This window comes from Serratia sp. CY27727 (assembly GCF_052169275.1).
Lineage (GTDB): Bacteria > Pseudomonadota > Gammaproteobacteria > Enterobacterales > Enterobacteriaceae > Serratia > Serratia sarumanii.
Map to the genome: position 1 here is coordinate 1 of NZ_JBJNLB010000002.1, position 111,037 is coordinate 111,037.

The window sequence follows — 111,037 nt, forward strand, 5'->3', positions numbered from 1 at the left end:
TGGGTCGGGCCGTCTTCGCCCAGACCGATGGAGTCGTGGGTGTAGACGAACACGTTGCGCAGCTTCATCAGCGCCGCCATGCGCACCGCGTTGCGGGCGTATTCCACGAACATCAGGAAGGTCGCCGAGTACGGCAGGAAGCCGCCGTGCAGCGCGATGCCGTTGGTGATGGCGGTCATGCCGAACTCGCGCACGCCGTAATGAATGTAGTTGCCCGCAGGGTCAACGTTCAGCGCTTTCGAGCCGGACCACATGGTCAGGTTGCTCGGCGCCAGGTCGGCGGAGCCGCCCAGGAACTCCGGCAGCACCTTGCCGAACGCTTCCAGCGCGTTCTGCGACGCCTTGCGGCTGGCGATGTTGGCCGGGTTGGCCTGCAGTTTTTCAACGAACGCCTTGGCGTCGGCTTTCCAGTCGGCCGGCAGCTCGCCGTTCATGCGGCGCTTGAACTCGGCAGCCAGCTCCGGGAAGGCCCTGGCGTAGGCGGCGAATTTGTCGTTCCAGGCCGCTTCTTTGGCCTGACCGGCTTCTTTGGCGTCCCACTGGGCGTAGATGTCCTGCGGGATTTCAAAGGCGGCGTATTTCCAGCCCAGCGCTTCGCGGGTGGCGGCCACTTCGGCGGCGCCCAGCGCGGCGCCGTGCACGTCATGGGTGCCGGCCTTGTTCGGCGAACCGAAGCCGATAACGGTCTTGCACATCAGCAGCGACGGCTTGTCGGTCACCTTGCGGGCTTCTTCAATCGCGGCCTTGATGGCGTCCGGGTTGTGGCCGTCGACGTTGCGCACCACGTGCCAGCCGTAGGCTTCAAAGCGCAGGGCGGTGTCGTCGGTGAACCAGCCGTCGACGTGGCCGTCGATGGAGATGCCGTTGTCATCGTAGAAAGCGGTCAGCTTGCCGAGCTTGAGGGTACCGGCCAGAGAGCAGACTTCGTGCGAGATGCCTTCCATCATGCAGCCGTCGCCCATGAAGGCGTAGGTGTGGTGGTCAACGATGTCGTGGCCCGGGCGGTTGAACTGCGCCGCCAGGGTGCGTTCGGCGATGGCGAAGCCGACGGCGTTGGCGATGCCCTGGCCCAGCGGGCCGGTGGTGGTCTCAACGCCCGGGGTGTAGCCGTACTCCGGGTGCCCTGGGGTTTTGGAATGCAGCTGACGGAAGTTTTCCAGCTCGCGCATCGGCAGGTCGTAGCCGGTGAGGTGCAGGAGGCTGTAAATCAACATGGAGCCGTGGCCGTTGGAGAGCACGAAACGGTCGCGGTCAGCCCAGTGCGGGTTAGTCGGGTTGTGGTTGAGGTAGTCACGCCACAGGATTTCGGCGATGTCCGCCATGCCCATAGGGGCACCGGGGTGGCCGGAATTGGCTTTTTGTACGGCGTCCATGCTGAGTGCGCGGATGGCGTTGGCAAGCTCTTTACGAGAAGACATAACGAAACTCCAGTGCGGTTACAGTTGAGCGGCCAACATGTCTTCCAGCTTCTGCTGGTCGACGGCGAACAGGCGAATGCCTTCGGCGAGTTTTTCCACCGCCATGGCGTCCTGGTTGTGCAGCCAGCGGAACTCTGCTTCGGCCAGCGGGGCCGGTTGGTGGAAGCCCTCGGTAGACGGGGTCAGCTTGCGCTCGACCGGCCGGTCGCTGTTTTTCAGCTGTTCCAAAAGGTTCGGCGCGATGGTCAGGCGATCGCAGCCGGCCAGCGCCAGGATCTGCTCAACCTTGCGGAAGCTGGCGCCCATGATCACCGTCTGGTAACGATGACGCTTGTAGTATTCATAGATGGTGCGCACCGATTTCACGCCCGGATCCTGCTCGGCATCGTAGTCGGCGGCAGGCTGTTTGGCCTGATACCAGTCATAGATGCGGCCGACGAACGGCGAGATCAGATACACGCCGGCTTCGGCGCAGGCGCGGGCCTGGGCGAAGGAGAACAGCAGCGTCAGGTTGGTGTTGATGCCTTCTTTTTCCAGCTCCTCGGCGGCTTTGATGCCTTCCCAGGTGGAAGCCAGTTTGATCAGGATGCGCGATTTGTCGATGCCCTGTTCTTGATACATGGCGATCAGCTTGCGCGCTTTGGCGACGCACATGCCGCGATCGAACGACAGGCGGGCGTCCACTTCGGTGGAGATGCGGCCCGGCACGCTTTTGAGGATCTCGACGCCGATATTGACCGCCAGCTTATCGCTGGCGTTGATCAGCTGGGTTTCCTTGCTGCCGCCCTGGCGGCGGGCATAGTCCAGCGCTTCGACGATCAGCGCCTTGTACTGCGGCAGCGCGGCGGCTTTCAGGATCAGCGAAGGGTTGGTAGTGGCGTCCTGGGGTTCGAACTGGCGGATGGATTCGATATCGCCGCTGTCGGCGACCACCGTGGTCAGCTGCTTGAGTGCGTCTAATTGATTCATTGATAAGCTCCTTGACCAAGCTCAACGTAGGGAAATGAGAACCTTTTTCATCATAGGGGGAACACACTGCATCATCGGGTCGGGAATGAAAATGCGCTTTTTCTGATTGTTGCGATGGATAATAACAATGAATGCCGAGTAAACCCAGGCGGGGCGCGGTTTACGGCGGGGGAGGCGAGGGGGGCGGTGGCGCGAGAGCCAAAAAAAGAAGGGTTCAGCGCCAGGCTGAACCCTCAAAGATGGCCTCATTTGGCCGATTATTTGCTCAGGTTGACGTCGATCGCCTGATAGAAGGCGTTGGCGGTGTCGGCTACATCCCACACGGCAAGGATCACGTGCGAACCGCTGCGATCTGCCGGTATATTGCACTGGTGGGTAACCTGTGCGGCAGGGATGGCGCCGCCGTCGTTGAACTGGCAGAACGGCGTCAGATCAAAGGAGGCGCGGGTCAGCGGCTGCGAAGCGTCCCAGTTCGGCTTGGTGATGAAATAGCGCCAGCTGGTGGTGCTGTGACGCGCGGTCAGCTTCCAGGTAAAGGAGTTCGGGCCGGTTTTCAGGTTGAGCTTGTTCCAGCGCGTCGGCGTTTGCTGATCCAGTTCGAAGAAGGTGGACTTGTCGGCGCTGGCGATGTGGCCGTCAGCCGGGCCGGCCTGCGGGAAACCTTTCAGGCCTTCGACGCTCTGCGGTTCATACTGCACGCTGCCGCACTGGGTGTTGAGCTGCAGTTTGCACTGATAGGCGCGGCTGGCCGGCGATTCGACATAACCGTGAGCATTCGCCTGTTGCGAAACGCCGAACATGGCTGCGCTCAGCAGGCCCAGAGAGAATAGGGTACGGGAAGTTTTGTTCATAAGTCACTCCTGACTGAAATTATGTTGTAAGTTGAGCGTATTTCACCGACAAAATGAGAGGCTAATAACGTAATTTGAAATAACCCTTCTTGTCGGCTTGTTTTATTTTTATCATTCTGGTCGTGCGGCAGAGCGGAATGTTTTAACGGCTATTAACGAAAATTATTATGATGACGATCTTTGATCGTTAGGCTGAATTTATTTAACTGTCACAATGCAAAAATAGAGCGCTATGATGAATTTTATATCAGGTCGTGATGAATAGTATTTAAGATAGCGCTCTCATTTATGAAGTATATTGCTTGTTGCCTTGAGTATTCTTGTTCGATTTGATCGATTTTTGTGCGCCACCACCTTGGGAATTTAGTGTCATTTTTCTTGTTTTATTTTAAAGAGGAATTTGTATGACTAGATTATCCCTGGATGCGATTAAAATAATCAGCACCATTAAGAGCACCGGCTCTTTCTCTATGGCGGCGGAGGCGCTGCATAAAACGCCTTCGGCAATCTCTTATCGGGTTTCCAATATTGAAAGCAAACTCTGCGTGAAACTTTTTCATCGCAATGGCCCCATGATTACCCTGACGGATGAAGGGGAATTTCTCCTGCAGGAGGGCAGCTGGATATTAAATGCGGTGCAGGATCTGGAAAGCCGGGTAAGAAACATCCCCAAGCTGGACAATAATATCCGCCTGGCGGTGGACACCTTCTTCCCGTTGGAGACCCTGACGCAGGATATCCGCGACTATATTCAGCATTGCCCGAACGCCAATATCTCGGTGCAGCGGGAAGCGCTGAACGGCACCTGGGATGCGCTGAAGAACAACCGGGCGGATCTGATCATCGCCATCGGCCAAATCCCCGACAGCGTACAGGCCAAAACCCTGATGCTTGGCAAGCTCAACTTTGTGCTGTGCGTGTCGCCCTCGCATCCGTTCGCGGCGCAGAAAAAGCCGGTGTGCAAGAAGCAGCGCTTGAACGACATCGTGGTTGCGATCGCCGACAGCAGCCATGAACTGCCCAAACGCAATCACGGCACGTTGCCATTGCAGCGCCAACTGGTGGTGTGCGACGTGGAAAGCAACCTGGCGTTGCTCAAACGCGGCATTGGCCACGCTTTTCTGCCGCCGTCGCTGATCGAAAAGGAACTGGCCAGCGGCGAACTGGTGACGGTGCCGGTGGAGATGCAAAAGGGCGACGAAATGATTTGGCTGGCGTGGCATCCGGCCAGCAAGGGCGCCGGGTTTAACTGGTGGCATGAGCGGCTGACGCGCAAAAGCGATGTTTACAGCCTGATGGGCCGCGAAGTGGTGCGGGATGGCGGCTATCCTTGGTGCCACAACTGAAGGAATAGAGACGAAGGGACGCGAAAATCAAACGGTTAACTCAATGAAAACCCCGCAGCGCTCGGCTACGGGGTTTTTTTTATGGCTTACGCCACGCGGCCCACCTTCAGCCAGGCGCTGTCGGAACCGGGCGCCGAGGTGATGTAACCCCATTTGGTCTGCCAGACGTAACCCTGATAGGACACCAGCGCGCCCTGCGCGTAAGTGGTGCCCGGCACGTAGGCCGGCGCGGTCATGATCGGCAGGTTGCCGGGGCCGACGCCGGTGTAACGCAGGCCGGTGCCCATATCCAGCTGGCTGTCGTCGTAGTCCGCGGCGTTGAAATAGCGATCCAGCGCGGCCAGCAGATCGCCGTTGCGGTTGTCTTGCCCCAGATGCCAGAACATCACGCCGCCCAGCTGCTGCTGCTTGATGTACTTCGCTTTGTATTTGAAGCTTTCGGCATCGTCATAGGTGACGAACAGCCCGTTCTGCGCATGATACAGGTAAGGGGTTTTGGTCTTGTCGTTCCACAACCGCTGATAGCCGTAGTTGCCCTGCAGCATCTGCTCCAGCTGGCGATAGGAGGCGATGCGCGGATCCTTGTCGCGCACGCACTCTTCGCAGCCCACCAGCCAGTAATCGGTGCCCGGATACGGATCTTCGCCCGGCGTGCTGTGGCTGCTGTACTGGCCGCCGTTGCTGCCGCTGACGCCCTTGAAGGCGCGGCCGTAGAAGGGGACGCCCATCACGATCTTGGCGCTCGGCACGCCTTCCATCATCAGGTGTTGCTGCACCGCGGCGTCGACCGTCAGGCTGAACGGGCTGGGGAAGGCGCGGGTCAGCTCTTCCCAGCTCCAGCCCAGATTGGCTTCGCGCAGCGCGTTGTAGAAGGTCGGCCCGGCCGCGTCGCCGAACAGCGCCGCCTGGTGGTTGGTGATCTTCTCCCAGGGGCCGGCCAGATCGTAGGTCATCAGGTTGATGTAATCGAGCGGCGCGACGATCTGCGCCAGCTTGCTGTAATAGCGCGACAGGAAGAAGGCGCCGCCGGCGCCGGCGATAGTCAACTGATACGGCAGCGCCTGGCGGCCGTCGGCGACGGTTTGCTGATTCAGCAGGGTGCGGATCTCTTGCAGTGCGGCGATGAAACCGTCCACTTCTGATGCTTGCGGGTACTCCCAGTCGATGTCCACGCCGTCGAAGCCGTAATCCTTCATGATGCGCACGCAGGATTGGGCAAACTTGGTGCGCGAGGCCGGGGTTTTCACCGCGTTGACGTAGTTGGCGTGCGACACGCCCAGATCGTTGGAGTAGTACCAACCGCCGATGGAGAACATGATGCGCAGGCTGGGATTGTGCGCCTTGAGCGCGGTCAGGCGGTTGACCACATCGCGCGCCTTGGCATCGTTGGTGGCCGGATCCCAGGCGCATTCCAGGTTGCTGTTGATATCCAGGAACGAGAAGTTGATGTGCGTCAGCTGTTTGGCTTTGGCCGGCGTGATGTTGGAAACCGGGAACGGCACGACGGACGTATCGGACTCGGTGTAATTATTGATTTGGTTGGTCGGAATAAAATAATACCCAATAACGGCTTTGCGTGTGGACATGGTATTTCTCCAGAGTGGATGTTTTTAAGATGGGACATATTTCCCGCAGCCATTAATGTTTATTTTTCGTGAAAACGAAAGTCGAAATAAATCACGATAACAATGAAATTTTATTCATTGCCGTCAACATTGGCGCTTATGCGTTGTGCCAGCGCTCAGCATGAATGAATTCGACCATAGGGCCTGTATTTATTCATTTGCTTTGTAATAGCATCCTTAACTAGATTCTGATTATCCGATGTCCCACCGGCCGTGATTGGCATTTAATTAAAAATAAAAAAGGAGATGAGCTATGTCCAGCATAGAGCCTGACGCTGTTGGCTTAATAGTCCAGCGAGTATGTGAATATCTTCAGCCGGTATTAAACGCCATTTTGGCCGGCGTCATGGCGCTATTGCACGGCGCTTACCGCAACGTGGGCATTCGGCGCCGTTTATTGAATGCGGCGATGTGCGCGTTATTGGCCTGGACGGTGCGCGATGCGCTGGCGCTGATGGGCCTGGAATTAAAGTGGGCGAATTTGGCCAGCGTACTGATTGGCTTTATGGGGGCAGATTACATCAACGCCTTAATTAAAAAATTCATCGGCAAAAAGACGGGGTTTAAAAATGTTAAATGACATCGAAGAGATTCGTTTTACCGCCCGCAGCGAAGAGAACCTGCGCGGCGTGCACCCGGATCTGGTGCGCGTTATTCGTCTGGCGCTGCGTTATTCGCTGGTGCCGTTTTCCGTCAGCGAGGGGCTGCGCAGCATGGCGCGCCAGCGGGAAATGGTGCGCGCCGGCAGCAGTCAAACGCTGCGCAGCCGCCATCTGACCGGCCACGCGGTGGACGTGGTGGCGATGCCGGCGGGGGTGGTCTCCTGGGAGTGGGATTACTACGCGCAGATTGCGGTGGCGGTGCGGCGCGCGGCGCGTGAATGCGGGGTCAACGTCGAATGGGGCGGCGAGTGGAAAACCCTCAAGGATGGCCCGCACTTCCAGCTGGCGTTCCGGGACTATCCGGCATGAGCGGCTGGCTGCAAAAACTGATGCAGGGCGGGTTGCTGCTGCTGTTGCTGGCGGCCATCTGCCTCGGCGGCTACAGCTCGCTGCTGTCGCACCAGTTGGCGTCCGCGCGCCAACAGGCGGCGGAGCTACAGAAAAGCCTGGCGCAGCAGGCCGGGCTGATCGCCACCCTGCAGACCCAGGATGCGCAAAACCGTGCGCTGATGGCGGCGCAGCAGCGGCAGGAACGGCAGCTGCGCCAACAACACGAGGCCTATCAGAGGAAATACCGTGAAGCGATTAAAAACGATCCCTGCGCCGCTCAGCCTCTGCCTGGCGCTGTGCTTGAGCTCCTGCGCCCGGCCGCCGGCGCCGCAGGCCGTGCCGCTGTTGCCCCCTGAATCGGTGTTCGCGCCCTGTGAGCAACCGCGGCTGCAAGGGGAGACCTGGGGCGATGCGGTAAGCTATACCCTGGCGTTACAAACCTCGTTACACATTTGCGCCGGCCAGGTGGAGACGCTCAACGCCTGGCGCGCCACGCTGCCGCCACGCTGACGGCGGCGCTTCTTCGACTCGTCTCGCGATCCTTTTTTTACTTTTAAAACGGTCTTTCGGCCAAGGTTATGGCACGCTTCAAAGTTTGTGATGTTTCTCTCACTATACTTCAAGGCTGCGCCCTGTCATTGTACTTGGGCGCCACGGCCCACGGCAGGGCGCAGCCTCAAAGCCTTACCTCAACATAAAAGCAAAAAACAAAGGAATCCATAATGGACGAACAGCTCAAACAGAGTGCCCTTGATTTCCATCAGTTTCCTGTCCCAGGGAAGATCCAGGTTTCCCCCACCAAACCGTTGGCGACCCAGCGCGATCTGGCGTTGGCCTATTCGCCGGGCGTCGCCGCGCCTTGCCTCGAGATCGCCGAAGATCCGCTGGCGGCCTACAAATACACCGCGCGCGGCAACCTGGTGGCGGTGATTTCCAACGGCACGGCGGTACTGGGGTTGGGCAATATCGGCGCGTTGGCCGGTAAGCCGGTGATGGAAGGCAAGGGCGTTTTGTTCAAGAAGTTTTCCGGTATCGATGTGTTTGATATCGAAGTGGATGAGCATAACCCTGACAAATTAATCGACATTATCGCCGCGCTGGAACCGACCTTCGGCGGCATAAACCTGGAAGACATCAAGGCGCCGGAGTGTTTCTACATCGAACAGAAACTGCGCGAGCGCATGAAGATCCCGGTGTTCCACGACGACCAGCACGGCACGGCGATCATTACCACTGCGGCGGTGCTCAACGGCCTGCGCGTGGTGAAGAAGAATATCTCCGACGTACGCCTGGTGGTGTCCGGCGCCGGCGCGGCCTCCATCGCCTGCCTGAACCTGCTGGTGGCGCTGGGGCTGCGGCAACAGAACATCACCGTTTGCGACTCCAAGGGCGTCATCTATAAAGGCCGCGACGCCAATATGGAGCAGACCAAAGCTGCCTACGCCATCGAGGATAACGGCCAGCGCACGCTGGGCGACGCCATCCCGAACGCCGACATCTTCCTCGGCTGCTCCGGCCCGGGCGTCCTGACGCAGGATATGGTGAAAACCATGGCGCGCGATCCGCTGATCATGGCGCTGGCTAACCCGGAACCGGAAATTCTGCCGCCGCTGGCCAAAGCGGTGCGCCCGGACGCCATCATCTGTACCGGCCGTTCCGATTACCCGAACCAGGTGAACAACGTCCTGTGCTTCCCGTTCATCTTCCGCGGCGCGCTGGACGTGGGCGCGACCACCATCAACGAAGAGATGAAGCTGGCCTGCGTGCACGCCATCGCCGATCTGGCGCTGGCGGAGCAGAGCGACGTGGTGGCTTCCGCCTATGACGATCAGGATCTCTCCTTCGGGCCGGAATACATCATCCCGAAACCGTTCGATCCGCGCCTGATCGTCAAGATCGCGCCGGCGGTAGCCAAGGCGGCGATGGACTCCGGCGTGGCGACGCGCCCGATCGAAGACTTCGACGCTTACGTTGAGAAGCTGGCGGAGTTCGTCTACAAAACCAACCTGTTCATGAAGCCGATCTTCTCGCAGGCGCGCAAAGAGGTGAAGCGGGTGGTGCTGGCGGAAGGCGAGGAAGAGCGCGTGCTGCACGCCACGCAGGAACTGGTGTCACAGGGGCTGGCCTTCCCGATCCTGGTCGGCCGCCCGAGCGTGATCGAGATGCGCCTGAAAAAGCTGGGTCTGCAGCTGACGCCGGGCAAGGATTTCGAAGTGGTAAACAACGAGTCGGATCCGCGCTTTAACGAATACTGGGGCGAGTACTACCAGATCATGAAACGCCGCGGCGTCTCGCAAGAGCAGGCGCGCCGCGCGGTGATCGGCAACCCGACGCTGATCGCCGCCATCATGCTGCACCGCGGCGAAGCGGACGCGATGATCTGCGGCACCATCGGCAGCTACCACGAGCATTACGACGTGGTGAAGAACGTGTTCGGCTTCCGTGAAGGCGCGCACGTCGCCGGCGCGATGAACGCGCTGCTGCTGCCGAGCGGCAACACCTTTATCGCCGACACCTACGTCAACGACGATCCGACCCCGGAACAGCTGGCGGAGATCACTCTGATGGCGGCGGAAACCGTGCGCCGCTTCGGCATCGAGCCGAAGGTGGCGCTGCTGTCTCACTCCAGCTTCGGCTCTTCCGACTGCCCGGCGGCGCGCAAGATGCGTAAAACGCTGGAGTTGGTGAACGAGCTGGCGCCCGAGCTGGAGATCGACGGCGAAATGCACGGCGACGCCGCATTGGTGGAAAGCATCCGTCACGATCTGATGCCGGACAGCCCGCTGAAAGGCTCGGCCAACCTGCTGATCATGCCGAACATGGAAGCGGCGCGCATCAGCTACAACCTGCTGCGCGTCTCCTGCTCGGAAGGGGTGACCGTCGGGCCGGTGCTGATGGGGGTCGCCAAGCCGGTGCACATCCTGACGCCGATCGCCTCGGTGCGCCGCATCGTCAACATGGTGGCGCTGGCGGTGGTGGAAGCGCAGACCGAACCGCTGTAAGCCCGGGTTGAGTGACTGGCCCCCTGCGCCGCTGGCGCCGGGGGCTTTTTTATTTTCAGCGAACGTGGTACAAATAATCGTCAAACATGTACATGTACATGTACAGGTAAAGAAAATGACTACGATTAGCTACACGGCGGCGAGAAACAATTTGGCCGAGGTGCTTTTGGAAGCGCAAAAACAGCCGGTGGAAGTGACGCGCCGCGGACACGATGAGGTTTACATCATCAGTAAGGCCGACTATGAGGTTTTGGTCAAAGCCAAGGTGAAAGCGCGTATTCAGGCTAAACACGCGGATACGATTAAGGCGCTGGCGAATAGATGATCTTTTTGACCGCAGAGGATATTGCGGAATTCAATGCTGAAATTGTGCCTCACGGCCGCCAGGATGGCAGCAAAGTTGAGGCTGTAGCCAACCGTGTGCTTAGGGGAGAGTGTCAATATTGATAGTTATTGTACGTTAAACTCATATTTTGCCTGTTAAACTTCAGCTCATTGACTTCGCTTAATTCCTTCGCGTAATGCCTAGCCGCCCCATCTTATCTGCATTGTTCGTCCTTATGACGACAACTTATTTAGTTTTAAAAATGCTTGATGTTCATATCATAAAAATAAATATCATACTTATAGTATCCGTTTTCATGACGAAGAACTTACTCACGCAAATCCCCTCTCTGTTTTGTCTGATATACAGCACAACAGCTTGCTGGGTTAATGAATTGCACCTCCTCTTAAATCCTTCTAAATTACTGTGCATACATACAGTGTTTGTGTGCAATTTCAACAGGAGATGAGTTATGAGTGGTGGTGATGGTAAAAACAGCCGCGGTCCTAGCGGTGGTGTAAATGGTGGGCCAACCGGCATCGGTGGCAATGGCAGCAAAGGGGGCGGGGTTGATGCTTCCGATCACTCCGGCTGGAGTTCGGAGAATAATCCATGGGGAGGCAAGGATAAGGACACTGGCGGGCATACTGGCGGTGGCAACAATGGAGGGGACAGGGATCCCGCCAACAGTGGCGGCAATGTTAACCTGAGTCTGTTTCCGGAAGCACAAGCGTCCGTCGCGGTGGGGGCACAATTTAATCTTTCGCTGTTCGATGGCGCATGGGGATTCAGCCTACTGAAATCCAAAACGGTGCAATCGTTTATTACGAAATCGATAGCCAAAGTGAAAACGCTCGATATTCCCACGGTAGGCACATTGTGGCGAACTAGTCTGTGGGGATTGGTCGTGGAAGCCATTACGCCAACCAAGATTGCTCCTGATGATATGTCTATGGTGCGACATATTGTGACGACACTCCCTGCGGATTTGGTCACTCAGACGCCGCCGGGCCAACTTCCCACTCAACCGGCAACCCTGGTCAGCGCTCGTATTGCTGACCTCGTTGATGAGGGGCAGCAAAAAGTAGCCGTTGTTCGTTCACCGTCGTTACCGATGAGCGTTCCGGTTGTGGAGGCCAAGCCCACCAAGCGACCGGACGTCTATACGGTAGGAATTGTACCGGGCATGCCTGGTATTCATATTCGCGTCAATGCGCCGGCGCCGCCAACCACGGCGAAACCTGTGGACGGTGTTACCGAGATAAATAATGCTGAAGCCAAACCGTTGCCTGCGACGCAACCGGGTGGCAACACGCACGATGGTATCGTGGTGTTCCCTCCAGGCAGTAATCTGCCGCCGGCTTATGTTGCCGTGGTGGAGATCATTCCGCAAAATGAAGTCAATGCCCGCGAGACCGAACGCAAAGCGCTTCTGAGTTATCAGGAAATCCGCCAGGAGCGTGAAGCAATGCAAAAGGCGCGCGAGGAAAAATCCAAGAAATTTGGTTGGCTGTTGCCAGAAGATCTGGCAATCATACAGCAGCAAATTGCGGAAACGCAGGCGCAAATTGTTCTCGGGCAAGCTACCGCGCAACGCCAGTCGGTTCAGGAATCGAATGCCAGAGCCCGTAACCAACCGGCTCAGGCTGACCAGTATCGCCGCGAGCTGACCCGGACCAATGCGTCTACGGAAGCACTGAATAATCAGCTGGCCTCGCAACGACAGGCGGAAACCGACAAACGTGCAGAAATTGCCGAATTCGAGCGCAGAGCACGAGAAAATATGAGCAAAATTCGTGCTCGGCAGCCGACTGATCCGGATATTGCTTCGTTGTCACCGCAAGCGCAAGCGGCGTTCTGGCGCAACCAGGCAAAGAAAGAGTTTGTTCTTACGGTTGGCGATAGCGATTTGCCCAAATATCCTCCGGTTATGGGCAGCAAACCCAGTCCGCTGTTTCTGGATCAACCGGCCTACTTCTGGCGAGAAAGCGGATTTGCTATCAGCAACTATAATTCGGTGGCGGCGACGGAGACACTGGAAGCCGGTATCCGTGGCGCGTTTGCCCGGGCCTCGGCGACGTTGACGAAGATACCTGCGGAAAAACTGTATGCCAACGGGCAAGTCACCACGGCCGAGTTTGCTCAGCTCTCTTTTGTCTTTTCCGAGAGTCTGGATGTGCCTGCATTGAGCGTCATGTCATCCCTGGGTGTCGGTCGGTTCGGATTGACGCGAGACGATGTGAGGAATGCACTCGGCAACTATAATTCGGTGCGGTTACCCTATCGGCTGGTTTCTCGTGAGACGGGGGATGTCGGGGAAGAGAAAATCCACATCAACATCGTTTGCCCTGATGAGCGGAACGTAAAAGGTGCGGTGCCACTAAGGCCACTATCATGGGATGCGGTGAAAAGGGAGTTACGCTTTACCACTGATGACGGTGCTATCTCTCTGACCTGGACACCGGCGAATGACAAGGGCGTATCCGGTTATATTATTACCGTCACGCCGGTTGGTGCGCCTGCAGGCAAGCTTTCGACGGGAGGCAGTGTCGATGTGTCAGGGAAAGGAACGCTGACTGCATTGCCCAATGGTGATGTTCAGCAGATCCATGACTATATTTTGGTTCCACCGGTTGAAAGTGGTCTTGATCCGATTTATGTCATGTTCAACAAACCACGGAAAAAACCAGCTCGAGAAGACAAGCCAGAGCTTATTAAACCTCGAGAAGGAACTCCGGAGCGCGGGCACAAATATCATCCTGCCCCAAAAACTGATGAAATTAAGGGGTTGGGAGAGCTTAAAGCAGGTAGACCAAAAACTCCCAAGCAGTCAGGAGGGGGCCGCCGGGCTCGGTGGTATGGCGACAAGGGGCGTAAAATTTATGAGTGGGACTCACAGCATGGTGAGTTGGAAGGATATCGTGCCAGCGACGGTGAACATCTGGGGGCTTTTGATCCCAAAACGGGTAAGCAGTTGAAAAGTCCAGATCCAAAACGAAATATCAAAAAGTATTTATAGGGGAGATAGTGTCATGGGATTAAAATTACGTCTTACATGGTTTGACAAAAATAATGATGATTTTAAGGGCGAAGAGTATTCAAAAGATTTTGGGGACGATGACTCTCTCATCGATGCTTTAGGCCTCCCCTTGGACGATACAATGAATAATGGTGAGTTTGATGTAAAGGAGAGCTGGGTAGCTTTGATTCAACCCTATTTCACAAGTAAGATATCGACCGAGAAATTTGACTACTTCCTTTCATTCAATTATAGAGATAAATGGTAATAGAAAAATATCATTAGCATCTACTCCGCTCGACAATTTAAGTATTGTCGAGCGTTTTGTTATGCGGTTTAGACATCCAAACTGATTCGATGTTTAATTTATTGCCTGTACTTTACGACGGTCGAGGCCACCCAAGGCCGCCTCAACGTTGAACAGGTTGTGGAGCAACTGCGCCTGCTAACCGAATAACCCCGCCTTTCTCATTTCTTGCAGCGCGCAGCGATGGCGCGGACATCCTGCGGGGTGGTGCGGCAACAGCCGCCGATCAATTGTGCGCCGAGCGTGCGCCACTCCGTCGCCTGATCGGCCAGGCTGCCGTGCTCGCCGCCGCAGGCGTGCCAGGTTTTGCTTACCGCATCGTAGTGCTCGCCGGAGTTCGGGTAAACCAGCAGCGGCTTGTCGGCCAGCGCGTTCAGCTGACGCAGCGCCGGGGCGACCTTGTCCAGCGCGATGCAGTTGATGCCGATGGCCAACACCTGCGGGTTGCCGCGCAGCGCGGACAGGACCTCCGTCAGCGGCGTACCGTCGCTGAGGTGTTGGCTGTCGCGCAGGGTGAAGGCGAACCAGGCGCCGAGCATCGGGAATTCCTGCAGCAGCGTCAGCAGCGCCTGCAGTTCGGCGAACGACGGCAGCGTTTCGCAGGCCAGCAGATCGACGCCGGCGGCCGCCAGGGCGGCGATGCGCGGGCGGTGGAAGGCCATCATGTCATCCTGCGCCAGCCGGTAATCGCCGCGGTATTCCGAGCCGTCGGCCAGATAGGCGCCGTACGGGCCCACCGAACCGGCGATCAGCAGCGGTGCCGCCTGCGGGTGTTCGGCCAGATAATCGCGGCGCGCCCGCTGCGCCAGCTGCACGCTTTTGGCGATCAGCGCCAGCGATTGATCCTGATCCAGGCCGCGGCGCAAGAAGCCCTGCGGCGTGGCCTGATAGCTGGCGGTGATGGCGCATTGGGCGCCGGCGTTGAAATAATCGAGATGCACCTGATAGATAAGCTCGGGATTTTCAATCAGCACCTTGGCCGACCACAGCGGATCGGTCAGATCGCAGCCGCGCGCTTCCAGCTCGGTGGCCAGCGCGCCGTCCAGGATCAGCGTGTGATGTTCGGCCAGCAGGCGGGCGACGGGGTTGTTAACCGACATGTTGTTCTCCCAAAGCGGTTTTTTGCCCGGCGCGCCGGGTCAGGAAATAGGTGAGGTAGCACAGGGCGACGAACGGCAGCCCACAGTAGAGCGCAATGCGCTGCTCCGGATCGAACGCTAGCCCGATACAAGCCAGCAGGCACAGCGCAAAGCCGAGGATCGGCGTCAATGGGTAGCCGGGCGCGCGGTATTTCAGGCCGCTTATCGGCTGGCCGCTGCGCAGGTAGGCGCGGCGGAAAGCATAGTGGGCCGCGCAGATGCTCAGCCACACCGCCACCACCGCAAAACCGGAGATCGCCGACAGGGCGACAAACACCGTGTCCGGCGCGATCACGCTGGTCAGCAGCGCCAGCACGCCGCCGAGCATGCTGAAGGTCAGGGCGTTGATCGGAATGCCGCGCGCATTGACGCGCGCAAAGTAGGCCGGCAGGGTGCGCTGGTGGGCCAGCGACCACAGCATGCGCCCCGAGGCGTACAGGCCGGAGTTGGCCGCCGACAGGATGGCGGTCAGGATCACGAAGTTGAAGATATCGGCGGCGTAAGGCACGCCGATGCGTTCAAACACCAGCACGAACGGGCTTTTGACGATCCCCGCCTGATCCATCGGGATCAGCGCCGCCAGCACGAAGACCGTGCCGATAAAGAACAGCATCAGGCGGATCACCGTAGTGCGGATCGCCAGCGGCACGACTTTTTCCGGGTTCTCGGTTTCGCCGGCGGCGATGCCGATCAGTTCCGTGCCGGAGAAGGCGAAGTTCACCGCCACCATGGTCATCAGGATCGGCAGCGTGCCGTGCGGCAGCCAGCCGGAAGCGGTCAGGTTATGCAGGAACGGCGCCGGGGTACCGTCTTTCATCGGCAGCAGGCCGAACATGGCGGCGCCGCCCAGAATGATAAACGCCAGAATGGTCACCACTTTGATCAGCGAAAACCAGAATTCGCTTTCGGCGAAAAAGCGGGTGGTCACCACGTTAAGCAGGAAAATGGCCACGCAGAAGATCAAACACCACAGCCACACCGGCGACTGCGGGAACCAGTACTGCATGCAGAATCCGGCGGCGGTCAGGCTGGAGCCGAGCGCCACCGTCCAGGTGAGCCAATACAGCCAGGCGACGGTATAGCCGGTGGCCGGCCCCAGATAGCGCGAAGCATAGACGTGAAAGGCGCCGGTTTCCGGCATCGCCACCGACAGCTCGCCCAGGCACAGCATCACCAGATACACCACCAGCGCGCCGATCAGGTAGGCCAGCAGCGTGCCGAGCGCCCCGGTGGTGGAGATGATGTAGCCGGTGTTGAAAAACAGCCCGGTGCCGATCACGCCGCCCAGCGACAGCATCACCAGGTGCCGGGCCTTCATGCTGCGTTTGAACTGTCCTGCGGCGGGTGCCGATGGTTGCATAATAATCTATCCGTATAGACGTCTAAATATCTGAATGGCTATTGGTTATACCCGCAATGCTTTTTCAACGCAATGCGCAGCCGGCGATCGGCGCGTAAAAAAATCGTTAAGCCGGATCTATATGCAAATGATAATTATTATCTATAATGTCGCCATTTTCGATAATGGGGCAACATGATGAGATACCTGATTTTATTGGCGGCGTTGGCGCTCGGCGCCTGCAGCCAGGCGCCGGTGAAGGCGCCGGCCAACGACGTCGCGAGTTTGGGGAGCATCACCGATCTGCACAGCGGCGCGACCCTGACGCCGGAGCAGCTGTTGACGCGATTGGCGCAGCAGCCGCGGGTGATCCTGGGTGAGAAACATGACAATCCTTACCACCATCAGATTGAGCAATGGCTGGTGCAGCAGCTGCCGCAGCGGCGGCCGCAGGGCAGCGTGCTGATGGAGATGATCAACCCGAACCAACAGGCGCAGGTCGACAAGGTCAAGCAGTGGTTGCAGAGCGATCCGACGGTGCGCGACGGCCGCGTAGCGGAGCTGATCGCCTGGCAGCCGGGCTGGAAGTGGGAGCTGTATGGCGGGGTGACGATGGCGGCGATGCGCGCGCCTTACCCGCTGTGGTCGGCCAACCTGGATCGCAGCGAGATTACGGCGTTCTATCAGCAGCCGCAATTCCCGGCGGGGCAGCTATCGGCGCAGCCGGCGGTGCGCAAGGCGCTGGAAGAGACCATTCGCACTTCGCACGGCGGCAAGATTGAGGCCGACCAGTTGCGTGCGATGCTGGCGATCCAGCAGCAGCGCGACCGGCGCATGGCTGAGCGCCTGCTGGCGGCGCCCACGCCCGCGCTGTTGATCGCCGGTGGCTATCACGCCGCCAAATCGGTGGGGGTGCCGCTGCACGTGCGGGATCTGCAACCGGCGGCGGCGCTGACGGTGCTGATGCTGGCGGAGCCGGGCGTACAGGTCGATGCGAACACCGCAGACTACCTGTGGATCACACCATCAGTGAAATGAATACGTTAAGAGAGTGAAAAGGGGTATTAATTATAGTTGCAAATGATTATCATTAGTAAATGTGATCTGCAATCATTCGCAATTAAGCAAGCTAATGCCCCTATGTTAAGTCAGTCTTACTCCCTCCCGGCCTTTGAACTGCCGCAGCCGCGCTGGGCGCGCGGCCTGCTGCTCGCTCTGGCGGCGCACGCGGCGTTGGTGCTGCTGTTTTACTGGCCGCAGACGGCGCTGGAGCCGGTGGTGTTGCCACCGCCGGCGGTGATGATGAGCTGGGCGGCGCAGATTGAAGCGCCGGAAAGCAAGCCGCTGCCGCTGGGCGTGCAGCAGGCGGAATCCGCTGCGGCGCAGCCGGCGGAGCAGCAGCAACAGCCGGATCTGCCCAAGCTGGCGCGCGCCGAGAAAGCGAAAATCGTGACGGCGCAGAAGAAGCGCGCCGAACGCCGCCCCCCGCAAAAAACGCAGCCGCAGCCTAAGCCGCAGGAACAGGCCAAAGAGACGCGCAACGCCGCCGCGTCCAGCGCCGCCGCGCCGCAGGCGCAGACGCTCTCTCACCAGACCGCCGCACCGATCAACAGCGACGCCAACAGCAACGCGCAGGCCAAACTGTCGTGGGAGAGCCTGGTGAAAGGCAAACTGAACCGCATCAAGGATTACCCTTTGGATGCCCGCAGCCGCCGGCGCAGCGGCATGCCGCAGGTCAGTTTCAGCGTCGACGCGCAGGGGCGGGTCTCGAACGTTACGCTGCTGGTGCGCTCCGGCACTGCGTCGCTGGATCGGGAAGCGGTAGCGGTGGTGTCGCGCGCTCAGCCGTTGCCGCCGCCGCCGCCGGAGATGCTGCAGCAGGGGGCCGTCAGGGTGACGATGCCGATCGATTTCAATCTGGCGGAGCTGAATGCCCGCCGTTAATGCCCGCAGGCGCCGTATCGCCGTCGTGCGCCTTTTCAAACTTCGTGAGGGATTATGAATCCGCTGTTATCCACCCCGCGCCGTCGCATCGCGGCCGCGCTCTGGCTTTCTTTAGGCGTCGCCGGCGCCGCGCTGGCGCAACCGCAGCCGCCGTTGGCGGAACGCGCGCCGAAAGCGCTGACCGCCCACGGCGAGACGCGCACCGACGATTACTACTGGCTGCGCGACGACAGCCGAAAAGAGCAGAAGGTGCTGGACTATCTGAAGGCGGAGAACCGCTACACCGAGCAGATGATGGCGCCGTACCAGAAGCTGCGCGCCACGCTGTATCAGGAGATGCTGGGCCGCATGAACCCTGACGATCGTTCGGTGCCGTATCAGCTCAACGGCTATCGCTATCAGGAAAGCTACGCCGCCGGTAAAGATTTCGCGCGGTATCAGCGCCAGGCGCTGACCGCCGACGCGCCGTGGCAAACCTTGCTGGACGCCAATCAGCGCGCGGCCGGCCACGCCTACTATCGCCTGGGGGCGATGGACGTCAGCCAGGACAACCGCCGGCTGGCGGTGGCCGAAGATCTGCAGGGCCGCCGCCAATACCGCATCTCCCTGCGCGAGATAGGCAGCGAACGCTGGTCGCCGGAAACGCTGGAAAACACCTCCGGCAACATGGTGTGGGCCAACGACAACCAAACCCTGTTCTACGTGCGCAACCACCCGCAAACGCTGTTGCCATACCAGGTTTATCGCCATCAGTACGGTACGCCGACGGCGGAAGATAAGCTGGTGTACCAGGAAAACGATCCGGCGTTCTACCTCAGCCTCGGCCGCTCGTCCTCGCGTGATTACCTGATTCTGACCATCAGCGGCAACACCACCTCCGAAGTGCGCCTGATCGACGCCAACCAGCCGCAGCGCGAGCCGCAGCTGTTCGCCGCCCGGCAGAACGGCCGCGAGTACTATCTCGATCACTACCGCGGCGAGTTCTATCTGCGTTCCAACCATCAGGATCCGAACTTCGGGCTGTACCGCACGGCGGCGGCGGGCAAACCCTGGCAGACGCTGATCGCACCGCAGGCGCAGCACGAGGTGGAGAACTTCAGCCTGTTCCGCGACTGGCTGGTGGTGCAGGAGCGCGCCAACGGGCTGGTGCAGCTGCGGCAAATCAGCTGGGACGGCAAAACCGAGCGCGCCATCCCGTTCGACGACGCCAGCTACATGGCCTGGCTGGGCTATAACCCCGAGCCGGACAGCGATCGGTTGCGCTACGGCTATTCGGCGATGACCACGCCGACCCGCACCTATGAGTGGGATCTGAACAAGGGCGAGCGCACCCTGCTGAAGCAGCAGGAGGTGAAAGGCGTCGATCCCAGCCTGTATCACAGCGAGCGCATCTGGGTAACGGCGCGTGACGGCGTGAAGGTGCCGGTCTCGCTGGTGTACCGCACATCGCTGTTCAAAAACGGGCATAACCCGCTGCTGGTGTACGGCTACGGTGCTTACGGCATGAGCATGGATCCGGCGTTCAGCGCCAACCGCATCAGCCTGCTGGATCGCGGCTTCGTCTATGCGCTGATCCACGTGCGCGGCGGCGGGGAGCTGGGGCAGAGCTGGTACAAGCAGGGCAAGCTGACGCACAAACCGAACAGCTTCAACGACTTCATCGACGCCACCCAGGCGCTGATCAAAGACGGCTACGGCCAGCCGGGGCGCATCTACGCCATGGGCGGCAGCGCCGGCGGCTTGCTGATGGGTGCGGTGATCAATCAGGCGCCGCAGCTGTACAACGCGGTGGTGGCGCAGGTGCCGTTCGTCGACGTGGTGACCACCATGCTGGACGACAGCATTCCGCTCACCACCGGGGAGTACGAGGAGTGGGGCAACCCGCACCAGCCGGCCGCCTATGCGCTGATGAAGTCCTACAGCCCGTACGACAACGTGCGCAAGCAGCGTTACCCGAACCTGCTGGTTACCAGCGGCTTGTACGACTCGCAGGTGCAGTATTGGGAGCCGGCCAAATGGGTGGCGAAGCTGCGGCGCTTCAAGCAGGGCGATTCGCTGCTGCTGCTCTCCACCGACATGACCGCCGGCCACGGCGGCAAATCGGGCCGCCTGGCGCGGCTGGAAAACGGCGCGCTGGAGTACGCCTTTATTTTGGCGGCGGATCGGCAGGCGCAGAAATAACCTTCAGCGCCGCGGCACGCTGCGGCGCAATAAAACAATAACAATCTTTTACCGCGCTTTCGGCGGGCTTTTTGCTGGGCATTGTCGGCCATCAAACCTTATTGGCTATTTCTGGGGATATATGAAAATCAAAATGATAGCGAGCCTGATCGGCGCGGGACTGGCGCTGTACGGGCCGGCTGCGGCCGCGCAGGAACAGGCGGAAAATAATAAAGGCAGCGTGGCGTTCAGCCCGCTCAACGTCTCGGCCGCCGACAGCGGCAACAGCAGCGAAAAAGACGCGTTGGCGAGGCCAGGTGCGTTCAGCTCGCGCGACGAAAACAAGAATCTGGAGTCGGTGGACAGCATTCTGCGCAGCATGCCGGGCACCTATACCCAGATCGATCCCGGCCAGGGATCGGTCAGCGTCAATATCCGCGGCCTGAGCGGCTTTGGCCGGGTCAACACCATGGTCGACGGCATCACCCAAAACTACTACGGCAACTCGCCGAGCGACGCAGCGCACGGGGGATTGCCCACCAGCCAGTTCGGGGCGCTGATCGATCCTAACTTTATCGTCGGCGTCGACGTGGCGCGCGGCAATGCCACCGGCTCCGCTGGGGTGAACGCCCTGGCGGGCAGCGCCAACTTCCGCACTATCGGCGTGGACGACGTAGTATTTTCCGATAACCCGTTCGGCGTGCGCACCAAATTCTCGGTGGGCAATAACGGCATCGGCCGCAGCGGCATGATCGCCGTGGGTGCCAAAACCGCCGCCTTTGCCGATGGCGGCAGCCTGGGGGCGATGGCGGCCATCAGCGGCAGCTCCATCACCTCCAACTACAAAAACGGCGCCGGTTTCGACAGCGAGGTGTTCAACGTCGATAAAACCTACCGCCAGAACCCGAAATCCCAGCTGTTCAAGGTGGACATCAAGCCGGATGCCTTTAACAGCATCGAACTGTCGGCGCGCAGCTACCAGAATAAAATCACCCGCCGCCACATCGACAGCGACGATTTTTACCTTAAATATCACTACGCGCCGTTCTCGGAACTGATCGATTTCAACCTGACCGCCAGTACCAGCCGCGGCAAGCAGCAATTTATGTCCGACAACATGGCGGGATTCAGCGACAGCACGGCGAAAAACATCTCCGATGCGCTGGATATCAACAACACCAGCCGTTTCAGCCTGCAGGATGTCGATTTCGCCTTCAGCTACGGCGGCAAGCTGGTGCGCAACGAGTATAAGAAAAAGGCCTCCGGTTTGGTGACGGATGACAATCAGGCGGAAAGCATGCCGGTGGGCATTGCCGGCAAACAAGATATCTCCAGCCTGTACAGTGGGTTGCAGGCCAATTACGGCATCTGGCAGGGGAATTTCGATCTGAACTACACCGCCTATCGCCTCTCCGGCTATAAGCCGGCCTGTGACGAACGCGTAGAGTGCTTCCCGCAGGGCGCCAGCAATATCACTCGCAATGAACAGGGTTTCAATCCGTCGGTCATGCTGTCGGCGCAGGTGACGCCGTGGCTGCAGCCGTTCGTCAGCTACAGCAAGTCGATGCGCGGGCCGAATATCCAGGAGGTGTTCTTCGCCAACAGCGGCGGCCAGTCGATGAACCCGTTCCTGAAAGGCGAAAAAGCGGAGACCTGGCAGGGCGGTTTCAACGCCAATGCCCACGATCTGTTGTTCAAGCAGGACAGCTTCCAACTGAAAGCGGTCTATTTCGAAACCAGGATCAAAAACTACATATCCAGCCAAACCTACCTGGTGTGTAAAAACCGCCAGAAGTGTAACCGTTCGCAGGCGACGCAGGAGGAGTGGGATAACGCGGATGTCAACGTCAGCATGACCATGTACAGCAACGCCCCAGAACCGGTCAAAATGCGCGGGGTGGAGCTCGAAGCGCTGTACGACGCCGGTTTCGCCTTTACCAAGCTGTCGTTAAGCAAGGAGCATACCTCCCAGCCGACCAACCAGGCCAGCAACGTGTTCGGCGCGGGTGATGTCAGTGAACTGCCGGAATTCTACTTCACGCTGGACAGCGGGGTGCGCCTGCTGGACGAGACATTGACGCTGGGCGGGGTGGTGAAATACACCGGCAAATCGGTGCGCCTGTCGCCTGATTCCACTCTCGATGAAAACGAACAGTTGATGAAGGAGCCGGCGCCGCATATTCCGACCATTATCGATCTGTACGGCACCTATCAGGTGAATCGCAATCTGCTGCTGAAGCTCAGCGTGCAAAACCTGATGGACAAGGACTACTCGGACGCGCTGAACAAGATGAATTCGCTGCCTTCGCAGTCACAAGATTTCACGCCGACCAACACCGCCCGTGGGCGGACTTATATCTTCGGGGGGGAGTTGCGCTTCTAAACCGCAGCAGAGCAGGGCGCAGTTCATTCATCACTGCGCCCGCTTTGCCTGCAGCAGCCATTTGTCCAGCTCGTTGGCGAACTGCTGGCGGTCGCGCTGGTTCAGGGCGTTCGGGCCGCCGGTCTGGATGCCGCTGGCGCGCAGGGTATCCATAAAATCGCGCATGTTGAGGCGCTCGCGGATGGTGTCCGGCGTATAGCGTTCGCCGCGCGGGTTCAGCGCTACCGCGCCTTTCTCTATCACCTCCGCCGCCAGCGGAATGTCGGCGGTGATCACCAGATCGCCCGCTTCGCAGCGGCGCACGATCTCGTTGTCGGCCACGTCGAAGCCGGCCGCCACCTGCAGCGAACGGATGTACTTCGACGGCGGCGTGCGCAATGGTTGGTTCGCCACCAGCGTCACGGTGATGGCGGTACGATCGGCGGCGCGGAACAGCACCTCTTTGATCACGTTCGGACAGGCGTCTGCATCGACCCAAATCTGCATCATTTCGGCTCCTGCAGCCAGTCGCGCACCGGCAGGAAATCGCGCGCCAGCGCCGCTTCCGGGCTGTTGTCTTCCGGCTGGTAGTTATATTCCCAACGCACCAGCGGCGGCATCGACATCAGAATGGACTCGGTGCGCCCGCCGGTTTGCAGCCCGAACAGCGTGCCGCGATCCCACACCAGGTTGAACTCCACGTAGCGGCCGCGGCGATACAGCTGGAACTGGCGCTCGCGCTCGCCCCAGGTCAAGGCCTTACGTTTTTCCACGATCGGCAGATAGGCGTCGAGGAAGCCCTGGCCCACCGCGCGGGTGAAGGCGAAGCAGTGGTCGAAGTCCGGGGTGTTCAGATCGTCATAGAACAGGCCGCCGATGCCGCGCGCTTCGTTGCGGTGCTTGATGAAGAAGTAATCGTCGCACCACTGTTTGTATTTGGGGTAGACCTCGTCGCCGAACGGCGCGCACAGCTCGGCCGCGGTGCGGTGCCAATGCACGGCATCCTCTGCGAAACCGTAGAACGGCGTCAGATCAAAGCCGCCGCCGAACCACCACACCGGCACCTCGCCCGGCTTTTCGGCGATGAAGAAGCGCACGTTGGCGTGGCTGGTGGGCACGTAGGGGCTGAGCGGGTGGATAACCAATGAGACGCCCATCGCCTGGAAGCTGCGCCCGGCCAGCTCCGGACGGTGCGCGGTCGCCGAGGCCGGCAGGGTGGCGCCGGAGACGTGCGAGAAGTTGACCCCCGCCTGTTCGAACACCGCGCCGTTGGTCAGCACGCGGCTGCGGCCACCGCCGCCTTCTTCACGCGTCCATTGGTCTTCGGTGAACACGGCGCCGCCGTCGGCCTGGGCGAGCTGCGCGCAGATGTGATCCTGCAGCGCCAGCAGGAAGGATTTTACTTCAGCGATGTTAGGTAAACTCATGCGGGGTCTTTATAGCGTCTGGCTGAACAAGGCGCTGAGTATACTCTTATTCGCCGCCCGCGGCATCAGCGGGGTTTGCGCTGGTGGGCGTCGAAGTAGTCGAAGAAGTTGACGATGCCGTCCGCGATGGCGCGGGCTATTTTCTCGCGAAACGCGGTGGTGCCCAGCAGCCGCTCTTCGTTCGGGTTGGTGATGAACGAGGTTTCCACCAGCACCGAGGGAATGGACGGCGATTTCAACACCGCAAACGCCGCCTGTTCGGTGCTGTCGCTGTGCAGATGGTGTACTGGGCGAATTTGGCCGAGCACGTGGCGGCCGAGCGTCAGGCTGTTGTTGATGGTGTCGGTTTGCACCAGATCGAACAGCACCTGCTGCAGGTAGTTGTCCTGATCCTTGTATTTACCGCCCGCCACGTCGTCGGCGGCGTTTTCACGGTTGGACAGGTAGCGCGCCATGGCGCTGCTGGCGCCGCGGTTGGACAGGGCGAACACCGAAGCGCCGGAGGCCGACGGGCTGGTGAAGCCGTCGGCGTGAATCGAAATGAACAGGTCGGCCTGGTGCTGGTGGGCGATCTCCACCCGCTGGAACAGCGGAATGAACTCGTCTTCTTCACGCGTCAGGCGCGCCTCGACGTGATCGCGCTCATGCAGGAAACGGCGCACGTGGTTGGCAATTTCCAGCACGATGTGTTTTTCCTGCGAGCCTTCGTGGCCGACCGCGCCGGAGTCGATGCCGCCGTGGCCGGGATCGATCATCACCAGCTTCTTGGCACCGGCCGGTTTCGCCGCCGGCTTGCTGTGCTGATTGCGCAGCAGGCCTTCCGCCCTGGCGCGTTGGCTTTTCACGCCGAGCAGCGCCACTGCCAGGCCGGAAAGCAAAAGTTGGCGTCGCGTCGGGGAAACGGCAAGCGGTTTAAAATTGAGGAAGGGTTTACCCTGCTTTTTCATTACGCAACGCTCCGTCGACGTTTCTATTTTGCGACGTTATATCGTATTGATAATCATTAATCGACCCGATAACTATTTCCATTTATTACGCCTGTTACCGGCGATTTCTGGGCAAATAGCGCGGTAAATCGCAGTTTGATATTGCGTAAGTGAATAATCACGCGATAATCAGATAAACACCTTAATTAACAGCGGCCAACATCGATGGAAATTCGCGTATTTCGACAAGACGACTTTGAAGAAGTCATTACCCTGTGGGAGCGCTGCGATCTGCTGCGGCCCTGGAACGATCCGGAAATGGACATCGAGCGCAAGCTGAACCACGATCCGGAGCTGTTCCTGGTGGCGGAAGTCGGCGGCGAAGTGGTCGGTTCGGTGATGGGCGGCTATGACGGCCACCGCGGCTCGGCGTATTACCTCGGGGTGCATCCCGACTATCGCGGGCGCGGCATCGCCAATGCGTTGATCAACCGTCTGGAGAAGAAATTGATCGCCCGTGGCTGCCCGAAAATCCAGATTATGGTGCGCGAAGACAACGACACGGTGGTCGAGATGTACGAGAAACTCGGCTACGAGATCCAGGGCATCACCAGCCTGGGTAAGCGGCTGATCGAAGATCAGGAATATTGAGCGGGCGGCGGGCGGCGGCGTTGCACCGCCCGCCGCAGTGCATTACGGCAGTTTTTTGACGGTTTTCACGTCCACTTCGACGCTGCTCCAGTCTTTATCCACTTTGCCTTCCAACTGCACCTTGTCTTTCGGCGTAACGGTTTGGCCGTTCCAGCGCTTGCGATCGATTTCGACCGTCAGCGTGCCGGTGGCATCGCGGAAGGTATAGGTGTCGTCGCCGATGCGCTGCTCGATATTGCCCTGCAGCATCACCCAGGTGTCGTCGCTCAGCGATTTCACCTTGTCCACGGTGGTCAGCGCCGCGCTGGGGCCGGAGAAACCGCCCTGAGGCGCGGGTTGCGTTTGGGCCTGCGGCGCGGCCGGATCGAGGAACCCGCCTTGCTGCGCCAGTACCGGTGCGCTGCACAGCGCGATCAGAGCGGCCAGAGTCAGTTTTTTCATGTTGCGCTTCCTTATCATCGTTATCGAAAATCACATCCCGCTGATATCGGGCTGCTTGTTAAGTGCTAACGATTAAAACACACCGATCTTAAGAGCTTCTTAAGCCGACGCATTGAAATTCTCGCCGCCGGCGCCCATCTGTAGCCATAGTCTTTATTCTGTTGGCAAGGAACGATCGTTGAAGCCATTCTCACCCCGGTTTTCCCCGGACGATTACGACCAGCACGGCGCTCTGCGGCTGCCGCTGGGATTTTGGGCCGTGTTGATTTTGCAGGCGCGCACCTGGCTGCTGTTCGTGATGGCCGGCGCTTCGCGCGAGCAGGGCGAAAGCTTGCTGGCGCTATTTTATCCGGATACCCAACGTTTTTGGTACGGCATGCTGCTCGGCCTGCCGGCGGCGCTGGCGTTTTTGCTGAGCGGCCGCCGCCACCAATGGCCGCGGCTGTGGCGCGGCTGGCGCTGGGGGCTGGCTGTCTCCCTGCTGGCGTCGCTCGGCGGCTCGCTGTTCAGCCTGTGGCACCAGGACGGCGATGCGCCGGGGCTGGAGCTGGCGTTGGCGCTGCTCGATGCGCTGGCGCTAAGCTATCTGTTGCTGAATGCGCGCCTGAAAGCCTGCTTTGCGCCGGCGGAGCACGCCGACTAATTGCCGAGAAGTGCGGCACTTTTCGCATTTTCCGCACTCCAAGCTGGCAACCGTTGGCGTAGTGCGAGCCGTTGTGAGAGGCTGGCACGCAGCAAAATGCCGAGTGCGGCGGGGGCGGGTTACCGCCCCGTGCCATTGATGTTTAAGGAGCTAGAGATGAATATTCGCCCCCTGCTGTTAGGGCTTCCGCTGTTACTGACCGGCTGTTCGAGCATGTCCAATTTCTCCTGGTCCAGCCTGTCGCCGTTCAACTGGTTCGGCAGCAGCCTGGAGGTCGGCGCCAAGGGCGTCGGCAAGCTCAACGCCGGCACGCCGATGTCGGAAAGCGCCATCAACGACGGGCTGGACGGCAACTACCGCCTGCGCGGCGGCATGGCGACCAGCAACGGCCAGATCGTCTCTTATTACCAGGCGCTGTCCGGCGACGAGGTGAAGCTGGTGATCACCGGCGAACCGAAAGGGCGCCTGCAGCGGGTAGACGTGCTGGATCCGCAAGTGGCGACGGAGTGGGGCAACAAGCTCGGCACGCCGTTCGGCGACATGTACAGCAAGGCGTTCGGTTCCTGTAAACCGGGCAGCGGCGAAGACGCCGGTAAAGTGGAGTGCGTGGCGGAGCAGAGCAAGTACGTCACCTACATCTTCAGCGGCAAGTGGGCCGGGGCGCAGGATATCATCCCGCCGGACGACACCCTGAAAAGCTGGACGGTCAGCAAAATCATCTGGCACGCCAAGCCGCAGCAGTAACGCGTTCAACGGGCGTCGGTTCGCGGCGCCTGTCTTTTCAAGCCATTACCCCTATTTTCTTTGCGCTGCTGCAAGGCAATCGCCCGTGCTTGCGGTATGATAGCGCGCGTTTGTAACAGGGAACCCGCGCGTCAACCGCCATACCTTACCTGTTGCCGGATTCTGGTATTGAGGATAACAACATGACACAGGTTCAGAGCGGCATTCTGCTGGAGCACTGCCGTTTCGCCATTTTTATGGAAGCCAGCGTACAGGGCGAATTCGCCGACTTGCGCCAGGGCTGCAAGCAGTTTTGTCAGACGCTGAGCGAGCTGCAGCAGCAGTTCCCCGATGCACGCCTCGGCGCGGTGATCGCTTTCGGCTACGACGTTTGGCACGATCTCTCCAGCGGCCAGGGCGCGCAAGAGCTGAAGCCGTTCACGCCGCTCGGCAAAGGGCTGGCGCCGGCCACCCAGCGCGATATGCTGATCCACATCCAGTCGCTGCGCCATGACGTCAACTTCACGCTGGCGCAGGCCGCGTTGGCGGCGTTTGGCAACGCCATCAAGATTGAAGAAGAAACCCACGGTTTCCGCTGGGTGGAAGAGCGCGATTTGAGCGGCTTCATCGACGGCACCGAAAATCCGCAGGGCGAGCAGCGCCCGGCAGTGGCGACGATCGCCGAAGGCGAAGAGGACGCAGGCGGCAGCTACGTGCTGGTGCAGCGCTACGAGCACAACCTGCGCCAGTGGCAGCGCTTTACCACCGAACAGCAGGAGCAGATTATCGGCCGCACCAAGCACGACAGCGAAGAGCTGCCGGCCGACCAGCGCCCAGATACCTCGCACGTCAGCCGCGTCGATCTGAAAGAGAACGGCAAAGGCCTGAAAATTCTGCGCCAGAGCCTGCCTTACGGCACCGCCAGCGGCAAGCACGGCCTGTTCTTCATCGCGTATTGCGCGCGCCTGCACAATATCGAGCAGCAGCTGCTGAGCATGTTCGGCGATCTGGACGGCAAACGCGACGCCATGCTGCGTTTCAGCCGCGCGGTCACCGGCAGCTACTACTTCGCGCCATCGCTGACGCGCCTGTTGTCACTTTGACGCCGTTGCCGAAGCCGGCACGCCCGGCTTCGGTCCGTTTTCCCGCCCCAAAACGCCTCGCATTCCCTGCCTTATAGCGTTTGATGCTTGTAAATCACTAAACGGTATATAAAAGCGTTACAGCTCCGCACCGAGTTATAAATACACTGGTCGTCAATAAGGCGAAAGCCTGAAGGAATGACTCAGTGATAAGGTGCAGAATGAAACAAAACCGGGTTAAAAATCTCGTGCTGAAAGGTTGGCTGGCGGCTGCGCTGTTGGCGAGCGGCGCCGCGTCGGCGGCGGAATTGCTGAACAGCTCTTATGACGTTTCCCGTGAATTGTTCGTCGCGCTGAATCCCGGCTTTGAACAGCAGTGGAATCAACAGCATCCGAACGACAAGCTGACCATCAAACAATCGCATGCCGGCTCGTCGAAGCAGGCGCTGGCGATCCTGCAGGGTTTGCGCGCCGACGTGGTGACGTATAACCAGGTCACCGACGTGCAAATCCTGCACGATCGCGGGCAGCTGATCCCGGCGGACTGGCAGGCGCGCCTGCCGAACAACAGTTCGCCGTTCTATTCCACCATGGCGTTTCTGGTGCGCAAGGACAACCCGAAGGGCATCCACACCTGGAACGATCTGGTGCGCGACGACGTGAAGCTGGTGTTCCCGAACCCGAAAACCTCCGGCAACGGCCGTTACACCTATCTGGCCGCCTGGGGCGCCGCCAGCCAGGCCGACGGCAACGACGCGGCCAAGACCCGCGCCTTCATGACCCGCTTCCTGAAAAACGTGCTGGTGTTCGATACCGGCGGCCGCGGCGCGACCACCACCTTCGTCGAGCGCGGCTTGGGCGACGTGCTGATCAGCTTCGAGTCCGAAGTGAACAACATCCGCAAGCAGTACGGTGAAGACAAGTACGAAGTGATTGTGCCGCCGGTCGATATTCTGGCGGAGTTCCCGGTGGCCTGGATCGACAAAAACGTCGAGCGCAACGGCACCGAACAGGCGGCCAAAGCCTATCTGAACTATCTCTACAGCCCGGCGGCGCAGCAGGTGATCACCAGTTTCTACTATCGCGTGTATGACCAGAAAGCGATGGCGGCGGCGAAGGGGCAATTCCCGGACACCCAACTGTTCCGCGTGGAAGATCAATTCGGCGGCTGGCCGCAGGTGATGAAAACCCACTTCGCCACCGGCGGCGAGCTGGATCAGCTGTTAGCGGCAGGGCGCAAGTAAATGTTGGCGTTGTCGTCCAGTAAGCGGGTGCTGCCCGGATTTGGCCTCAGCCTCGGCAGCAGCCTGTTTTATACCTGTTTGATCCTGCTGCTGCCGCTCACCGCGCTGGTGATGCAGCTGGCGCAGATGAGCCTGGCGCAATACTGGGAAGTGATTTCCAACCCGCAGGTGGTGGCGGCGTATAAAGTGACGCTGCTGGCGGCCGGCGTCGCCAGCCTGTTCAACGCGGTGTTCGGCATGCTGATGGCCTGGATCCTGACGCGCTACCGTTTTCCCGGCCGTTCGCTGCTGGATGGCCTGATCGATCTGCCGTTCGCGCTGCCGACCGCGGTGGCCGGCCTGACGCTGGCGGGGCTGTTTTCCACCACCGGCTGGTACGGTCAGTGGCTGGCGCACTTCGACATCAAGGTCACCTTTACCTGGCTTGGGATCGCGGTAGCGATGGCGTTCACCAGCCTGCCGTTTGTGGTGCGCACCGTGCAGCCGGTTCTGGAAGAGCTGGGGCCGGAATACGAAGAGGCGGCCGAGACGCTGGGCGCCACGCGCTGGCAGAGCTTCCGCCGCGTGGTGCTGCCCGAGGTGGCGCCGGCATTGTTGGCCGGCACCGCCATTTCCTTTACCCGCAGCCTGGGCGAGTTTGGCGCGGTGATTTTCATCGCCGGCAATATCGCCTGGAAGACGGAAGTGACCTCGCTGATGATTTTTGTGCGTTTACAGGAGTTCGATTATCCGGCGGCCAGCGCCATCGCCTCGGTGATCCTGGCGGCGTCGCTGCTGCTGCTGTTCAGCATTAACGTCTTGCAAAGCCGCTTCGGCAGACGCTTGGGAGGAGGGCACTGATGGCTGATGTTTCCGCCTTCAACGGCGCCGAGCGCCCGCGCGTCAACTGGGGCAAGTGGACGCTGATCGCCATCGGCGCGCTGTTCTCGGTGCTGCTGCTGGTGGTGCCGATGATATCGATTTTCGCCGAGGCCTTTTCCAAAGGATTCGGCGCGATGTGGAGCAACTTGCTCGATCCGGACATGCTGCACGCCATTTGGCTGACGGTGTTGATCGCGCTGATCACCGTGCCGTTCAACCTGGTGTTCGGCACGTTGCTGGCGTGGCTGGTGACGCGCTTCACTTTCCCCGGCCGCCAGCTGCTGCTGACGCTGATCGATATCCCGTTCGCCGTTTCACCGGTGGTGGCGGGGCTGATTTACCTGCTGTTTTACGGCAGCAACGGCCTGCTGGGCGGCTGGCTGGATGCGCATAACATCCAGATCATGTTCTCCTGGCCGGGCATGGTGCTGGTGACCATTTTCGTCACCTGCCCCTTCGTGGTGCGCGAGCTGGTGCCGATGATGCTCAGCCAGGGCAGCCAGGAAGACGAGGCCGCCATTCTGCTGGGGGCGTCCGGCTGGCAAATGTTCCGCCGCGTGACGCTGCCTAACATTCGCTGGGCGCTGCTGTATGGCGTGGTGCTGACCAACGCGCGCGCCATCGGCGAGTTCGGCGCGGTGTCGGTGGTGTCCGGTTCGATTCGCGGCGAAACCTACAGCCTGCCGCTGCAGGTCGAGCTGTTGCAGCAGGATTACAACACCGTCGGCTCCTTTACCGCCGCCGCGCTGTTGACCCTGATGGCGATCGTTACCCTATTTTTGAAGAGCGCGCTGCAGTGGCGTCTGGAACGTCAAAATGCGCGCCTCGAGCGGGAGGAAAATCATGAGCATTGAGATTAACGGCATCAACAAGTACTTCGGTCGCACCAAGGTATTGAACGATATCTCGCTCGATATTGCTTCCGGTGAGATGGTGGCGCTGCTCGGGCCGTCCGGTTCCGGCAAGACCACGCTGCTGCGCATTATCGCCGGGCTGGAAAGCCAGAGCGGCGGCAAGCTGGGCTTCCACGGCACCGACGTCAGCCACATGCACGCGCGCGACAGGCGCGTGGGCTTCGTATTTCAGCACTATGCGCTGTTCCGCCATATGACGGTGTTCGACAACATCGCCTTCGGCCTGACCGTGCTGCCGCGCCGCGAGCGGCCGAACGCCGCGGCGATCAAACAGAAAGTCACCCAGCTGCTGGAAATGGTGCAGCTGGCCCACCTGGCCAACCGCTATCCGTCGCAGCTGTCCGGCGGCCAGAAACAGCGCGTGGCGTTGGCGCGAGCCCTGGCGGTGGAACCGCAAATTCTGCTGCTGGACGAACCGTTCGGCGCGCTGGATGCGCAGGTGCGCAAAGAGCTGCGCCGCTGGCTGCGTCAGCTGCACGAAGAGCTGAAGTTCACCAGCGTGTTCGTCACCCACGATCAGGAAGAGGCGATGGAAGTGGCCGACCGCATCGTGGTGATGAGCCAGGGCAATATCGAACAGGTAGGCTCGCCGGAAGAGATCATGCGCGAACCGGCCAGCCGCTTCGTGCTGGAGTTCATGGGGGAAGTGAACCGCCTGAACGGCGAGATCCGCGGCTCCCAGCTGTTCGTCGGCGCGCACCAGTGGCCGCTGTCGTTCCAGCCGATGCACCAGGGCAGCGTCGATCTGTTCCTGCGCCCGTGGGAAATGGAAGTGGCGACCGAAAGCAGCGAGCGCTGCCCGCTGCCGGTGCAGGTGCTGGAAGTCAGCCCGCGTGGCCACTTCTGGCAGTTGACGGTGCAGCCAATCGGCTGGCATCAGGAGCCGATCGGCGTGGTGTTGCCGGAAGGCAACCCAACCCCGGTGCGCGGCGGCCGTTATTACGTCGGCAGCCTCAATGCGCGGCTGTATGCCGGCGATCAGCTGCTGCAACCTGTTGCGTTAGCCAAAAGCGCCTGATAGGTTTTAGCTGCCCTTTTATTCAAGGCAACCCCCGGGTTGCCTTTTTACTTTACGCACACCAACACACAGGCAAAGATCGTGACAACGCTCGAACAATGCATCGGGAATACCCCGCTGGTACAACTGCAACGGCTGGCCGCCCAGGCGGGCAGCGAGGTATGGGTCAAACTGGAAGGCAATAACCCGGCGGGCTCGGTGAAGGATCGCGCTGCGTTGGCGATGATCCAGCAGGCGGAGCTGCGCGGCGAGATCAAGCCCGGCGACGTGCTGATCGAGGCCACCAGCGGCAACACCGGCATCGCGCTGGCGATGATCGCCGCGCTCAAAGGCTATACGCTGAAGCTGCTGATGCCGGAGAACATGAGCCTGGAGCGGCAGGCGGCGATGCGCGCCTACGGCGCCGAGCTGATCCTGGTCAGCCGTGAACAGGGAATGGAAGGGGCGCGCGATCTGGCGCTGGAGATGCAGCGCCAGGGGCAGGGCAAGGTGCTGGACCAGTTCAACAACCTCGACAACCCCTACGCCCACTTCACCACCACCGGCCCGGAGATCTGGCGCCAGACCGAAGGGCGCATCACCCACTTTGTTTCCAGCATGGGCACCACCGGCACCATTACCGGCGTAGGCGGTTACCTGAAGAGCCAGAATCCGCAGGTGCAGATCATCGGCCTGCAGCCGGCGGAAGGCAGCAGCATCCCCGGCATTCGCCGTTGGGCGCCCGCTTACCTGCCGGGCATTTTCCGCCCGGAGCTGGTGGATCAGGTGCTGGATATCGAGCAGCGCGATGCCGAGCAGACCATGCGCCAGCTGGCGCAGCGTGAAGGCATCTTCTGCGGCGTCAGCTCCGGCGGCGCGGTGGCCGGTGCCCTGCGCGTCGCGGCGGCCCATCCCGGCAGCGTCGTGGTGGCGATCGTCTGCGATCGCGGTGACCGTTACCTCTCCACCGGCGTGTTCGACTGAGCGCTCCGTCCCGGCGGCGCGTTCCGCCGGGAAACCCCCTCTCACTTCCCTTTTGACCGACGGCATATCCGCCCCGCCAGCATGGCGGCTGGCGCCTGCCTGCATGCCAATGCCCTGACTGAAGTAGAGAAATCGCGCGACAGCAGCCACACTAACGGTGGCGAGACGCGAACGGCGATGTGTAAGGATTGAGTAAAACCGGCTGCGGGCCGGCGGAATTGGCGGGAAAATAACGAAAATCGGTGAAGGAGCAAGGCATGAAAATTTTACTGGTCGACGATGACCTGGAGCTTGGCACCATGCTGAGCGAATACCTGACGGGCGAAGGCTTCGACGCCACGCTGGTGCTGACCGGCAAGGCGGGAGTAGAGGGCGCGCTGTCGGGCGACTATACCGCGATGATCCTCGATATCATGCTGCCGGACATGAGCGGCATCGATGTGCTGCGCGACGTGCGTAAAAAGAGCCGGTTGCCGATCATCATGCTGACCGCCAAAGGCGACAACATCGATCGGGTGATTGGCCTGGAGATGGGCGCCGACGATTACATGCCCAAGCCGTGCTACCCGCGCGAACTGGTGGCGCGTCTGCGCGCGGTGCTGCGCCGTTTCGAAGAGCGGCCGCAAGAGGCGGACGACGAGGCCGCCATCAGCTTCGGCGAGCTGACGCTGAACCCTTCAACCCGCAGCAGCGAATGGCGCGGCAAGGCGTTTGATCTGACCGCTTCGGAATTCAATCTGCTGGAGCTGTTGCTGCGCGCGCCGGATCGCGTGGTGTCGAAGGACGAACTGTCCGAGAAGGGGCTGGGGCGCCCGCGCGAGGCCTATGACCGCAGCGTGGACGTGCACATCAGCAATATCCGCCAGAAGCTGAGCGCGTTGGCTGGCAGTAAGCTCATTATCGAGACGGTGCGCAGCATCGGCTATCGCATTCGGTAACCTGATATGCGCGGAAGACTGTTCTGGAAAATTTTGCTCGGCTTTTGGCTGACTTTCCTCATCATGACGCAGGCGCTGTGGGTGGCGTTTTCTCTCTATGGCGATCGCTATGTGCCGCCGGAGAACGCCATGGCGCGGCGGGTGATCGGCCTGCAGCTGGCCTCGGCCGCCACCCAGTTGCGCAGCGGTGGCATGCCGGCGCTGGAAGCCCTGATGCGCGACTGGCCCGAGGACGACAGGCGTTTGCTGTCGGTGACGCCGATGACCCAACCGCCGCCGCCCGCGCCGGAAGAACCGGCGTTTGAAGGGCGGCGGATGCCGAAAGAGATCTCTGCCTGGGTGCAGACCGGGGAAGGGCAGGGATACTGGCTGAGTTATAACGTGCGCGGGCTGCGGGAAGAGTATCGGCCGGAGCGGCGTTCCCACTTCTTCAACATTCCTGCGCCGATGCTGTGGGTCGGCGGGCTGGGCGGTTTGCTGTTCAGCGCCGTACTGGCCTGGAACCTGACCCGGCCGATGCGTCAGCTGCGCGGCGGCCTGGATCGGGTGGCGCAGGGCGATCTCTCGGTACGGCTGTTTCCGAAAATGCGGCGCCGCCATGACGAGCTGTCCGACGTGGCGCGCGATTTCGACACCATGGCCGAGCGGCTGGAGCTGCTGGTCAGCGCCCGCGAGCAGCTGTTGCACGACGTTTCGCATGAGCTGCGTTCGCCGCTGGCGCGCCTGCAGCTGGCGATCGGTCTGGCGCGGCAGAATGCCGGCAATGTCGAAACCTCGCTCAAGCGCATCGAACACGAGTCGGGGCGGCTGGACAAAATGATCGGCGAGCTGCTGGCGTTGTCGCGTACCGAACACAGCAGCCTGCCGGACGAAGAGTATTTCGATCTCTATGGGTTAGTGGACGCGGTGGTGAGCGATGCGCGCTACGAGGCGCAGGTGCCCGGCGTGGATATCGTGCTGCAGGCCGAATCGGACGTGGAGTACACCGTTAAGGGCAATGCGGAGCTGATGCGGCGTGCAGTGGACAACATCGTGCGCAATGCGCTGCGCTTTTCCAGCCACGGCCAGCGGGTGACGGTAGCGCTGACGCGCGTCGATAACCAGTTCCAGATCGCCGTCAGCGATCAGGGGCCGGGGGTCGAGGAGGCGAAGCTGTCGAGCATCTTCGATCCGTTCGTGCGCGTGAAGTCGGCGCTGTCGGGCAAGGGCTACGGCCTGGGGCTGGCGATTACCCGCAAGGTGGTGCTGGCGCACGGCGGCCAGGTTGAGGCGCGCAACGGCGATAAAGAGGGGCTGGTCATTACCCTGCGCATCCCGCGCTGGCCGTCATAACGTAGCGAAATCGGGATACGACGAAGGGGATAAAAAAACGGCGCCGAGGGCGCCGTTTTTCTTGCTCATCCGCGCTACTTCTTGATGCGGATGATCGGGGTTTCGCCAACGGTCACGCTGCCGGACAGTTTGATCAGCTCTTTGATCTCGTCCATGTTGGAGATAACGACCGGCGTCAGGGTAGACTTGGCTTTCTCTTCCAGCAGTGGCAGGTTGAACTCGATAACCACGTCACCTTTCTTGACGCGCTGGCCTTCTTCGGCGATGCGTTTGAAGCCTTCGCCTTTCAGTTCTACGGTATCGATGCCGAAGTGGACGAACAGCTCAATGCCGCTGTCGGATTCGATAGAGAATGCATGGTTGGTTTCGAAAATCTTGCCGATGGTGCCGTCAACCGGAGCAACCATTTTGTTGCCGGCCGGTTTGATGGCGATACCGTCGCCAACGATTTTTTCAGCGAACACTACGTCCGGCACATCTTCGATATTGACGATTTCGCCAGAAAGGGGAGCGACGATCTCGATAGTGCCCGTGTCTTTCTTGTCATCAGAAACCAGAGATTTCAGTTTATCGAACAAACCCATGATCTTCTCCTAAGCATTAAATTGGGCGGCGTTCCAGTGTCGTGGAAGTTTAGCAGAGCGTTTTTTCTTCGATGAATTTATTGACGCAATTCATCAGGTCTTGTGCCGTTGGCTGTGCCAAGGCCTGCGCTGCCAACGCCTTCACATCTTCGAAATTCGTGTTACGAATAATTTTCTTGATGCGCGGGATTGAAATCGCACTCATGCTGAACTCATCCAGCCCCATGCCCAATAACAACAGTGTAGCACGCTCATCGCCAGCCAGTTCGCCGCACATGCCGGTCCACTTGCCTTCCGCGTGAGATGCATCAATAACCTGTTTGATCAGGCCTAGCACTGATGGGGACATCGGGTTATAGAGATGAGAAATCAGCTCGTTGCCGCGATCTACCGCCAGAGTATACTGGGTTAGATCGTTTGTCCCAATACTAAAGAAGTCGACTTCTTTCGCCAGGTGGTGAGCGATGACCGCCGCAGCCGGTGTTTCCACCATCACGCCCACTTCGATGCTCTCGTCAAACGCCTTGCCTTCTTCGCGCAGCTGCGCCTTCAGCGTCTCGATTTCGCCTTTCAGATCGCGCACTTCTTCCACGGAGATGATCATCGGGAACATGATGCGCAGTTTGCCGAACGCCGAGGCGCGCAAGATGGCGCGCAGCTGGGCGTGCAGGATTTCACGGCGGTCCATCGCGATGCGGATGGCGCGCCAGCCGAGGAACGGGTTCTCTTCCTTCGGCAGGTTCATGTACGGCAGGTCTTTGTCGCCGCCGATGTCCATGGTGCGGACGATCACGGCCTGCGAGCCCATGGCTTCCGCCACGGCTTTATAAGCCTGGAACTGCTCGTCTTCGGTCGGCAGCGAGTCGCGGTCCATGAACAGGAATTCGGTACGATACAGGCCGACGCCTTCCGCGCCGTTGCGCTCTGCACCCGCGACGTCGCGCACGGTGCCGATGTTGGCGCAGACTTCAACCTGATGGCCGTCCAGCGTAATCGCCGGCAGGTCCTTCAGCTTGGCCAGATCGTTTTTCTCGGTGATGTATTGGTTCTGGGCGGCTTTCAGCTGATCGATAACGTCAGCGGTCGGGTTAACGTAAATCTGGTTGTTAACCGCATCCAGAATCAGGTAGTCGTCGTTCTTCACCTGCTTGGTCACGTCGCTGGTGCCGACGATCGCCGGCAGCTCCAGGGAGCGCGCCATGATAGAGGTGTGGGAAGTCCGGCCGCCGAGATCGGTAATGAAGCCCAGCACTTTGTCCAGGTTCAGCTGCGCGGTCTCGGACGGGGTCAGATCGGTGGCCACCAGGATCACTTCGTCCTGAATGGAGCCCAGATCGACGATCGGCATGCCCAGAATGTTCTGCAGCAGGCGCTTGCCGATGTCGCGCACGTCGGCGGCGCGTTCTTTCAGGTACTCGTCGTCCAGCTCTTCCAGCGCTTTCGCCTGACCTTCGATCACGGTGTAGGCGGCGGCGTCTGCGGAGGCCAGATCGTCTTTGATTAGGGCTATGATTTCCTGCTCAAGCTCTTCGTCTTCCAGCAACATGATGTGGCCTTCGAAGATAGCTTCCTTCTCTTCGCCGAAGGTTTCGCCAGCTTTGGTCTTGATCGCTTCCAGCTGTTCGGACGCTTTCGCGCGGCCGGCCAGAAAACGCGAGACTTCCTGCTCTACTTGATCAGCAGAGATTTTCTTCCGGTTGATGACGATGTCGTCTTCTTTCAGCAAGAGAGCCTTACCAAAAGCGATGCCCGGTGATACTAAAATGCCTGAAATCATAACCCTACCTTACTCTTGACTGGTGTTAACTAAAAAGACGGGCCGATTACTCAAGCTCTGCCATCAGTTTTACCAAGTGCTCAACGGCTTTCTGCTCGTCTTCACCTTCAGCGGAGATTGTCACTACGGTCCCTTGAGTCAGCCCCAGAGTTTGCAGTTTGAACAGGCTTTTAGCGCTGGCGCTTTTGCCGTTGGAGGTCACGGTGATGTCAGACGCGAAGCCTTTGGCTTCTTTAACGAACTGAGCGGCAGGGCGAGTATGCAGACCATTCGGAGCGGTAATAGTAACTTCTTGCTGGAACATTGATGTTTCCCCAACTTATTGGATTAATGTTGTGGAGCTAAAGTTTAGCCCAGGGGCCTGACTTTAGCTTGTCTGGTTATAGCGCCTGACTATGGACAGGGGCGAACGTTGATGCAACAGAAAACGACGCGTTAGGCACTTCAGATCAAAAAACTCGGCTTTAGACGTCGTTCCAATCCGCTCCCCATTATGCCCGATTCGCCGCGTCGGCGACAGATGAGTAAATCGATTCAGCCTTGACCGGGCTCAGGGGGGATTAATTTTGCGCATCGAAATAATGCACCGTTAAATACTAAAGCCGGCGGGCAAAAGCAATCTTGGACTGCTATAAAGTTTGATCCAGTCCACAAAAAAGCACCCCGCAGGGTGCTTTTTTAGCGATTTGTGCAGTGGCGGAATTACTGCTGCAATTCCTGCTCGGTGAACAGATCGGCGAACAGCGCGGTGCTCAGGTAACGTTCGCCGGAAGAGGGCAGGATCACCACGATGGTCTTGTCGGCGAACGCCGGTTCTTCGGCCAGTTTCACCGCCGCCGCGACCGCTGCGCCTGAGGAAATGCCCGCCAGGATGCCTTCTTCGTCCATCAGGCGGCGCGCCATGCTGATGGCCTCGTCGTTGGAGACTTTCTCGACGCGATCCACCAGATCCAGATCGAGGTTGCCCGGAATGAAGCCGGCGCCGATGCCCTGGATCTTGTGCGGGCCCGGCTTCAGCTCTTCACCGGCCAGCGCCTGGCTGATGACCGGCGAGTCGGTTGGCTCGACCGCCACGGTGGTGATGGCCTTGCCTTTGGTGTTCTTGATGTAGCGGCTGACGCCGGTCAGCGTGCCGCCGGTGCCGACGCCGGAGATGAATACGTCGACGTCGCCGTCGGTATCTTCCCAGATTTCCGGGCCGGTGGTTTTTTCATGGATCGCCGGGTTGGCCGGGTTGCTGAACTGTTGCAGGATCAGGTAACGGTTCGGGTCGGTGGCGACGATCTCTTCCGCTTTGGCGATGGCGCCTTTCATGCCTTTCGCCCCTTCGGTCAGCACCAGATTGGCGCCCAGCGCCTTGAGCAGCTTGCGGCGCTCGATGCTCATGGTTTCCGGCATGGTCAGCGTCAGCTTGTAACCGCGCGCGGCGGCCACGAAGGCCAGCGCGATGCCGGTGTTGCCGCTGGTCGGCTCCACCAGCTCTTTGCCGGCGGTCAGCACGCCGCGTTGTTCCGCATCCCAAATCATATTGGCACCGATGCGGCATTTGACGCTGAAGCTCGGGTTGCGTGATTCAACCTTGGCCAGAATGCGTCCGTTGCCGATACGGTTCAGACGAACCAGCGGCGTATGGCCGATTGTTAATGAGTTGTCTTCATATATCTTGCTCATAGCCCGTCCTTTAACTCTATGAAAATGTGGGGAACATCGAAAGCATACGCTAACAGTACCGGCAGGGAAGTAAAGAATTGGTATATCTATATGTTATTAGGAAATAAGTTTTAAGCACAATGATAAGGGCGCGAAATGCGCGCCCTGTCGAAAATTCCCGCGCTATCGGCGGTAAAAAGCGGCGGTTATCGGACGAACTGTGAGCGGTAGCGATCGACCCACATGGCGGTGGCGCCGCAGACGGCGACCGGCAGGATCACCAGGTTGAGGATCGGGATCATGGTGAACAGGCTGACCAGCGCGCCGAACTGCAGGTTAGCGGGTTTGTGCTGGCGCAAGGCGCGGCGCATGTCGGCAAAGCTCACCTTGTGGTTGTCGAACGGATAGTCACAATACTGGATCGCCAGCATCCAGGCGCTGAACAGGAACCACAGCACCGGCGCCACCGTCTGGCCGATGCCGGGCACGAAGTACAGCGCCAGCAGCAGCAGCGCGCGCGGCAGGTAATACATCAACTTGCGCCATTCGCGCGCCATGATGCGCGGCAAATCTTTGGCGATGCCGAGCAGGCCGGTGTCCGGCAGCGGTTTGCCGGTCAGGCTGCCTTCGAGCTGCTCGGCCAGCAGGCCGCAGAACGGCGCGGCGATCAGGTTGGTGATGGTGCTGAACAGATAGCTGAACACCAACAGCACCGAAATGACCGCCAGCGGCCACAGCAGGTAGCTCAACCATTGCAGCCAGTCGGGAACGTGGCTCATCATCGCCGGGATCCAGTCGCCGAGTTGGCTGAACAGCCACCAGAAAGCGGAACCCATCAGCAGCACGTTGACCAGCAACGGCAGGACCACATAGCGTTTAATCCCCGGGCGCGAAATCAGGCGCCAACCCTCGGCGAAATAGTGAATGCCGCTGGTCGAACGGGAAGGGGGCTGCGTATAGGACATATCTTAAGTTATCTCGTTGTCTGAACAGGCATCATTATCATATAGGGATGATTTTCCACTGGCTAGGGTAGGGTTGGCTGAAAAACCAGCAGAAAAAGGCAGTATAATCATCTTTATTGGCATAAAGTTCAGCACGGACTTGCACTTGTGTGCGCGGGCAAATAGAGTTAAAGAGTGAATGTTTGCCGCGGTGGCAATGTATTGGAACAACAGAGATAGCAATGATGCAGGATTTGCGTCTGATATTAATCGTTGTTGGCGCGATCGCCATAATAGCGCTGTTATTGCACGGTCTGTGGACCAGTCGCAAAGAACGGTCAGCGCTCTTCCGCGATCGCCCAGCCAAACGTTCCCAAAAGGAACGTGAACAAACTCCGATCGACGATCTCGAAGAAGGCGTCGGTGAGGTGCGCGTACGCGCCGCTCACCCGCAAGACGAGCCGTCATTCGGCCATTTCGATGCCGCACGCGAAGACCCCGTGGCCGCGCCGAAGCCCGCTCCGGCGGCTGCGCCAGCGCCCCGCGCCGTTCAGCCGGCTGCCCATCAGACGCCGCCTCCGCTGTCTCAGCGGCCGGAGTATGATGATATCCTGCTGAACAACTACGCGCCGGACGAAGAACCGGCCGAACCGCAGCAACCGCAACCGGCCGCGCGCCGTGAGCCGCGCGTCGACGATCTGCCGCATGAACATGAGGCGCCGCAGGTGGCGGAACCGGCATTCCACGCCGAGCCGGCCCCTGTGCAGCCAGCGCCGGAAGTGAAGCCTGCGCCGGAACCTGCACCGCAGCCGGCGGCTGCGCCAATTCAGGCTAAACTGAAAGAGACCGTGCTGGTGCTGCACGTCGCGGCCCACCAGGGCGGCGTGATCGGCGGCGAAGTGCTGCTGCAGAGCGTGTTGCAGGCCGGCTTCCAGTTTGGCGAGATGGGCATCTTCCACCGCCATATCAGCCCGGCCGGCAGCGGCCCGGTGCTGTTCAGCCTGGCGAACATGGTCAAGCCGGGGTCGTTCGATCCTGACATGATGTCCGATTTCTCCACGCCGGGCGTGTCGATGTTCATGATGGTGCCGTCTTACGGCGACGCCAATCAGAACTTCAAGCTGATGCTGCAGTCGGCACAGCGCATCGCCGACGACGTGGGCGGCGTGGTGCTGGACGACGAGCGCCGCATGATGACGCCGCAGAAGCTGGAAACCTACAAAGCGCGCATCCGTGAAGTGTTGGAAAACAACGCCTGACCCGGTTGCCGCGCGCACTGAACATCCGTAACAACAAAGCCCCCGCTAGCCGGGGGTTTTTTATCTTTGATGGTGAGCCATGGAATCGATAATCCAACAAATCAATCAACTACGAGCCACACTGCGCCATCATGAATACCAGTATCATGTGCTGGATGCGCCGGAAGTGCCGGATGCGGAATATGACCGCCTGATGCGCGAACTGCGGGAACTGGAGAGCGCGCATCCTGAGTTGGTCACCGCCGATTCACCGACCCAGCGCGTGGGCGCTGCACCGCTGGCGGCGTTTGACCAGGTGCGCCACGAAGTGCCGATGCTGTCGCTGGACAACGTGTTCGACGAAGAAAGCTTCCTGGCGTTTTACAAGCGCGTGCAGGACAGGCTCAAAAGCAGCGATCCGCTGACCTTCTGCTGCGAGCTGAAGCTGGACGGCCTGGCGGTCAGCCTGCTGTACGAAGATGGTGAGCTGGTGCGCGCGGCGACGCGCGGCGACGGCACCACCGGCGAAAACATCACCTCCAACGTGCGCACCATCCGCGCCATTCCGCTGCGCCTGACCGGCGACAACATCCCGCGCCGGCTGGAAGTGCGCGGGGAAGTGTTCATGCCGCAGGCCGGTTTTGAACAGATGAACGAAGAGGCGAGGCGCAAAGACGGCAAGGTGTTCGCCAACCCGCGCAACGCCGCCGCCGGCTCGCTGCGCCAGCTCGATCCGCGCATTACCGCCAAACGCCCGCTGACCTTCTTCTGCTACGGCGTCGGCCTGCTGGAAGGCGGCGAGCTGCCGCGCAGCCACTTTGAGCGCCTGATGCAGTTCAAGGCCTGGGGCCTGCCGGTCAGCGATCGCGCCCAGCGCCGCACCGGCAGCGAGGAAGTGCTGGCGTTTTATCGCCAGGTCGAGCAGGACCGAGCGCAGCTCGGTTTCGACATCGACGGCGTGGTGATCAAGATTGACGACATCGATCTGCAGGAAACGCTGGGCTTTGTGGCGCGTGCGCCGCGCTGGGCGACGGCGTTCAAATTCCCGGCGCAGGAGCAGATCACCGTGGTGCGCGAAGTGGAGTTTCAGGTTGGCCGCACCGGCGCGATTACGCCGGTGGCGCGCCTTGAGCCGGTGCTGGTGGCCGGGGTGACCGTCAGCAACGCCACCTTGCACAACGCCGATGAAATTGAGCGTCTGGGGCTGCGCATCGGCGATACGGTGATCGTGCGCCGCGCCGGTGACGTCATCCCGCAGGTGGTGGGGGTGCTGGAAGATCGTCGGCCACAGGATGCGCGTGAAGTGGTGTTCCCGCTGCACTGCCCGGTGTGCGGCTCCGACGTTGAGCGCGTGGAAGGCGAGGCGGTAGCGCGCTGCACCGGCGGTCTTATCTGCGGCGCGCAGCGCAAAGAGGCGTTGAAGCACTTCGTTTCCCGCCGCGCGCTGGACGTTGAAGGCATGGGCGACAAGATCATTGAGCAACTGGTGGACAAAGAGTACGTGAAGAACCCGGCCGATCTGTTCCGCCTGTCCGCCGGCATTCTGACCGGCCTGGATCGCATGGGGCCAAAATCGGCGCAGAATCTGGTCAATGCGCTGGAGAAATCCAAACAGACCACCTTCGCTCGCTTCCTGTATGCGCTGGGCATTCGCGAGGTCGGCGAGGCGACCGCCGCCAACCTGGCTGCGCATTTCGGTTCGCTCGAGAAGCTGTTCGCCGCCGATATCGAGGCGCTGAAAGAGGTGCCGGACGTCGGCGAAGTGGTGGCCAAACACACCCGCAATTTCCTTGATGAAGCGCTCAATCAGCAGGTGATCAACGAGCTGGTGGGCGCCGAGATCGGCATTCACTGGCCGGCACCGGTGGTGGTGGTCGCCGAAGAGATAGACAGCCCGTTCGCCGGCAAAACCGTGGTGCTGACCGGCTCGCTGAGCCAGCTGTCGCGCGACGAGGCCAAAGATCGCCTGACGGCGCTGGGCGCCAAGGTCAGCGGCAGCGTGTCGAAGAAAACCGATTTGGTGATCGCCGGCGAAGCGGCCGGCTCCAAGCTGGCGAAGGCGCAGGAGCTGGGTATCGCCGTGATCGACGAAGCGGAGATGATCCGCCTGCTGGGTGACTGATGGAAAAGGAAAACCTGCTGGAGATCGCCAATACTGTGATGCCGTTCGGCAAGTACCAGGGGCGGGTGCTGATCGATCTGCCCGAAGAGTACCTACTGTGGTTCGCCCGCAAGGGCGAATTCCCCAAAGGCAAGCTCGGCATGCTGATGGAGATGACGCTGGCGATTAAAATCGAAGGGCTTGACCACCTGGTCAAGCCGCTGAAGAAAAGTTGAACTGACGGGCCCCGGCCCGTCTTTTTTTACCCGCGCGACGCCTGCGCGTTGGCGTTGGGTACCGCCTGTTGCGCCCGCTGCTTGCGCTGATACCTTTTCGCCAGCACCGCACAGGTCATCAGCTGCACCTGATGGAACACCATCAGCGGCAGCACCATGATCCCCACCGTCGCCGGCGGGAACAGGATATTGGCCATCGGAATGCCGTTCGCCAGGCTCTTCTTCGAGCCGCAGAACACGATGGTGATCTCGTCCGCCTTGCTGAATCCCAGCCAGCGCGCCATATAGGTGTTCACCACCAGCACGATCGTCAGCAGCACGATGCTGCCGCCGACGATAAACGCCAGCGAACCGATCCCCACCTGATGCCAGATGCCGTGTGTGACCGCCTCGCTGAAGGCGGCGTACACCACCAGCAGAATCGAGGTCTGGTCGGTTTTGCCGATCAGCGGGCGATGGCGCTCGATCCAGCCGCCGATCAGCGGCCGCAGCAGGTGGCCGGCGACGAACGGCACCAGCAGTTGCAGCACGATCGAGCCCACCTGCCGCAGGCTGCCGGTATCGCCGTGCACGTTCATCAGCAGGCCAACCAACAGCGGCGACACGAAGATCCCCAGCAGGCTGGAGGCGGAGGCGCTGCACACCGCCGCCGCCACGTTGCCGCCCGCCAGCGAGGTGAAGGCGATGGCCGATTGCACGGTGGCGGGCAGGATGCACAGGTAGATGAAACCGGCGTACAGCTCGGGGCTGACGTCGATCGGCGCCCACCAGGCGAACAGCATCCCCAGCGCCGGAAAAATGATGAAGGTGCTGAACATCACCCACAGATGCAGCCGCCAGTTATTGCTGCCGGCCAGGATGGCCTCGCGCGACAGCTTGGCGCCGTGCATGAAGAACAGCAGGGCGATGGCGGCGATGGTCAGGACGTTGAGCCAGCCGACGAACTCGCCGCGCGCCGGCAGGAAAGAAGCCAGCAGCACGGTGGCGATCAGCGTCAGGGTAAAACGATCGGGCAGGAATCTCATGGCGATGCGCTCGGGTAGAAAATCGATGGGGCTATTCTCCCGCGTGGGCATATAATAATTAAATTGATTTATTTAATTTATATATGAATAAAACACATGAATTACTCACTTAAACAGCTGCGGGTGTTCGTCGCTGTCGCCCGCCACGGCAGCTTCAGCCGCGCCGGCGAGGCGATCGGCCTGACGCAATCGGCGGTCAGCCACAGCGTGAAAGAGCTGGAGGCGGAGGTCGGCGTGCGCCTGCTGGATCGCACCACGCGTGAAGTGGTGTTGACCGACGCCGGCCTGCGGCTGGCCAACCGGGTCGAACGGCTCCTGGACGAACTGCAGGCCGCGTTGCTGGATGCGCGCAGCTTTGGCGTACAGCGCAGCGGCACGGTGTGGGTGGCGACCAGCCAGACCATTTCCGCCCACCTGATGCCGCAGTGCATCGCCGCCGGCGAGCGTGAATACCCGGAGATCCGCATCATGCTGCGCGATCAGGCGCAGCAGCAGGTGCTGCACAGCGTGCGCAACGCCGAGGTGGATTTCGGCATCGTGGTCGATCCGGTGCAGGCGGTGGATCTGGAGTGCGAAGCGGTGCTGCATGAACCGTTCCTGCTGCTGTGCCGCGACGACCACCCGTTTGCTGCGCAGCAAGAGGTGCGTTGGTCGGCGTTAAACGGCTGCCGCCTGGTGTTGCAGGATTACGCGTCGGGTAGCCGGCCGTTGATCGACAGCGCGCTGAGGCAGCAGGGCGTCGAGGCGCAGGTGGTGCAGGAAATCGGCCATCCGGCCACGCTGTTCCCGATGGTGGCGGAAGGGATTGGCATCAGCATTTTCCCGGCGTTGGCGCTGCCGCTGCCGGAAGGGGGGCGTCTCCGGGTGCGGCGGCTGGTGCCGGAGATCAATCGCGCGCTGATGCTGGTGCGGCGCAAGAACCGCTCGCTGACGCCGGCGGCGGAGGCCATCTGGCAGGTCGCGCGTCAGCAGGCGGCGCTGCTGCACCAGCGCCGGCAGGAAAACGCGGAATATTGACTCAGATATAGACGTCCACCGCGTTGAGCGGCGTCGGGCGGTTTACGCCGTCGCCGGCTTGCGCCGCGGCTTTTTCCATTTGCTCCTGCTGCTGCTTTTCCATTTCTTCTTTCTGGATGCGCGCGATCTCGGCCTGCAGCATCTTGATCTGCGCTTCGATCAGCTGTTTCTGCTTCTCGATCTCTTTGGGATCGGCGCTGGAGTCCTTCAGCTCCACCAGCTTTTGCTGCAGAGCCTGAATCTGCCGGTTCAGCGCCTTGATGCGCGCCGAGGCGCGGCTTTCGTTGAGATTTGCCGGTTCGTCATTGCCGTTGGCACCTTCGCTTTTCTTCGCCTTGCCGCCTTCCGGCTGGTTGTTGACCGGTTTGGCCATCAGCAATTCGCCCTGATGGCCCGGCGCGCTGAAGACGTTGCTGACGCCGGGAACGGTATTTTTGATCGGTACGATCATGGTGATGCTGGTCGACATGGATGCTCTCCCTGAGTCGGTATATCGCTGTTCAGGGTATCGGCAGCGGCGGCTAAATCTTTACCTGCCGCAGGCGCGGCCAATGCTGCAGCCAGCCTTTGTCGAGCACCCGCTGGGCATAGGCAGCGCGATCGCCGTTTTTCACGTTGAAGGTGATGGTGTCGCCGAACAGCGCCGCGAGCCCGAAGGGAGCCACCAGCGTGAGGCTGTCGTCGGCGTTCAGGCGCGCGCCGATCGCCGTTTCCACTTCGGTCCAGAAGCTGATGGCCTCTTCGCTGTTGCGGTAAGGCGCCCGGCCGCCGCGCAGATGCATGCGCGCCTGATTCTTGACCGACCACGGCTGCGGCAGCCATTGCTGCAGCCGCGCCTCCAGCATGCGATCGCGCTCGGCGTCCGCACGCTCTGCATCGAAGTGGATCACGTCGATATCGTTGAGCGGCGTGGGCTCCACATAGCCGTGGCGCCGATCCCACACCAGATTGCGTACGAAGCCGGCGCCGAGGCACCAGTCATTCAGGCCGAGCCGGCGCACGGTGCGTAGGGCGGCCATGCGCGCGTCATCTTGTTGCAGCCAGTCGATAATTTGCCGTTGCGGATCCATCACCCCTCCTGTTTTCGCGGCTACTGTAACCCGAAGCGGCGGCGGGTGAAATGGCGGGAGGCGTGATGACGGCGATCGCAGGCAAATTAATTTTCTTCTCTCACTGACTACACTTGGTGCAGGGTTTTTATCTCGTCACTCGGGGCAAGGGAGGGGGCTATGTATCAGGCAACGGTGGGCCAACGCGGCTATCGCTTCGGCGATCTGCGTCAGCTGATGGCGAAGGCTTCGCCGGCGCGTTCCGGCGATTATCTGGCGGAGGTGGCGGCGCACAGCGCCGAAGAGCGCATGGCGGCGCGCATCGCGCTGGCGGACTTGCCGCTCAAGGCATTCCTGCAGCAGGCGCTGGTGCCGTACGAACAGGACGAGGTGACACGCCTGATTATCGACGGCCACGATGCCGCCGCCTTCGAGCCCATCTCGCACCTCACGGTCGGCGATTTTCGCGACTGGCTGTTGAGCGAGCAGGCGGACAGCGCCATGCTGGCGCAGGTGGCGGCCGGCATCACGCCGGAGATGGCGGCGGCGGTGAGCAAGATCATGCGCAATCAGGATCTGATTTTGGTGGCCAAGAAGTGCCGGGTGGTGACGCGCTTTCGCAATACGATTGGCTTGCCGGGCCACCTCAGCGTGCGGCTGCAGCCCAATCACCCGACCGACAGCCTGCAGGGCATCGCCGCCAGCATGCTGGACGGCCTGTTGTACGGCAGCGGCGACGCGGTGGTCGGCATCAATCCGGCCAGCGACAGCCTGCCGCTGCTGGAAAAGCTCAACTACATGCTGGACGACGTGATCCAGCGCTTCGCCATTCCCACCCAATCCTGCGTGCTGACCCACGTGACCAACACGCTGCGGCTGATAGAGCGCGGCGCGCCGGTGGATCTGGTGTTTCAGTCGATCGCCGGTACCGAAGCGGCCAATCGCGGCTTCGGCATTAATCTGGCGCTGCTGGCGGAAGCGCAGCAGGCGGCGCTGAGCCTCAGGCGCGGCACGCTGGGCGACAACGTGATGTATTTCGAAACCGGGCAGGGCAGCTGCCTGTCGGCCAACGCCCATCACGGCGTCGATCAGCAAACCTGCGAGGCGCGCGCCTATGCGGTGGCGCGCCATTTCTCGCCGCTGCTGATCAACACCGTGGTAGGGTTTATCGGCCCCGAATACCTGTATGACGGCAAGCAAATTATCCGCGCCGGGCTGGAGGATCACTTCTGCGGCAAGCTGCTCGGCCTGCCGCTGGGCTGCGACGTCTGCTACACCAACCATGCCGAAGCCGATCAGGACGACATGGACACGCTGCTGACGCTGTTGGCCGCCGCCGGGTTGACGTTCCTGATCGGCGTGCCGGGCGCGGACGACATCATGCTCAACTACCAAAGCACGTCGTTCCATGACGCGCTCTATATCCGCGAGCTGCTGGGGCTGAAGCACGCGCCAGAGTTCGCCGCCTGGCTGGCGGCGATGAACATTACCGACGAACGCGGGCGGCTGCGCGATGCCGCCGCCAATCATCCGCTGTTGCTGGCGCTGCAGGGAGAACGCACATGAGCAAACCGGTTCACGTCAACAGCTGGGACGCGCTGCGCGCCTTTACCGATGCGCGCATCGCGCTGGGGCGCACCGGCGCCAGCCTGCCGACCGACGAACTGCTGCGCTTCGGCCTCGCTCATGCCCAGGCGCGCGACGCGGTGCATCAGCCTTTCGACAGCGAGCGGCTGGCGGCGGATTTGCACGATGCCGGTTGGCCCACGCTGGCGGTGCACAGCCAGGCCGCCGACCGCGCCGCCTATCTGCGCCGGCCGGATCTGGGGCGGCGATTAGCGTCGGATAGCCGCAGCCTGCTGCTCGGTTCGCCATCGCGCCGCGTCGATCTGCTGCTGGTGGTGGCGGACGGTCTCTCCTCCAAGGCGGTGCACCGCCAGGCGCTGCCGCTGCTGCAGGCGCTGCGGCCCTATCTCGATACGCTGGGGCTGACCGTTGCGCCGGTGGTGCTGGCGCATCAGGCGCGGGTGGCGCTGGGGGATGAGATCGGCGAATGCCTGCAGGCCCGGGCGGTGGCGGTGCTGATCGGCGAACGGCCGGGGCTGTCGTCGCCGGACAGCCTGGGTGTCTATTTGACCTGGGGGCCGAACGCGCGCAGAACGGACGCCGAGCGCAATTGCATCTCCAACGTGCGCCCCGAGGGGCTGGATTACCCGCAGGCGGCGTTCAAATTGGCCTGGCTGCTGGAGCAGGCGTTCCAGCGCCGGCTGACCGGCGTCGAACTGAAAGACGAGAGTGACAACCCGGCGCTGCGCGGCCGGGTAACGCCGCTTTACCCCCAGTTGGGCGGCTGACCGAGGGTTTGCTGCAGCAGGGCGGTGAAGGCCGCCAGCCGGGCGGACACCTTCGCCATCGGGCGCAGCAGATAGATGCCTTGCTGCTCATGGCGCGGATCTTCGAGCATCTGCACCAGTTGCCCGTGCTGCACGTCCGGCCCCACCACCCAGTTGGGCAGAAAGGCGATGCCGAGCCCGAGCAGCACCGCCTGACGCTGCGCGGTGAAGTCGTCGCAGCGCAGCGCCATGGTGCAGCGGCTCATCAGCGCCGCGTCGAGGATCTGCGCCCAGCAGGCCGGCTGCTGCTTGTGGTAGCGGGCGATCAGCCGATGCTGCGGCAGCGCTTCCAGATCGGCCGGCAGGCCATAGCGGGCGACATAGGCGGGGCTGGCGCACATCACCCAGCGTTGGGTGGCGATGCGGTTGGCATATAGCGCGCTGTCCTTCTGCTCGCCGATGCGGAGGGCGGCGTCGAGCCGCTCCTGCGTCGGATCGGTCTGGCGTTCGGTCAGATCGAGGTCGACCGACAGCTGCGGGTAGCGTTCCGCCAGCGTCGGCAGCAGCGGCAGCACATAGGTTTTGCCGAAGGTTGGCAGGCAGCTGATGCGCAGCGTGCCCTGCGGCGTTTCGTTCAGCGCGCTCAGCTCGGCGCGAAGGCCGGTGATGTCCGTCATCAGCGCGGCGGCGCGCGTCAGCAGCAGCTCGCCGGCGTCGGTCAGCAGCAGGCCACGGGTGGAGCGCACGAACAGCGCGGCGCCGAGCGCGCTTTCCAGAGCGTCGATGTGGCGCACCAGCGAGGAGGGCACCATGCCCAGCCGGCGCGCAGCGGCGGAAAAGCTGCCCAGGCGGGCGACGTCGAGAAAAATTGGCAGATGTTCTACATAGCGGGCGTCATTCATTTTTGCATTATATGCAAAAGCGTTTCTTATGAATACCCGCTTCTCTGCCGACGGCGCGGCGGCTACTCTGGCTGCGGGTTGATGACGGGCTTCGGCGCCGTCCCATCCCGGCCGCATAGAGAGAAAACGCATAAAACTCGCGGCGCTTAGCACCAAATAGCAGATGTTTTTCCCAGGCCGCGTGAGCCGCCTGCGGAGTTGATTGCCGCTCCAACACCAGATTAACCGTTCAATTTGATAACCGGTTCAGTCTTAATGATTAGTAAGCCTTTACTTTATCTCATTCTGATCTGATGCCTGGTTATCGGCCGGCCAGCCGTGCCGGTTTTTTTGTCGCCTCAGGCTGAATCGTTCCAACTGATGAACGCGCCTTGGGGGGCATCTTGGCTCACCGTCGGTGGGTCTTTTGAACGCGCGGAACCGCGGTTTCGCGCTGGTGGAGGAGTCAGTCATGAACGAAAAACACGGGTGTGCCTGTGCGCGCCATTTGGCGCAGGGTTTTGCCAGGCAGTCGATCAACGCCGGGGAGGGCGAAATCTATCAAATCTCGCTGATGAGCGCGCTCATCGACGGGGTCTACGAGGGTGAAACAACTATTGCCGAGCTGCTCAAGCACGGCGATTTCGGCCTCGGCACCTTCAATCACCTGGATGGCGAACTGATCGCTTTCGACCAGGAAATACACCAGCTGCGCGCCGACGGCAGCGCCCGGCCGGCCGGCCTGCAACAGCAAACCCCCTTCGCCGTCGTCACCTTTTTCCAGCCCAGCGTCAGCCAGCAATTCGACCGGCCGATCACCAAGGCGCAGCTGCACCAGTGCATCGACGAGCAGGTCGCTTCGCCGAACCTGTTTTGCGCGGTGCGGGTCGACGGCGAGTTCAGCCACGTGGAAACCCGCACCGTGCCGCGCCAGGAGCGGCCCTACCGCCCGATGCTGGAGGCGATAGAAGAGCAGCCGACCTTCTCGTTCCATCAGCGGCGCGGCACGCTGGTCGGCTTCCGCTCGCCGGATTACATGCAGGGCATCGGCGTGGCCGGCTATCACGAACACTTCGTTACCGACGACCGCAGCGGCGGCGGCCACGTGCTGGACTACCAGCTCGATCATGGCCGTCTGCAGTTCGGCGTCATCACGCGTCTCAATCTTCAGTTACCGTATGATGCGGATTTCTTGCGCGCCAATCTCTGTCCAGAGGATTTGGATCGCGCGATTCGTTCCGCCGAGGGCTAACCCCGGCGATCGTTTTCTTAGGAGGTGGAACCATGGCACAGGAAAAAACAGGCAATGACTGGCAATGCGGCGCCGATTTGGTGGTGAAAAACCTGGAAGCGCAGGGCGTCAAACACGTTTTCGGCATTCCGGGCGCCAAGATCGACCGGGTGTTCGACTCGCTGGAGGACGCGCCATCGATTGAAACGGTGGTGGTGCGGCATGAGGCCAACGCGGCCTTTATGGCGGCGGCGGTCGGCCGCTTGACCGGTAAGGCCGGGGTGGCGCTGGTCACCTCCGGGCCGGGCAGCTCCAACCTGATCACCGGGCTGGCCACCGCCACTTCGGAAGGGGACGCGGTGGTGGCCTTCGGCGGGGCGGTGAAGCGCGCCGACAGCCTGAAACAGACGCACCAGAGCATGGATACCGTCAGCATGTTCCGGCCGGTGACCAAGTATTGCGCCGAAGTGCATGCCGGTTCGGCAATTTCCGAGGTGATCGCCAACGCCTTTCGCCGCGCCGAGTTCGGCCGGCCGGGGGCGTCGTTCGTCAGCCTGCCGATGGATATCGTCAATGAACCGGTGAGCGCGCCGGTGCTGGCCGGCTGCCGCTTGCCGCGCATGGGGGCCGCCGCGGCAGACGACATTCAGGCGGCGGTGAAACTGATCCGGCAGGCCAAATGCCCGGTATTGCTGCTCGGCCTGCAGGCCAGCCGGCCGGAGAACAGCGAGGCGGTGCGCCATCTGCTGTACCGCACCCATATGCCGGTGGTCGGCACCTATCAGGCGGCGGGGGTGATCGACGTCAACCACTTCGCACGTTTCGCCGGCCGCGTCGGCCTGTTCAACAACCAGCCGGCCGATCAGCTGTTGCAGAAGGCCGATCTGGTGGTCAGCGTCGGCTATGATCCGATCGAATACGATCCCTGCATGTGGAACAGCCACGGGCGGCTGAAACTGGTACACATCGACGTGCTGCCGGCGGATATTGACACCTGCTATCGGCCGGACGTCGAGCTGGTGGGCAACATCAGCGCCACGCTGAACATGATGACCGAAACGTTCACTGAGGCGGTCTGCGTGCCGCCGGAGGTGGAGCTGATCCTCACCGATCTTGGCCGCCAGCGCACTGAACTGGCGGAGCGCGCCGCGCGCCGCGGCGGCATGCCGATCCACCCGCTGCGCATCGTCAAGGAGCTGCAGGACATCGTCAGCGACGACGTAACCCTGTGCGTGGACATGGGCAGCTTCCATATCTGGATCGCCCGTTACCTGTACAGTTTCCGCGCCCGTCAGCTGTTGATCTCCAATGGCCAGCAAACCATGGGGGTGGCGTTGCCGTGGGCCATCGGCGCGGCGCTGGTGCGCCCTGGCGATAAAGTGGTGTCGATCTCCGGCGACGGCGGGTTCATGCAGTCGAGCATGGAACTGGAGACCGCGGTGCGGCTGAAAAACAACATCGTGCACGTCATCTGGGTCGATAACGCCTACAACATGGTGGAGATGCAGGAAGTGAACAAATACCAGCGCAAATCCGGCGTGGAGTTTGGGCCGATCGACTTCAAAGCCTACGCGGAATCCTGCGGCGCGGTCGGTTTCGCCGTGCAGTCGGTGGACGATCTGCGGCCGATGCTGCGCAAGGCGATGGCGATCCAGGGGCCGGTGGTGGTGGCCATTCCGGTCGACTACGCTGACAACTATAAGCTGATGGCGCAGATGAACTTCAGCCAGATGATTTAATTTCATCATCCTCGCGCCGTTTCACCGGGCAGGCCGCATGCGCGCCTGCCCGTTTTTATGCGCGGAATTTGTCCTTTACATCGCTAACCGCATGATTTATTGCTAACCGTTGGGCTGTTTTTTCACCACTGGGGATAGCGCAATGAAAAGAAAAGCAATAACGATCGGGCTGCTGGCGTTGGCGATTGCCGGCGGCGCGCGGGCCAATACGCTGGTCTACTGTTCCGAAGGCTCGCCGGAAGGCTTCAACCCGCAGCTGTTCACCTCCGGCACCACGGTGGACGCCAGTTCGGCGGCGATCTACAACCGGCTGGTGGACTTCAAACCCGGCACCGTCGAGCTGCAACCCAGCCTGGCGGAAAGCTGGGAGGTGAGCGAGGACGGCAAGCGCTATACCTTCCACCTGCGCAAGGGCGTGGCATTCCAGAGCAATAAATATTTCACGCCCACCCGCGATTTCAACGCCGATGACGTCATCTTCTCGTTTATGCGGCAAAAGGACGCCAACAACCCGTATCACAAGGTCTCCAACGGTGCCTACACCAACTTCGAGTCGATGGAGTTCGGCACGCTGATCGACCGGATCGTCAAGGTGGACGACAACACCGTGCGCTTTGAGCTCTCCCGCGCCGAGGCGCCGTTCGTCGCCGATCTGGGCATGTACTTCGCCACCATTTTTTCGGCGGAATATGCCGACGCGATGCTGAAGGCCGGTACGCCGCAGCGGGTGGACAACGATCCGATCGGCACTGGGCCGTTCCAGCTGGTGCAGTATCAGAAAGACGCGAAAATCCTCTACAAGGCGTTCGATCGTTACTGGGAAGGCAAACCGAAGATCGACCGGCTGGTGTTTTCGATCACGCCGGATGCGACGGTGCGTTACGCCAAGCTGCAAAAGAACGAGTGCCAGGTGATGCCTTTCCCCAACCCGGCGGATCTGGCGCGTATGCGGCAGGACGGCAACCTTCAGGTGATGGAAAAATCCGGCTTGAATATCGGCTTCCTGGCGTTCAACACCCAGAAGAAACCGTTGGATAACGTCAAGGTGCGCCAGGCGTTGGCGCTGGCGGTCAACAAGCCGGCGATCATCGAGGCGGTGTTCCACGGCGCCGGCCAGCCGGCCAAGAATCTGCTGCCGCCGACCCAGTGGGGCAGCAACGCGCAGCTTGAAGATTACCCGTATTCGCCGGAGCGGGCGAAGCAGCTGTTGCAGGAGGCCGGGCTGGGGCAGGGGTTCGACATCGATCTGTGGGCGATGCCGGTGCAGCGGCCATACAATCCCAACGCCAAGCGCATGGCGGAGATGATCCAGGCCGACTGGGCCAAGATCGGCGTGCGCGCCAAAATCGTCACCTTCGAGTGGGGCGAATATTTGCAGCGGATTAAAAACGGCGAGCATCAGACCGCGCTGATGGGTTGGACCACCGCCAACGGCGATCCGGATAACTTCTTCGGGCCGCTGTTCACCTGCGCTTCGCTCGGTGGTTCGAACTCGGCGAAATGGTGCTATAAACCGTTCGACCAGCTGATCCTGCAGGCGCGCGAGGAGAACGATCATGCCAAGCGGGTGGCGATGTACCAGCAGGCGCAGGTGATGATGCACGATCAGATGCCGGCGCTGATGATCGCGCACTCGACCATCTTCGAACCGGTGCGCAAGGAAGTGAAAGGCTACGAGATAGACCCGTTCGGCAAACACATCTTCAAGCAGGTATCGCTGGAGAAATAAAGCAGGGCGCCGCGGCAATGCGGCGCCCAAAGGTTTTACCAGCTGTAGCTGACCGTGGCGGTGACGGTGCGGCCGCTGCCGTAGAAACAGGCGTCCACGCCGCCGCAGGACGAAACGTAATGCTTGTCGGTCAGGTTGTTGACGTTAACCTGCAGCGCGGCGCCTGCCAGGCTCGGAGCCACTTCTGCCAATTCGTAGCGCGCCATCCAGTCATACAGCGTAAAGGCCGGCACTTTGTAGGTGTTGGTCGCATCGCCTTGGCTGGCGCCGTTGTAGCGTACCCCAGCGCCGGTGGAGAAGCCTTTCAGCGGCCCTTGCAGGAAGCTGTAGGTTCCCCAGGCGGAGGCGGCGTGCGTCGGCACCATCACCAGCGTCTTGCCGCGCTGATCGTCGACATAGGTTTCTTTGGTAACGATGTCGGTATAGGTGTAGGCCGCCATGAGCGCGATGGCCGGGGTGAGCTGTGAATGCACTTCGGCTTCCAGCCCCTTGGAGCGCACTTTGCCGATCTGCTCCTTGTATTTGGTTACCGGGTTGGTGGAGCTGACGTTTTTCTGCGTCAGATCGAACAACGCCAGCGTCAGCAGCGTGTTGCTGTTCTTCGGCTGGAATTTCACGCCGATTTCGGTTTGTTCACCGGTGGTGGGCTTGAACGGATCGGTGCCCGGCGCGCCGGTATCGAGGTTGGGTTCAAACGATGTGCTGTAGCTGATGTACGGGGCAATGCCGTTGTCAAAGGCGTACAGCAGGCCGCTGCGGCCAGTCAGCTTGGTGTCGTTTTGCTGACTGTCGCTGGATCTCAACATGTCCTGAGTGCGCAGCTCGGTCCAGTCGTTGCGCAGCGACAACAACAAATTCCAACCGCCGTAGCTCATCTGATCCTGCAGATAAACGCCGAGTTGGTCCAGCACCTTGCGGTTATCGGTGACCTTCGGCAATGCGCTTTCGTTGACCGGCATGCCGTAAACCGGCCGAGTCCAGTCGAGGAAATAGCCCGCGCTGTCGCCGCGCCAGTTTTGGGTATTGACCTTGCTCCACTTGTAGTCAAGGCCGGTCAACACGCTGTGCTCGACGTCGCCGGTGCTGAATTGCGCTTTCAGTTGGTTATCCAACCCCAGCTCATGGGATTTGACGATATCTTTTTGCGGACGGCGCTGCAGCAGCGTGCTGTTTTTGGCTTGCGACATGAACACCAGATATTTGTAACGTTCATCCACCGTGGTGTAACGCATGTTCTGCTGGAAAGAGAAAACGTCGTTAATATAGTGCTCGAAGATATAGCCGAACGAGGTTTGTTCGCGGCGAGCCTGATTGAAACCGGGATCGCTGACGTTGAAATCATACGGCAGATAGCCGGCGCTGCTTTTGATCGCCACGCCGGAGGTCGGCAGGAAGTTGCGGTAGCCGTTCTCCGGTTCCTTTTGATAGCTGGTCAACAGGGTGAACGTCGTGTCTTCATTGGCGATATAGGTCAGCGCCGGTGCGATGGCGAAGCGTTTTTCCTTGTGATCTTTGATACCGGTCTCTTTGGTGCCGGCGATGCCGTTAAGGCGATACAGCAGTTTGGCATCTTCGTCCAATGCGCCGCCGAAGTCGAAAGCGGCCTCTCCTTGATGCAGGTTGCCCGCGCTCAATTGCAGTTTGCGAATAGCCTGGGCGACGGGCCGCTTGCTGGTCATCGCCACCAGCCCACCCGGGTTGGCCTGGCCGTACAACACAGAAGCCGGGCCGCGCACCACCTCAACGCGTTCAAGCAGCCAGGGGTCGATCTGGCCGCTTTGATAGCTCAGGCCGTCCAGATATTTTGGGGCGTAACGAAAGCCGCGTACGATCACTTCGTCGCTGCGGTTAGAGGTGCCGCGGTATTCCGCCACGACGCCGCTGGAGTATCGCAGCGCCTGAGCGACGGAAGCCGCATCCTGCTGATCCATTTGATCGCGCGTGACGACGGTGATGGCCTGCGGCGTTTTTACCAACGGCGCGGCGCTTTTGGTTCCCGCCGCGCTTTCTTTGGCGACGATGCCCTGCAGCGGCGCGGTGACGTTTTCCTGTGCGCCGGCGACGACGGTGATATCACGCTCAACGTTGTCGGTTCCGGCCTGTACGCCCGGCGCCAGCAGCATGGCTGAGGTCAGCAAGAGCTTGGCGACTGGGTGACGCAGAGGTTGATTGGCGGTATTTTGGGGGTGTTCTGACATTTTTCATCCCTTAAAAAACAATTTTATATCAAGCTATTGCTGTCTTTTTTCATTTGGCGCCGCCGAGAAGGGCCGCGCAGTTCCTTGCCATAAATGAACGGTGGACGAATCGCTTACCGTTTTGCAGAGCCACGCTTCGAAGTGGCCTTGTTGACCTCAGGCGCGTTGATTTATAATTGGTTACATTTTATTGAAAATACAAATGATTCTCAATACCATTTGCATTATTCAAGAAAACAAAAAACGCCGGGTGCGGTGAACAGGGGAAAAAGGAAAAATGCATTCGCTTCATGCCGATGGCCTGGTGCTCAACCTGCTGCAAAGGCCCGATCTCGGCGGAGAAGATTGGTGGCGTCAGGTCGCGGAGTTGGGAACGCCGCTCGTCGAATCGCTGCCCGCAGCGCAGGTGCGCGTTACCTTTTTCTGGCGCGACCCGTGGGGCGATGAACGGCGCTCGCCGATTAAAAAGGTGTATGTCGATATCAACTGCGTGACCGACCATCACAGCCCTTCGCCACAGAGTCTGGAACGCCGGCCGGGTAGCGATATTTGGTGGTGGCAGTTCACTGTTCGCGAAGATTGGCGAGGCAGTTACAGTTTTATACCCATTGAGACGGCGCAACTGCCGCCCGCTTTTACCGGCGATGCGGCTCAGCGTCGGCAGCAGCAGCGTCAGTGGTGGTGTTCGTTGTTTCCGTTGATGCGCCATGATCCGCTCAATCCGGTGGCGCCACACTGCAGCAGCCGCGGCTTCCCGTTGTCTGCGATACATTTGCCGGCGGCGCCGGATCAATCAGCGTGGCGGGCGTTGGACGCCGGGCAAGCATTTCCCGCCGCGTCTGGGCGTTTGCAGCACTTCTTTTGGCACAGCGAACGATTGGCTAACCGACGCAACATCTGGCTGTACGCCACCGGCGCAGGGGAAGACCGCCCGTTAGTCGTACTGCTGGACGGGCAATTTTGGCTGCATGGCATACCGATTTTTTCCGCACTGGACGCCGAGACGCTTAACGGAAGGCTGCCGTCGGCGCTTTATCTGTTTATCGACGTGATAGACATGACGCGGCGTGCGGAAGAATTGGCCTGCAATGCGGCTTTCTGGCGGGCGGTGCAAGAGGAGCTGCTGCCGCAGGTGGCGGCGCGTGCGCCTTACAGCGACGATCCGCAGCGCACGGTGGTGGCGGGGCAGAGTTACGGCGGGTTGGCGGCGTTGTATGCCGGGTTGCATTGGCCGCAGCGTTTCGGCTGCGTATTGACCCAGTCGGGTTCTTTCTGGTGGCCGCATATTGAAGCGATGATTAACCCGGCTGAGGAGTATGACGCCGACGTCGGCTGGTTGACTGAACAAGTGCGGCGGGGCTTGTGCGCCGCGACGCCGCTGCGCGTCTTTCAGGAAGCCGGTGAAGGGGAGAGGGATATTCATCAGGTCAATCGCCAAATGCATAGGGCGCTGGTGGAGGCGGGGCATCGGGTCGATTATCGCGTGTTCGCCGGCGGGCATGATGCCGTCTGCTGGCGCGGCGGTTTGCTCGACGGATTGCGGGCGCTGTTGGCACCCTAGTCATGGATAAACGAAGGCCGGGTTAACCCGGCCTTTTTCATGCCTGCGGCGTGTCGCAGTGGTAGCGGCCGCGCGGGATCACCAGCGGCGTGTGGGACAGCGGATCGTCGATGATCATGCACGGCATGCCGAATACCCGCTCAACCAGCTCGGCGGTGATGATCTCCGCCGGTTTCCCCTCCGCCACGATCTTGCCGTCGCGCATAGCGATGATGTGATCGGCATAGCGGCAGGCGTGGTTGAGATCGTGCAGCACCGCGATGAGGGTTTGGCCGTGCTCGCGGTTGAGCTGGCGGAACAGATCCAGCAGCTCGATCTGATGCGCGATGTCCAGATAGGTGGTCGGTTCATCCAGCAGCAGCAGCGGCGTTTGCTGCGCCAACGCCATCGCCACCCAGACGCGCTGGCGCTGCCCGCCGGACAGCTCGTCGACGCTGCGGTCCGCCAGCTGGCCGACGTTGGTGGCCGCCATGGCGGCTTCCACCGCCTGTTTGTCGGCCTGCGTCCACTGTTTCAGCAGGCTCTGGTGCGGGTAGCGGCCGCGCGACACCAGATCCGCCACGGTAATGCTGTCCGGTGCGATCGAGGTTTGCGGCAGCAGCCCAAGCTCGCGCGCCAGCGCCTTGGTGGCGAAGTTGCTGATGTTCTTGCCGTCCAGCATCACCTCGCCGGCGCTGGGTTTTAGCAGGCGGCACAGGGCGCGCAACAGCGTCGATTTGCCGCAGGCGTTCGGCCCGACGATCACCGTGAAGGCGCCGTCGGGGATCGCCACGCTCAGATCGTCAGCGATGATTTTATTGTCGTAGCCCAGCTTCAGATGCGAGGCGTGCAGGCGGTGGCTCATGGCATTGTCATTCTTCATTATCTGCGGGCCTCACGGATGAGCAGCCAAATCAGGTACAGGCCGCCGATGCAGACGGTCACGACCCCGACCGGCAGTTGGATCGGTGCGAAAAGATGTTGGGACACTACGTCGGCGCCGAGCAGCAGCGCCGCACCCATCAGCGCCGAGGACGTCAGGGTGACCGAGGATTGGCCGGCCAGGCGGCGGGCGATCTGCGGCGCCGCCAGCGCGATAAAGGAAATCGGCCCGGCGGTGGCGGTGACGGCGGCGGTGAGGGTGACGCCGAACAGCATCAGCCACAGCCGGCTGCCTTCGGCGTTCACGCCCAGCGCGCGCGCCGTGTCGTCGCCCATTTCCAGCAGCTGCAGCCGTTTGCCCATCAGCAGCGCGGCCGCGGCCGCCAGCACGATGAACGCCGTGGCGGGCTGGGCTTTCTGCCAGGTCATGCCGTTGAGCGAACCGGCCTGCCACATGGCGGCGTCCATGGCGCGTTCCAGTGAGGCGGTGATGATCAGCCAGGTATTGGTGGAGACCAATACCGCGCTGATGGCGATGCCGACGATGATCAGCCGGAAGCCGGCGATGCCTTGCCGCCAGGCCAGCAGGTAGATGGCCAGCGCGGCGAGAATGCCGCCGGCCAGCGCGCCGCCGGCGATGTAGTAATAGCCGCCGTTGAACAGGGTGATGGCGATCAGCGCGCCGGTGTAAGCCCCCATGTTAAAGCCAATCACGTCCGGGCTGCCGAGCGGGTTGCGGATAATCGACTGGAAGATGGCGCCGCTCATGCCGAGCGCGGCGCCTAACAGCAGCGCCATGGCGATACGTGGCAAGCGCCATTGGGTGACCACGGTGACCAGATTCTTCGGCGCCTCGCCGCTGAGCGCGGCAAAGACCTGCTCCAGCGAGAGCTGCAGCGTGCCGTAGCACAGCGCGGCAACGGCCATCGCCAGGCACAACGCCAGCAGCGAAAGGTTGACCAGCAGCAGGCGCAGCGGCATGCGCCAGTTGATGACGCCGTCCGGGCGGCCGATATGCAACGTGTGGGGCAGACTCATCACAGCCCCCCCAGCGTTTTCTTGCGGCGCACCAGCCAGATCAGCACCGGCGCGCCGATGAAGGCCGCCACGATGGAAACCCGCAGCTCACCGGCCGCCAGCAGACGGCCGACCACGTCGGCGCACAGCAGTAAAATCGGCGCCAGCAGCATGGAGTAGGGCAGGATCCAGCGCTGGTCGGGGCCGACCCACCAGCGGGCGATGTGCGGCACCATCAGGCCGATAAAGCTGATTGGGCCGACGGTGGCGGTTGCCGCGCCGCACAGCAGCGTGATGGCGATCACCGCGATGACCTGAGTCAGCACCACGCGCGCGCCGAGCGCGATAGCCAGATCTTCCCCCATGCCGATGGTATTCAGCGGCCGGGCGATGAGCAGCGTCAGCAGGCAGCCGAGCAAAATGGCGGGGGCGGTGACCGGCAGCGTGGACAGCGTGCGGATATCCAGCGTGCCGGCCTGCCAGAAGCGCAGTTGGTCGAAGGTTTGCGGATCGATCAGCGACAGCCCGGTGGTGATGCCGAGCAGCACCGCGCCGATCGCCACGCCGGCCAGCGTCAGCCGCACCGGGTTGATGCGCCCGCCCGCCAGCGTGCCGATCAGGTAGACCAGCAGGGTGGTGAGGGCGGCGCCGACAAAGGCGTAGGCCATATAGCTTTCGGTGGTGGCGGCGCCGAAAAACATGATGCCGATGACCACGGCAAAGCTGGCGCCGGCGTTGATGCCGAGCACGCCGGGATCGGCCAGCGGATTGCGCGTCAAGGCCTGAATCAGCGCGCCGGCGGCGCCGAGCGCCATGCCGGCCAAGATGCCCGCCAGCGTACGGGGCACCCGGGCGTTGAGAATGATGGTGCTGTCGGAACCGCTCGCGGCGCCCTGCAGGCTGAGCCAGACGGTGTGGAAGGGGATGGCTTTGGAACCCAGCATCAGGCTGGCAATGATGCACAGCAGCAACAGCGCCAAGCCGATACCGAACCCGGCGATGCGTTTGAAGCCACTGGCGTAAGCTGCGTGCGGTGCGGACGAAAGCGTCCGCTCAGTCGGAGTGGGTACGTTCACACCGGTAACTCCTGTATGATTTTTATTCTCATTGTTATTTGCGTTCATGCGGGGTGCCAATAGTAGCACGAGCTTGCGCCCGCATGCACCCGCCGGTTGGTGGCACAGGTGCGTTGACGATGTTAATAACTATTGATATTTCAATTGATTGAATGTGAACTGCCGCCCCGTTTGCGGAACGCGTCGGCAGGAGTCTGGCCTGCCGACGGCGTGATTCAGGGTTTTTTGAACAGCCGTTCGATTTGATTCAGCATGTTGGTGGCGCTGTAGTAATCGAGGCGGAAGGTGTCGTTGCCGACGGCATAGACGTGCCGCTGTTCCACCGGCTCCAGATGTTTGAGGAACGGGTTGGTCAGCACCTCTTGCACTTTGCGCTCGTTGGTGGCGAACAGGATCAGCGTTTTGCCGTTCAGGCCCTCGGCCATTTTTTCGCCGGAGATCTGGATGATGTCATGGCGTTTACCCATGCTGGTGTTGCCTTTGGCGCTTTCCGGCGGTGTGGCCAGCTGGAAGCCGAGCTGGGTCAGCAGCTTGCCCTGGGCGGAACCCGGCGTCCACAGCATGGCCTCGCGGCCGTTGTCGGCATACACCAGCGGAGTGGTCGGCTGCGGCGGCAGCGCGATCGCCTGCTTCACTTGCTCCACGCGCTGTTCGAAACGATCCTCCGCCTGTTTGGCGCCGGCTTCATGGCCGGTGATCTCGCCGAGCTCGCTGGCCAGCTGCTGCCAGCTCTTGTCGCCATAGTCGAGCACCAGCGTCGGCGCAATGGCGGACAGCTGGTCATACAGCTTCAACGCCGAATCACCGCCGGTGGCGGCGACGACGATCAAATCCGGTGCGGCGGCAGCAACGGCTTCGGCATTGGGCTCCACCTGGTACAGTCGTTCGACGTGGCGCTGTTTGGCCACTTCGCTCCACTGGGTAAAGAAGCCTTGCTTATCGGCCACCAGGGGATTTGGGCTGGTGGCGGCGCTGGCGACCACCGGGGCGTCGATAGCCAGCAGCGTGCCGGTAATGGTGACGCTGGTGGACACGATGCGCTGCGGCGGTTTTTCCAGCGTGAATTTCCCTTTGGCGCTGTCGATGGTGCGCGGCCAACTGCTGTCGGCAGCGGGGGCGGACGGTTTCTGCCCGTCGCTCTGGTCGTCCGGGCCACAGCCGCTGAGCAGCAGGCTGGAAGTGGCGATAAATGCAATGAACAGCTGGCGTAAGGATAGGGTCATGAGCGGGCTCTTTCTTTCCTTGAACTAAGGCTTATCAATCCGGCGGCGGATTGGCTGCGTGGTGGATGCCCGCTAATTTACCATCCAAGCCGGCAAAATGATAACCATTCGTATCTCAGCGCGTGGTGAATGAAGAATAAAGGAATATCGATCGGCAGAAACGAAAAAAGCGCCAAAAGGCGCTTTTCTCTGAATTGGTGGGTCGTGCAGGATTGATTCGGCCTTTGGCCTCACCCTGCGGGCAACGCTGCGCGTTGTCGTATCGCTGCGCGATGCTCGAACCTCTACGGTTCTTCATCCTTCACGACTCGGTAAGCCATGCCTGCAAGAAGATGAAGTCAGAGTTGGGTGGCGCAGAAACGAAAAAAGCGCCAAAAGGCGCTTTTCTCTGAATTGGTGGGTCGTGCAGGATTCGAACCTGCGACCAATTGATTAAAAGTCAACTGCTCTACCAACTGAGCTAACGACCCGCAGAAATGGTGGGTGATGACGGGCTCGAACCGCCGACCCCCTCCGTGTAAAGGAGATGCTCTACCAACTGAGCTAATCACCCACTTCAGGACTTCCAGGCACTGCTAAACGAGAGAATGATGGTGGGTGATGACGGGCTCGAACCGCCGACCCCCTCCGTGTAAAGGAGATGCTCTACCAACTGAGCTAATCACCCTCATTCGTTCTCATTTTTCTCAACAAGATGGTGGGCGATGACGGGCTCGAACCGCCGACCCCCTCCGTGTAAAGGAGATGCTCTACCAACTGAGCTAATCGCCCCGTCTTGTTGGAGTCGCATTATAGGGATAGTTCAAAGTGAGTCAACGGTTTTTAAAATGATTTCAATCGTTCGCCGCAAATTTAGGCAGGGCGCGATAATTATCGCCAACGGCGCCGATTCTTTGCGCAACGCTATGCGAAACTCACCGCAAAACGCGCGAAATCGACCGGCGCAATATCGTGTCGGCGTTGAGGAATTAGCGCGTGGTGATACAATGTCGTCCACTCTTTTTTCAATTCCGAGCAATCGTCGGCAACCGCCGACACGCGTTGCGTAATAAGGCAGTGAACCCAATGAAAATCAAAACCCGTTTTGCACCGAGCCCAACCGGCTATCTTCACGTCGGCGGCGCGCGTACCGCACTTTATTCCTGGTTGTTCAGCCGCCATGCGGGCGGTGAGTTCGTTCTGCGTATCGAAGATACCGATCTGGAACGTTCCACCCAGGACGCGATCGACGCAATTATGGATGGCATGAACTGGTTGAACCTGGATTGGGATGAAGGCCCGTATTTCCAGACCAAGCGTTTCGATCGTTACAACGCGGTCATCGACGAGATGCTGGAGCAGGGCACTGCCTATAAATGCTATTGCTCCAAGGAACGTCTGGAAGCGCTGCGCGAGAAGCAGATGGAAAACGGCGAGAAGCCGCGTTACGACGGCCACTGCCGCGACAGCCAGTGCAGCCACACCGACGACGAGCCGCACGTGGTGCGCTTTCGCAACCCGCAGGAAGGCTCGGTGATCTTCGATGACAAAATTCGCGGCCCGATCGAATTCAGCAACCAGGAGCTGGACGATCTGATCATCCGCCGTACCGATGGTTCGCCAACCTATAACTTCTGCGTCGTCGTCGATGACTGGGACATGGAAATCACCCACGTGATCCGCGGCGAAGACCATATCAACAACACCCCGCGCCAGATCAACATTCTCAAAGCGCTGGGCGCGCCGGTGCCGGAATACGCGCACGTGTCGATGATCCTCGGCGACGACGGTAAAAAGCTGTCCAAGCGTCACGGCGCCGTGGGCGTTATGCAGTACCGCGACGACGGCTATCTGCCCCAGGCGCTGCTGAACTACCTGGTGCGTCTGGGCTGGTCCCACGGCGATCAGGAGATCTTCTCCATCGATGAGATGAAAGAGTTCTTCACGCTGGAAGCGATCAACAAATCCGCCAGCGCGTTCAACACCGAGAAGCTGCAGTGGCTGAACCACCACTACATCAACCATATGCCGGCGGAAGAAGTGGCGGTGCATCTGGCATGGCACGTTGAGCAGCTGGGCCTTGAAACCCGCAACGGCCCGGAACTGAAAGACATCGTCAAACTGCTGGGCGAGCGTTGCAAGACGCTGAAAGAGATGGCGGAGTCTTGCCGTTACTTCTACGAAGACTTCAGCGAGTTCGACGCAGACGCCGCCAAGAAGCACCTGCGCCCGGTGGCGCGTCAGCCGCTGGAAGCGGTGCGCGCCAAGCTGGCCGCCATCACCGCCTGGACGCCGGAAAACGTGCACGACGCCATTCAGGGCACGGCGGATGAGCTGGGTGTCGGCATGGGTAAAGTCGGCATGCCGCTGCGCGTTGCGGTGACCGGCGCCGGTCAGTCGCCGGGCATGGACGTGACCGTGCATGCGATCGGCCAGAAGCGTTCGCTGCAGCGCATCGACATGGCGCTGGCTTACATCGCCGAGCGCGAAGCGCAAGCCTGATTCGCTGATACGCCTTAAAAAAAAGCCCCGTGGAGCGATCCCGGGGCTTTTTTCATGGCGGTGCGTCAGGCTTGCTCGCTAGCCGGCAGCCCCGGGCGGTAGGCGAGGAAATACATCAGCCCGACAAAGCCGGCGCCTCCCAGCGCGTTGCCGAGAAATACCGCGACGAAATTGGGCAGATACTGCTCCCAGCCCATGCCGCCGGCAAAGATGGCCGCCGGGATGATGAACATATTCGCCACCACGTGCTGGAAGCCGATGGCGACAAAAGCCATGACCGGGAACCACATGCCGATCACTTTGCCCGGCACATCCTTGCTGGCGAAGGCTAACCATACCGCCAGGCACACCAGCCAGTTGCAGCCGACGCCGGAAATAAAGGCGTGCAGGAAGTCCGCATCCACTTTAGCCTGCGCGATCGCCAGCGTCTTATGCAAGAACGCGCCTTCGGTCAGGCCCAGCAAATGGCCGAAGAAGTAGGCGACGGCCAGGCTGCCGGCCAGGTTGGCCAGGGTGACCCAAAACCAATTGCGCAGCACGGCGATGGCGAGGATTTCGCGGGCAAACCAGGCCATCGGCAAGGTCATCATGTTGCCGGTCAGCAGTTCGCCACCGGCCAGAATGGTCAGGATCAACCCGATAGGAAAGACCGCGGCACCCAACAGGGCGCCAAAAGAGCCCCATTCGGCCGGCAGGGTGCCGATGACGTGAATATCCAGCAGAAAGCCGGTGGCGATAAAAGCGCCGGCGAGAAAGCCCAGAATCAACAGATTAGCGAGAGGGGCGCGGCTTTTATTTACCCCGGCCTGAACGGCGAGGGCGGCGATTTCTTTTGGTGAATGCAAAGACATGACGGACTCGGTTTATAGTAATGAAGTTTATGGCGCGGGCAGTCTATGCCGCTCGGGAGTCCGACTCAAGCGCATTTCACTAACATTCCGTTAATTAAAAATCAACGTGATATGCAGGGTCTTTTACCATTTTGAGATGTAGCGCGCAAAATGGATGAACTCTGCACTAAGTGATGATTTTTTAGCGCCAAACATGCTGATTTGGCGGCTTTTTCAACGCTTGATTCAGTAATTCAATTTAGCCGTTGACAGCTTTGAGCGGGTTTCATATTATGCGCCCCGTTCACAGCACAAAGTGATTGTGGAACGGGGCTATAGCTCAGCTGGGAGAGCGCTTGCATGGCATGCAAGAGGTCGACGGTTCGATCCCGTCTAGCTCCACCAACCTTCTTCTCAGAGAGGTTGGGGAATACCGTAACGCCGGTCAAAGCGTACCACTTTTGTGGGGCTATAGCTCAGCTGGGAGAGCGCTTGCATGGCATGCAAGAGGTCGACGGTTCGATCCCGTCTAGCTCCACCACCATTTAAAAAGCCGACCTCAGGGTCGGCTTTTTGCTTTGCGTCATTTCACTTTCGCCGAATGCAGGCCAACAAAAAAGGCGCCCGCAGGCGCCTTGTTATCGCAGTCGGTTCGAGGCTTAGCCCAGCACCAGACCCGCGATGGAAGCGGACAGGATACTGACCAGCGTAGAGCCGTACACCAGCTTCAGGCCAAAGCGCGACACCACGTTGCCCTGGTGTTCGTTCAGGCCCTTGATCGCACCGGCCACGATACCGATGGAAGAGAAGTTGGCGAAGGACACCAGGAACACCGACAGGATCCCCAGGCTGCGCGGCGACAGTTCGGCAGACACTTTCTGCAGCTCCATCATTGCCACGAACTCGTTGGAAACCAGCTTGGTGGCCATGATGCTGCCAACCTGCAGGGCTTCGTGCTTAGGAATGCCCATGATCCAGGCGAACGGATAGAAGAAGTAGCCGAGGATTTCCTGGAAGCTCAGGCCGAAGATGGCGCTGAACACACCGTTGAGCGCGGCGATCAGGGCGATGAAGCCGATCAGCATCGCGGCAACGATAATCGCTACTTTGAAGCCGGCCAGGATATATTCACCCAGCATTTCGAAGAAGCTCTGGCCTTCGTGCAGGTTGCCGAGGTGCAGCTCTTCTTCTTTATTGGTGTCGTACGGGTTGACCAGCGACAGCACGATAAAGGTGCTGAACATGTTCAATACCAGCGCCGCCACCACGAACTTGGCGTCCAGCATGGTCATGTAGGCGCCGACGATGGACATGGACACCGTAGACATCGCGGTCGCCGCCATGGTGTACATGCGCTTTTCCGACATCTTGCCCAGGATATCCTTGTAGGCGATGAAGTTTTCGGATTGGCCGAGGATCAGCGAACTGACGGCGTTGAATGACTCCAGCTTGCCCATGCCGTTCACTTTCGACAGCACGGTACCGATAATGCGGATGATGAACGGCAGCACCTTGATGTACTGCAGAATACCGATCAGCGCCGAAATGAAGACGATCGGGCACAGCACCTTCAGGAAGAAGAACGCCAGGCCTTTGTCGCCCATGCCACCGAATACGAAATCAGTCCCTTGTCCCGCAAACCCGAGCAGTTTGTCAAACAGCGCGGCGAATCCTTTTACGAAGCCCAAACCCGCTTCCGAATGCAGGAAAAAGTAGGCCAGCAGTACTTCGATAACCAGTAATTGAATAACATAGCGAATGCGGATGCTTTTGCGATCGCGGCACACCAACAGGGCCAGGATCGCCACCACCACTATCGCCAACGCAAAGTGCGCAATATGGGACATGTTTGCTCCAAATTTGAGGCAGGCTGAATTTCGGCTGTCATTTTATGTAACGCTACGTTTAAAAACGAGACTTCTATTGCAAATATGGAAAATCATAGCGGGAGTTCTCCTAAAGTGTTGCGCAAAAGCATAAAAAATCAAGACGTTAAATCGGCAATAGGAAATTCGTATTCTTGTGCTAACCTGTCTTTCAGGGGTATTGCAGCCAAAATCCCATCAGAAAAGCACGGAAATCGGCAAGCTCCGCGCTGAACCCTTCGATAAAACCGTTAATGTTGGCTATTACAGAGATAAGTTTTACCGCCCTAAATGCGCTTGATAATTATTATCATTTATATAGAGTGGAGATAAACGTAATTTCAGTAAGGGTTCAACATATGCTGAACAGTCGCGTGGTTGAAACCACCTCCGGTCGCTCCGCCAGAAAAATCAAACTCTCGCTGATGGGGCCTGCCTTCATCGCCGCTATCGGCTATATCGATCCCGGTAACTTCGCCACCAACATCCAGGCCGGCGCCTCGTTCGGCTACAGCCTGCTGTGGGTTGTGGTTTGGGCCAACGTGATGGCGATGCTGATCCAGCTGTTGTCCGCCAAGCTGGGCATCGCCACCGGGAAAAATCTGGCCGAGCACATTCGCGATCGCTTTCCGCGGCCGGCGGTGTGGGCCTATTGGGTGCAGGCGGAGATCATCGCCATGGCGACCGATCTGGCCGAGTTTATCGGCGCGGCGATCGGCTTCAAGCTGCTGCTCGGCGTTTCCCTGCTGCAGGGCGCCGTGCTGACCGGCATCGCCACCTTTTTAATCTTGATGCTGCAAAAGCGCGGGCAAAAACCGCTGGAGCTGGTGATTGGCGGCCTGCTGCTGTTCGTCGCCGCCGCTTATATCGTCGAGCTGGCGTTCTCTCAGCCGCAGCTCGCGCCGCTGCTGAAGGGCATGGCGCTGCCCGATCTGCCCAACGGCGATGCGGTATTTCTGGCCGCCGGGGTATTGGGCGCCACCATCATGCCGCACGTGATCTACCTGCATTCCTCGCTCACCCAAATCGGCGGCGAGCACGACAAGGCGGAGCGCTATGCCGCCACCAAAGTCGACGTCGCCGTGGCCATGACCATTGCCGGTTTTGTTAATCTGGCGATGATGGCCACCGCCGCCGCCGCGTTTCATTTCAGCGGCCACAGCGGCATCGCCGATCTCGACGTGGCCTACCTGACGCTGCAACCGCTGCTCGGGCAAGCCGCCGCCACCGTGTTTGGCCTGAGCCTGGTGGCCGCCGGCCTCTCCTCTACCGTGGTGGGCACGCTGGCGGGGCAGGTGGTGATGCAGGGGTTCGTGCATTTCCATATTCCGCTGTGGCTGCGGCGTGCGGTGACCATGCTGCCGTCGTTTATCGTCATCATGCTGGGGATGGACGCCACGCGCATTCTGGTGCTGAGCCAGGTGCTGCTCAGCTTCGGCATTGCGCTGGCGCTGGTGCCGCTGCTGGCTTTCACCGGCAATCGGGCGCTAATGGGGGAGATGGTCAACGGCCCTGTGGTGCAAAACCTGGGCAAGCTGATCGTGCTGGTGGTGGTGGGATTGAACGGCTACCTGCTGATCGGCAGCGTGCTGTAGGCGAAAATAGCGCGGGCCGGCATTGCGCCGGCCCGTCGTCGTTAATCGCGGTCGTCATCGCCGTGGCGGCGCCAGCGATCGCGGTCATGATCGTGGTGGTGCTTTTTCTCTTTCTTCCAGTGGTGCTTATCGTAATGCCTGTCGTATTTACGATAGCGTCCTTCATGATAGTAATAGTGTTTGCGCCAGTAGTCGCGGTCGCGCCAGCGATAGCCGTCCCAGTAGTAACCGCGGCGGCTGCGGTCGCCGAGATAGCGCCCCTGATGGCCTTGCCACCAGTCGCGATCGCGCCAGTCGTAACCGTCCCAGTAACGGCCGCGATTGTCCCGATCGCCGATGCGCAGTGAAACGCCCGGCATCAGATCGATGCTGATCCCTTCGGCGTGCGCCTGCTGTGCGGCGGGCAGTACCGTCGCCGCCAAGATGGCGGCCAAGAGCAGAGGTTTAAACATGACTTCTCCTTTCCGCTTGCGCGGCCTGGCCGTTTGTCACTTTATGAAGCGCGTTCATCAGTTTAAAAAAGCGGCCTTATCGTTATTTTTGCTGCAATATCGGCATCATAGCGCCGGCGCATAGGGTTGAATCTGAGAGCCACTCTGAAAACGGCGACGAAGGCCAAGATTTGAGATTTTTCTGGGGGATCGCCGCTCGATTGAGCGGCGGAATTTGTAAGCGATTACAATAAGATTTTCTCGATCTGCGCGAGTTCTTCTTCACTGAAGTGGCGATTGGCCAGCATGCCCACTGCGTCTTCTATCTGCGCATTCTTGCTGGCGCCGATCAGCACCGAGGTAACGCGATCGCCGCGCAGCACCCAGGCCAGCGCCATTTGCGACAGCTTCTGCCCGCGTTGCCGCGCCAGCGCATCGAGGCGGCGCACCTTGTCCAGCCGCTCGGCGGTCAGTTGCTCCGGCTGCAGGAAGCGGCTGCCGCTGGCGGCGCGGGAATCTTGCGGAACGCCGTGCAGGTAGCGGTCGGTCAGCAGGCCGCCCGCCAGCGGCGAGAAGGCGATCGAGCCGACGCCATGCTCTGCCAGCGTATCCAGCAGCGCCGTCTCCGGCCCGCGTTCCAACATCGAATACTTCGGCTGGTGGATCACGCACGGCGTGCCGAGCCGCTGCAGAATGTCGAATGCCTGCCGCGCGCGCTCGGCCGGGTAGTTGGACAGGCCGACATACAGCGCTTTGCCCTGGCGCACCAACAAATCCAGCGCCGCCATGGTTTCTTCCAGCGGCGTCTCCGGATCCGGCCGATGATGATAAAAGATATCCACATACTCCAGCCCCATGCGCTTCAGGCTCTGATCGAGGCTGGCGACCAGGTACTTTTTCGAGCCCCAATCACCGTAGGGGCCGGGCCACATGGTGTAACCGGCTTTGGATGAGACGATCAGCTCATCGCGCCAGGCCCGCAGATCGGCGTTGAGTATGCGGCCAAAGTTCTCCTCGGCGGCGCCGGGCGGCGGGCCGTAGTTATTGGCCAGATCGAAATGGGTAATGCCGCGATCGAAGGCGCAGCGGATCAGGCCGCGGGCGTTGTCGTACAGCGTGGCGTCGCCGAAATTGTGCCACAGTCCGAGCGAGACGGCGGGCAGCTTCAGCCCGCTGCGGCCGCAGCGCCGGTATTCCATGTCTTGATAACGTGAGGGGGAGGCGGGGTAGGACATAGTTATCCTTGTCGGCGAGAGGTGAAGTGCTTTGAGTGTATACGCTTTCACACCGCGCTGTCGGGGGAGCGATCACAGCGTCGGCATGTAACGCCAGGTTGCCGATCGATGCAGGAATCCTTGTTCGAAATTTGAACAGCATCTTCGATACTTAAAGGTAATCGCTCCAGCTGCAGACAGGTGATGATCATGACTCAGACCTATACGGTGGCCGATTATCTGCTCGATCGTCTGGCCCAAATCGGCATCCGTCATTTCTTCGGCGTGCCGGGGGATTACAACCTGCAATTCCTCGATCACGTCCTCGCCCATCCGCAAATCACCTGGGTAGGCTGCGCCAACGAGCTGAACGCCGCCTACGCCGCCGACGGCTATGCGCGCTGCAAACCGGCGGCCGCGCTGCTCACCACCTTTGGCGTCGGCGAGCTGAGCGCGTTAAACGGGGTGGCCGGCAGCTACGCCGAATACCTGCCGGTGATCCACGTGGTCGGCACGCCGGCGCAGCGCGCTCAGCGCGCCGGTGATTTGCTGCACCATTCGCTGGGGGATGGCGACTTCACCCACTTCGCCCGCATAGCCAAAGAGGTAACCGTCGCGCAGGCCGACCTGACCGCCGACAACGCCGCAGAGGAGATCGACCGCCTGATCTGCGCCGCCTTGCTGGAGCATCGCCCGGTTTACCTGATGTTGCCCAGCGACGTCGCGCAGGCGCCGCTGCCGAGTAAACCGGCGCCGCTGATGCTGCGCCAGGCCAAACTGTCGCGCAGCGCATTGCAGGCGTTTATCGCCGCGGCGCGCGAAAAGCTGCTGTCGGCGCGGCGGGTATCGCTGCTGGCGGACTTCCTGGCCGATCGCTTCGGCGCCGAAGCGGCGCTGGACGAGTGGCTGCAGGAGGTCGACATTCCGCACGCTACGCTGCTGCTCGGCAAAGGCGTGCTGGATGAGAACCGCGCCGGTTTTGTCGGTACCTACTGCGGCGGTGCCAGCGATCCGGCGGTGAAACAGCTTATCGAAAACGCCGATGTGGTGATCAACGTCGGCGTGCGTTTGACCGACACCATTACCGCCGGTTTCACGCATCATCTGCCGGTGGAAAAATGCATCGACATTCAGCCGTTCGAAGCCTGGGTCGGGCGGCAGCGCTTTAGCCGCATTCCGATGCGCGACGCGGTGCGGGCGCTACATCGCCTGAGCCTGTCGCTGGCGTCGCGTTGGCCGTTGCCGCCGATCGTCCGCCCGGCGCTGCCGGAAGGCGATGGGGAAGGGCTGGATCAGCACGCCTTCTGGCGGCAGATGCAGGATTTCCTGCGGCCCGGGGATATCGTGCTGGCCGATCAGGGCACCGCTTGTTTCGGTGCGGCGGCGCTGACGTTGCCGCGCGGCTGTCGGTTGATCGTGCAGTCGCTCTGGGGATCGATCGGCTATACCCTGCCGGCGACGTTCGGCGTGCAGACCGCCGAACCGCAGCGCCGGGCAGTGCTGCTGATTGGCGACGGCGCCGCGCAGCTGACCGTTCAGGAGCTGGGTTCGATGTTGCGCGACGGACTTAAACCGGTGATCTTCGTGCTGAATAATCAGGGATATACCGTCGAGCGCGCCATCCACGGGCCGGAGCAACGTTATAACGACATCGCGCGCTGGAACTGGACGCAGTTGCCGCCTGCGCTGGCTGGCGAGCGGCCGGTGAAGGCGCTGCGGGTCAGCGATTCGGACGGCTTGCGCCAGGCGCTGCGCGAGGTAGCCGACGGCGAGCGGCTGGCCTTCATTGAAGTGATGCTGCCGAAGATGGACATTCCCGAGCTGCTCGACACCGTTTCGCGCGCCATCCAGGCGCGCAACGCCGCCGCTTAAGGCAGGGAATCGCCCAGCAGGCGCTTCAGCACCCAGAACCCCGCCGGGCCCGGCGGGGTCAGTTTTGACCATACCGCATCCACCGAGATCATTTTCGGCCAGCCGCGCGGCCGCAGCTCGGTCAGCATATTGTGGCCGTATTGTTGCACCAGCCAGTGCGGCAATACCGCCCAGCCGAACCCCTGTTCCGCCATCTCCAGCAGCAGCAGATAGCTGGGCGCCGACCAAACCAAGCCGCCTTGTCTGGCCGCTTCGGCGCCGGTGTAGGTGTTCAGGATCAGCTGTCGGGTGCTGGACAACTGCTCCGGCGTCGGCGCGGCGGCCTGCGCCAGCGGATGCTGGTGGGCGACGAACAGCCCCATGTCGGTTTGTTCCGGCAAACGAGAGAAGGCGATATCCGGCGGGTAGCTTTTTTGCACTTCCACCATGCCCAAATGCGCGCGGCCGCTTTGCAGCAGATCGATAACGTCGCCATCTTCGGCGATCATCCACTCCAGCTCAATCTCCGGGTAACGCAGTTCGAATTGTTGCATCAATTGATCGTGATGCTTGGGTTGATAGGTATCGGAGAACACCATGCTCAGGCGCGGTTCGACCTCGCCCGCCAGTTGAATGCTCAGGGCGTCGAGCCGCTCGCTGGCGGCGAGGATCGCCTGCACATGCCCCAGCACTTTGCGGCCGGCTGCGGTGAGCACCGGCTGGCGCGCGCTGCGATCGAACAGCGTCAGCGCCAGGTCGGCCTCCAGATTGGCGATGGCGGTGCTGATGGTGGATTGGCTTTTGCGCAGCTTGCGCGCGGCGGCGGAAAACGAGCCGAGGGCGGCGGCTTCGACAAACGCGTGCAGCGCTTCCGGGGAATAGTGCATAAACTATCTACTTTATCGATGGTATCTATTTTTAATCTACCCAAAAAAGCGATGATAATCACCTGACTTTCGCAACAACTGTCGGAAAAAAGGTGATGTATGCAACTGCAAAACAAGTCTCTCATTGAACGTATCGTCCACGCCGTCGGTTTCGAGGCCATCGCCGTGATGATTTGCGCCCCGCTGGGCGCGTGGCTGCTGAACCGCTCAATGGTGCAGGTCGGTGCGTTGGCGGTGATGCTCTCCACCGTCGCTATGCTGTGGAACATGGTTTACAACACGGTGTTCGACCGCCTGTGGCCGGTCAGCCGGGTGGTGCGTAACCTGAAAGTGCGTGCGCTGCACGCCGTCGGCTTTGAAGCTGGTTTTATCCTGATCGGCGTACCGATCGCCGCCTGGATGCTGAGCATCTCCTGGGCGCAGGCGTTTATGCTGGAAATCGGTTTCTTCCTGTTCTTCTTGCCCTACACCATGGCCTATAACTGGCTGTACGACACGCTGCGCCAGCGCTGGTTCGAAGCGCGCCAGCCGATCAATTCCGGCGCTGAATAAGGCGTCGTCAGCCCGGCGATTCTCAGGTAAGGTCAGAGGATTGTCGCAACAGGCTGAGGAAAGAAAAATGAAAGTGTTGGGCTTGCTGGGTGGCATGAGCTGGGAATCCACCATTCCGTATTACCGCACCATCAACGAGCAGATAAAGGCGCGCCTCGGCGGGCTGCATTCGGCCAAAATCGTGCTCTACAGCGTCGATTTTCAGGAGATCGAGCGATTGCAGCATCAGGGCGATTGGGACGGCGCCGGCCGATTGCTGGCCGCCGCCGCGGTGGCGTTGCGCGCCGCCGGCGCCGAAGCCATCGTGATCTGCACCAACACCATGCACAAGGTGGCGGAGGCGGTCGAGCAGGCCAGCGGCCTGCCGCTGATCCACATCGCCGACGCCACGGCGCTGCAGGTGCGGGAAAAAAACATTCGCCGCGTCGGGCTGCTGGGCACGCGCTTTACCATGGAGCAGACCTTCTACCGTGGCCGCCTGCAGGAATTGCACGGCATTGAGGTGGTGACGCCGGTCAGCGCCGATCGCGACATCGTACACCGCATCATCTATGACGAACTGTGCCTCGGTAAAGTTCGCGACGCCTCGCGCGACGAGTATCGCCGGATCATCAGCGATCTGGAGCAGCAGGGCGCGCAGGGGATTATTTTCGGCTGCACCGAGATAGGGTTGTTGGTGAGCGAGCAGGATGCCTCGGTGCCGGTGTTCGACACCACCGCGATCCACGCCCGCGCCGCCGCGGCGTTCGCGCTGGCCTAATCGTCGTGCGGCGGTTGCCGGCGGTTCACCAGCATCAGCGGTTTGCCCGCCAGCGCCAGCCAGGCGGGCAGCATCACGATGCACAAGACCGGCAGCAGGTGCAGATCCGGCACCACCGCCACTGCCATGAACAGGCTGAGCCAGCCGTCGCGCGTCACCACCAGCACCAGCCCCATGATGGCGCAGGAGACGGTGATCGCCGCCGGCACCGCCGGAACGTGCTGGTGCAGCATCAGCCCCAGCGCCACGCCGACGAACACCGCCGGGAAGATGCGCCCGCCGCGAAAGCCGCTGGCGGCGGCGATCACCAGCGCCGCCAGCTTGGTCAGGGTAATGGCCAACAGCGCCGGCACCGAATAGCCGTCGTCTTGCGCGAGGCGCTTCATTTCATCTAGCCCTTTGAACAGGGTAATCTCTCCGCCCACCAGCGCCAGCAGGCCCAGCACAAAACCCCCCAGCCCTAACATCAACACCGGATTCTTCATCGAATGGAACAGGCGGTGAACGTGCGGGAAGCACCACAGCGCCACCATGCCGAGCGCGATGGCGATCAGCGCCACGATGGCGCCGCTGAAGATGTCCGGCAGCCGCGTCACGTCGTAGGCGTCGAGCTGCAGGGCGAAATTGGGCACGAAGAACATCTGGGTGGTGACCGCGCCGGCGGCGGCGGCCACCAGCGGGGCGAACAGGCGATCCCACAGCGGCGTTTCGTTATTGCCCGCCAGGGTTTGCGAGAAGATCAGCGCGGCGGCGACCGGCGTGCCGAACATCGCGCCGATGGTGCCCGCGGCCGCCAGGATGATCCAGTCCATGCGCGGCACCTTCGGCAGCAGGCGCGCACCGGCGGCCGCTACCAGCGCGATATTGATGGCGGTGATCGGGTTCTCCGGCCCCAGGCTGACGCCGCCGGCCAGGCCGACGATCAGCGCCAACCCCAGCCCCGGCAGGGCGGAGAGCGGCAGCGGCATGCCGATCAGCGATTCCGTCGCCGGGTCCGGCCCGGCGTGGCCCGGCATATAGCGCACGATAATGCCCACCGCCACGCCGGTCAGCGTCAGCATCGCGACCGGCCACCAGGGCGACTGGGCATCCAGGCTCAGCGCATCGGGCAGGGTTACCCACAGTAATTGCTGCAGCGCGGCGGCGACTTTCATCACCAGCAGCAGCACCAGACTGGAAGCGGAACCGATAATCAGCGCAGGCAAAGCAAAGGCCAACATGGCATTGGCGCGCGGATGCAGCATGGGTAATCCCTTGTCGATGCCTCCCTACAGGGCAGGGAGAGCGGGTGGTTGGGCTGTGGCCACAGCTTGCCAGACTATCGGCGCGCAGGCACGCATTGATATTGCCCGGCGGCGATGACGGTTAACAGTCGCCGGGGGGCGTTTTTTGCCGCAATTTGTTTCAAGGCGCGGCGTCGCGGGTAAGCTGAAACGTTTTTTGTGATCCGGATCGCTATTGGGGTGCAGATCCGGGGCGGGTGATTGTTGTTTTCGCAGCAGGATTTTACAGTGTGGGCAGCTTTTTATTTTTCATTTTGCGGAGACGAAATCAATGACCTATGCCCTCGTGGGTGATGTTGGCGGCACCAATGCCCGCCTGGCGTTGTGCACTGTTGCGACGGGTGAAATTACCCAGGCGAAAACCTATTCCGGCCTGGAGTTCGACAGCCTGGAGGCGGTGATCCGCCAATACCTGAAAGCGTGCGATATCGAGGTGCAGGACGCCTGTATCGCGATCGCCTGCCCGGTGACCGAAGACTGGGTGGCGATGACCAACCACAGCTGGGCGTTCTCGATCAAAGAAATGAAGGCCAGCCTGGGGCTGAGCCACCTGGAAGTGATCAACGATTTCACCGCCGTATCGATGGCGATCCCGATGCTTTCGCCGGATGACGTGCTGCAGTTTGGCGGCGGCGATGCGCAGCCGGGCAAACCTATCGCGGTGTACGGCGCCGGCACCGGGCTGGGCGTCGCCCACCTGGTGCACGTCGATCGCCGCTGGGTCAGCCTGCCGGGCGAGGGCGGCCATGTCGATTTCGCGCCGAACAGCGAAGAAGAGGACATCATTCTGGAGGTACTGCGCGGTGAAGTGGGGCACGTTTCCGCCGAGCGCGTGCTGTCCGGGCCGGGCCTGGTCAATCTGTATCGCGCCATCGTCAAGGCGGACAACCGCCTGCCGGAAAAATGGGAGCCGAAGGACATCACCGAGCGGGCGCTGGCCGACAGCTGCATCGATTGCCGCCGCGCGCTGTCGCTGTTTTGCGTGATCATGGGGCGCTTCGGCGGCAACCTGGCGCTGAATTTGGGCACCTTTGGCGGCGTGTACATCGCCGGCGGCATCGTGCCGCGCTTTATGGAATTCTTCAAGGCCTCGGGCTTTCGCGCCGCCTTCGAAGACAAGGGGCGCTTCCGCGACTATGTGCGAGACATCCCGGTGTTCATGATAACGCACGGCCAGCCGGGCCTGCTGGGTGCCGGCGCGCATCTGCGCCAGACGCTGGGCATGCATCTGTAAGCCCAGAGATGAAGTAATAAAAAAAGGGGCGCAACCCGCAGGTTGCGCCCCTTGTCGTTTTCGCGGGGGATCAGGCTTTGGCCAATTCCGCCGTCTGGGTGGTTTCTGCCGTTTCCGCTTCCACCGCCTTCGGCGCTTTGATGAACAGCGTAATCAGCAGAGAGGCGGCGGACAGGACGCCAATCACCATGAAGGTGGCGTGGAAGCCGCCGAAGTATTTGGCGACGAACGAACCGGCCAGCGCGCCCAGGCCGAAGCCCTGGTAGATGATGCCGTAGTTTTTGCTGTGGTTTTTCAGGCCGAAGAAGTCGCCGACAATCGCCGGGAACACGGTGATGTTGCCGCCGAAGCAGAAGGCCACCGCGCCGACGCAGATGAAGAACAGCGTGTGGTTCAGGGTCATGAAGCTCAGGGCGACAATCGCCAGCACGGTAACCAGCATGGTGAAGCTGATGACGCGCATGCGGCCCACTTTATCGGACAGCGTACCCAGGATGATGCGGCCGGCGGTGTTGAAGATGGCGACGGCGGACACGGTGTTGGCGGCGGTGGCCAAATCCATCCCGGCCAGTTGAACGCCCATGTCTTTCACGATGCCAATCAGGTACAGACCGCTCATGCAGGCCGCGAAGAAGATGGTGAACAGCAGGTAGGCTTCTTTGGTGGCCAGCATCTGGCGCACGCTGAAGTCGTTGCCCAGACCGTTGGCGCCTTGCTGCGCGGCGTTGGTCGCCAGCACCGGCTCTTTCAGCAGCAGGGAGCCGACGACGATCAGACCCATCACGATGGCACCCCAGTAGAAGAAGGCGCCGGAAACGCCGACGTCGGCGATCAGGGCGGCGTTGACGTATTTGAACAGCAGGCTGCCGCTGCCGAAGGCGCCGACGGAGATGCCGGAAATCAGGCCTTTATTGGCCGGGAACCACTTAATCAGGTTGGACAGGGTGGAGATGTAGGCGATACCGACCGCAAAACCCACCACCACGCCGGCCAGCAGGTAAATCATGTCGAGCGAGCTGACGTGGGCGCTGGCGATCAGGCCCAGGCCGACCAGGATGCCGGAACACAGCGTCAGGTTGCGGATGCCGAAGCGCTCTTGCAGCTTGCCGGCGAACAGCGTGGCGAAGGCCAGGAAGAAGCTGGTGATGGAGAAGGTGGTGGCGACGTCCGCCAGCCCCCAGTGGAACTTGTCGACCAGCGGCTGGTTGAACAGGCTCCAGGTGTAGATGGTGCCCAGGCCCATCTGACAGATGATGGTGCCGAGAACGATTAAGCTGCGATTTGCCGGTTTGGTGTTCATGGCCGGTCTCCTTCCTGTGTGTGCGTTGCCGGGCGTGAGCCGCTGGCTGAAATTTGCGGGGTGAAGCTGTGTTCCCGCGGTATGGGCTTATTATATGGCCGGCCCCCCCGGCGGGCGGCGGATCGGGAATGAGTTGCACGGCGGAAGGAATGAAATGCATGTTATGCGGCGTGAGTTGCCGTTTTTGCGCCGAAAAGCGCGTGAAATGCCGTGGGTGGCACGTGATCTACATCAAAGATATCAACGATTTATTGTTAACTGCCGGTGAACGATTGTGGTGAGATTGTGAAGGATGCGTCTGAAAGGCGTAAATCGGCATTGCGCCTATAGAGCGGCGATGAGCGCGGGACTATGTTATCTGCGATCGGACGAGGTCCGCTCTGCAGGAGTCCATGAAATGAAAAAAACGCTGTTGTTACTGGCCGCGCTGTTGGCGCTGCCGCTGGCGAGCCAGGCCGACGTGTCCATCGGCGTGAACGTGCCGGGCCTGTCGTTGCATATCGGCGATCGCGATAATCGCGGCCACTACTGGGACGGCTATCGCTGGCGCGACCCGCGCTGGTGGGCCGATCACCACCGGTATGAACGCCCGCGCGGGTACTATTATGGCCCGCCGCCACGGGTGATTTACTACGGGCCGCCGCGGCGCGACTGGCGAGATCGGCCGCATTACCGCATGCCGCCACCGCCGCCGCCCGGCTATTACTACCGTCCGGGCCCGCGCTGGTAAGCGCTTACAGGCGCATCAGCTGGCGAAACTCTTTCACCTTGCTGCGGCTGACCGGCACTTCAAACTCAAGATCGCTCAGCCGCAGAATGTAGGTATTGTTGAACCAGGGCACGATCTCGCGGATCTTCGCCAGGTTAACGCAGTAAGAGCGGTGGCAGCGGAAGAAATGCGCTTCCGGCAGCCGGCCGTAAAACTCGGTGATGTTCATCGGCATCACGAACTCTTCACGGCGGGTATAGACCCGCGTCACCTTTTCATCGGCGGCGGCGTAGTAGATGTCGTTGATGTCGGTAACGATGATCCGCTCGTCTTTGATCAGGTTGATGCTGTGGCTGCCGCGGCTCGGCGCGTTGGCCGGTTCCGCCGCGCCGGCGGGGCGCTGGTGCAGCGCCTCCAGCTTTTGCAGCATGGTGACGATGCGCGCCTCGTGATAGGGCTTGAGGATATAGTCGAACGCCTCGATCTCGAACGCTTCCACCGCGTGCTCTTTATAGGCGGTGATGAACACGATCGACGGGCGATGCGCGAATTTGCTGATGTTTTGCGCCAGCAGCACGCCGTCCAGCGACGGGATATTGATGTCGAGGAAAATGGCGTCGACCTGGTGGGTTTGCAGGTATTTCAGGACGTCGAGGCCATCCTCGAAGCTGGCGACGATATCGATATTGCTGTGTTTCTTGATCAGGTAGCTGAGTTCTTCCTGCGCGAGGAATTCGTCTTCCACGATGATGGCTTTCATGAGGCCTCCCCGACCGGCGGCGCGCTCGGTTCCTGATGCAGCTTGCCGCCGTTTTTGCTGATGTAGAACGCGATTTCGGTGCCCGGCTCCAGGCGGCGGATATGCAGCCCTTCACCGTACAGCAGCGACACGCGGTGGTGCACGTTGAGCAGGCCGATATTGTGGCCCGGCATCTCGTTGCGCGCCACCCGGTCGATGGTTTCCTGATTGATGCCGTGGCCGGTATCCTTCACCGAAATCTTCACCCGGTCGCCCTGATCTTTCACCGCGATCACCACTACCCCTTTACCCTTGCACGGCTGGATGCCGTGCACGATGGCGTTTTCCACCAGCGGCTGGATCAGCAGGCTGGGAATGCGCACCGAGACGTCGTCGTCGATGTCGTAAATCACCGTCAGCTTGGCGCCGAAGCGCGCCTGTTCGATGGCGATATAGTCCTGAATTTGATGCAGCTCCTTGCGGATATCGATCAGTTCGTCGTTCAGCTCCAGGTTGTAGCGCAGGTAGCGCGACAGATTGATGATCAGCTGGCGCGCGGTGTCCGGATTCAGGCGAATAGAGGAAGAGATGGCGTTCAGCGCGTTGAACAGGAAGTGCGGGTTGATCTTGCTCTGCAGCGCGCGCATTTCGGCTTTGTCCGCCATCTGGCGCAGATGCTCGATGCGGGAAACCTCGATCTGCGTGGAGATGATCTGCGACAGCCCGACCGCCATCACCTTCAGCGTGTTGGTGATCTGGTGGGCGTGGCAGTAGTAAATTTTCAGCGCGCCGGTCACTTCGCCTTTTTCCCACAGCGGCACCACCAGCTGCGAATGGATCTGCGGCGCGGCCGGGTTTTCCAGGTTGTTCTTGATGATGATTTTGCCGTGGCGAATGCTTTCGCGGGTGACGCGGCTCAGCCCTTCGCGGCCGATCGGGTAGGCTTCGCGCCCTACGCCGACGTAGGCCAGCACCTGATGGGTATCGGTGATCGCCACCGCGTCGGCGCGGATGTCCTGGCGGATGATATCGCAGATGGTGGCCAGCGATTCGCTGTTGATGTTGCGAAAATAGGGCAGCGTCTTGTGGGCGATATCCAGCGCCAGCTTGGCCTGGCGCGCGGCGATCACCTCTTTTTCATCCTCGACGCTCTGCACCAGCAGCACGATCAGGCCGATGCACACCGTGCCGAGGATCATCGGCAGGGCAATCTGCGACACGATGTCCAACCCAAGCTCGGTCGGCTTGGCCCACAGCACGATCAGCAGCATGGTGAGGGATTCGCACAGCATGCCGCCGACGATGCCGGCGCGCCAGCGCTGCTCTTTTTTCACCTTGAGGTTGATGTAGCCGGCGCTGATGCCGGCGATGATGCTGGTGATAAGACAAGGCACCGAGGTGATGCCGCCGATGTCGATCAGATAGCGGTGCACCCCGGCGACGATGCCGGTGACGATCCCCACCCAGGGGCCGAACAGGATGCCGCCGGCCATGATGGCGATGACGCGCACGTTGACCAGCGATCCTTCGACGTTGATGCCGGAGTAGGTGCTGAACAGCGCGAACAGCGAGAAGATCGCCGTGACGATGCCGAGCTCGAGCGGCGTATGGTCTTCTTTTTGCAGCAGTTGGCGGAACAGCCGGGTGCGGGTCAGGAAAAACAGACAGATCAACATCAGCGCGGCGCGATCAAACACCGCCAACAGCATTTCAAAAAAAGGGTGCACGACGGGTTCTCGCTGCGGCCTACGGATGGCGGCAGTATACCACAGCGAAAGGGGGCCGTGGCGCGCGCCACGGACGGGGGATCAGCCCATGCCGAGCTGCGCTTTGCCCAGCGGCGTCAGCAGGTCGGCGGTGGCGCGGCCGTCGAAATCCACCTCGAAGTCGTCGGGGGCGAAGTCCGGCGGCGTTCTGCCGTCGATAAAGCTCGGCAGCTGGCGCTGCAGATAGGCGTCGTTTTTCTCGCAGCCCGGCGCGGCGGCGATGTACATCACGTTGCTGTCGAACTCGCCGTTATGCTCGTTCTCCACCGCGTGGATCACGTCGCAGTGCCAAAATACCGTGTCGCCCGGCTCCAGATCGGGAATAGGGGAAATCCCACTTAATAAAAGGGGATGCCATTTTTCCGAGATCGACAGCGCGCGGCCCGGCGCCGCATCGCACAAATCGTCGTCTGCGACGTCGTCCTGCAGCGCGCGCAGCAGCACATAGGCCATGGCATTGGCGATCGGCACCAGGTTCAGCGTGCCGGCATTGGTGCGCTGCGGTGTCAGCGCCGTCCAACCCTGGAAGGTGCGGAACATCGAACAGACCGCCGGCGAGGCTATCTCGCGCACCTCGGTGCGGCCGTCGGCGGCGAAGGGATCGTACTGCTGCCAGTCGCCGGAGAAAACGTGGCGATACACATAGCGGAAGTTTTCGTCCAGCCAGCGCTCGATGGTGCCGCTGTCGACGTGCGGCGACAGACCCAGCGACGAGGAGTTCGGCGGGCGGCGGCGGGTGCGATCGGCATAGGTGGCGACGCGGGTCGGATCGAAATGCTGTTTGCCGTTGCTCTCGGTGGCCCATAGGCTGTTGAGGAACACCTGCACCGCATGCATGCGCGCATCCTGCCGCGCCTCGACCTGCGGTTTCGACCAATAGATGCCGTAGATCTGCGGTTTGCTGGCGGCCAGCTTGCCGAAATAGTTGTCTTCGGCGGCGTTTTTCAACCGCTCGACGAAGTTGTTGCGCTCGAGGTAGTCGCCGATTTCCCGGTTCCAGCCCTCGGCCTTGGCGCGGGGAAACACGCCGCGAATGGCGCAGGCGCCGCGCTGTTTGATCAGCGCTATCTGCTGCTCGCTGACGCGCTGCTGCAGGATATCTTCCGCGTCGATCTGCGGCACCGGATTGTGGCCGGCGGCCAGCTCGCGCCGGATCTGTTCGACCTGGCCGCGGATGTTCTCTTCCAGCGCCAGAAATACGTCGCGGTAGTTCGGCAATGCCTGGCGCAGCTGGCGCTTGACGTTAACGATCGTCTGCGGAATATCGTCGATGACTAAAGAGGCCATGGTGTTCTCCTCGTGCCGCGTGAGTGACTGCGGCGAGCGGTTGTAGGGAATCGGGCAAGACGTTATGGTTTTGTGGTTTTAACGTGAATGATTATCGGCAACCAATCGGGGAAAATAAAGAGATATCTTTCATTCGTAAGTTCCTCTTTTTCGTTTTTCGGAGATTTTATGAAGCTGGTCACTGAACGTCTGCACTTACAGTCGATAACCGCCGAGGATTGGCCGCTGTTTTTGCGCCTGTACCAAGATCCCGAGGTGATCCGTTACATCTCCGATCCGCGCAGCGAAGCGGAGATCCGCGCCCGGTTCGAGGAGCGGTTGCCGGCCTGGGACAAACACGGTGAGCAGTGGCTGTGCCTGGTGATGCGTGAGAAGCACAGCGGGGAGGCGGTGGGCGTTACCGGCTTTCGCCCGCAGTGGGTGCCGTATCGGCAGGCGGAAGTGGGATACGGGAGTTTGCCTGCCGGCCAGGGCAAGGGCTATGGCAAGGAGTCGCTGCGGGCGGTGCTGGATTTTGCGGTGAACGCCTGCGGTTTTCACAAGCTGACCGCCACCGTGACCGCGGGCAACCTTGCTTCGCGCGGCCTGCTGGAGTCGTGCGGTTTTCAGCTGGAAGGCACGCTGCGCGACAACTACCGTCTGGCGGGGCAGTGGTGCGACGACTGGCTGTTCGGGCTGCTGGCGGCGGAGTTTCAGGGCGGCAAATAAAAATATCGCGCCGGGTATCGACAAGCTCGTCGGCGCTGCGCTATGTTCGATATTCGGTCAGTTCGCTGGCCAGCGTCGCTCGGACGGTCCGGGCGCTAACGTCTATCGAGGAATCCCCTATGGCTGATAACAGTCCACAGCGCCGTTTTACGCGCATTGAACGTCTTCCCCCTTACGTATTCAACATCACCGCCGAACTGAAGATGGCCGCGCGCCGTCGCGGCGAGGATATTATCGACTTCAGCATGGGTAACCCCGACGGCCCGACGCCGCCGCACATCGTGGAAAAACTGTGCGCCGTCGCCCAGCGCGACGACACCCACGGTTATTCCACCTCGCGCGGCATTCCGCGCCTGCGTCGCGCCATTTCGCGCTGGTATGCCGACCGTTATCAGGTGGATATCGATCCGGAAAGCGAAGCCATCGTCACCATCGGTTCGAAAGAGGGGCTGGCGCACCTGATGCTGGCGACCCTCGATCACGGCGATACCGTACTGGTGCCGAACCCCAGCTACCCGATCCACATTTACGGCGCGGTGATCGCCGGCGCCCAGGTGCGTTCCGTGCCGCTGGTGGACGGTGTGGATTTCTTCGGTGAGTTGGAGCGCGCCATTCGGGAAACCATTCCGCGCCCGAAAATGATGATCCTCGGCTTCCCGTCCAACCCGACCGCGCAGTGCGTGGAGCTGGATTTCTTCGAGCGGGTGGTGGCACTGGCCAAGCAGTACAACGTGCTGGTGATCCACGATCTGGCCTATGCCGATATCGTCTATGACGGCTGGCAAGCGCCGTCGATCATGCAGGTGCCGGGGGCGAAAGACATTGCGGTGGAGTTCTTCACCCTGTCGAAAAGCTACAACATGGCCGGCTGGCGCATCGGGTTCATGGTCGGCAACCCCGAGCTGGTCAGCGCGCTGGCGCGCATCAAGAGCTATCACGACTACGGCACCTTTACGCCGCTGCAGGTGGCGGCCATCGCTGCGTTGGAAGGCGATCAGCAGTGCGTGCGCGATATCGCCGAGCAGTATCGGCAGCGCCGCAACGTGCTGGTGAAAGGGCTGCATGAGGCCGGCTGGATGGTGGAAAATCCGAAGGCGTCGATGTACGTCTGGGCGAAAATTCCCGAACCTTATGCCCACCTCGGTTCGCTGGAGTTCGCCAAACGCCTGCTGGCGGAAGCCAAGGTCTGCGTCTCGCCGGGCATCGGCTTCGGCGACTACGGCGATACCCACGTGCGCTTCGCGCTGATCGAGAATCAGGACCGTATCCGCCAGGCGGTGCGCGGCATCAAGGCGATGTTCCGCGCGGACGGGCTGCTGAAGCCGGGGAAAGGCGGCAGCGCCAAATAATCCTGTCAGGCCGGGCGTTCGCCCGGCCTTATTTTTTCCGTCCCAAGGTTTTCTTCATTATTTCCCCATTATGCTCGACTACGCTGAGTTTTATTTTTTGGACTGAGTGTATGAGCAACCGCTACGCGCGATCGCAAATCGTTTTACATTGGCTGACGCTGCTGCTGGTGATCCTCACCTATTCGACGATGTTGCTGAAGGATTCGGTGCCGGAGGCGTGGGGGCCGGTGGTCAAAAATCTGCACTTTAATTTCGGGGTATCGGTCTTTGCCCTGATGCTGATTCGGTTGGCGGTGCGCGCTTTCCGCGCTGCGCCGCCGACCACGCCGCCGCTGGAGGAATGGCAGGAAGTGGGCGCCAAGATCTTCCATTGGCTGCTGTACGTGGTCTTCCTGATGTTGCCGCTGCTGGGTATGTTAACCCTGGCCTACGGCGGTAAATCGTGGTCTTTGCTGGGCTGGCCGGTGCCGCAGTGGATGACGCCGGATCCGGTGATGCGCCGGCTGGTCAAAACGGTGCATGAGACGCTGGCAAACGTTGGCTACTTTATCATTGGCGCGCATGCGCTGGCGGCGCTGTATCATCACTATCTGCGCAAGGACGACACCCTGCGCCGCATGATGCCGGGCAAATGATCGCTAGCCGAAACGACAAAGGGACGCTTGCGCGTCCCTTTGGCTGTGTTCCCGGTCAGGCAACCATCAACATGAAGGTGCCAACCCAGGCAACCAGCATGAATGACACGCCCATCAAAAAATATTTCACTGAACAACTCCTGTCTGGAGTCCTCGCCAGCAATGATCCCGATTGTTGTGCTGAGTATTTTATGGGCAACCTGCTTGTCGGGCGGATTCTTCCAAGCGAAAGAACAACGTCCTCGAGCGCGGGTTGTCCGGTTGTCGCGCCTCATGCTCCGTGAGGTAAAATCCGAACCGCGACAGGATCGGCGCTAATGTACTCTCAATACTGGTCTGATTTCAATACTGTGTTTTTGATCACAATTTTTGGCTGTTTTTTGCACAGTGAGGGCTGTTTTATAACGCTTTTTAAGTCGGGATAGGCCAACTTTCTGACCCACGATAGCCGCAGGTATTCTTTTTCGGTAGATGATTTTTGTGTTAGTGTGAATTTTATACTAATGAACGGTAAAAAGGAGTTTTACCTATGCCGCTACATGGAGAGTTTATCGTTAATGATGCTCAGTTCTCCCCTTTACTCATATACGGTGTTGGCACTTTTCTGGCTTACTCGGGCAATGGAATATATCGTAACCAAGCCGGTTGCGTGGCTGTTCCTGACAATGGCCCAATCCCTCAGGGCCATTGTCACATCGTCAACAGGCTAACGGGCGGCTGGAAAGGAATGTTGAGAACCGATCTTCGTGATTTCTATTCGTGGCCGACATCGACACCGGTTATCAAATATGAGTGGTTTGCCCTCTATCGTGAAGATGGGAAAATCGACGACTATACATGGATCAATGGGGTAAAGCGGGGAAATTTCCGTTTGCATCCATCAGGCCCTTTAGGTATTTCTTTGGGCTGTATTACATTGCAGCATCGGACTGACTTTTTAGCTATTCGTCAGGCATTAGTCTCTACCCGGCCAGTCAGGTTAGTTAACGGCCTGATGTCTTATGGAACGATTGAGGTCATTCTTAATGGAAAGCAGACGTGTCCCAATAGGGATTAAACTTCTGATAGGGGCTGGCATTTATATACTGACATTTTTGCTTGCGAGGCCTTCAGACCCCTCGACTCAGGGGGAGCGTGCATTTTGGATAAAAGCAGCAAACTTGTTCGGTGAACGCGATATTGAGGGGTTTGTAGGTATAGCGCTACTTATCGGCTGCTTGGTTATTACGCTTATAGTCAGCCCAGTAATCATTCGTGTTATTGAAAGAAGGCTTAGGGTTAATTGATAATTGTTTGATATTAAATAATATTTTTATATTAGGTCTTTAGGCCTGCACGGGGTTTTGTTTCATCGCCCATGGCTGATATCACTCAGTCATGGGCGACGTTAAGCGTTAGGTATTGCAATGCGGCGGCAGGCGCTCAGGCGACGGCGTTGATGCCGGTCGCCAAAATGACCCAAAAAACGAGACAAGACAGCAGAATAACGGCCCAAATATGACGGCGACTCCACTCCATTTTTAGCCTTCGTTGTTGCGACAAGTGATTAGGTAGCGATCATATCGGCGCAAAACGGGGAAAATTTAGCCCCGTTGGATAATATTTCGCTTACCTGCCGCTAACCTATTGGCAAACTTCGTTTATTGTCACGCGCACTTCGTAGCCCAGCAGATACAGCGCCTGCTCCAACGCCTCAACCTTCGAGGCGTAGCCGATGTCCAGCAACCGCTCCATTTGCCCGCCGTTGAATCCCAGCTTGCGCGCCAGCGCCGCTTTGCCGGTGTTTTTGCGCAGCATGGCGTTGTGCAGCTCGATCTTCAGCGCCACCAGCGCCGGCAGATGTACTCTCAGATCATCGGTTTGCACAGGGGAAGGGGCGGGCAGGGGCAGCCCTTCGTCCATCGCGGCAGCGATGGCGGCCAGCAGGCTTTCCTGCGCTTCCAGTTCGATGTCTTCGCGTTTATAGCAGGCAGATTGCCACTCGGGGAAGTCGTGAAAACCGATCTGCCAAGCGTCGCTGTCGCTATCGAAGGTGTAATGGGCGGGGTAGTGGCTGTACATGGCAATCCCTGATTGAGGCCTGAATGAGGCGCTATTGTGACGGCATGCCCGGGAGATAGCCAGCATGAACGCAGCCGTGGGGGAATTTAAATTGAAAATAATAATTATTAGCAGGGAAATTTAATTTCCTGGTGAGCAATATTCTTATTATTTTTTCCATGAAGGCAGATTATTTAATTAGGTGTTTGGATTAATATCCCTGTTGATGGGTGATAATGAGAATTAAAATCAAATATCACGCCGGTTTTTATACAATTTCACACGGAAGGGTGAAAATAAGAATATTGATCATGATAAAAGTTCATGTGTTTGATTTGTGGTGGTTTAATTTTTATTATTTCACTTATTAACAATTGTGAAATTCCAGTTTCAGGCAGATATCACCTGGCTGCGGTATTCACCGGCAGCTTTATAAAATACTCTTTTTAGGCAAAGGCGCATTCGATTCTCTTTATGTCTGCGCCAGACAGAAATATTCATTACTCCATGCTTATTACCCGACGGCTCTAGCCGACTTTTCGGGTGCCTGCTCGCATTTGCACTCTGCCAGGACAGCAGCTCACGGATTAAAGGAATACCTCGTGCCTAAAGTTAACTCGCGTTCATTACGCTTTACCGAACGCCACGTCACCAAATATGCGGCGTCATTGCTGTTTATCGGTTTATCCCTGCCGGCCGCCGCGCTGGCGGATGAGCGCTATGACGCGCTGATCCGTCAGGCCAGATCGGGCGATACCGCGCCGGTGCTGGCGTATTTATCGCAGCGGCGCGCTCGGGAGGGGTTGAGCCTGCAGCAGCGAGCCGATTATATCCAGGTGGCCGGTTGGGCCGGCCATGACGAAGAGGTGGTCGCACTCTGGCGTGCCGACGGCGCCGCGCTGCAGCGGGATAGCGCCAGCCTGGCGACGGCGGCCCGCGCCTACCGCAATCTTAAGCAGTGGCAACCATCGCTGCGCCTGTGGCGGGCGGCGTTGCAGCTCGCTCCCGCCGACGGCGGCCTGCAGCGTGGCTACGTGATGACGCTGGCGGATGCCGGGCGGGATGCGCAGGCGCAAACGGAAGCGGCCAAAGCGGAGAAGTTACTGGAACCGGCGACGTGGTATCTGACGCGCGCCTATGTGGATCAGGCCGCCGGCCGCAGCTGGGCGGCGTTGGAAAACGTGACCCGCGCCCGTGCGCTGGCGCCGTCCGACGCCGGCATTCAGGCTTATTACGTGACGCTGCTGGCGGCGAACCGGGTCGCGGATCCGGCGCTGCGTGCAAGCCAGGGGCTGGCATTGCCGCCCGCGCAGCAGCGGCGCCTGCAGGCGGATGAAGCCGCCGAACTGGTGCGGCTGTCGTTTATCGATGCTCGTGGCGAACAGGAACGCTTCGTCATCGCCGACCGCGCGCTGGCGCGCTATGACCAACTGCTGACGCAGTGGCGGCCGCTGCCGGAGGCGCAGGACAGCTACCAGCAGGCGCGTATCGATCGCCTGGGCGCGCTGCTGGCGCGTTATCGCATGGCCGATGTGGTGAGCGAGTATCAAACCTTGCAGGCGGAAGGGCGCACGGTGCCGGATTATGCCCAGCGCTGGGCGGCGTCCGCCTACCTCTACCTGCAGCAGCCGGATAAGGCGCAGGCCATTTTCAGCCGCTTGAACGCCGCCGCGCCGCAGGCGGTGACCGCCGAAGACGAAACCGATCTGTTTTACGCGCAGGCGGAGGACGAACGCATCGATCGGGCGGCGTTGCTGGCGCAGCGCGTCAGCCAGCGCTATCCCTACGCGACCCGCCTGTACCAGCTGCCGACGCTGGCCTACAACGATGACTGGCTGGTCGGCCAATCGCTGCTGGCGCAGTCACGGGTTTATCAACGCGATCTGGCCGAGGCCGAACGGCAGCTGACCCATCTGGCGCGCACGGCGCCGGGCAATCAGGGGCTGCGCATCTCATTGGCCAGCGTTTATTTGGCGCGCGGCTGGCCGCGCCGCGCCGAGGACGAGTTGAAGCAGGTGGAAGGGCTGGAACCGCGCAGCCTGCCGTTGGAGATCCAGCAGGGCTATGTCGCACAGGAATTGCAGGAGTGGCGGCAGCTGGATTTGCTGGCCGACGACGTCATCCAACGCGCGCCGGAAAGCGTTGCCGTTCAGCAGCTCGAGCGTTCGCGCCGCATTCACCACATGTCTGAACTGCGCATCAGCGGCAATCAGGGCATCGATTCCGACGGGCCGGTCAGCGGCAGCCACGATTTCGGCATTCACGCCGCGCTCTATTCACCGCCGATCGACGACAACTGGCGGCTGTTCACCGGCTGGGGATTCAACACCGGCCAGTTCGACGAGGGCAAGGGCATCAACCGCGATCTCAGCGCCGGCGCCGAGTGGCGCTCGCGCGATCTGTGGCTGGAAGCCGAGGTGGCCAACCGCAACTACGGCCACGGCAATGAGCTCGGCCTGCGCCTCTCATCCTGGTATGACCTGAATGATCAATGGCGCCTCGGCGGTTCGGTGGCGCGCCTGTCGGCCGAGACGCCGCTGCGCGCGTTGACCAACGGCATCAGCGCCAACGGCGGCAACCTGTGGCTGCGTTGGCAGCAGAACGAAAGCCGCGAGTTGCGCGCCAGCGTGGCGCCTTCGCACTTCTCGGACGGCAACAACCGGTTGGAATACGGCCTGGAAGGGCGGCAACGGCTGCTCGCCGGCGCCCGTTATCGGCTGGACATGAACCTGACGCTGTCCGGCAGCCGCAACAGCCAGGAGAACGTGCCGTATTACAACCCGAAGCGCGACTTCACGCTGCTGCCGTCGTTAACGCTCGATCACACCCTGTATCGCCATTATCAGACCGAGTGGAGCCAGCAGTTCCAGGCCGGCGCCGGCAGCTATTGGCAGCGGGACTATGCGCGCAAGCCGATCACCCAACTGGGTTACGGCCAGCGAATCAGTTGGAACGGGGTGCTGGACGCCGGCGCGATGCTGCAGTTTGAGAAGCATCCTTACGACGGCAAGCGCGAGCGCAACATCGGTGTGACGTTTGATCTGAATTATCGTTTTTAAAGGAATAATCATGCTTATTCGATCCTCGCTTTTCGTGTTGGCCGCGTTGCTGACCACCGGCTGCAGCCAGGCGGACGTGCCGCGCTTCACGCCGCCGGCGGAGCGGCCCGTGGGGCCGATGGAACGCCCGTGGCCGGCCAACCGTTACGCGGTGCTGGCGTATCACGACGTGGAAGACGGCGCGGCGGACCAGCGCTACATGTCGGTGCGCACCAGCGCGCTCAACGAACAGTTCGCCTGGCTGAAGCAAAACGGCTACCAGCCGGTGTCGGTCGAGCAGATCCTGCAGGCGCAAAACGGCGGCCCGGCGTTGCCGAACAAGGCGGTGCTGCTGACCTTCGACGACGGCTACCGCAGCTTCTACAGCCGAGTCTTCCCGCTGCTGAAGGCCTACAACTGGCCGGCGGTGCTGGCGCCGGTCGGCGTCTGGCTGGATGCGCCGGCCGACAAGCCGGTCGATTTCGGCGGCCTGATGACGCCGCGCGATCGCTTCCTCACCTGGCAGCAGGTGCGGGAAGTGTCGGACTCCGGCTTGGTGGAGATCGGCGCGCACACCTACGCTTCGCATTACGGCGGCATCGCCAACCCGCAGGGCAATACCGAACCGGCGGTCGCCAATCGGTTGTACGACGCCAAACAGGGCCGCTACGAAAGCGAGGCGGAATATCGCCAACGCATCGAGAAGGACGTGGCGTTGATCACCCAGCGCATCACCGCCGCCACCGGCAAGGCGCCGCGCGTCTGGGTCTGGCCGTACGGCGCGGCCGGCGGCGTGGCGCTGGACATCGCGCGCAAGCACGGTTACCGCATGGCGTTGACGCTGGAGAACGGGCTGGCAGACGTCAACGCGCCTGAGAACGTGCCGCGCATGCTGGTGGCCGGCAACCCGTCGCTGACGAGCTTCGCCCAGCAGCTGACGCAGATACAGAACCGGCAGATCATGCGGGTGGCGCACGTCGATCTCGACTACCTTTACGATCCCGATCCGCAGCAGCAGGCCAAAAACCTCGACAAGCTGATCCAGCGCATCTACGACCTGCGCATCAATACCGTTTTCCTGCAGGCGTTCGCCGATCCAAAAGGCGACGGCAACGTGCGCGAGCTCTATTTCCCCAACCGCTGGCTGCCGATGAAGGCCGACCTGTTCAACCGGGTCTCCTGGCAGCTCTCTTCGCGCACCGGCGTGGCCGTGTATGCCTGGATGCCGGTGTTGGCGTTCGAGCTGGGATCTGACGTGCCGCGCGTACAGCGCCTCGATCCGCAAAACGGGCAGCTGTCGGTAGACGACAAGCAGTACCGCCGCCTGTCGCCGTTCAGCCCGGTGGCGCGCCAGCGCATCGGTGAGATCTACGAGGATCTGGCGGCTCACGCCACCTTCAAAGGGATCCTGTTCCACGACGATGCCCTGCTGTCGGACTTCGAAGACGCCGGCCCCGACGCCGCTGCGGCCTACCGCCAGGCCGGCTTCGCCGATTCGGTGGCGGCGATACGCCAGGATCCGCAGGCGATGGCGCGCTGGACGCGCTTCAAGAGCCGGGCGCTGATCGAATTTACCCAGTCGCTGACCGAGCGGGTGCGGGCGATCCGCGGCCCGCAGGTGCAAACCGCGCGCAACATCTATGCGATGCCGGTGCTCGATCCCGCCAGCGAAGCCTGGTTCGGCCAGAATCTGGCGGATTTCCTGCAGGCCTACGACTGGGTGGCGCCGATGGCGATGCCGCTGATGGAAAACGTGCCGCGCGCCGACAGCGGCCGCTGGCTGGATCAACTGGTGGGCAAAGTGGCCGCTTACCCCGGCGCGCTCGATAAAACGGTGTTTGAGTTGCAGGCCGTCGACTGGCGCAAGGAGCGCCGGATAAGCCTGGATGACGGTCAACTGCTGGCCGAATGGATGCGTCGCCTGCAGCGCAATGGCGCTCAGAGCTTTGGTTATTACCCCGACAACTTCCTCGACGATCGGCCTAAGCTGGATGCCGTTCGCCCGGTGTTGTCCTCAGCCTGGTTCCCACTGCCATGACCGATCGTTTAATTGCCTTATTCATCCTGTGTCTGGTGTTGAGCGTGCCTTTCGGCATCGTCCTGCTGTTTACCGGCGAAGTGCTGCTCAACTTTGTGTTCTTCTGGCCGCTGTTCATGTCCGGTATCTGGATCGCCGGCGGCATCTATTTCTGGCTGCACCGCGAGCGCCACTGGCGCTGGAGCCCGGACATGCCCGCGCCGGCGCTGCCGGGCAACCCGTCGATCAGCGTGCTGATCCCCTGTTTCAACGAAGGGTTGAACGCGCGTGAAACCATTTCGGCGGCGATGGCGCAGCGCTATGAAAATATCGAAGTGATCGCCATCAACGACGGCTCCAGCGATGACACCGCCGAGGTGCTGGATCAGTTGACGCTGGAGTTCCCCCGGCTGCGGGTGATCCATCTGGCGCAAAATCAGGGCAAAGCGATCGCGCTGCAGGCGGGCGCGGCGGCGGCGCGCAGCGAGTATCTGGTGTGCATCGACGGCGATGCGCTGCTGGATCGCGATGCGGCGGCCTATTTGGTGGCGCCGCTGTTGGCCAATCCGCACGTCGGCGCGGTGACCGGCAACCCGCGCATCCGCACGCGCTCCACGCTGATCGGCCGCATCCAGGTCGGTGAGTTTTCATCGATCATCGGCCTTATCAAGCGCACGCAGCGCGTTTATGGCCGCCTGTTCACCATCTCCGGCGTGGTGGCCGCGTTTCGTAAGCAAGCGCTTACCGATGTCGGTTACTGGAGCCAGGACATGATCACCGAAGACATCGACATCAGCTGGAAACTGCAGCTCAAGCACTGGGCTATCTTCTTCGAACCGCGGGCGCTGTGCTGGATCCTGATGCCGGAGACCCTGCGCGGGCTGTGGAAGCAACGCCTGCGCTGGGCGCAGGGCGGCGCCGAGGTGTTTTTAAAGAATCTGCGCAACCTGTGGGCCTGGGAGCACCGGCATATGTGGCTGCTGTTCGCCGAGTATTGCCTCTCCACGTTGTGGGCGTTCACTTACCTGGTCAGCGTGCTGATTTTCCTGGTCGGGCTGGCGGTGCCGCTGCCGGAGGGCATCCGCATTCACTCGTTGCTGACGCCGGCGTTTACCGGCCTGGTGCTGGGCGTGGTGTGCCTGCTGCAGTTCACCGTCAGCCTGCTGCTGGAGAAGCGTTATGAGAAGGGCTTCGGCCGCTCGCTGTTCTGGATCATCTGGTATCCGCTGGTGTATTGGCTGCTCAGCCTGCTGACCACGCTGGTGGCGTTTTCCAAAGTGATGTTGAAAGCTCGGCGCGGGCGTGCGCGCTGGATCAGCCCCGACCGGGGCATTGGGAGGATCAAAGAATGACGGACGTCCTGATTTATTCCGAACGCGGCCTGCTGCCGCGCGTGGTAGACAGCCTGCTGACGCTTTTCGCCTGGTGCGGCTTCCTTTATCTGTTCAGCCGCGGCCTGATGTCGGTGATGGATCAGCACGGGGTGGGCTCCGCCCTGTCGCTGCTGGAAGTGATCTCGCTGTACATCATTGTGGCGTTGTTCAATGCCGTCACGCTGATCGCCTGGGCCAAATACAACCAGTATTTCTCCCGCCGCAGGGCGGCCGACCGCTGGCGGAAACAGCAACAGAACACCCACATCGGCTATATCACGCCCGAGCTGACCCGGCAGCTGCGGCGTTTGCCGATCGCCGTGGTGTCCCATAACAGCGGCGGTGGCATCAGCCAGGTCAGCGGCAGGCTGACGGCGGTCGAACCGGCCGCGAACAAGGTGGTGCAGCTGCGTTAATCGTCAGCGTCGCCGCCCGGCCTGCGGCGCAGCCCGCCCGGCGGCAACAGCAGAGCGCAGATCATGACGGCCAGGCTGAAAAGCGGCAGCCAGCGCGCCACCGGGCCGGGGGAGTAGTTGTTGAGCACCGAGCAAACATAGCACGCTGCGGCCAGCGCCCAGCCGGGCAGGCCGATATCGTTGAGCCGGAACGCGGTTTTGGCCATGAACCACGCCACCAGGCCGAAACAGAACAGCGCCCAGACCATAATGCACAGCAGATACAGCAGCACCGAGACGAATTCCTCGGTATCGCCGTGCGCATGGGCGCGAAAATGGTTTTTATCCAGGTAGGTCGACAGAAACGACAGCAACACGATGCCAACGGCGAAGATCGCCAGCGAGAAAACAAAGGGTTTGCGCGAGATGCGCCCACGGTAAAGATCTTTGGCGAGTTGTCCGAGAGATTCCATTACAGTCCATTGTCGTGATCATTGCGGCGATAGCCGGATGGCAAGCAGCCGGGCATTTTATCGGGGTAAAAGGGGGCGTCAAGGTGATAATTTTTCTCATTTAGTCGCGGTTGAGATTCCGCGCGGCCGCACCGGGCGTCCTTTCACCGTGCAAAACGTCACAATTTGGCACGTTTGGCTACCTGGCGCGGTAATTGGCGGCATAATCCTGTTTGTTCGCGTTGAACAATGCATTAACATAACTCCCACTTATCTCTTGCATGGCTATATGGATATCCGATGCGTCACCTGGTTGCGCTTTTACCGCTGATTACCTTGCTTGCTGCCTGTAGCAGCACGCCGAAACCCAGTACCACCGCTACGCCGCAGGGCACCCCGGTAAAGGGCGGCTTTTTGCTGAGCCCGGCGCACAGCGGCGCGCCGCTGGGTGGAGATTTCGCCAATAACCCGAATACCGCACGCTTTATCGATAAGATGGTGCGGGAACACGGCTTTGATCGACAGCAGCTGCACGACGTGCTGGCGCAGGCTCGGCGCCTGGATTCGGTGCTGCGGCTGATGGACAGGCAGGCGCCGAAACCGTCTACCCAGGGGCCTACCGGCCCGAACGGTTCCTGGCTGCGCTACCGCAACAAGTTCATCACGCCGGATAACGTGCAAAACGGCGTGGTGTTCTGGAATCAATATCAGGATGCGCTGCAGCGGGCCTGGCAGGTGTACGGCGTGCCGCCGGAGATCATCGTGGGGATTATCGGCGTGGAGACCCGCTGGGGCCGCGTAATGGGTAAAACCCGCATTATCGATGCACTGGCGACGCTGGCCTTCAACTACCCGCGCCGCGCCGATTACTTCGCCGGCGAGCTGGAAACCTTCCTGCTGATGTCGCGTACCGAGGGCGACGATCCGCTCGAACTGCGCGGCTCCTTCGCCGGCGCGATGGGCTATGGGCAGTTCATGCCGTCTTCCTTCAAGAGCTATGCGGTCGACTTCAACGGCGATGGTCATATCAACCTGTGGGATCCGGTCGATGCCATCGGTAGCGTGGCCAATTACTTCAAGGCGCACGGTTGGTCCAAAGGCGAGCCGGTCGCGATTCAGGCCAACGGCCAGGCGCCGGGATTGGAAAACGGCTTCAAGACCCGCTACTCGGTCGCTGCGCTGGCGGAAGCCGGCCTAAGCCCGCAGGGGTCGCTCGGCGACAATCAGGAAGCCAGCCTGCTGCGGCTGGACGTCGGCACCGGCTACCAGTATTGGTACGGCCTGCCGAACTTCTACGTCATCACCCGCTATAACCACAGCACCCACTACGCCATGGCGGTATGGCAGCTGGGCGAAGCGGTAGGGCGCTCGGCGCGCGGCGGCTTCTGACGCTGCTTCAATAACGAAAAAGGCCGCTTGCGCGGCCTTTTTTACGTGCGGAACAATCAGAAATCGTAGCGTAGACGCACCACGGTCATATCGCCGAGGTTGTCGGTGCTCGATGTCAGCACGTGCTCTACGTCAACGCGGAAGCCGTAGTCAAACTGCACGGTAACCCCAAGGCCGTTGTCGATGCGCTGGTAGTTGCGGCCGCTGATGTATTCCAGGCGATCGCCCATAAAGTACGGCATTACCGATTTCACCGCGTACTGGCCCACCGGCACGGTATAACCGGCCAGGTATTCGATACCCCAGGCATCGCCGGCGAAGTAATTGTTGATGTCGGTTTTCTTGGTGGTCAGAAAGTCGTGGTAGTAACCGCCGCCGAAAGTCAGCGTCCAGTTGTCCGGTTTCCAGCTGAGGGCGGTGCCGACGATGTGCTGATCGTAGCTCTTGCTGCCGCTGGTGGACGGATTGCGCATTTCGGCGCGGGTGTAGTTCCAGGCGGTGCCCCAGGTCAGATCCTGCGTGATGTGGTAATCCACGCCCAGTGAGCCGCCGCCTTTGCGCTTATAGCGCAGGCCGTTGCCCGGCAGGTAGTCGCTGTCGCTGAACAGGTACGAGGCATAAACGTCCGCATCGCCGAAGCGGTTCTTGTACTTCAGCATTTTGCGTGAACGGTAAGAACCGTCGTAGTCGCCGTTGATGCCGTTGCCCGGCGCCTGGGCCAGCATGTCGTAGTCCCAGATATCGGTCTTGGCGCCCACCACGTCATAGTAAACGCTGTTCTGCTGGCCGAAGGTCATCTGGCCCCAGGTGTTGCTTTTCAGGCCGGTGTACAGCATGCGGCGGCTGGTGTTTCTCGCGCCGTCGGCATAGTGGTGATCCCAGTCGAACAGCGCCGGAATGTTCACGCCCAGCTCGTAGTAGCTAATCCAGCTGATATCGTCGAACAGGTAGTAGTCCGCCGCGAAACGGAAGCGGGTGCCGCCGTCGAAGCCGTTACGCTTGTAGGAGCCCTTGTCGCCGTCGCCCGTCATGTTGTTGAACTGTGGACGGATGCTGCCGCCAACGGTGAAGTTCAGGCGGCTGAGCGGATCGCCGGCCTGCGGATCCTGCTTCAGCAGGGTGATTTCCGCCTGAGCGGCGAACGACGCGCTGCCGATCGCCAGACCCAGCGCCACCGCTTGAGTCAATACGCGCAATTTGATTGCCATGTGTTATCCCTGTTTTATGTATGACCGCCCCATCAGCGCCGCCATGCCGATGTTTTGCGCAGAACGCTGCGTTTTCACGCATTTTGACGGTTTTTTTTGGTGTGTTAGCGGCGGGCGGCATTTGTAACATAAACAGTGACATAAAGAATTACTTTTCTTGCTAATTATCGACCGGTTTTTAACCATTTCGTGCGGTGAAAAGGGCCGTTGCGCATGTCTGGCGATTCGGATGAATTCATCTAACGCCAAGGTTTATATTTTTCATTTGTCAGTCACCGGCGCCAGCCTGTAATTTCAACCGTGCAAGAGAGAATTAATTCGAGCCTTTCGCCGGCGTATTAACGTCAGCCTTTGTCTGCGTAATCGGCCGGCATGAATAAGCGATTGGGAGGTCGCCATGAGAAACCTGTTAATGTTGTTAGTGGGGCTGTTTTCACTGCCGGCGATGGCGGCGGAGTCGCACGTTTGCCATTCTCAAGCCTATGATTATGCAGAGGTTAGTAAGCTCAGGTTGTCTGACGACACCCTGTTTTCCTGCCGCGGCGTGGGGCGCCTGACGATCCCCGAATTAGCACGCAAAGGATGGAAGGTGATTCATTTGGCGCAGCAAACCGAATATACCGACTCCGTCGACAGCGATGGTGAGGTGATTAAGCTTTATCAGGAAATCGTGGTGTACAAAGAATAATGCGACGGTAGCCTGTTATTATTCTCGCGGCGGCGAGAACCCTATTATGAATGCGAGAATCGGAATCGACGGCAGGGTTGCCGCCGCGGCCAGCGCTTCACTTGGGATCGCGCCACGCTGTGCGCCTGTTTGCTGATCGCGCTGGTGTTAAGCGTGGTGAGTTGTTCTTATCTTATTTATTTTTACCGAAGGGTGGCACCAAAAATATAAATTATGGATGTTGATGTACAGAACTACCAAATAAGCTGCGAAAGCCAATTCATTATTCAGCTGCAAATATCCCGCTATGCCTGGGGCGTGCCGCTGATTACGCTCGGCGATAACGGTGATTTTACCGTGATACGAAGCCGAGGCTGGTCGAGGTTGGCTAATGGGATGCAATTGGAGGTTTATTATTTTGCTAATAACTCCCTGCTGGCCTGGGATAAAAACCGCAAATATATCTCTTATTCAAAGGCCGGCCGGCTCTACGCCTGCGCGCTGAATTTTTCTTATTCCCCTAAAATAATGCGCTAGCCCTCCGGCCATCAGACCAGAGGGGCGATTTTCATGATCCACTGCTTAAACGCGAGGATTTTCGGCCACTGCCGCTCGGAGATGGTCGAGGTAAAATAGCAGTGCTCGCAGGGCACGGTCATGTCGGTGAACGGAATGATCAGCTCGCCGCTTTTGATCCAGTCCTGCACCAGGTTGAGCCGCCCCATGGCGACGCCAAGGTGCCGCGTGGCGGCCAGCACCGCGAGATCGGAACGGTCGAACTCCATGCTTTTGCTGTCGGTATCCAGCCCCAGCGCAAAGTGTTGCGACCAGGTTTGCCACTCGTCTTCGCCGGAGTTGTAGCGATCGTGCAGCAGCGTGCAGTGGGCCAAATTTTCCGGCGCATCGTACAGGCTATGTGCGGCGGCGTACTGCGGCGTACAGATCGGCACCATCGATTCCTGCATAAAGGCCTCGTCCAGATGCCGCCCCGAGGGCAGTTTGCCGAAGTACATCGCCAAGTCCACGCCGCGGTTGGCCAGGTTGATGATCTCTTGCCCGGTCAGAATGTTGAGGTGAATGGTGGGGTGCTGGGCGATAAAATCGCCGATGCGCGGCAGCAGCAGGCATTGCACCAGAGACGGATGCGAGTAGAGGGTCAGGGTGCCCGTCAGCTCGCGATTCTTGATGTCCAGAATTTCCTGATTCAGCGTGTTGAAGGAGCTGTCCAGCGCCCATTGCATGCGCTCGCCCTCCGGCGTCAGGGTAATTCTGCGATGAAAGCGCTGGAATAGCAGAAAACCCAACTCCTTTTCGAGCAAATTAATGCGGTGGCTTACGGCGCTGGGGGTGATCGACAATTCTTGCGCCGCCAGCGCAAAAGATAAATGACGGGCGACGCATTCGAAAGTATGCAGCCGGGAAAATTGATAGCTGGTCAGCGGGGTGGCCCGCTGTGAATGTTTTTTAGTGGGGAACATGCTATTTCTCCGTGCGCGCAATACAGCGATCTTAACATTTAATGGAGAGAAGGATAAACCCAGGTTGACGAATGGAGTCGAATTTTAACCTGATGGTTTTAATGATGTTGAGGGTAAGCCGATTTATTGCACCAAGGCCGTAAATAACCGCCGAGGGGTTTGGGTTGAGAAGACGATAAAAATCAGGAATACGCGAGGAAAATAAAATGGCTGTCGTTAAGCAGTGAGTAAAGGCGGCGTGCGACGGTATGAAAAAGAATGCCGCCTATTCCATGAGGGATATCGCCGTTTCGCCATAATAACCCGATGCCGCTGAATAGCCGTTAATCATCATTGTCGGCGTAACGGATGAATAAATCGAAAAGGCCATATGCCCGCACGGCATTGCACGTTGGCCGATGGCACCGCGCCCGGTTGTTGTTAACCGGGCGCGGCGTTCAGGGAAAAGCGGTTTGCTCGCCGGCGCGTATCAACGGCGGCGCAGCAGCAGGCCGGTCAACAGGCCAGCGCCGGCAATGAGGGCTAATGCGGCGAGGGGGTTTTTCTTCATCATGCTGCCGGCGCAGCTCAGGGCGTCGCCGTATTTTTCTTGCAGCGCGCCCGCTGCATAGCGCGTGGCGCCTTCGGCCTGCAAACGTGGGTTTCCGGTGACGTCGCCCGCCATTTCCTGCGCCTTGCCCGCCACTTTTTCCATCATGCCATTGGCTTTTTCGCTGTTCATTGTGATGCGCTCCTAAGGTTCGATCCGTTTGGCTTCCGCACAGGGCGAAAGCCTGCATTTGCACCTCCATGTTATGCACTTCACTTTGAGCCTATAAGGGGCGTTTGCATCGGTGCGGATAGTGCATTTGCAGGCTACTTTCCGTTCCTGGCGGCCAGCCCGCCGGTAAACAGCCCGCGTTCTCTGGCCCAGACGATGGCTTCGCTGCGGCTGTGCACGCCAAGCTTGGAATAGACCGTCGCGACATGGTTGCGAATGGTGTTGAGCGCCAGATTGAGGCGCGCCGCGATTTTCTTGTCCGGCAGCCCCTCGCAAATCAATTCCAGCACATCGCGCTCGCGCGGCGTGAGATCGCTGGCGGTCAATCCGGCCTGGTCGGGCCGGTTGATGCTTTTCACGTTGGCCAGTTTTTCAATCAGGGTTTGGCTGAACCAGGAGGCGTCCTGCATCACTTCTTCGATGGCGCTGACCAGCTCCAGCTCCGAGCGTTTGCGTTCGGTAATGTCCATGAGCACCAGCAGGTAGCAGGGCGCATTGTGAATGCTGACGGCATCCGCCGAGGCCACGCAGTCGATCGACTCGCTCCCTTTCTTGCGCACCCGGATGTCCAGCCCTTCGACGTTACCGCTTTTTTCCAGCGCGGCAAACAAACGGCGGCTCGCCTCGGGATCGTCAATAAATTGGATCTCATCGACCGTCTTGCCGATCAAGGCTTCGGCGTCGTACTCGGTGGTGCGGGTGAAGGCTTCGTTGACGTCCAGCACGCGCCGCTCGTGCGCCGTACACAGCAACGTCGGCACCGGGCTCAGGCGAAATGCCTTGGCGAACCGCTCTTCACTTTCCCGCAGCGCCGATTCCGCCTGGCGCCGGGGTTCGAGATCGGTAAAAGTGAACAGCATGCAGTCGTCTTCATTGATGTCCAGCGGTTGGCCGGCAACCACCACCAGCTTGCTTCCGCCACCGGGCAGTTTCAGCTCGGCCTCCATTTGTGGAATGGTGGCGCCTTCCCCCAGGCGCTGTATCGCCAGATCTTTGTGCTCCGCCTGTTCCAAAACGTCGAGTTCATAAACCGAACGGCCCATGACCTGTTCACGTTGGTAACCGGTCATATCGAGGAACCCTTGGTTGACCTTGACGTAGCGCAGGTCGCTTAGCCGACAAATGACCGCCGGCGCCGGATTGGCGTTGAAGGTTTTTTCAAAGCGCTGTTCGGCGCTGGCCCACTCCGTCGCGTCGCTCAGGATCAGCGCCAGCAGCTCCGGTTGCCCCTGCGCATCGGTGATAATCAGGCTCCGTAGGCGGTGCACCCAGAAGCTGTCCGGATCGTCGGCTTGCCGAACCTCCACCACCACATCGGTGAAGGTCTCGCCATCGGCAACCCGGTTCAGCGGATACTGTTCCAAAGCCAGCGGATGATTGTTGCGATAGCGCAGGGCAAAACGCGCCGCGTACTCGCCGGCATTGGCCCCCAGAGCTTTCTGATGACTCACGCCATGCATGGCCAACGCGGCCTCGTTGGCCCAGAGCAGCGTTCGATCGGTATCCGTCAGGATCACGCCGTCGGACAAGCCGGAGATGATTTGCTGCAGGTGGCCGCGGTGGGTTTCGCTGGCCAGGACGGATTGGCTCATGTGTTCTCCGCTAGACAGAAGGGAGCGGCCTCTGACCGGGGCCGCGGGTTACGCTACTCGCTGAGCAGCTTAGTGCATAACGTGCGTATTCGCAGGGTGTGAATGCACTAGTTATTCTGGCGCAAATGAACCGGGACGGCCGACGACGCCGCGCGGCAGACTGCATCTGTCTGCGCGGTTATCCGCCGTGCGTGCAATCACTTGTCCAGAAAATATAAGGAACAACGATGACCACTGTCTATGAATCAAATCGCTTTGCGTTTCAGGTGTCATGGGGCTCGATATTGGCCGGGAGTGCCGTGGCGCTGGTGACTTATCTGATCTTCAGCGTGCTGGGCACGGCTATCGGCGCCCAGGCCGTGGATATGATGCAAAAGGGTAACCCGCTGAGCGGCTTTGGCACCGGCACCGGGATCTGGCTGCTGGTTTCAACGCTGGCGTCGCTGGCCGCAGGCGCGTTCGTCGCCGGCCGCACCGCACCGAACCGCGGCGGCTTGCATGGCCTGCTGAGCTGGGCGAGCACCACCTTGCTGACCACCTGGCTGGTGGTTTCATTGGCGAGTGGCGTGGTGGGGCTGGCGGGCAGCGCGGTGGGCAAAGGGCTTTCGCTGGCGGGCAGCGGCCTGGCGGCGGCGGCGCCAAACGTGGGCGAAGGCCTCAAGCAACAGCTGGATAAAAAGGGCATCAGCCTTGACTGGGGAAGCCTGGAAAACCAGTTGAATGCCACGCTCAAGCAGACCGGCAAGCCGGAACTGGATCCGGCTCGGTTGGAACAGAAGGCCGATAGGGCGACCGCCGACGGCAAGCAATCGGCCATGGACGCGGCTGCCGATCCGGCGCAGGCCGCCTCCGAGCTCAAGCAGTGGTTCGACCGCGTCAAGCAGTCCGGTGAGCCGACGTTGAGCGCCGCCGACAAGGATGCGCTGGTGAATATCGTTGCGGCGCGCACCGGCAAAAGCCGCGATGAAGCGAGTCAAATCGTCGATAACTATGCTCAGGCTTACCAGCAGGCGGTGCAGAAAGTGGAAAAACTCAAGGCCGAGGCCGAGCAGAAAGCGCGTGAAGCGGCCGACGAAGCGGCCAAACAGCTGTCGCGCGCCGCTTGGGGTTCGCTGTTGATGCTGCTGTTGGGCGCCGCGCTGAGCGCCGGCGTGGGGCGGATTGCCGAATCAACCCGCCGCACTGTCGCGGTAAGTTGAGATGAAAAAAAACCTGTCGTGCATCTCGCTGAATTATCGAAAAGTAGCGGGGGCCTCTGCTCCCGTGCTCGTCATCGATTTTTGCAACGAGAATAACGAGCGCTACACCCTGCGCTACAACCTGCCGCCGGATACCCCGGAACGCACCGAGCGGCGGGTATCTTTGCTGCTGTATCTGTTGCGCAAGCACAGATCCGCAGAGATCGACAACCTGGCTGATTAATCAGGCCGTTAATGAAAGGCCCGGCCTTATAGGCTGGGCTTTTTACTGGGCAATCAGGCTATTCTGGCAACAACGCACGGTGCGAGTCGGCATGAGGCTTTTACGTTGGAGGGCCGGCGGTTCACGGTGGGCAAAGTAGCGCCCCAATTGGCGTGGAGGGTAAAATAGGGCATCGAGCAAGATGTGTTAAAACATCGGTTCTTCTCAGCGCAGGAAAAAGATAAAAGAAGCTCCCTATTACGATCTGTGATTTTCTGGCCCGATGTTCAGAAAATGAGCCTGTCCCTATCTTCTTTTCAAACGCTGCTCATGATTTTATTTATTAGTCTCAATAAGTTTTATCAGTCAGCCTGATTATAAAATGCATTTTAATTTGCAATGATGAAATTCCTATTTGGTCATGCAATTGGGATGCAAAAAAACACTTTAAGATAAAACAATTAACATAAAGTGTGATTTGCCCTGGCGTGGCAAATGCATCTTTAATGGATGCACTTTGCGCGGCGCATTTTTTATTCACGTGTTTTTCGCAAGCATATTTATATAACATGATCATTTTCAGTTATTTATATGATGACTTTTCCCATGCCGTAAAAATGGCGTTGTCAGGGTGATTTTTTTTAGGATTAATCTTAATGACTTGATTTGGTTGGTTAACGATTTTAATGAAAAGGACACGATTTTTATAAAGGCAAGGAGCGCGCATGGACTATCGAAAAGATATTCTTTTACAGGTGTTAGAGTATATAGAGAAGAATATTATAGAGGGACTTTCCGTTGAGAAAGTGTCTATTATCTCGGGTTACTCTAAATGGCATTTACAGCGGCTGTTTAAACATTATTTTGGCATTACGTTAGGGACTTATATCAGAAACAGAAAGCTGAGCCGATCCGCAATCTTGCTTAAACAACATCAAGGGAACATATTGGATGTCGCCTTGGCATCGGGCTTTGCCTCTCAGCAATGTTACACGCGGGCGTTTAAACGTTTCTTTGGCGAAACGCCCAACAGCTTTAGGAACAGCCGGGGATGGGATTTTTCCACCCAGATCCCACCGTATGGCATTGACAAGAAACCCTATTTTTATCACACGGTCATGCCGGATGATATCGAGCTGTTAAAGCAGTACAAGGCATTGATCTTCCACTCCATAAGGAAATACAGAGATGCCGGTGACATTACGCAGACTAATGAGAAATGGTTAAGCAAGCATGGGAAGGCTTATCGTGCGGAAAACAACAGAGCGGGAAAATGGCATTCAAACGGCAAGGAGCAAGAGGTTTTTCATTCTATCTTCAATTTCTACATACCCAGAGGGAAATATATTGTCATCCCCTTTATGGGTGAGTTGTCTGAGTACATTGATTTTTTTGCAGATATCTATGACGCCTATCTGCCGGCTATCAATGTCAAGGTGAGAGAAAGTTTTTTTATCGAACTATATAGACATGAGCATTTACACAGTCGCGTCGTCAATGTCGATATACTTATTCCTGTAGCGTAGCGTTGAGAAAAGGAAACATCATGAGTATAGAGAAATCCCCCGATTCGATGAATAAGCGTCATTATGCGCGCCGTATGCTACCTTTGACATTGTCTGTGTCTGGCGGAGCGAGCGTGGCCGGTTTAGCCAGGCAGGCCATTCAATTCGCGTTGGCATTAACTCTTTTCATGTTTTCAGGAAATGCGATGGCAAATAATCGGGAGCATCAGCAAATAGCGTTAGTCGGCTCCTGGACCCATATTCCGGATGCGCCTGCGGTGCAGAAACCGGCGCACCCCAGTGAAGGCCTCTATCGTCTGGCGGTTAATGGCGACGGCACATTAACGCTGCTCGACGTGATTAAAATGAAAAGCCCGTCATGGATCGTAAAATCTCGCGATGGCCGTTTCGCCTATGTCACCAATGAGGAGAACGCGGGAACGGTCACTGCCTTGGCGATAGACAAAGACGGCGCCGTGCGGGTGCTGAATACGGTGAGCAGCGCGGGTCGGCAGCCGACGCATGCCACCCTCAGCCCGGATGGCAAGTTTCTGTTTGTCGCCAACTACTCCGTCGCCAAAGGCGGCGCGGGGGTGACGGTATTACCGATTGGCGGCGACGGCAAACTGGGAGAACGGGTGCAGCATTTTCCGTTCACGCCCGGCTCCGGCGTCGTGCAGGGGCGCCAGGAAGGGGGCCATGCGCACTCCACCACCTTCAGCCGCGATGGCCAATACCTGTACGCGGCGGATCTCGGCGGGGACAAACTGCGCGCCTACCGCTATCGCTCGGACAACGCGCAGCCTTTGCAGGCGGATGCTTCGCGCGATGTCGCCTTCGCACCCGGCGCCGGCCCACGGCACATGGCGTTCTCGCCAGAAGGGGAATACGCCTACGTCATCACTGAAATGGCGAGTGAAATCGAGGTGTTTGCCGTCAGCGACCATCGATTGACGCGGCAAGGGAAGGTGAAACTGAACGGCGGGCAGGATTCAGCGGAGGCGAAAAGCGGTGGGGCAATAATCCTCAGCCCGAGCGGCAGATATCTTATTGCCACCAATCGCGGTGCCGATAACCACCTGCTGGTATTAAAAATTGGCGAGGATGGGCTGCCAGATGTGCCAACGCGCTATGAGGCCGGTGGCATTGAGCCGCGTGCGCTCGCTTTCGATGCCGGCGGTAACCATCTCTATGTGACGAATGTGTTTACCAATACCGTTATGTTGTTCGATTTCGATGATGAGAAGGGCGAGTTGCAGGCCAGAGGGCAGGCGACGACGGTTTCTACTCCGACGGATATTAAGTTTTTTAATTAATGCCAATCATAACGCTCGGGGGAAATCGAATCTGAACGGGGGAAAAGGGCGGATTGCGGGTGCAGATGACGGGGAATGGCTGGACAAGAAAGAATGGTGTCCCCGACTGGAATCGAACCAGTAACTAGCCCTTAGGAGGGGCTTGTTATATCCGTTTAACTACGGGGACGCTGCGGGCCGGCAACCGAAGCTGCCGGGGCATTATACCTTTTTTTACCCGCAGAATAAGCGCTTAGCGGCGCGTTTGCTCAATACCTCGCCAGTTCATGCCGAAATTTCCTCGGCTAACCGACGGCGATCACGGTTTTTCCCCGCCGTGGCGCCGTTTTTCCTCTTGCAGACGCGCCGCCCGATTTTTGGCGCTCAAATCGTTGCGGATCTGCGCGTGGCTTATCAGCGCAAAGATAAAGGTGCCGCCGATGATGTTGCCCGCCAGCGTCGGCAGGGCGAACGGGTAAATGAATTCTTGCCATTCAATCGCGCCGTTGAACGCCAGATAGAGGATCTCGACAGAGCCGACCACGATATGGGTCAGATCGCAAATCGCCACCAGGTAGGTCATCAGCACGATCACCCAGATTTTCGCCGCGCCGGCGGCCGGGAACATCCACACCATGGTGGCGATGATCCAGCCGGCCAGGATGCCGTTGGCGAACATTTCTCCCGGCGTATGGCGCATCACCTCTTCGCCCAGGCTGATGAAGGCGCCGCGCGTCTCGGCGTCGAACAGCGGCATATGGGTAAACGCCAGCGCCGCCAGCCCGGTGCCGATCAGGTTGCCGAGCAGCACCACCCCCCACAGGCGCAGCAGGATCAGCAGGTTGCGCGGCGTGGGTTTATGCATGATTGGCAATACCGCCGTGACGGTATTTTCGGTAAACAGCTGCTGGCGCGCCATGATGACAATGATGAAACCGAAGGTGTAGCCGAGGTTCTCGATAAAAAAGCGGCTGGGATCGTCCGGCAGGCGGGCGTGGAAAATGCCCTTTGCCGCCAGCGAGGCGCCCATCGACAGCCCGGCGGCGATCGCCGACCACAGCAATGCCAGCCAGTCGCGCTCCAGCTCTTTTTCGCCTTCCATCCGGATCTGTTCATGCACCGCCGCCGCGCGCGAAGGCAGATTTTCTTCCCTGACTTCGATTTCGCGCTTGCCCTGTTCCTGTTCTTCGCTCTCTACCTGCATCGTCTCATCCGGCTCGTGCTCCTGGCGTCGCTGTTCGTTCATGCTGTCGCTCCTGCTTCATAAGGGTGAGTTCACGTCATTAAGCGTAGTTAAATGCGGCGAAATACAGAAAAAGGTAACAAGAGTTAAAATCCGCCGATTTTTTCCACGCATTCTTGATCCTGCTCGCCATATTGGCCCGTCGGCGCGCCCGCCGCGGGCTGCGTGCGGGGAAAGGCTTATGCTATGATTCGCTATCCCAAAGAAAAATATGAGTTCCCCGATGCTGGAAGCCAAAAGTCTGAGTTGCGTGCGCGATGAGCGCATCCTGTTTAGCGAGCTAAGCTTTTCAGTTCAGCCGGGCGATATCATTCAGGTAGAAGGGCCGAACGGCGCGGGCAAGACCAGTTTACTGCGCATTCTCGCCGGCCTGGCGCGGCCGGACGGCGGCGAGGTGTGCTGGCGCGGGCGCAACACGCTGCGCGATCGCGCGAATTACCAGCAAGATTTGCTGTTTATCGGCCATCAGCCCGGCATCAAAGCCGTATTGACGCCCTTCGAAAATCTGCAGTTTTATCAAGCGGTGCGCGGCGCGGCCGAGCATCAGGCCATCTGGCGCGCGCTGGAGCAGGTGGGGCTGGTGGGTTACGAGGATCTGCCGGTGGCGCAGCTTTCCGCCGGGCAGCAGCGGCGCGTGGCGCTGGCGCGGCTGTGGCTCAGCGCGGCGCCGCTGTGGATCCTTGATGAACCGCTGACGGCGATCGACAAACAGGGCGTGGCCGAGTTGATTAGCCTTTTTGAACAACATGCGCAGCGGGGCGGCATGGTATTGTTGACCACCCATCAGGATTTGGCCGGCGTCGGCCAAACGGTGGGCAAAGTTCGTTTGGCGGAACACGACGCGGGGAGTTTGTGATGTTTTTGACCCTGGTGCGCCGCGAACTGAAGATCGCCTGCCGTAAAGGCTCGGAGATCGTCAACCCGCTGTGGTTTTTCCTGATAGTGATCACGCTGTTCCCGTTGGGGATTGGCCCGGAGCCGCAGCTGCTGGCGCGCATTGCGCCGGGCATCGTGTGGGTGGCGGCGCTGCTGGCCTCGCTGCTGTCGCTGGAGCGGCTGTTTCGCGATGATTTCCTCGATGGCTCGCTGGAGCAGCTGTTGCTGCTGCCGACGCCGCTGCCGATGACGGTGCTGGGCAAAGTGTGTGCTCACTGGGTCGTGACGGGTCTGCCGCTGCTGATCCTGTCGCCGCTGGTGGCGCTGCTGCTGTCACTCGATATGCAGACCTGGCTGGCGGTGGCGGGGACGCTGCTGCTCGGCACGCCGACGCTGAGCCTGATCGGCGCTATCGGCGTGGGGTTGACCGTCGGCCTGCGCAAAGGGGGCGTGCTGCTCAGCCTGCTGGTGCTGCCGCTGTATATTCCGGTGCTGATCTTCGCCACCGGGGCGATCGACGCCGCTTCGATGGGCATGCCGATCGACGGTTACCTGGCGATACTCGGCGCGATGCTGGCGGGCAGCGTGACATTGGCGCCGTTTGCCACCGCGGCGGCGCTGCGAGTGAGCGTACACTAGCTAACGTATTGAATGAACAGACGGGCAAGGCCGACAAGAGCGTACCCCGCAGAAGATTTTCGCCGTTTCGATCGCTCGGGGCGGCCGACGCATAAAAATTACCGTGAGCACTGACGACAATGTGGAAATGGTTACATCAACTGGCGCGGCCTGAACGGCTGTATCACGTCTGCGGCCGCTTTATCCCCTGGCTGGGGCTGGCGGCGGCGGCTTGCCTGCTGCTTGGCTGGGCATGGGGCTTTGGTTTCGCGCCGAAGGATTATCAGCAGGGCGACAGCTTCCGCATCATTTATATTCACGTGCCGGCGGCCATGTGGTCGATGGGCATCTACGCCTCGATGGCGGTGGCGGCGTTTATCGGCCTGGTGTGGCAGATGAAAATGTCCGATACCGTAGTGGCGGCGATGGCGCCGATCGGCGCGGTGTTCACCTTTATCGCGCTGGTGACCGGCTCCGCCTGGGGCAAGCCGATGTGGGGCACCTGGTGGGTGTGGGATGCGCGTCTGACCTCCGAGCTGGTGCTGCTGTTCCTCTATATGGGCGTCATCGCGCTGTACAACGCTTTCGAAGACCGCCGCCTGGCGGGCCGCGCCGCCGGGATTCTGGTGCTGGTGGGTGTGGTGAATATCCCGATCATCCATTTCTCGGTCGAATGGTGGAATACGCTGCATCAGGGTTCGACCAACATGCAGCAGTCCATCGCGCCGAGTATGCGCACCCCGCTGCGCTGGGCGATCCTCGGCTACCTGCTGCTGTTCGTCA

General features: G+C 60.2%; 101 protein-coding genes, 7 tRNA genes and 1 other RNA gene (1 of these 109 cut by a window edge). 61 read left to right on the forward strand and 48 right to left on the reverse strand.

Features of this window, described 5'->3' with window-relative positions:
- The 3 genes from tkt to ACJ8HB_RS04905 all read right to left on the reverse strand — a co-directional run.
- Positions 1–1,418, reverse strand: a 1,418-nt coding sequence (tkt, locus tag ACJ8HB_RS04895) for a transketolase (RefSeq protein WP_442520176.1), incomplete at its 3' end; no start/stop codon positions are given.
- Between the two features lie 18 nt (positions 1,419–1,436).
- Positions 1,437–2,387: a transaldolase gene (gene tal, locus ACJ8HB_RS04900; protein WP_033655004.1), complete on the reverse strand. Its 951-nt coding sequence runs from the start codon at positions 2,385–2,387 to the stop codon at positions 1,437–1,439.
- Positions 2,388–2,644: 257 nt separating this feature from the next.
- On the reverse strand, positions 2,645–3,238 hold the full coding sequence (locus ACJ8HB_RS04905; RefSeq protein ID WP_033655003.1) for a lytic polysaccharide monooxygenase: 594 nt from the start codon (positions 3,236–3,238) through the stop codon (positions 2,645–2,647).
- Between the two features lie 404 nt (positions 3,239–3,642).
- Between ACJ8HB_RS04905 and ACJ8HB_RS04910 the strand changes: the two genes are divergently transcribed.
- Positions 3,643–4,584, forward strand: coding sequence for a LysR family transcriptional regulator (locus ACJ8HB_RS04910; RefSeq protein WP_033635481.1), 942 nt, complete (start codon positions 3,643–3,645; stop codon positions 4,582–4,584).
- An 86-nt stretch (positions 4,585–4,670) separates the two neighbouring features.
- Here the strand turns inward: ACJ8HB_RS04910 and ACJ8HB_RS04915 are convergent, their stop codons facing one another.
- Positions 4,671–6,170 carry a glycosyl hydrolase family 18 protein gene (locus ACJ8HB_RS04915; protein ID WP_033655002.1) on the reverse strand — a complete coding sequence of 500 codons (1,500 nt, stop codon included), beginning with the start codon at positions 6,168–6,170 and terminating at the stop codon, positions 4,671–4,673.
- 292 nt (positions 6,171–6,462) lie between these two features.
- On the opposite strand from ACJ8HB_RS04915, the gene ACJ8HB_RS04920 reads away from it, so the two are divergent.
- From ACJ8HB_RS04920 to ACJ8HB_RS04955, 8 genes are all read left to right on the forward strand, one after another.
- The gene (locus ACJ8HB_RS04920; protein WP_004936551.1) at positions 6,463–6,789 is read left to right on the forward strand and encodes a phage holin, lambda family; all 327 of its coding nucleotides are present in this window, start codon (positions 6,463–6,465) and stop codon (positions 6,787–6,789) included.
- Positions 6,779–7,180 (forward strand): M15 family metallopeptidase, encoded by a 402-nt coding sequence (locus tag ACJ8HB_RS04925; protein WP_033635478.1) that lies wholly within the window; start codon positions 6,779–6,781, stop codon positions 7,178–7,180. Before ACJ8HB_RS04920 ends, ACJ8HB_RS04925 begins: the two co-directional genes overlap by 11 nt.
- Positions 7,177–7,557, forward strand: coding sequence for a DUF2570 family protein (locus tag ACJ8HB_RS04930; protein WP_033635477.1), 381 nt, complete (start codon positions 7,177–7,179; stop codon positions 7,555–7,557). Before ACJ8HB_RS04925 ends, ACJ8HB_RS04930 begins: the two co-directional genes overlap by 4 nt.
- Positions 7,538–7,711 (forward strand): Rz1-like lysis system protein LysC, encoded by a 174-nt coding sequence (lysC, locus tag ACJ8HB_RS04935; protein ID WP_039564819.1) that lies wholly within the window; start codon positions 7,538–7,540, stop codon positions 7,709–7,711. The genes ACJ8HB_RS04930 and lysC overlap by 20 nt, the downstream gene beginning before the upstream one ends.
- 212 nt (positions 7,712–7,923) lie before the next feature.
- On the forward strand, positions 7,924–10,203 hold the full coding sequence (gene maeB, locus ACJ8HB_RS04940) for an NADP-dependent oxaloacetate-decarboxylating malate dehydrogenase (RefSeq protein ID WP_016926766.1): 2,280 nt from the start codon (positions 7,924–7,926) through the stop codon (positions 10,201–10,203).
- 115 nt (positions 10,204–10,318) lie between these two features.
- Complete coding sequence (locus ACJ8HB_RS04945; RefSeq protein ID WP_004936539.1) at positions 10,319–10,528, forward strand: type II toxin-antitoxin system Phd/YefM family antitoxin; 210 nt, start codon at positions 10,319–10,321, stop codon at positions 10,526–10,528.
- Positions 10,529–11,000: 472 nt separating this feature from the next.
- Complete coding sequence (locus ACJ8HB_RS04950; protein ID WP_094859998.1) at positions 11,001–13,547, forward strand: colicin-like bacteriocin tRNase domain-containing protein; 2,547 nt, start codon at positions 11,001–11,003, stop codon at positions 13,545–13,547.
- Positions 13,548–13,560: 13 nt separating this feature from the next.
- Positions 13,561–13,815 carry a colicin E3-like toxin immunity protein gene (locus ACJ8HB_RS04955; RefSeq protein WP_047571055.1) on the forward strand — a complete coding sequence of 85 codons (255 nt, stop codon included), beginning with the start codon at positions 13,561–13,563 and terminating at the stop codon, positions 13,813–13,815.
- Between the two features lie 200 nt (positions 13,816–14,015).
- On the opposite strand, the gene mmuM is transcribed toward ACJ8HB_RS04955, so the two are convergent.
- Both mmuM and mmuP read right to left on the reverse strand, forming a co-directional pair.
- The gene (gene mmuM, locus ACJ8HB_RS04960) at positions 14,016–14,954 is read right to left on the reverse strand and encodes a homocysteine S-methyltransferase (protein ID WP_094859997.1); all 939 of its coding nucleotides are present in this window, start codon (positions 14,952–14,954) and stop codon (positions 14,016–14,018) included.
- Positions 14,944–16,353 carry an S-methylmethionine permease gene (mmuP, locus tag ACJ8HB_RS04965; protein WP_033635472.1) on the reverse strand — a complete coding sequence of 470 codons (1,410 nt, stop codon included), beginning with the start codon at positions 16,351–16,353 and terminating at the stop codon, positions 14,944–14,946. The genes mmuM and mmuP overlap by 11 nt, the downstream gene beginning before the upstream one ends.
- A 177-nt stretch (positions 16,354–16,530) precedes the next feature.
- Here mmuP and ACJ8HB_RS04970 point away from each other — a divergent pair, with 177 nt between their 5' ends.
- The 4 genes from ACJ8HB_RS04970 (at position 16,531) to ACJ8HB_RS04985 (ending at position 22,819) form a co-directional block, all read left to right on the forward strand.
- Positions 16,531–17,370 carry a ChaN family lipoprotein gene (locus ACJ8HB_RS04970; protein WP_041038076.1) on the forward strand — a complete coding sequence of 280 codons (840 nt, stop codon included), beginning with the start codon at positions 16,531–16,533 and terminating at the stop codon, positions 17,368–17,370.
- Positions 17,371–17,472: 102 nt separating this feature from the next.
- Entirely contained in the window at positions 17,473–18,276 is an 804-nt protein-coding gene (locus tag ACJ8HB_RS04975; RefSeq protein WP_033649853.1) for a TonB family protein, read from the forward strand.
- A gap of 54 nt (positions 18,277–18,330) precedes the next feature.
- Positions 18,331–20,457 carry a S9 family peptidase gene (locus ACJ8HB_RS04980; protein WP_080289929.1) on the forward strand — a complete coding sequence of 709 codons (2,127 nt, stop codon included), beginning with the start codon at positions 18,331–18,333 and terminating at the stop codon, positions 20,455–20,457.
- Between the two features lie 121 nt (positions 20,458–20,578).
- Complete coding sequence (locus ACJ8HB_RS04985; RefSeq protein ID WP_060424426.1) at positions 20,579–22,819, forward strand: TonB-dependent receptor domain-containing protein; 2,241 nt, start codon at positions 20,579–20,581, stop codon at positions 22,817–22,819.
- A 30-nt stretch (positions 22,820–22,849) separates the two neighbouring features.
- On the opposite strand, the gene ACJ8HB_RS04990 is transcribed toward ACJ8HB_RS04985, so the two are convergent.
- The 3 genes from ACJ8HB_RS04990 to amiA form a co-directional block, all read right to left on the reverse strand.
- Entirely contained in the window at positions 22,850–23,305 is a 456-nt protein-coding gene (locus ACJ8HB_RS04990) for a YaiI/YqxD family protein (RefSeq protein WP_004936514.1), read from the reverse strand.
- Complete coding sequence (gene hemF / locus ACJ8HB_RS04995; protein WP_094859996.1) at positions 23,305–24,225, reverse strand: oxygen-dependent coproporphyrinogen oxidase; 921 nt, start codon at positions 24,223–24,225, stop codon at positions 23,305–23,307. The genes ACJ8HB_RS04990 and hemF overlap by 1 nt, the downstream gene beginning before the upstream one ends.
- Positions 24,226–24,290: 65 nt before the next feature.
- A complete protein-coding gene (gene amiA, locus ACJ8HB_RS05000; RefSeq protein ID WP_033654993.1) occupies positions 24,291–25,172 on the reverse strand; it encodes an N-acetylmuramoyl-L-alanine amidase AmiA in 882 nt (293 codons plus the stop codon).
- A 204-nt stretch (positions 25,173–25,376) separates the two neighbouring features.
- On the opposite strand from amiA, the gene ACJ8HB_RS05005 reads away from it, so the two are divergent.
- Positions 25,377–25,802, forward strand: coding sequence for a GNAT family acetyltransferase (locus ACJ8HB_RS05005; protein WP_004936504.1), 426 nt, complete (start codon positions 25,377–25,379; stop codon positions 25,800–25,802).
- Between the two features lie 42 nt (positions 25,803–25,844).
- Here the strand turns inward: ACJ8HB_RS05005 and ACJ8HB_RS05010 are convergent, their stop codons facing one another.
- The gene (locus ACJ8HB_RS05010; protein WP_004936500.1) at positions 25,845–26,243 is read right to left on the reverse strand and encodes a YgiW/YdeI family stress tolerance OB fold protein; all 399 of its coding nucleotides are present in this window, start codon (positions 26,241–26,243) and stop codon (positions 25,845–25,847) included.
- 178 nt (positions 26,244–26,421) lie between these two features.
- Between ACJ8HB_RS05010 and ACJ8HB_RS05015 the strand changes: the two genes are divergently transcribed.
- The 10 genes from ACJ8HB_RS05015 (at position 26,422) to ACJ8HB_RS05060 (ending at position 35,961) form a co-directional block, all read left to right on the forward strand.
- The gene (locus ACJ8HB_RS05015; protein WP_033649848.1) at positions 26,422–26,886 is read left to right on the forward strand and encodes a DUF2919 domain-containing protein; all 465 of its coding nucleotides are present in this window, start codon (positions 26,422–26,424) and stop codon (positions 26,884–26,886) included.
- A 156-nt stretch (positions 26,887–27,042) separates the two neighbouring features.
- The gene (locus ACJ8HB_RS05020; protein ID WP_033635465.1) at positions 27,043–27,630 is read left to right on the forward strand and encodes an RpoE-regulated lipoprotein; all 588 of its coding nucleotides are present in this window, start codon (positions 27,043–27,045) and stop codon (positions 27,628–27,630) included.
- Positions 27,631–27,812: 182 nt separating this feature from the next.
- The gene (locus ACJ8HB_RS05025; RefSeq protein WP_033649846.1) at positions 27,813–28,712 is read left to right on the forward strand and encodes a Dyp-type peroxidase; all 900 of its coding nucleotides are present in this window, start codon (positions 27,813–27,815) and stop codon (positions 28,710–28,712) included.
- Between the two features lie 200 nt (positions 28,713–28,912).
- The gene (locus ACJ8HB_RS05030) at positions 28,913–29,935 is read left to right on the forward strand and encodes a sulfate ABC transporter substrate-binding protein (RefSeq protein ID WP_033635463.1); all 1,023 of its coding nucleotides are present in this window, start codon (positions 28,913–28,915) and stop codon (positions 29,933–29,935) included.
- Positions 29,936–30,775 (forward strand): sulfate/thiosulfate ABC transporter permease CysT, encoded by an 840-nt coding sequence (gene cysT, locus ACJ8HB_RS05035; RefSeq protein WP_019453852.1) that lies wholly within the window; start codon positions 29,936–29,938, stop codon positions 30,773–30,775.
- Positions 30,775–31,650: a sulfate/thiosulfate ABC transporter permease CysW gene (cysW, locus tag ACJ8HB_RS05040; RefSeq protein ID WP_033635461.1), complete on the forward strand. Its 876-nt coding sequence runs from the start codon at positions 30,775–30,777 to the stop codon at positions 31,648–31,650. Before cysT ends, cysW begins: the two co-directional genes overlap by 1 nt.
- On the forward strand, positions 31,640–32,728 hold the full coding sequence (gene cysA, locus ACJ8HB_RS05045; RefSeq protein ID WP_033635460.1) for a sulfate/thiosulfate ABC transporter ATP-binding protein CysA: 1,089 nt from the start codon (positions 31,640–31,642) through the stop codon (positions 32,726–32,728). Before cysW ends, cysA begins: the two co-directional genes overlap by 11 nt.
- Positions 32,729–32,809: 81 nt before the next feature.
- Complete coding sequence (cysM, locus tag ACJ8HB_RS05050; RefSeq protein WP_033638551.1) at positions 32,810–33,691, forward strand: cysteine synthase CysM; 882 nt, start codon at positions 32,810–32,812, stop codon at positions 33,689–33,691.
- Positions 33,692–33,948: 257 nt separating this feature from the next.
- Positions 33,949–34,629 carry a response regulator transcription factor gene (locus ACJ8HB_RS05055; protein ID WP_033635459.1) on the forward strand — a complete coding sequence of 227 codons (681 nt, stop codon included), beginning with the start codon at positions 33,949–33,951 and terminating at the stop codon, positions 34,627–34,629.
- 6 nt (positions 34,630–34,635) lie between these two features.
- Positions 34,636–35,961 (forward strand): ATP-binding protein, encoded by a 1,326-nt coding sequence (locus ACJ8HB_RS05060; RefSeq protein ID WP_033649842.1) that lies wholly within the window; start codon positions 34,636–34,638, stop codon positions 35,959–35,961.
- 74 nt (positions 35,962–36,035) lie between these two features.
- On the opposite strand, the gene crr is transcribed toward ACJ8HB_RS05060, so the two are convergent.
- From crr to cysZ, 5 genes are all read right to left on the reverse strand, one after another.
- The gene (gene crr / locus ACJ8HB_RS05065; RefSeq protein ID WP_004936467.1) at positions 36,036–36,545 is read right to left on the reverse strand and encodes a PTS glucose transporter subunit IIA; all 510 of its coding nucleotides are present in this window, start codon (positions 36,543–36,545) and stop codon (positions 36,036–36,038) included.
- Between the two features lie 49 nt (positions 36,546–36,594).
- Entirely contained in the window at positions 36,595–38,322 is a 1,728-nt protein-coding gene (ptsI, locus tag ACJ8HB_RS05070) for a phosphoenolpyruvate-protein phosphotransferase PtsI (protein ID WP_004936461.1), read from the reverse strand.
- A 46-nt stretch (positions 38,323–38,368) separates the two neighbouring features.
- Positions 38,369–38,626, reverse strand: a complete 258-nt coding sequence (gene ptsH / locus ACJ8HB_RS05075; protein ID WP_033635455.1) for a phosphocarrier protein Hpr — start codon at positions 38,624–38,626, stop codon at positions 38,369–38,371.
- A 398-nt stretch (positions 38,627–39,024) separates the two neighbouring features.
- Positions 39,025–39,993 carry a cysteine synthase A gene (cysK, locus tag ACJ8HB_RS05080; RefSeq protein WP_033635454.1) on the reverse strand — a complete coding sequence of 323 codons (969 nt, stop codon included), beginning with the start codon at positions 39,991–39,993 and terminating at the stop codon, positions 39,025–39,027.
- A gap of 185 nt (positions 39,994–40,178) precedes the next feature.
- Positions 40,179–40,937, reverse strand: a complete 759-nt coding sequence (gene cysZ, locus ACJ8HB_RS05085; RefSeq protein WP_033635453.1) for a sulfate transporter CysZ — start codon at positions 40,935–40,937, stop codon at positions 40,179–40,181.
- A 221-nt stretch (positions 40,938–41,158) separates the two neighbouring features.
- On the opposite strand from cysZ, the gene zipA reads away from it, so the two are divergent.
- The 3 genes from zipA to ACJ8HB_RS05100 all read left to right on the forward strand — a co-directional run bounded on the left by zipA (position 41,159) and on the right by ACJ8HB_RS05100 (position 44,491).
- Positions 41,159–42,175: a cell division protein ZipA gene (zipA, locus tag ACJ8HB_RS05090; RefSeq protein ID WP_047571070.1), complete on the forward strand. Its 1,017-nt coding sequence runs from the start codon at positions 41,159–41,161 to the stop codon at positions 42,173–42,175.
- A gap of 79 nt (positions 42,176–42,254) precedes the next feature.
- The gene (ligA, locus tag ACJ8HB_RS05095; protein ID WP_047571072.1) at positions 42,255–44,276 is read left to right on the forward strand and encodes an NAD-dependent DNA ligase LigA; all 2,022 of its coding nucleotides are present in this window, start codon (positions 42,255–42,257) and stop codon (positions 44,274–44,276) included.
- Positions 44,276–44,491, forward strand: a complete 216-nt coding sequence (locus ACJ8HB_RS05100) for a DUF3820 family protein (protein WP_004936441.1) — start codon at positions 44,276–44,278, stop codon at positions 44,489–44,491. The genes ligA and ACJ8HB_RS05100 overlap by 1 nt, the downstream gene beginning before the upstream one ends.
- Before the next feature lie 26 nt (positions 44,492–44,517).
- Here ACJ8HB_RS05100 and ACJ8HB_RS05105 read toward each other — a convergent pair whose 3' ends face one another.
- Entirely contained in the window at positions 44,518–45,516 is a 999-nt protein-coding gene (locus ACJ8HB_RS05105) for a bile acid:sodium symporter family protein (protein WP_047571074.1), read from the reverse strand.
- 96 nt (positions 45,517–45,612) lie between these two features.
- Here ACJ8HB_RS05105 and ACJ8HB_RS05110 point away from each other — a divergent pair, with 96 nt between their 5' ends.
- A complete protein-coding gene (locus tag ACJ8HB_RS05110) occupies positions 45,613–46,533 on the forward strand; it encodes a LysR family transcriptional regulator (RefSeq protein ID WP_442520175.1) in 921 nt (306 codons plus the stop codon).
- 1 nt (position 46,534) lies between these two features.
- On the opposite strand, the gene ACJ8HB_RS05115 is transcribed toward ACJ8HB_RS05110, so the two are convergent.
- Positions 46,535–47,002 (reverse strand): FlxA-like family protein, encoded by a 468-nt coding sequence (locus ACJ8HB_RS05115; RefSeq protein WP_033649835.1) that lies wholly within the window; start codon positions 47,000–47,002, stop codon positions 46,535–46,537.
- 52 nt (positions 47,003–47,054) lie between these two features.
- Positions 47,055–47,603, reverse strand: a complete 549-nt coding sequence (locus tag ACJ8HB_RS05120) for a nucleotidyltransferase family protein (protein ID WP_033654985.1) — start codon at positions 47,601–47,603, stop codon at positions 47,055–47,057.
- A 159-nt stretch (positions 47,604–47,762) separates the two neighbouring features.
- On the opposite strand from ACJ8HB_RS05120, the gene ACJ8HB_RS05125 reads away from it, so the two are divergent.
- Together ACJ8HB_RS05125 and eutC are read left to right on the forward strand one after the other, a co-directional pair.
- Positions 47,763–49,148 carry an ethanolamine ammonia-lyase subunit EutB gene (locus tag ACJ8HB_RS05125; RefSeq protein WP_094859994.1) on the forward strand — a complete coding sequence of 462 codons (1,386 nt, stop codon included), beginning with the start codon at positions 47,763–47,765 and terminating at the stop codon, positions 49,146–49,148.
- Positions 49,145–49,936 carry an ethanolamine ammonia-lyase subunit EutC gene (gene eutC, locus ACJ8HB_RS05130; protein ID WP_047571076.1) on the forward strand — a complete coding sequence of 264 codons (792 nt, stop codon included), beginning with the start codon at positions 49,145–49,147 and terminating at the stop codon, positions 49,934–49,936. The genes ACJ8HB_RS05125 and eutC overlap by 4 nt, the downstream gene beginning before the upstream one ends.
- Here eutC and ACJ8HB_RS05135 read toward each other — a convergent pair.
- Entirely contained in the window at positions 49,915–50,817 is a 903-nt protein-coding gene (locus tag ACJ8HB_RS05135) for a LysR family transcriptional regulator (protein ID WP_047571078.1), read from the reverse strand. The genes eutC and ACJ8HB_RS05135 overlap by 22 nt on opposite strands.
- Before the next feature lie 451 nt (positions 50,818–51,268).
- Here ACJ8HB_RS05135 and budA point away from each other — a divergent pair, with 451 nt between their 5' ends.
- From budA to ACJ8HB_RS05150, 3 genes are all read left to right on the forward strand, one after another.
- Positions 51,269–52,048 (forward strand): acetolactate decarboxylase, encoded by a 780-nt coding sequence (gene budA, locus ACJ8HB_RS05140; RefSeq protein WP_047571080.1) that lies wholly within the window; start codon positions 51,269–51,271, stop codon positions 52,046–52,048.
- Between the two features lie 32 nt (positions 52,049–52,080).
- Positions 52,081–53,766 carry an acetolactate synthase AlsS gene (gene alsS, locus ACJ8HB_RS05145; RefSeq protein WP_033635442.1) on the forward strand — a complete coding sequence of 562 codons (1,686 nt, stop codon included), beginning with the start codon at positions 52,081–52,083 and terminating at the stop codon, positions 53,764–53,766.
- A 142-nt stretch (positions 53,767–53,908) separates the two neighbouring features.
- Positions 53,909–55,495 carry an ABC transporter substrate-binding protein gene (locus tag ACJ8HB_RS05150; RefSeq protein WP_041036166.1) on the forward strand — a complete coding sequence of 529 codons (1,587 nt, stop codon included), beginning with the start codon at positions 53,909–53,911 and terminating at the stop codon, positions 55,493–55,495.
- Positions 55,496–55,530: 35 nt separating this feature from the next.
- Here the strand turns inward: ACJ8HB_RS05150 and ACJ8HB_RS05155 are convergent, their stop codons facing one another.
- Complete coding sequence (locus ACJ8HB_RS05155; protein ID WP_047571083.1) at positions 55,531–57,693, reverse strand: TonB-dependent siderophore receptor; 2,163 nt, start codon at positions 57,691–57,693, stop codon at positions 55,531–55,533.
- A gap of 277 nt (positions 57,694–57,970) precedes the next feature.
- Here ACJ8HB_RS05155 and fes point away from each other — a divergent pair, with 277 nt between their 5' ends.
- Positions 57,971–59,254, forward strand: a complete 1,284-nt coding sequence (gene fes, locus ACJ8HB_RS05160; RefSeq protein ID WP_047571085.1) for an enterochelin esterase — start codon at positions 57,971–57,973, stop codon at positions 59,252–59,254.
- Between the two features lie 37 nt (positions 59,255–59,291).
- Here the strand turns inward: fes and ACJ8HB_RS05165 are convergent, their stop codons facing one another.
- From ACJ8HB_RS05165 to ACJ8HB_RS05205, 9 genes are all read right to left on the reverse strand, one after another.
- Entirely contained in the window at positions 59,292–60,098 is an 807-nt protein-coding gene (locus tag ACJ8HB_RS05165) for an ABC transporter ATP-binding protein (RefSeq protein ID WP_033655005.1), read from the reverse strand.
- A gap of 17 nt (positions 60,099–60,115) precedes the next feature.
- Complete coding sequence (gene fepG / locus ACJ8HB_RS05170) at positions 60,116–61,153, reverse strand: iron-enterobactin ABC transporter permease (RefSeq protein WP_033635436.1); 1,038 nt, start codon at positions 61,151–61,153, stop codon at positions 60,116–60,118.
- Positions 61,153–62,208, reverse strand: a complete 1,056-nt coding sequence (gene fepD, locus ACJ8HB_RS05175) for a Fe(3+)-siderophore ABC transporter permease (RefSeq protein ID WP_033635435.1) — start codon at positions 62,206–62,208, stop codon at positions 61,153–61,155. Before fepD ends, fepG begins: the two co-directional genes overlap by 1 nt.
- A gap of 215 nt (positions 62,209–62,423) precedes the next feature.
- The gene (fepB, locus tag ACJ8HB_RS05180; RefSeq protein ID WP_047571087.1) at positions 62,424–63,431 is read right to left on the reverse strand and encodes a Fe2+-enterobactin ABC transporter substrate-binding protein; all 1,008 of its coding nucleotides are present in this window, start codon (positions 63,429–63,431) and stop codon (positions 62,424–62,426) included.
- Positions 63,432–63,626: 195 nt separating this feature from the next.
- Positions 63,627–63,750: non-coding RNA, RtT sRNA (locus tag ACJ8HB_RS05185), on the reverse strand.
- Between the two features lie 75 nt (positions 63,751–63,825).
- Positions 63,826–63,901 (reverse strand) — tRNA-Lys (locus ACJ8HB_RS05190).
- Positions 63,902–63,908: 7 nt separating this feature from the next.
- Positions 63,909–63,984, reverse strand: a tRNA-Val gene (locus tag ACJ8HB_RS05195).
- A gap of 38 nt (positions 63,985–64,022) precedes the next feature.
- Positions 64,023–64,098, reverse strand: a tRNA-Val gene (locus ACJ8HB_RS05200).
- Positions 64,099–64,126: 28 nt separating this feature from the next.
- Positions 64,127–64,202 (reverse strand) — tRNA-Val (locus tag ACJ8HB_RS05205).
- A 294-nt stretch (positions 64,203–64,496) separates the two neighbouring features.
- Between ACJ8HB_RS05205 and gltX the strand changes: the two genes are divergently transcribed.
- Entirely contained in the window at positions 64,497–65,912 is a 1,416-nt protein-coding gene (gene gltX, locus ACJ8HB_RS05210; RefSeq protein ID WP_047571089.1) for a glutamate--tRNA ligase, read from the forward strand.
- A 65-nt stretch (positions 65,913–65,977) separates the two neighbouring features.
- Here gltX and ACJ8HB_RS05215 read toward each other — a convergent pair whose 3' ends face one another.
- Entirely contained in the window at positions 65,978–66,763 is a 786-nt protein-coding gene (locus ACJ8HB_RS05215) for a formate/nitrite transporter family protein (RefSeq protein ID WP_047571091.1), read from the reverse strand.
- Between the two features lie 308 nt (positions 66,764–67,071).
- On the opposite strand from ACJ8HB_RS05215, the gene ACJ8HB_RS05220 reads away from it, so the two are divergent.
- Positions 67,072–67,147, forward strand: a tRNA-Ala gene (locus tag ACJ8HB_RS05220).
- Positions 67,148–67,207: 60 nt separating this feature from the next.
- A tRNA-Ala gene (locus ACJ8HB_RS05225) sits at positions 67,208–67,283 on the forward strand.
- A 118-nt stretch (positions 67,284–67,401) separates the two neighbouring features.
- Here the strand turns inward: ACJ8HB_RS05225 and ACJ8HB_RS05230 are convergent.
- Positions 67,402–68,589 carry a NupC/NupG family nucleoside CNT transporter gene (locus ACJ8HB_RS05230; RefSeq protein ID WP_004936373.1) on the reverse strand — a complete coding sequence of 396 codons (1,188 nt, stop codon included), beginning with the start codon at positions 68,587–68,589 and terminating at the stop codon, positions 67,402–67,404.
- 377 nt (positions 68,590–68,966) lie between these two features.
- On the opposite strand from ACJ8HB_RS05230, the gene ACJ8HB_RS05235 reads away from it, so the two are divergent.
- The gene (locus ACJ8HB_RS05235) at positions 68,967–70,202 is read left to right on the forward strand and encodes an Nramp family divalent metal transporter (RefSeq protein WP_033635427.1); all 1,236 of its coding nucleotides are present in this window, start codon (positions 68,967–68,969) and stop codon (positions 70,200–70,202) included.
- 41 nt (positions 70,203–70,243) lie between these two features.
- On the opposite strand, the gene ACJ8HB_RS05240 is transcribed toward ACJ8HB_RS05235, so the two are convergent.
- Complete coding sequence (locus tag ACJ8HB_RS05240; protein WP_049195598.1) at positions 70,244–70,654, reverse strand: DUF2502 domain-containing protein; 411 nt, start codon at positions 70,652–70,654, stop codon at positions 70,244–70,246.
- A gap of 224 nt (positions 70,655–70,878) precedes the next feature.
- The gene (gene mgrA / locus ACJ8HB_RS05245) at positions 70,879–71,868 is read right to left on the reverse strand and encodes an L-glyceraldehyde 3-phosphate reductase (protein ID WP_060388090.1); all 990 of its coding nucleotides are present in this window, start codon (positions 71,866–71,868) and stop codon (positions 70,879–70,881) included.
- Between the two features lie 189 nt (positions 71,869–72,057).
- On the opposite strand from mgrA, the gene ACJ8HB_RS05250 reads away from it, so the two are divergent.
- A complete protein-coding gene (locus ACJ8HB_RS05250) occupies positions 72,058–73,719 on the forward strand; it encodes an alpha-keto acid decarboxylase family protein (RefSeq protein ID WP_094860001.1) in 1,662 nt (553 codons plus the stop codon).
- Here ACJ8HB_RS05250 and ACJ8HB_RS05255 read toward each other — a convergent pair.
- Complete coding sequence (locus tag ACJ8HB_RS05255) at positions 73,716–74,585, reverse strand: LysR family transcriptional regulator (protein ID WP_033653700.1); 870 nt, start codon at positions 74,583–74,585, stop codon at positions 73,716–73,718. The genes ACJ8HB_RS05250 and ACJ8HB_RS05255 overlap by 4 nt on opposite strands.
- Before the next feature lie 99 nt (positions 74,586–74,684).
- On the opposite strand from ACJ8HB_RS05255, the gene ACJ8HB_RS05260 reads away from it, so the two are divergent.
- Together ACJ8HB_RS05260 and ACJ8HB_RS05265 are read left to right on the forward strand one after the other, a co-directional pair.
- On the forward strand, positions 74,685–75,137 hold the full coding sequence (locus tag ACJ8HB_RS05260; protein WP_060424405.1) for a multidrug/biocide efflux PACE transporter: 453 nt from the start codon (positions 74,685–74,687) through the stop codon (positions 75,135–75,137).
- 67 nt (positions 75,138–75,204) lie between these two features.
- On the forward strand, positions 75,205–75,897 hold the full coding sequence (locus tag ACJ8HB_RS05265) for an aspartate/glutamate racemase family protein (protein ID WP_060424402.1): 693 nt from the start codon (positions 75,205–75,207) through the stop codon (positions 75,895–75,897).
- On the opposite strand, the gene ACJ8HB_RS05270 is transcribed toward ACJ8HB_RS05265, so the two are convergent.
- Positions 75,894–77,141 carry an ion channel protein gene (locus tag ACJ8HB_RS05270; RefSeq protein WP_060427603.1) on the reverse strand — a complete coding sequence of 416 codons (1,248 nt, stop codon included), beginning with the start codon at positions 77,139–77,141 and terminating at the stop codon, positions 75,894–75,896. The two genes, ACJ8HB_RS05265 and ACJ8HB_RS05270, sit on opposite strands and share 4 nt — an antisense overlap.
- A 310-nt stretch (positions 77,142–77,451) precedes the next feature.
- Between ACJ8HB_RS05270 and glk the strand changes: the two genes are divergently transcribed.
- Entirely contained in the window at positions 77,452–78,414 is a 963-nt protein-coding gene (gene glk / locus ACJ8HB_RS05275) for a glucokinase (protein WP_033648112.1), read from the forward strand.
- A 70-nt stretch (positions 78,415–78,484) separates the two neighbouring features.
- Here the strand turns inward: glk and ACJ8HB_RS05280 are convergent, their stop codons facing one another.
- Entirely contained in the window at positions 78,485–79,714 is a 1,230-nt protein-coding gene (locus ACJ8HB_RS05280; RefSeq protein WP_033635420.1) for an L-lactate MFS transporter, read from the reverse strand.
- A gap of 397 nt (positions 79,715–80,111) precedes the next feature.
- Between ACJ8HB_RS05280 and ACJ8HB_RS05285 the strand changes: the two genes are divergently transcribed.
- The gene (locus ACJ8HB_RS05285; RefSeq protein WP_025303752.1) at positions 80,112–80,444 is read left to right on the forward strand and encodes a DUF2502 domain-containing protein; all 333 of its coding nucleotides are present in this window, start codon (positions 80,112–80,114) and stop codon (positions 80,442–80,444) included.
- Between the two features lie 4 nt (positions 80,445–80,448).
- Here the strand turns inward: ACJ8HB_RS05285 and ACJ8HB_RS05290 are convergent, their stop codons facing one another.
- The 3 genes from ACJ8HB_RS05290 to ACJ8HB_RS05300 form a co-directional block, all read right to left on the reverse strand.
- Positions 80,449–81,183: a LytR/AlgR family response regulator transcription factor gene (locus ACJ8HB_RS05290; RefSeq protein ID WP_047571107.1), complete on the reverse strand. Its 735-nt coding sequence runs from the start codon at positions 81,181–81,183 to the stop codon at positions 80,449–80,451.
- Positions 81,180–82,871: a sensor histidine kinase gene (locus ACJ8HB_RS05295; RefSeq protein WP_033635418.1), complete on the reverse strand. Its 1,692-nt coding sequence runs from the start codon at positions 82,869–82,871 to the stop codon at positions 81,180–81,182. The genes ACJ8HB_RS05290 and ACJ8HB_RS05295 overlap by 4 nt, the downstream gene beginning before the upstream one ends.
- Positions 82,872–82,970: 99 nt before the next feature.
- Complete coding sequence (locus ACJ8HB_RS05300) at positions 82,971–84,215, reverse strand: DUF1479 domain-containing protein (RefSeq protein ID WP_033648109.1); 1,245 nt, start codon at positions 84,213–84,215, stop codon at positions 82,971–82,973.
- 168 nt (positions 84,216–84,383) lie between these two features.
- Here ACJ8HB_RS05300 and ACJ8HB_RS05305 point away from each other — a divergent pair, with 168 nt between their 5' ends.
- The 3 genes from ACJ8HB_RS05305 to ACJ8HB_RS05315 all read left to right on the forward strand — a co-directional run bounded on the left by ACJ8HB_RS05305 (position 84,384) and on the right by ACJ8HB_RS05315 (position 86,907).
- Positions 84,384–84,923 (forward strand): GNAT family N-acetyltransferase, encoded by a 540-nt coding sequence (locus tag ACJ8HB_RS05305; protein ID WP_033648108.1) that lies wholly within the window; start codon positions 84,384–84,386, stop codon positions 84,921–84,923.
- 119 nt (positions 84,924–85,042) lie between these two features.
- Positions 85,043–86,272: an alanine transaminase gene (gene alaC, locus ACJ8HB_RS05310; RefSeq protein WP_039564884.1), complete on the forward strand. Its 1,230-nt coding sequence runs from the start codon at positions 85,043–85,045 to the stop codon at positions 86,270–86,272.
- 110 nt (positions 86,273–86,382) lie between these two features.
- The gene (locus ACJ8HB_RS05315) at positions 86,383–86,907 is read left to right on the forward strand and encodes a cytochrome b (protein ID WP_047571114.1); all 525 of its coding nucleotides are present in this window, start codon (positions 86,383–86,385) and stop codon (positions 86,905–86,907) included.
- A 55-nt stretch (positions 86,908–86,962) separates the two neighbouring features.
- On the opposite strand, the gene ypdK is transcribed toward ACJ8HB_RS05315, so the two are convergent.
- A complete protein-coding gene (gene ypdK / locus ACJ8HB_RS05320; protein WP_099782600.1) occupies positions 86,963–87,037 on the reverse strand; it encodes a membrane protein YpdK in 75 nt (24 codons plus the stop codon).
- Positions 87,038–87,436: 399 nt separating this feature from the next.
- Here ypdK and ACJ8HB_RS05325 point away from each other — a divergent pair, with 399 nt between their 5' ends.
- Positions 87,437–87,964, forward strand: coding sequence for a DUF2778 domain-containing protein (locus tag ACJ8HB_RS05325; RefSeq protein WP_072021614.1), 528 nt, complete (start codon positions 87,437–87,439; stop codon positions 87,962–87,964).
- Between the two features lie 566 nt (positions 87,965–88,530).
- Here the strand turns inward: ACJ8HB_RS05325 and ACJ8HB_RS05330 are convergent.
- Complete coding sequence (locus tag ACJ8HB_RS05330) at positions 88,531–88,968, reverse strand: antitoxin HicB (protein WP_047571117.1); 438 nt, start codon at positions 88,966–88,968, stop codon at positions 88,531–88,533.
- A gap of 581 nt (positions 88,969–89,549) precedes the next feature.
- On the opposite strand from ACJ8HB_RS05330, the gene pgaA reads away from it, so the two are divergent.
- Genes pgaA through pgaD form a run of 4 tightly spaced genes read left to right on the forward strand, consistent with a single transcriptional unit; the run spans position 89,550 to position 95,791 of the window.
- Positions 89,550–92,006, forward strand: a complete 2,457-nt coding sequence (gene pgaA, locus ACJ8HB_RS05335) for a poly-beta-1,6 N-acetyl-D-glucosamine export porin PgaA (protein WP_072021615.1) — start codon at positions 89,550–89,552, stop codon at positions 92,004–92,006.
- Between the two features lie 10 nt (positions 92,007–92,016).
- Entirely contained in the window at positions 92,017–94,023 is a 2,007-nt protein-coding gene (gene pgaB / locus ACJ8HB_RS05340) for a poly-beta-1,6-N-acetyl-D-glucosamine N-deacetylase PgaB (RefSeq protein WP_047571119.1), read from the forward strand.
- Positions 94,020–95,354 (forward strand): poly-beta-1,6-N-acetyl-D-glucosamine synthase, encoded by a 1,335-nt coding sequence (pgaC, locus tag ACJ8HB_RS05345; protein ID WP_041036130.1) that lies wholly within the window; start codon positions 94,020–94,022, stop codon positions 95,352–95,354. The genes pgaB and pgaC overlap by 4 nt, the downstream gene beginning before the upstream one ends.
- Positions 95,351–95,791, forward strand: a complete 441-nt coding sequence (pgaD, locus tag ACJ8HB_RS05350; RefSeq protein WP_047571121.1) for a poly-beta-1,6-N-acetyl-D-glucosamine biosynthesis protein PgaD — start codon at positions 95,351–95,353, stop codon at positions 95,789–95,791. Before pgaC ends, pgaD begins: the two co-directional genes overlap by 4 nt.
- Here the strand turns inward: pgaD and ACJ8HB_RS05355 are convergent.
- On the reverse strand, positions 95,788–96,243 hold the full coding sequence (locus ACJ8HB_RS05355) for a DUF805 domain-containing protein (protein WP_047571123.1): 456 nt from the start codon (positions 96,241–96,243) through the stop codon (positions 95,788–95,790). The two genes, pgaD and ACJ8HB_RS05355, sit on opposite strands and share 4 nt — an antisense overlap.
- Positions 96,244–96,522: 279 nt before the next feature.
- On the opposite strand from ACJ8HB_RS05355, the gene mltB reads away from it, so the two are divergent.
- Complete coding sequence (gene mltB / locus ACJ8HB_RS05360; protein WP_033648101.1) at positions 96,523–97,611, forward strand: lytic murein transglycosylase B; 1,089 nt, start codon at positions 96,523–96,525, stop codon at positions 97,609–97,611.
- Positions 97,612–97,667: 56 nt separating this feature from the next.
- Here mltB and ACJ8HB_RS05365 read toward each other — a convergent pair whose 3' ends face one another.
- A complete protein-coding gene (locus tag ACJ8HB_RS05365) occupies positions 97,668–98,819 on the reverse strand; it encodes a porin (RefSeq protein ID WP_033635409.1) in 1,152 nt (383 codons plus the stop codon).
- Between the two features lie 397 nt (positions 98,820–99,216).
- On the opposite strand from ACJ8HB_RS05365, the gene ACJ8HB_RS05370 reads away from it, so the two are divergent.
- Both ACJ8HB_RS05370 and ACJ8HB_RS05375 read left to right on the forward strand, forming a co-directional pair.
- Positions 99,217–99,507, forward strand: coding sequence for a hypothetical protein (locus ACJ8HB_RS05370; protein ID WP_015378635.1), 291 nt, complete (start codon positions 99,217–99,219; stop codon positions 99,505–99,507).
- A gap of 213 nt (positions 99,508–99,720) precedes the next feature.
- Positions 99,721–100,023 (forward strand): hypothetical protein, encoded by a 303-nt coding sequence (locus ACJ8HB_RS05375; protein WP_041036126.1) that lies wholly within the window; start codon positions 99,721–99,723, stop codon positions 100,021–100,023.
- Positions 100,024–100,034: 11 nt separating this feature from the next.
- On the opposite strand, the gene dsdC is transcribed toward ACJ8HB_RS05375, so the two are convergent.
- The 3 genes from dsdC to ACJ8HB_RS05390 all read right to left on the reverse strand — a co-directional run bounded on the left by dsdC (position 100,035) and on the right by ACJ8HB_RS05390 (position 103,316).
- A complete protein-coding gene (gene dsdC, locus ACJ8HB_RS05380) occupies positions 100,035–100,964 on the reverse strand; it encodes a DNA-binding transcriptional regulator DsdC (RefSeq protein ID WP_039564894.1) in 930 nt (309 codons plus the stop codon).
- Between the two features lie 469 nt (positions 100,965–101,433).
- Positions 101,434–101,685, reverse strand: a complete 252-nt coding sequence (locus tag ACJ8HB_RS05385; protein WP_033648096.1) for a CsbD family protein — start codon at positions 101,683–101,685, stop codon at positions 101,434–101,436.
- Between the two features lie 134 nt (positions 101,686–101,819).
- Positions 101,820–103,316 (reverse strand): helix-turn-helix transcriptional regulator, encoded by a 1,497-nt coding sequence (locus tag ACJ8HB_RS05390; RefSeq protein ID WP_094859993.1) that lies wholly within the window; start codon positions 103,314–103,316, stop codon positions 101,820–101,822.
- Between the two features lie 227 nt (positions 103,317–103,543).
- On the opposite strand from ACJ8HB_RS05390, the gene ACJ8HB_RS05395 reads away from it, so the two are divergent.
- The 4 genes from ACJ8HB_RS05395 (at position 103,544) to ACJ8HB_RS05410 (ending at position 107,538) form a co-directional block, all read left to right on the forward strand.
- Positions 103,544–104,515 carry a membrane protein, TIGR04086 family gene (locus ACJ8HB_RS05395; RefSeq protein ID WP_047571127.1) on the forward strand — a complete coding sequence of 324 codons (972 nt, stop codon included), beginning with the start codon at positions 103,544–103,546 and terminating at the stop codon, positions 104,513–104,515.
- 1 nt (position 104,516) lies between these two features.
- Positions 104,517–104,738, forward strand: a complete 222-nt coding sequence (locus tag ACJ8HB_RS05400) for a hypothetical protein (RefSeq protein ID WP_004936288.1) — start codon at positions 104,517–104,519, stop codon at positions 104,736–104,738.
- 704 nt (positions 104,739–105,442) lie between these two features.
- Positions 105,443–106,243 (forward strand): helix-turn-helix domain-containing protein, encoded by an 801-nt coding sequence (locus ACJ8HB_RS05405; RefSeq protein ID WP_047571129.1) that lies wholly within the window; start codon positions 105,443–105,445, stop codon positions 106,241–106,243.
- Positions 106,244–106,263: 20 nt separating this feature from the next.
- Entirely contained in the window at positions 106,264–107,538 is a 1,275-nt protein-coding gene (locus tag ACJ8HB_RS05410; protein ID WP_223307144.1) for a lactonase family protein, read from the forward strand.
- Positions 107,539–107,632: 94 nt separating this feature from the next.
- Here the strand turns inward: ACJ8HB_RS05410 and ACJ8HB_RS05415 are convergent.
- Both ACJ8HB_RS05415 and ACJ8HB_RS05420 read right to left on the reverse strand, forming a co-directional pair.
- Positions 107,633–107,707: transfer RNA gene (locus ACJ8HB_RS05415), tRNA-Arg, on the reverse strand.
- A 129-nt stretch (positions 107,708–107,836) separates the two neighbouring features.
- Complete coding sequence (locus ACJ8HB_RS05420) at positions 107,837–108,763, reverse strand: formate/nitrite transporter family protein (protein ID WP_033653720.1); 927 nt, start codon at positions 108,761–108,763, stop codon at positions 107,837–107,839.
- A gap of 220 nt (positions 108,764–108,983) precedes the next feature.
- Between ACJ8HB_RS05420 and ccmA the strand changes: the two genes are divergently transcribed.
- The 3 genes from ccmA to ACJ8HB_RS05435 form a co-directional block, all read left to right on the forward strand.
- Complete coding sequence (gene ccmA, locus ACJ8HB_RS05425) at positions 108,984–109,616, forward strand: cytochrome c biogenesis heme-transporting ATPase CcmA (RefSeq protein WP_033653721.1); 633 nt, start codon at positions 108,984–108,986, stop codon at positions 109,614–109,616.
- The gene (gene ccmB, locus ACJ8HB_RS05430; RefSeq protein WP_025303731.1) at positions 109,616–110,275 is read left to right on the forward strand and encodes a heme exporter protein CcmB; all 660 of its coding nucleotides are present in this window, start codon (positions 109,616–109,618) and stop codon (positions 110,273–110,275) included. Before ccmA ends, ccmB begins: the two co-directional genes overlap by 1 nt.
- A 119-nt stretch (positions 110,276–110,394) precedes the next feature.
- Positions 110,395–111,037, forward strand: the 5' portion of a protein-coding gene (locus tag ACJ8HB_RS05435; protein ID WP_004936270.1) for a heme ABC transporter permease. Its footprint extends 95 nt past the window's final position; the window shows 643 of its 738 coding nt (coding positions 1–643); its start codon is at positions 110,395–110,397; the stop codon falls past the right edge of the window.

Bases quoted from the DNA above. Each gene is read 5' to 3' on its own strand.
- ACJ8HB_RS05395 (WP_047571127.1), top strand. From the start codon at position 103,544: ATGACCACTGTCTATGAATCAAATCGCTTTGCGTTTCAGGTGTCATGG.
- ACJ8HB_RS05355 (WP_047571123.1), bottom strand. From the start codon at position 96,243: ATGGAATCTCTCGGACAACTCGCCAAAGATCTTTACCGTGGGCGCATC.
- ACJ8HB_RS05260 (WP_060424405.1), top strand. From the start codon at position 74,685: ATGCAACTGCAAAACAAGTCTCTCATTGAACGTATCGTCCACGCCGTC.
- fepB (WP_047571087.1), bottom strand. From the start codon at position 63,431: ATGACCCTATCCTTACGCCAGCTGTTCATTGCATTTATCGCCACTTCC.
- alsS (WP_033635442.1), top strand. From the start codon at position 52,081: ATGGCACAGGAAAAAACAGGCAATGACTGGCAATGCGGCGCCGATTTG.
- ACJ8HB_RS05020 (WP_033635465.1), top strand. From the start codon at position 27,043: ATGAATATTCGCCCCCTGCTGTTAGGGCTTCCGCTGTTACTGACCGGC.
- ACJ8HB_RS05230 (WP_004936373.1), bottom strand. From the start codon at position 68,589: ATGTCCCATATTGCGCACTTTGCGTTGGCGATAGTGGTGGTGGCGATC.
- ACJ8HB_RS05270 (WP_060427603.1), bottom strand. From the start codon at position 77,141: ATGCTGCATCCGCGCGCCAATGCCATGTTGGCCTTTGCTTTGCCTGCG.
- ACJ8HB_RS05385 (WP_033648096.1), bottom strand. From the start codon at position 101,685: ATGAACAGCGAAAAAGCCAATGGCATGATGGAAAAAGTGGCGGGCAAG.
- ACJ8HB_RS04950 (WP_094859998.1), top strand. From the start codon at position 11,001: ATGAGTGGTGGTGATGGTAAAAACAGCCGCGGTCCTAGCGGTGGTGTA.
- fes (WP_047571085.1), top strand. From the start codon at position 57,971: ATGCATTCGCTTCATGCCGATGGCCTGGTGCTCAACCTGCTGCAAAGG.
- ACJ8HB_RS05240 (WP_049195598.1), bottom strand. From the start codon at position 70,654: ATGTTTAAACCTCTGCTCTTGGCCGCCATCTTGGCGGCGACGGTACTG.
- ACJ8HB_RS05235 (WP_033635427.1), top strand. From the start codon at position 68,967: ATGCTGAACAGTCGCGTGGTTGAAACCACCTCCGGTCGCTCCGCCAGA.
- pgaD (WP_047571121.1), top strand. From the start codon at position 95,351: ATGACGGACGTCCTGATTTATTCCGAACGCGGCCTGCTGCCGCGCGTG.
- gltX (WP_047571089.1), top strand. From the start codon at position 64,497: ATGAAAATCAAAACCCGTTTTGCACCGAGCCCAACCGGCTATCTTCAC.
- ACJ8HB_RS05010 (WP_004936500.1), bottom strand. From the start codon at position 26,243: ATGAAAAAACTGACTCTGGCCGCTCTGATCGCGCTGTGCAGCGCACCG.
- tal (WP_033655004.1), bottom strand. From the start codon at position 2,387: ATGAATCAATTAGACGCACTCAAGCAGCTGACCACGGTGGTCGCCGAC.
- crr (WP_004936467.1), bottom strand. From the start codon at position 36,545: ATGGGTTTGTTCGATAAACTGAAATCTCTGGTTTCTGATGACAAGAAA.
- zipA (WP_047571070.1), top strand. From the start codon at position 41,159: ATGATGCAGGATTTGCGTCTGATATTAATCGTTGTTGGCGCGATCGCC.
- ACJ8HB_RS05265 (WP_060424402.1), top strand. From the start codon at position 75,205: ATGAAAGTGTTGGGCTTGCTGGGTGGCATGAGCTGGGAATCCACCATT.
- ACJ8HB_RS05390 (WP_094859993.1), bottom strand. From the start codon at position 103,316: ATGAGCCAATCCGTCCTGGCCAGCGAAACCCACCGCGGCCACCTGCAG.
- ACJ8HB_RS05250 (WP_094860001.1), top strand. From the start codon at position 72,058: ATGACTCAGACCTATACGGTGGCCGATTATCTGCTCGATCGTCTGGCC.
- ACJ8HB_RS05115 (WP_033649835.1), bottom strand. From the start codon at position 47,002: ATGTCGACCAGCATCACCATGATCGTACCGATCAAAAATACCGTTCCC.
- ACJ8HB_RS04980 (WP_080289929.1), top strand. From the start codon at position 18,331: ATGAATCCGCTGTTATCCACCCCGCGCCGTCGCATCGCGGCCGCGCTC.
- ACJ8HB_RS05215 (WP_047571091.1), bottom strand. From the start codon at position 66,763: ATGTCTTTGCATTCACCAAAAGAAATCGCCGCCCTCGCCGTTCAGGCC.
- ACJ8HB_RS05155 (WP_047571083.1), bottom strand. From the start codon at position 57,693: ATGTCAGAACACCCCCAAAATACCGCCAATCAACCTCTGCGTCACCCA.
- ptsH (WP_033635455.1), bottom strand. From the start codon at position 38,626: ATGTTCCAGCAAGAAGTTACTATTACCGCTCCGAATGGTCTGCATACT.
- ACJ8HB_RS04930 (WP_033635477.1), top strand. From the start codon at position 7,177: ATGAGCGGCTGGCTGCAAAAACTGATGCAGGGCGGGTTGCTGCTGCTG.
- mmuP (WP_033635472.1), bottom strand. From the start codon at position 16,353: ATGCAACCATCGGCACCCGCCGCAGGACAGTTCAAACGCAGCATGAAG.
- ACJ8HB_RS04970 (WP_041038076.1), top strand. From the start codon at position 16,531: ATGAGATACCTGATTTTATTGGCGGCGTTGGCGCTCGGCGCCTGCAGC.
- ACJ8HB_RS05135 (WP_047571078.1), bottom strand. From the start codon at position 50,817: ATGAATGACGCCCGCTATGTAGAACATCTGCCAATTTTTCTCGACGTC.
- ACJ8HB_RS05005 (WP_004936504.1), top strand. From the start codon at position 25,377: ATGGAAATTCGCGTATTTCGACAAGACGACTTTGAAGAAGTCATTACC.
- ligA (WP_047571072.1), top strand. From the start codon at position 42,255: ATGGAATCGATAATCCAACAAATCAATCAACTACGAGCCACACTGCGC.
- budA (WP_047571080.1), top strand. From the start codon at position 51,269: ATGAACGAAAAACACGGGTGTGCCTGTGCGCGCCATTTGGCGCAGGGT.
- cysA (WP_033635460.1), top strand. From the start codon at position 31,640: ATGAGCATTGAGATTAACGGCATCAACAAGTACTTCGGTCGCACCAAG.
- eutC (WP_047571076.1), top strand. From the start codon at position 49,145: ATGAGCAAACCGGTTCACGTCAACAGCTGGGACGCGCTGCGCGCCTTT.
- ACJ8HB_RS05030 (WP_033635463.1), top strand. From the start codon at position 28,913: ATGAAACAAAACCGGGTTAAAAATCTCGTGCTGAAAGGTTGGCTGGCG.
- ACJ8HB_RS05025 (WP_033649846.1), top strand. From the start codon at position 27,813: ATGACACAGGTTCAGAGCGGCATTCTGCTGGAGCACTGCCGTTTCGCC.
- cysT (WP_019453852.1), top strand. From the start codon at position 29,936: ATGTTGGCGTTGTCGTCCAGTAAGCGGGTGCTGCCCGGATTTGGCCTC.
- dsdC (WP_039564894.1), bottom strand. From the start codon at position 100,964: ATGTTCCCCACTAAAAAACATTCACAGCGGGCCACCCCGCTGACCAGC.
- mmuM (WP_094859997.1), bottom strand. From the start codon at position 14,954: ATGTCGGTTAACAACCCCGTCGCCCGCCTGCTGGCCGAACATCACACG.
- ACJ8HB_RS05165 (WP_033655005.1), bottom strand. From the start codon at position 60,098: ATGAGCCACCGCCTGCACGCCTCGCATCTGAAGCTGGGCTACGACAAT.
- ccmA (WP_033653721.1), top strand. From the start codon at position 108,984: ATGCTGGAAGCCAAAAGTCTGAGTTGCGTGCGCGATGAGCGCATCCTG.
- ACJ8HB_RS05125 (WP_094859994.1), top strand. From the start codon at position 47,763: ATGTATCAGGCAACGGTGGGCCAACGCGGCTATCGCTTCGGCGATCTG.
- ACJ8HB_RS05365 (WP_033635409.1), bottom strand. From the start codon at position 98,819: ATGGCAATCAAATTGCGCGTATTGACTCAAGCGGTGGCGCTGGGTCTG.
- ACJ8HB_RS05375 (WP_041036126.1), top strand. From the start codon at position 99,721: ATGGATGTTGATGTACAGAACTACCAAATAAGCTGCGAAAGCCAATTC.
- ACJ8HB_RS05370 (WP_015378635.1), top strand. From the start codon at position 99,217: ATGAGAAACCTGTTAATGTTGTTAGTGGGGCTGTTTTCACTGCCGGCG.
- ACJ8HB_RS05330 (WP_047571117.1), bottom strand. From the start codon at position 88,968: ATGTACAGCCACTACCCCGCCCATTACACCTTCGATAGCGACAGCGAC.
- ACJ8HB_RS04915 (WP_033655002.1), bottom strand. From the start codon at position 6,170: ATGTCCACACGCAAAGCCGTTATTGGGTATTATTTTATTCCGACCAAC.
- ACJ8HB_RS05400 (WP_004936288.1), top strand. From the start codon at position 104,517: ATGAAAAAAAACCTGTCGTGCATCTCGCTGAATTATCGAAAAGTAGCG.
- ACJ8HB_RS05060 (WP_033649842.1), top strand. From the start codon at position 34,636: ATGCGCGGAAGACTGTTCTGGAAAATTTTGCTCGGCTTTTGGCTGACT.
- ACJ8HB_RS04990 (WP_004936514.1), bottom strand. From the start codon at position 23,305: ATGCAGATTTGGGTCGATGCAGACGCCTGTCCGAACGTGATCAAAGAG.
- ccmB (WP_025303731.1), top strand. From the start codon at position 109,616: ATGTTTTTGACCCTGGTGCGCCGCGAACTGAAGATCGCCTGCCGTAAA.
- ACJ8HB_RS05110 (WP_442520175.1), top strand. From the start codon at position 45,613: ATGAATTACTCACTTAAACAGCTGCGGGTGTTCGTCGCTGTCGCCCGC.
- pgaC (WP_041036130.1), top strand. From the start codon at position 94,020: ATGACCGATCGTTTAATTGCCTTATTCATCCTGTGTCTGGTGTTGAGC.
- ACJ8HB_RS05120 (WP_033654985.1), bottom strand. From the start codon at position 47,603: ATGGATCCGCAACGGCAAATTATCGACTGGCTGCAACAAGATGACGCG.
- ACJ8HB_RS04975 (WP_033649853.1), top strand. From the start codon at position 17,473: ATGTTAAGTCAGTCTTACTCCCTCCCGGCCTTTGAACTGCCGCAGCCG.
- maeB (WP_016926766.1), top strand. From the start codon at position 7,924: ATGGACGAACAGCTCAAACAGAGTGCCCTTGATTTCCATCAGTTTCCT.
- ACJ8HB_RS04945 (WP_004936539.1), top strand. From the start codon at position 10,319: ATGACTACGATTAGCTACACGGCGGCGAGAAACAATTTGGCCGAGGTG.
- pgaB (WP_047571119.1), top strand. From the start codon at position 92,017: ATGCTTATTCGATCCTCGCTTTTCGTGTTGGCCGCGTTGCTGACCACC.
- glk (WP_033648112.1), top strand. From the start codon at position 77,452: ATGACCTATGCCCTCGTGGGTGATGTTGGCGGCACCAATGCCCGCCTG.
- ACJ8HB_RS05325 (WP_072021614.1), top strand. From the start codon at position 87,437: ATGCCGCTACATGGAGAGTTTATCGTTAATGATGCTCAGTTCTCCCCT.
- alaC (WP_039564884.1), top strand. From the start codon at position 85,043: ATGGCTGATAACAGTCCACAGCGCCGTTTTACGCGCATTGAACGTCTT.
- ACJ8HB_RS04905 (WP_033655003.1), bottom strand. From the start codon at position 3,238: ATGAACAAAACTTCCCGTACCCTATTCTCTCTGGGCCTGCTGAGCGCA.
- amiA (WP_033654993.1), bottom strand. From the start codon at position 25,172: ATGAAAAAGCAGGGTAAACCCTTCCTCAATTTTAAACCGCTTGCCGTT.
- ptsI (WP_004936461.1), bottom strand. From the start codon at position 38,322: ATGATTTCAGGCATTTTAGTATCACCGGGCATCGCTTTTGGTAAGGCT.
- ACJ8HB_RS04985 (WP_060424426.1), top strand. From the start codon at position 20,579: ATGAAAATCAAAATGATAGCGAGCCTGATCGGCGCGGGACTGGCGCTG.
- ACJ8HB_RS04925 (WP_033635478.1), top strand. From the start codon at position 6,779: ATGTTAAATGACATCGAAGAGATTCGTTTTACCGCCCGCAGCGAAGAG.
- hemF (WP_094859996.1), bottom strand. From the start codon at position 24,225: ATGAGTTTACCTAACATCGCTGAAGTAAAATCCTTCCTGCTGGCGCTG.
- ACJ8HB_RS05150 (WP_041036166.1), top strand. From the start codon at position 53,909: ATGAAAAGAAAAGCAATAACGATCGGGCTGCTGGCGTTGGCGATTGCC.
- ACJ8HB_RS05300 (WP_033648109.1), bottom strand. From the start codon at position 84,215: ATGGCCTCTTTAGTCATCGACGATATTCCGCAGACGATCGTTAACGTC.
- ACJ8HB_RS05315 (WP_047571114.1), top strand. From the start codon at position 86,383: ATGAGCAACCGCTACGCGCGATCGCAAATCGTTTTACATTGGCTGACG.
- ACJ8HB_RS05105 (WP_047571074.1), bottom strand. From the start codon at position 45,516: ATGAGATTCCTGCCCGATCGTTTTACCCTGACGCTGATCGCCACCGTG.
- cysK (WP_033635454.1), bottom strand. From the start codon at position 39,993: ATGAGCAAGATATATGAAGACAACTCATTAACAATCGGCCATACGCCG.
- ACJ8HB_RS04920 (WP_004936551.1), top strand. From the start codon at position 6,463: ATGTCCAGCATAGAGCCTGACGCTGTTGGCTTAATAGTCCAGCGAGTA.
- cysW (WP_033635461.1), top strand. From the start codon at position 30,775: ATGGCTGATGTTTCCGCCTTCAACGGCGCCGAGCGCCCGCGCGTCAAC.
- mgrA (WP_060388090.1), bottom strand. From the start codon at position 71,868: ATGTCCTACCCCGCCTCCCCCTCACGTTATCAAGACATGGAATACCGG.
- ACJ8HB_RS05410 (WP_223307144.1), top strand. From the start codon at position 106,264: ATGAGTATAGAGAAATCCCCCGATTCGATGAATAAGCGTCATTATGCG.
- ACJ8HB_RS05255 (WP_033653700.1), bottom strand. From the start codon at position 74,585: ATGCACTATTCCCCGGAAGCGCTGCACGCGTTTGTCGAAGCCGCCGCC.
- ACJ8HB_RS04910 (WP_033635481.1), top strand. From the start codon at position 3,643: ATGACTAGATTATCCCTGGATGCGATTAAAATAATCAGCACCATTAAG.
- ACJ8HB_RS04955 (WP_047571055.1), top strand. From the start codon at position 13,561: ATGGGATTAAAATTACGTCTTACATGGTTTGACAAAAATAATGATGAT.
- ACJ8HB_RS05055 (WP_033635459.1), top strand. From the start codon at position 33,949: ATGAAAATTTTACTGGTCGACGATGACCTGGAGCTTGGCACCATGCTG.
- ACJ8HB_RS05285 (WP_025303752.1), top strand. From the start codon at position 80,112: ATGAAAAAAACGCTGTTGTTACTGGCCGCGCTGTTGGCGCTGCCGCTG.
- ACJ8HB_RS05100 (WP_004936441.1), top strand. From the start codon at position 44,276: ATGGAAAAGGAAAACCTGCTGGAGATCGCCAATACTGTGATGCCGTTC.
- mltB (WP_033648101.1), top strand. From the start codon at position 96,523: ATGCGTCACCTGGTTGCGCTTTTACCGCTGATTACCTTGCTTGCTGCC.
- ACJ8HB_RS05280 (WP_033635420.1), bottom strand. From the start codon at position 79,714: ATGAACACCAAACCGGCAAATCGCAGCTTAATCGTTCTCGGCACCATC.
- ACJ8HB_RS05405 (WP_047571129.1), top strand. From the start codon at position 105,443: ATGGACTATCGAAAAGATATTCTTTTACAGGTGTTAGAGTATATAGAG.
- ACJ8HB_RS05290 (WP_047571107.1), bottom strand. From the start codon at position 81,183: ATGAAAGCCATCATCGTGGAAGACGAATTCCTCGCGCAGGAAGAACTC.
- fepG (WP_033635436.1), bottom strand. From the start codon at position 61,153: ATGAGTCTGCCCCACACGTTGCATATCGGCCGCCCGGACGGCGTCATC.
- ACJ8HB_RS05420 (WP_033653720.1), bottom strand. From the start codon at position 108,763: ATGAACGAACAGCGACGCCAGGAGCACGAGCCGGATGAGACGATGCAG.
- cysZ (WP_033635453.1), bottom strand. From the start codon at position 40,937: ATGTCCTATACGCAGCCCCCTTCCCGTTCGACCAGCGGCATTCACTAT.
- ACJ8HB_RS05305 (WP_033648108.1), top strand. From the start codon at position 84,384: ATGAAGCTGGTCACTGAACGTCTGCACTTACAGTCGATAACCGCCGAG.
- ACJ8HB_RS05295 (WP_033635418.1), bottom strand. From the start codon at position 82,871: ATGCTGTTGGCGGTGTTTGATCGCGCCGCGCTGATGTTGATCTGTCTG.